Below are 112,552 nucleotides of genomic sequence, written 5' to 3'. Positions count from 1 at the left end.
CCGGCCGAGCTGGCTCTTCTGGTCTGCTGGGTGGCCGGGGTCCGCTTACCGCTCCCGCTCCTCCTCGCGGGCGAGGTTCTGATGCTCACCGCGCTCACCCTGGAGTTCTGTGTCCTGTACCGGCTCTACGCCGCCGCGCGCCGGACGGGTTCCGGTCGCCGGGACGCCCTGCGCGACGCGCTCCGCGCCGCCGTGCCCGTCGTCGTACGTCGCCTCCTCGCCCATGAGGTCCGGGCCCTGCACAGTCTCGGTATGTGGGTCCTGCGGCGCCGCCACCAGGTGCCCGAAGGCGCACTCGCCGTCCGGTACACCGGGCCGCAGACGGCGACGCTGTGCGGGCTGGCCCTCGTCTCCCTGGTCGAGACCGCACTGTTGGCCCTGGTGATCCCCTGGCCCCTCGTGCACGCCGTCCTGCTCGTCCTGGGCGTCTACGGCGTGCTGCTGGTCCTCGGCCTCCACGCGGCCTGCGTGACCCGGCCGCACGTGGTGGACCCCGACGGGTCGCTGCGCGTGCGCTACGGAGGGCTGTTCGACCTCCGGGTTCCCGCCGCCACGGTCGCCGCCGCTCGGATCGAGCGACGCCACTGCGAAGGCCGACCGGTCCAACTGCACCCGGACGGAGCGCTCGACATCGGGGTCGGCGGTCAGACGACGGTGACGGTGGAGCTGACGCAACCCACGGGGTTCGTGCGGCCGCTCGGTGGGCGGGGCCTCGTCCGCACGCTCCGCTTCCACGCCGACGACCCGCGTACCGCGGTCGCCGCCCTCACGCGGGGGCGAACAGGACCTTCGCCGAGCCCGGGTCCGCCTGGGTGAGCCGGACGCGCAGGCGTTCCCCCAGCGGGAGGCTTGCGGTGCCGCCCTCGATGCGGGCCACGATCGCCGGGTCGTCGATGTGGACGGTGCCGACGGCCGGTTCGTGGTCCTTCACGTCGATGACGTACGCCTCGAAGATCTGGCCGATCCGGTCCTTGAGCAGCGCCGCCTCGACCAGGTCGACGCAGCCGCGTTCCACGGTGTTGGCGCGGCGCGTGCCGTCGGCCATCTCCTTCGGGAGGGCGGGGAGTGCCTCCCGTACCCAGTCCGGCGGCTCGTGTCCCTCGACCGCCGCCAGGCAGAGTTCGGCCGCGTACCGGTCGACGAGCCGGCGCAGGGGCGCGGTGCAGTGGGTGTAGAGCTCGGCGACGGCGGCGTGGACGGCGGGCGTGGGCAGTTCGCCGTGCTCGAAGACCGAGTATCCGGCGCCACGCAGCAGCGTGGTGCACTCCTGGAGGAACGCGGCGTGGTTGCCCTTCCTCGGGTCGAGGGAGCGGACGACCTCGGCGTACGGAACGTGATGCGGCCAGTCGATGCGCAGCGCCTGGGCGGACAGCCGCAGCCGGGCCACGGCACCGTCCGGGGCGACCGGCAGCGTGCGGAGGATGCCGGTGCCCGCCTCGGTCATGAGCCGGGCGGCGGCCATGCCGGTGAGCAGGGAGATCTGGGCGTTCCAGCCGTCGGCGGGCAGCGGAACGCGGTACTTGAGGCCGTAGCTTCCCGCGTGCTCGACGATCTCCTGCTCGGGCACATTGAGCGAGATGCCGCCGCGTGCGATCTCCCGCTCCTCGCGCAGCCGCCCGATGTCCTTGAGCAGGGCGAGGGGTTCCTCGGCCGTGCCCCGGTCGATCTGTCGCTGGGCTTCCTCGTAGTCGAGCTTGACCCGGCTGCGTACGAGAGCCCGGCGCACCTCCGTGCCGACGGCGCGCCCCTCCGTGTCGAGGTCGATCCGCCAGAGCACGGCGGGGCGGGTCTCCCCCGGCAGGAGGCTCGCGGCGCCCTCCGAGAGCGGCGTGGGGTGCAACGGCACCTTGCCGTCGGGGAAGTAGAGCGTCGTCACCCGGCGGTGGGCCTCGGCATCCAGCGCGCCGCCGGGCCGGACGAACGCGGCGACGTCCGCGATGGCGTAGTGCACCCGGAAGCCGTGCTTGCGGCGTTCCAGGTACATCGCCTGGTCGAGGTCGGCGGACGTGGGCGGGTCGATCGTGAGGAACGGCAGGTCCGTCGCGTCCTCGTGCGCCGACACATCCGGGTCCTTCGCCACCCGCCCGGCCTCGGCCAGCACATCGGCGGGGAACTTCCCGGGGACGCCGAGCTCGGTGCGCAGGGCACGCAGAGCGGTCCCCAGCGCGGTGTCGGCCGCTCCGGTCATATGGAGATGGCGGCGGGGCATGGACCGAGCGTATGGCGGGGCGGGACAACCGGCATCCCGGAGGTACGGCGGAGCCCGCGGCCGGAGGTTCCCGAGGCGCGAGGGCGGTCGTCGTTCCGTGTCCCCGTGGGCGTGGCCGCGCCCCGTACCCTTGCCGAGGGCCCTGCGCGCAGGCCGGGGTCCTCTGCTTGCGTACGAAGGAGAACCGCCGTGCTCGTGCTGTTGCCGCCCTCCGAAGGAAAGGCCGCCTCGGGGCGCGGAGCACCCCTGAAGCCGGAGTCCCTGTCGCTGCCGGGCCTGGCCGACGCGCGGGCGGCGGTCCTCGACGAGCTGGTCGAGCTGTGCCTGGCGGACGAGGAGAAGGCCCGTGAGGTGCTCGGGCTGAGCGAGGGGCTGCGGGGCGAGATCGCGAAGAACGTGGAGCTGCGTACGGCCGGCACCCGTCCGGCCGGGCAGGTCTACACGGGCGTGCTGTACGACGCGCTCGACCTGGCGTCGCTGGACGCGGCGGCCCGGCGGCGGGCCGGAAAGTCGCTGCTGGTCTTCTCCGGGCTGTGGGGCGCGGTGCGGGTGGGCGACCGGATTCCCTCGTACCGCTGCTCGATGGGAGTGAAGCTGCCGGGCCTCGGCGCTCTCGGCGGGTTCTGGCGCGCTCCGATGGACGCGGTCATGCCGGAGGCCGCCGGGGACGGGCTCGTCCTGGATCTGCGGTCGTCCGCGTACACCGCCGCGTGGAAGCCGAAGGGCGAGGTAGCCGCGCGCACGGCGAGCGTGCGGGTGCTCCACTCCCAGCTGGTGAACGGGGTCGAGAAGCGGTCCGTGGTCAGCCACTTCAACAAGGCGACCAAGGGCCGTATCGTCCGCGACCTGCTCGTGGCGGGCGCGCGGCCGAAGGGCCCGGCCCAACTGGTGGAGGTGCTGCGGGATCTCGGGTACGTCGTCGAGGCCGCGGCCCCCGCTCGGGCCGGGCAGGCGTGGGCGCTCGACGTCGTGGTGACGGAGATTCACTGACCGCCCCCAGGACCATGCCATGAGAACCATGTCGTTGCATCATGCGCAACGCTCGTTGCATAGAACGCTGGGTGCGCGCAGGATGACCCCATGACCTCCTCCGCGCCCTCCGCCGCCCCCGCCGCCCCGTCCGCCTCCGTGCTGGACCTCGCACCTGTCGTGCCCGTCGTCGTCCTCGACGACGCCGCCGACGCGGTGCCGCTGGCGCGGGCCCTGGTCGCGGGCGGGCTCCCGGCCATCGAGGTGACGCTGCGGACGGCCGCCGCGCTCGACGCGATCCGGGCCATCGCCGCGGAGGTCCCGGGGGCGGTCGTGGGCGCGGGCACGGTGATCTCCGCGCGCAACGTGACCGACACGGTCGCCGCCGGGGCCCGCTTCCTGGTCAGCCCGGGGTGGACGGACGCGCTGCTGGACGCGATGAAGGCGTCGGGGCTGCCGTTCCTGCCGGGCGTCTCCACGACCTCCGAGGTCGTCGCACTGCTGGAGCGCGGGGTCACGGAGATGAAGTTCTTCCCGGCCGAGGCGGCGGGCGGCACGGCCTATCTGAAGGCCCTGTCCGCACCGCTCCCCCAGGCCCGCTTCTGCCCCACCGGCGGGATCTCCCTCGCCTCCGCCCCCACCTATCTGGCCCTGCCCAACGTCGGCTGCGTGGGCGGCAGTTGGATGGTCCCCGGCGACGCGGTGGCGGCGAAGGACTGGGCCCGGGTGGAGCGGCTGGCGGCCGAGGCGGCGGCCCTGCGCGGCTGAGGACGCAACCCCGTACGGCTGAGCGCGGCGGCGCCGCGCGGCTGAGCGCCCAGGCGGCGCTGCACCCGGGCGACGCTGCGCGGCTGAGGCCGCGGCCCTCGCGGCTGAACGCCGGGGACAGCCCTCAGCGCAGGTGCGAGGTGTCGTTGAGCAGGCGTACGGACGCGTTGCCGTCCCCGTAGTAGGCCACCGTCGAGATCGACGCCGCCGAGAGCTCCATGCGGAACATGGACCGCGGCGGGGCCTCCAGGGCCAGCCTGATCAGGGTCTTGATCGGGGTGACATGGGTGACGGCGAGCACCGTACGGCCCGCGTAGCGGGCGATCAGGCCGTCGCGCGCGGCCGCGACCCGCTCGGCGACCTCGACGAAGCTCTCGCCACCGCCGGTCGGGGCCGCTTCCGGCGAGGTCAGCCAGGTGGTGAGGTCCTCGCCGTGGCGCTCACGTACCTCGGCGAACGTCAGACCCTCCCAGGCGCCGAAGTCCGTCTCGCGCAGACCGTCCTCGACCCGGACCTCCAGGCCGAGGCGGGCGGCGACCGCCGCGGCGGTCTCGCGGCAGCGGCGCAGGGGTGAGCTGACGATCTCCTGGATCGTGCCCCGTGCGGCGAAGTGCTCGGCGGCACGGGCAGCCTGGTCCCGGCCGGTGGCGGAGAGCTCGGGGTCGGTGCCGCCGCTGCCGGAGAACCGCTTCTCGGGGGTGAGGGCGGTCTCACCGTGCCGCAGCAGGACGAACGTGGCGGGCTCGCCCAGGTCGGGGGCGACGCCCCAGCCGACCTGCGGCGTGGCGGCGGGGTCCCGTGCGGAGGCCGTGGCCGCCGGGAGTTGAGCTGCCCCGTTGCGGGCCGCCGCTGCCGGGGGCTGTGCCGCCCCGTTGCGGACCGTGGCCGCCGGGGCCTGGGCGCGGGCCCCGGCCAGGGCCGCGCGGGCCTTCGCCGCACCGGCCGCCGCGTCGCCGGGCGGGCCCGACGCCGCGGGCAGGTCGAGCGGGTCACGGGAACGGGGGGTGTCCAGGTCCGCCGTCGAGGACGACGGCTCCCACCGCTCGCCCCGTCTGCCCGCGTCCATCGCCTCGTTGGCGAGCCGGTCCGCGTGCTTGTTCCGCGCGCGCGGGATCCACTCGTACGTGACGGAGGAGGCCGGAAGGATCCCGGCGGCCCGCGCCGCGAGCGGCTTCATGTCGGGGTGCTTGATCTTCCAGCGCCCCGACATCTGCTCGACCACCAGCTTGGAGTCCATCCGGACCGCCACCTGGACGGAGCCGTCCGGCGCGTCCGGGAACAGCGCCTTCGCTGCCTCCAGACCGGCGATCAGGCCCCGGTACTCGGCGACGTTGTTCGTCGCGACGCCGATGTACTCGGCGGCCTCGGCGAGCGTCTCGCCGGTCACCGGGTCGATGACGACGGCACCGTAACCGGCGGGCCCCGGGTTGCCCCGGGAACCGCCGTCGGCCTCCATGACAAGCCGGCGGACAGCGGTCATTACAGGCCCGACTCCGAGGTGCGCACCAGGATGCGGTGGCAGTTCTCGCAGCGCAGCACCGTGTCGGGCGACGCGGCCTTCACGTCGTTGACCTCGGTGATGTTCAGTTCGAGACGGCAGCCCTCGCAGCGGCGCTGGTAGAGCCGGGCGGCGCCGACCCCGCCCTGCTGGGCGCGGAGCTTGTCGTACAGCTTCAGCAGGTCGGCGGGGATGATCTCGGCGACGACCTCGCGGTCCTTGGCGATACCGGCCGCCTCGTCGTCCAGCTCCTTCGTCGCGGCGTCCCGGCGGGCGGTCGCGTCGTCGACCTTGGCCTGGACGGCCGAGACCCGCGCGGTCAGCTCGGTGACCCGCTCCTGGGCGGACTCGCGGCGCTCCATGATTTCGAGCACGACGTCCTCCAGGTCGCCCTGGCGCTTGGCCAGCGAGGTGAGCTCCCGCTGGAGGCTCTCCAGGTCCTTGGGCGAGGACACCGCGCCGGAGTCCAGCCGCTGCTGGTCGCGGACGGCGCGCTGGCGCACCTGGTCCACGTCCTGCTCCGCCTTGGTCTGCTCGCGGGTGGTGTCGCTCTCCTCGGTCTGGGAGGCGACCAGCAGGTCACGCAGCTGGGCGAGGTCGCTGCTGAGCGACTCGATCTCGGCGTGCTCGGGCAGCGACCTGCTCTTGTGGGCGAGCTGGGAGAGACGTACGTCGAGGGCCTGGACGTCGAGAAGTCGGATCTGGTCGGCGGGCGCGGCGTTCAGTTGGGGGCTCCAGAGGAATGGTGGGTGGTCCAGGGGTCGGTGACCTGCTTCGAGACATGGACCCGCAGGTCCCATCCGTGGCGGTCGGAAATCGCGTCGAGCTGCGCGGCGGCCTGCTCGCACCAGGGCCATTCGGTGGCCCAGTGCGCGGCGTCGACCAGGCCGAGCGGTGAGTGCTGGACGGCCTCGGAGGCCGGGTGGTGGCGCAGGTCGGCGGTCAGGTAGGCGTCGACGCCCGCGGCGCGGACCGCGTCGAAGAGGCTGTCGCCGGAGCCGCCGCTGACCGCGACGGTGCGGACGAGCGCCTCCGGGTCGCCGGCCAGCCGGATGCCCTGCGCGGTGGCGGGCAGCCGGGCGGCGGCGCGGGCGGCGAAGGCGCCGAGGGTCTCGGGGTGGTCGAGTTCACAGATCCGGCCGAGCCCGCGGCGGCCCTCGGGGTCGGCCGGGTCCGGTACGAGGGGGCCCGTGACGCGCAGGTCGAGGGCGCCGGCCAGGGCGTCGGAGACGCCGGGGTCGGCGGTGTCCGCGTTGGTGTGCGCGACGTGCAGCGCGATGTCGTGCTTGATGAGGGTGTGCACGACCCGGCCCTTGAAGGTATCGGCGGCGACCGTCGTCGTACCCCGCAGATAGAGCGGGTGATGGGTGACGATCAGCTGGGCGCCGAGGGTCAGGGCCTCGTCGGCGATCTCCCGCACCGGGTCGACGGCGAACAGCACCCGGTCGACCTCCGCCGCCGGATCGCCGCAGACCGTTCCGACCGCGTCCCATCCCTCGGCCCGCTCGGGGGGCCAGAGGGCGTCGAGTGCGGCGATGACTTCAGACAGACGGGGCACGGGGGAAAGGCTACCTGTCCCCCGTGCCCCGGCGTCCATGGCCGCCGGACCTGTGCACCAGGACCGGCGACCGGACACGCGTCGTTACGTCACGTCGTTACGTCACGTCGTTACGTCACATCGCTCCGCGGCCGGTTACTTGACGAGGTCGGCGCGCAGGTCGTCGAGGACCAGGTTCGCCGAGGTGACGCCGAGGCCGAGGTACCAGGTCTCGTCGGAGACGTCCTTGGCCTGTCCGGCCTTGACCGCCTTGAGGTTCTTCCACAGCGGGTTGGACTGGGCGGTGTCGCGCTTGGTGGCCTTCACGTCCCCGTACACACCGGTGAAGATCCAGTCCGCGTCCGCCTCGTCGATCTTCTCCGGGCTGATCTCCGCGGCGAGGTCGTCGATCTGCTGGTTCTTGGGCCGCGGCAGGCCGGTGTCCTCAAGGATCGTGCCGATGAAGGACGCCTTGGCGTACAGCCGGATCTTGTCCGGCAGGTAGCGGACCATGGAGATGGTCGGCTTGTTCGGGCCGATGTCCGTGCCGAGCTTCTTGGCCTTCGCCTCGTAGGCGGCCAGCTCGGTCTTCGCCTGCGCGGTCCGGTCCAGCGCCTCGGCGTTGAGGAGGTAGTTCTCCTTCCAGGTGAAGCCCGGACGGATGGAGAACACGGTCGGCGCGATCTTGGACAACTCGTCGTACTTGTCCGCGGCGCGCAGCTGGCTGCCGAGGATCAGGTCCGGCTTGAGGCCCGCGATGGCCTCAAGGTTGAGGTTGTTGATCGTGCCGACGTTCTTGGGGCTGCCCGCGTCCTTCTTCAGGTACGACGGGATGGCCGCGTCGCCCTCGGAGGGGGCGAAACCGACCGGCTTCACACCGAGCGAGACCACGTTGTCGAACTCGCCGACGTCCAGGACGACGACGCGCTTCGGGGCGGACTTGAGCTCCGTCTTGCCCATGGCGTGGGTGAGGGTACGGGGGAACTCTCCGGCCTTGGCGTCCGTCCCGTACTCCGCCGTCTTCTTCGCCGCGTCGCCGAAGTCCTTGCCGCCGGTGGCGACGGCCGCCTTCTTGTCGCCACCGGCGTCGGTCTTGGCCGAGTCGCTCGAACCGGCGTCGCCGCTCCCGCAGGCGGAGAGGGAGAGGGCGGCGGCCACTGCCAGGCCGACTGCGGCGGTGCCGCGGCGTCGAAGGGACATCACTTGCTCCAGTTGTGGGTCATACAGGTGCTGCTTAGGGATGCCTAACCTTAGCCACGGCCACCTCCCGAAGCACAACCACCCCCTCTTTCTCAGGCGAATCCGGGCATCGCCACCCTTATGTGTGAAGTGCGCGGTCTGGTGTTGTTCGGCAGGAAGTGCGAAAACTACCTTCGGTTGCCGGAGGTGACGAGTCCATGACTGCCTGTGCCATCGAAGGCGAGACCGCCGGGGCCGCCGCGACGGTGGAACCTGTACCCGAGGAGTCCGGAGAGCCGGAAGAACCCGGTGCGCCGACGGCGGCGCTCGGTGAACCGGAAACGCGCGACGCGTACGAGGGGCTCGGCGCGTGCGACGGGCTCGGTGGGTACGACGGGCTCGGCGCGTCCGACGCCTTCGGTGCGGCCGACGCGTCCGGCGCCTTCGTCCTCACCGCCGACGCCTCGTACGCCGCCCGGCTCACCGCCGCACCGGGGCACCCCGCCGAGCGCGCCTGGTACCCCGAGCGCTGGACGCTCGACGGGCCCGAGCCCTACGCGGTGCCCCTCCCGCTCGACCAGCCCGAGGAGCCGGACTCCCAGGTGGTGCCGCTCGCCGACGGGCGGGTGCTGATCCGGCGGCGGGTGGCGGACCTCCAGGCGTTCTCGCTGCTCTACCCGACCGGGCCCGGAACCGGCGAACTCCCGCTGGGAGCCGTCGAATGCGCGGATCTCACGCTGCTGCCGCCCTCGCCCGACGGCCGGAGCGTGTACGCCCTGGCTGCCGGTGAGCGCTCCACCGCCCTCTGGCTGGTGGCGGGCGGCGCCTTCGGGCCGGAGAGGATCACGGATGTGCCGGGCCACTGCTCCGGCGGGGTCTGGCTGGACCGGGCGGGCCGGATGCTCGCCCTGGACCGGCAGCCGCCGGACGGCGGGCCGGTGAAGGCGGTCGCCCTGGACCTGGGACGGGGCGGTGAGGTGACGCCGCTGCTCCAGATCACGCCGGACAGCGACGACCGGCTGCTGCTCGCCGACACGGACAGCGGGCTGCTGCTGCTCCGGTCGGACGCGCCGGGGCACGACCGGCTCGGCTGGGGTGTGCTCGGCAGCTGCCTGCCCGTCCGGTTCCCGGAGTGCCTGCGTCCGGCGGATGTCGCGGTGACCCCGTTCGCCGTTCAGCCGGGGCAGATGCTGATGCCGGAGAGCTGCGCCGTGGGGCTGCGGATCGATGGGGCGGCGGGCAGCTGGGTGGGGGTCTGGCGCCCGGCGGGCCGTCGGCTGCACCAGTTCGCCGCACCGCGGGGCTGGCTGGCCGGGGCGGGGTTCTGGAGCCGGGACGGCATGCTGCACCTGCCCTGCGCGGAGCCCGGGACCCGGTGCGCCGTGGCGTTGCTGGAGGCTCCGTCGGACGAGGAGCCGTGCCTCGCGCCTACGGACCCGGCGGCCGGGAACGGGGCGGGACCCGGAACCGGGGACCCGACCGGAACGCAACCATCCGCGGCGATTGCCGGTCCTGTGATGTGCAGGCCGGTTCCCCTGGGGCAGGCGCCTCTCAAGGGGCGTACCGCATCGGTCTAAACTCGCAGCCTGGGCTACGCAGCCGCACCGGGCGGGTGCCGACGGTGACCGTGTCGGTGGCGGGGGCGGGGCTTGTGACAACAAGTAAGTGCGATCACAACGGGGTGACTTCCCACATGTCTGAAGCCCGAACAGACACGACCCAGACGCGTCCGCCGGGGGCGGACTCGGACCGGGACGAAACCGGCGGCTCCGGAAAGCACCGAGGGGGTACGTCGATGGAGAACACGGCCGCGCAGCCGCACGGCCGCCACCGCCGTCCCTCCGAAGGGGGGAGCAGAGCGGCCTGAGGCCGCGCTGCGCGACAAGCCGCGAGCGACGAGAGATGTGCGGGGCCCGTACCGGCCGTCCGGCCGGTGCGGGCCCCGTTCGTCGTCCGGGCCCGCCTATCCCCGCTTGAGACCCAGTACCTCGGCCGCCGCGAACGTCTCGTTCGGGGGGCGGTCCTCGTAGTACGGGGTGATCAGCCCGTCCAGCTCGTCGAAGGTGAACGTCTCCTTCGCCGCGTCGAACTTCGCCGCCACCTTCGGGCGCTCGACGATCGCGACCATGCCGCCGTGGACCACGAGCAGCTGCCCGTTGACCTTGGCGGCCGCCGGGGAGGCCAGATAGCCGACGAGCGGCGAGACATGCTCGGGCGCCAGGGCGTCGAGCGTGCCGTCGGCCGGTTCCTGGAAGCCCGCGAAGACGTCCTCGGTCATCCGCGTACGGGCGCGCGGGCAGATGGCGTTGGCGGTGACGCCGTACTTCGCCAGGGCCAGGGCCGTGGAGGTGGTGAGGCCGACGATGCCGCCCTTGGCCGCCGCGTAGTTCGGCTGCCCGGCCGAGCCCGCGAGGAACGCCTCCGACGAGGTGTTGACGATCCGCCCGTAGACGGGGCCGCCGGACTCCTTGGAGCGGGTGCGCCAGTGGGCGGCGGCGAAGTGCGTGGTGTTGAAGTGGCCCTTGAGGTGGACCCGGACGACCGAGTCCCATTCGTCCTCGGTCATCGAGAAGATCATCCGGTCGCGCAGGATGCCCGCGTTGTTGACCAGGACGTCGAGCTTCCCGTAGGTGGACACGGCCAGGTCCACCAGGGCGCGGGCCTGTTCGTGGTCGGAGACGTCGCCGAGGTGGGCGACCGCACGGCCGCCCGCCGCCCGGATCTCGGCGGCGACCTCCTCGGCGGGGGCCGCCGAGGCCTCGCCGGAGCCGTCGCGGCCCGGCTGTCCGTAGTCGTTGACGACGACGGCCGCGCCGAGCCGGGCCAGCTCCAGGGCTTCGGCGCGTCCGAGGCCCCGGCCCGCGCCGGTGACGATGGCGGAGAGTCCGTCCAGGGGTAGTGACATCGCGGTCCTCAAGGTCGTTGAGTGGCTCGATAAGGTCGTTGAGTGGCTCGACCGGTGGGAGCGGGGGCGGACGTCAGAGTTCGACGCAGGTACGCAGCGACTCGCCGGTCCTCATCTGGTCCAGGGCGTCGTTGATCCCTTCCAGCCGCACCCGGTGAGTGATCATCGAGGCGAGGTCGATCCGGCCCGCCCGCCAGAGCGCGATGGCCCGCTCGTAGGAGCGCAGCACGTCCCCGCCCCCGTACATGGAGGGCAGAATCCGCTTCTCGTCGAAGAACAGCTCGAACATGTTGACCTGGAAGTTGTCGTCCATCGCTCCGGCGCCGACGACGCAGAGCGTGCCGCCGCGCCGGGTGGTCTCGTACGCCGTGCGGGCGGTGGCGGACTTGCCCACGACCTCGAAGACGTAGTCGAAGCCCTCGCCGCCGGTGATCCGCTGTTTGGCGTCGGCGAGTTCGTCCGGGGACACCGCCTCGGTCGCGCCGAAGTTCAGCGCGGCCTCGCGCCGGGAGGCGACCGGGTCGACGGCGACGATCTGGGCGGCGCCCTGGACCCGCGCGCCCTGGATCGTGGAGATGCCGACGCCGCCGCAGCCGATCACGGCGACCGAGGAACCGGCCTCCACCCGGGCGGTGTTGATGGCGGCGCCGAGGCCGGTGGTGACCCCGCAGCCGATCAGCGCGGCGATCTCGTAGGGCACGTCGTCGGGGATCGGCACCGCGCAGCCCGCGCCGACGACGACCTCCTCGGTGAAGGTGCCGGTGCCCGCGAAGCCGAAGACATCGCCGCCGGGGCGCTTGAAGTTGGGGGTGCCCGCGTTCATGAAGCCGGCCAGACAGAGCTGGGTCTGGCCGCGCCGGCACGACGGGCAGGCGCCGCAGGCGGGCAGCCAGCAGACCAGGACCCGGTCCCCCTGACTCAGCCCGGTGACACCGTCGCCGACGTCGAGGACCTCGCCCGCGCCCTCGTGGCCGGGGATGAACGGAGCGGGCTGCGGGAGGACGCCGCTCATCGCGGAGACGTCGGAGTGACACAGTCCGGTGGCCCGGATGCGGAGCTTGACCTTGCCGGGGCCGAAGCCCACCGCCTCGACGTCGTCGAGGACTTCCAGTTTGTCCTGGCCTATCTCGTGCAGTACGGCTGCGCGCATGGTGCGGCTCCCCTCAAATCATGGCGTTTTCAGGAGTGTTCGATGAGCGTGTCCACGAGCACCGGCGCGTCGTCCCGTTCGACGGCGCTCACCGCGACCTGGATCCGGCCGTCCCCGGCCCACATCCGGATGCGGAGGGTCTCGCCGGGGAAGACCACTCCGGCGAAGCGGGTGCTGTACGCGCCGATGCGGGTCACATCGCCGTCGAGCAGCGTGTCGGTGACGGCTTTGAGCGTCATGCCGTAGGTGCACAGCCCATGCAGGATGGGCCGGTCGAAGCCGGCCAGCTCGGCGAACGCGGGGTCGGCGTGCAGCGGGTTCCAGTCCCCGGAGAGCCGGTAGAGCAGCGCCTGGTCCTCGCGGATCGCCCGCTCCGCCGTGCGGTCGGGGGCCCGGTCCGGCGGGGTCGGCCGGGCGGAGGGCCCGCGTTCACCGCCGAAGCCGCCCTCGCCGCGGACGAAGATCTGGGAGTCGTTGGTCCACAGCGGGCCGTCGTCGTCGGATGCCTCGGTACGCAGCACGAGGACGGCCGCCTTGCCCTTGTCGTACACCGCGGCGACCTTCGAGGTCTGTACGGCGCGTCCGCGCACCGGGATGGGCCGGTGCACCCGTACGGTCTGGCCGCCGTGCAGGACGGCGGCCAGGTCCACATCGACGCCGGGCGAGGAGAGGCCGCCGGTCATGCCGGTGCCCGCCCCCGCGACGGTGGCGAAGCTGGGCAGTACCTGGAGCCGGGACTCCAGGGTGTAGCGCAGCTCATCGGGGTCGGTGGCGGGGCTGCCCGCGCCGAGGCCGAGATGGTAGAGCTGGATGTCCTTGTGGTCCCAGCCGATCTCGGCTCGGCGGGGTTCGGCGGCGACGGCCGCTACGGCATCAATGGGCATGGGAAAGCTGCTCCTTGATGGTGGGAAGACCTCGGCGCGACCGTCCGCACCGTCGGCCGCACCGAGGTCGTGCGGGACCGGCAGGCACGCCCGTTCTAGAACGCGTTCTAGCCGATGGCCCATGTATAACGCAGCCTCCGGGCGTTGTGAAGACTGCTGACGCCATGTCAGATACCTTGGCCGCAAAGGCTCCGGGCGCACGTTCGGGCCATGACATTTGTCATCGCGGAGTCCGTACACGGGGCTCTGCCGGACACCCCCCTGTGCTCCGTAGCGTCATGGTCATGAAGCAGACGACGGGGACAGCGGAGCGAGGGCCCGCGGTGGTCTTCACCGGGACGGTCAAGACATTCGGCCGGGCGGAGGCGGCGGTACGCGCCGTCGACGGCATCGATCTGGAGATCGGGCGCGGCGAGACGGTGGCCCTGCTCGGCCGCAACGGGGCGGGCAAGTCGACCACCATCAGCCTGCTGCTCGGCCTGAACGACCCGGACTCCGGGACGGTACGGCTGCTGGGCCGCTCCCCCGACGAGGCGGTACGCGCCGGGCTGGTGGGCGCGATGCTCCAGGACGGGCGGCCCATCCCCCGGGTGACGGTCCGCGAACTGGTCCGGTTCGTCGCCTCCACCTACCCGCACCCGATGCCGGTCGGGGACGCGCTCGCTCTCGCGGGTGTCACCGCATACGCGGACCGGCGCGTCGACAAACTCTCCGGCGGCCAGACCCAGCGCGTCCGCTTCGCCGTCGCGCTGGCGGGCGATCCGGAACTGGTCGTGCTGGACGAGCCGACCGCCGCCCTGGACGTGGAGGCGCGGCGCACGTTCTGGCGGTCGATGCGGTCCTTCGCGGGGCGCGGCAACACCGTCCTGTTCTCCACCCACTATCTGGAGGAGGCCGACGAGAACGCCGACCGGATCGTCGTCATCGACCGGGGCCGGATCGTCGCGGACGGCAGCGGCGACCGGATCAGGGGCGCGGCCGGCGGGAGCCTCGTCTCCTTCGACCTGGCCGGAGCGCCGTCGGACGGCCTTGAGCTGCTGCCCGGTGTCGTCGGTGTCGAGGTGCGCGCGGACCGGGCACTGCTGCGGACGGACGACTCGGACGCGACCGTCGTCGAGCTGGCCCGGATCGGCGCCGTCCGTGGGCTGAGCGTGTCGCGGGCCACGCTGGAGGACGCCTTCCTGGCGCTGACCGCACCGGCCGACTCCCCCTCCCGCCCCGTCGGTTCCGGCTCCGCTTCCCACCCCGCCGCTCGCTCCGAGGAGACCCTGTGATGCTGCTCTACATCGTGCTCGAAATCCGGCGGACCCTGCGCGACAGCGTCTTCCTGATCTTCGGAACAGGGATGCCGGTGATGATGTACCTGCTCTTCACCAATCTGGGCGGCGGCGCCGACTACGGCGACTGGAAGGCCGCCTCCATGGTCGGCATGGCCGCGTACGGAGCACTCGGTTCCGCCATGGCCATCGGCACCGGGATCGCCTCCGACAAGTCCCTCGGCTGGCTCCAGCAGCTGCGGATCACCCCGCTCTCGCCGTCCCGGGCCGTCGCGGGCCGGGCGATCAGCGGTTCGGTGACCGTGCTGCCGACCATCGTGACGGTCCTGCTGGCCGGTGCCCTGGTCAACGGGGTGCGGCTGGCGGCCTGGCAGTGGACCGCGCTGGTGCTGCTGCTGTGGATCGGGGCGCTGCCGTTCACCCTGCTCGGCATCGGCAACGGCTACCGGCTGACCCCGCAGGGCACCGGTGTGGTCAACGTAGCCTGTCTGATGGGCTTCGCGGTCGTCGGCGGACTGTGGTTCCCGCTCGCGGAGTTCCCGGCGTGGCTGCGCTCCATCGGCGAGTACAGCCCCGCCCACGGCTTCGCCGGGCTCGGGCAGGCGGCGATCGCGGGGCACGCGCCGGGCGCCGGGTCGGTCGCGCTGCTCACCGGGTGGCTGCTGCTCTTCGGCGGATACGCGGTGCTCTCGTACCGTCGGTCCGCGAGAACCGTGTGACGGGAGCGAACATGTCCAAGGCCGGTACCGAGTTCGTGAAGGCCCGAGCCGGGCGATGGCGGGAGGCCCGCGCGAAGCGGCGTGCGTGCCGGCGCCCCGGACCGCCGGGACCGTACACGCTGCTGCCCTGGCTGCTGCTGGGGCTCGGCGCGTTCTCCAACCTCTGGCAGGGCGAGACGCCCAACCCGTGGATCGGCGGCCTCGGACTGCTGACCTTCAACTCCCTTTACGTCTCGGTGGTGTTCAGAGGGTTCAATGAACGGACGCGGGAGAGCGCGACCTCGTACCGGCTGCTCGCCGCGATGGCCGCGATCACCTTCGCGCTGGCGATCGGCTACGGCGGCAGCTGGCTGCTGTTCTTCCCGCTGCTGTCGCTGGCCTGCGGCACGATCCTGCGCGGCCGTCGGCTCGCGATCGGCCTGATCACCCTCTCCGGTGCCGCGGTCGTGGTGTCCGTGTGGCGCGGCGACCATGCCTCGGAGCCGTGGACCATCGGGTACGGGACGTTCCTCTCCGGTGCGGTGACGGCCGCGCTCCTCACCCTGTCGGAGACGGTGATGGCGCTGCGTGCCACCCGGCAGGAGCTGGCCCGCGGGGCGGTGGAGCGGGAGCGGCTGCGCTTCTCCCGCGATCTGCACGATCTGCTGGGGCACACGATGTCGGTGATCGTGGTCAAGTCGGAGGCGGCCCGGCGGCTCGCGCCGCACGATCTGGACGCCGCGCTCTCGCAGGTCGCCGACATCGAGTCGGTGGGCAGGCAGGCGCTGACCGAGATCCGGGAGGCGGTGACCGGCTACCGCGAGGGGAGCCTCGCCACCGAGCTGGACCGGGCCAGGTCCGCGCTGACGGCCGCCGGGATCGAACCGGTGGTACGCCGCACGGGTCCGCCGCTCGCGCCGCAGACGGAGGCGCTGCTGGGCTGGGTGGCCCGGGAGGCGGTCACCAACGCCGTACGCCACAGTGGCGCGACGCGCTGCGAGTTCGTCGTCGACTCCACGCCCGAGCGGGTCCGGCTGACCGTCACGGACGACGGCCGCGGCCCGGCCCCGGACGGCAGCGCCCGCACCGCCGGTGCCGCCCGCCCGGTGGGCGGCACCGGGCTGAAGGGGCTCACCGAACGTCTCGCCGTCGCGGGCGGCCGGCTGGAGTCGGGTCCGGGGTCGCGGGGCGGCTTCGTGGTGCGGGCGGAACTCCCGGTGGAGGCGCCCGACGAGGATGCCGGAGCCGAGGATGCCGGGGACGCGGGTGCCGGGGACGGGAATGCCGGGGACGGGAATGCCGGAGGCGAGTAACGGCCGCCTCGGCCTCAGCTCTTCGCGGGCCGGGACCGGGTCCGCTGTCCCGGAAGCCACAGCAGCATCATCAGGACCCCGCCCACCAGCACCGCCGCGGCCGTGCGGAAGGCCAGGGCGTATCCGGCCGTGACCTCGGCCGCGCCCGTGGCACCGCCGGTGCGGGCGGCGGCGACCGTGGAGAGCACCGCGAGGCCGAGCGCACCGCCCATGGTGCGGGAGGTGTTGACCAGCCCGGAGACCAGTCCCGCGTCGCCGGGTGCCGCGCCCGAGGTGGCGAGGGCGGCCAGCGGCGTGGAGGCGAGTCCCGATCCGGCCATCATCAGGATGCCGGGGATGAGGATGCCGGTGACGTACGGGCCGTCGGCGGTCATGGTCGACTGCCAGCCGAAGCCCGCCGCGGTGACCAGCACACCGATCACCGCCAGCCGCTTCGCGCCGATGCGCGCCATGAGGCGGGGGGCGGCCTTCGAGCCGATGACGACGGCCACCGACGTGGGCAGCAGCGCGATCCCGGCCAGCCAGGGCGTGTACCCCAGCACGTTCTGCGCGTACACGGTCATGAAGTACCACATGGCGAAGGTGGCGGACCCGATCAGGAACATCGCCACGTTCGCCGAGGACACCGCCCGTACGCCGAACACCCGCAGCGGCATCAGCGGGGCCGCCGCCCGGGCCTCCGCCAGGACGAAGGCGGCGAGCAGCGACAGCCCGCCGAGCAGGGGGACCAGGGTGGCCGGGGACGTCCACCCCTCCGCCTCGGTCTGCACGATCCCGTACGCGACGGAGGCCAGGCCCGCCGTGACGAGGACGGCGCCCAGCAGGTCGACGCGGCGCCGGTCGCCCGCCCGGCCCTCGGCCAGCCAGAGGGCGGCCCCGACCAGGACGAGGGCGCCGATCGGCACATTGATGAGCAGGACCCAGCGCCAGGAGAGGGCGTCGGTGAGCACCCCGCCGATCAGACCGCCGGCCGCGCCGCCGCCCGCCCCGACCGCCATCCAGGTCCCGATCGCCTTGGTGCGGGCGGGTCCTTCGGGGACGGCTGCGGTGAGGATGGTGAGGGTGGCGGGCGCGAGCACGGCGGCGCCGAGCCCCTGGGCGGCGCGGGCGGCGAGCAGCTGCCAGCCCTCCTGGGCGAGGCCGCCCGCGAGCGACGCGGCGGTGAACAGGCCGAGCCCGATCAGGAACATCCGCTTGCGGCCGTAGATGTCCGCGGCCCGGCCGCCGAGCAGCATGAATCCGGCGAACGCGATCGAGTAGGCGTTGACGACCCACTGGAGTGCGGGGGCGCTCAGCCCCAGGTCGGTCCGCATGGACGGCAGGGCCACATTGACGACCGCCACGTCGAGGATGACCAGGAACTGACCGGTGCAGGCCGCGAGCACGACGGCCCAGGTGCGGGGTCTTATTCGGGTGGGGGTGCGGGTGGGTACGGGTGTGGAGACGTCAGCCATGGAGGTCATGGTCCCAGGCACCCGGCGCTCGGTACATCGGGATGGAGGTCATGGTCCCAGGCACCCGGCGCTCGGTACATCGGGTTTGCCGCTGGTCCGGGCACCGGTGTGCACCGCAGCTCCGGTACACACCGGGGCGCCCGGCACCACGCCCCGGCACCACGCCCCGGCACCACGCCTCGGGGTCAGCGGCGCAGCAGGGTCACCACCGCCGCTCCGCCGAGCCCGATGTTGTGCGCGAGGCCGGTGCGCGCGCCCGGTACCTGGCGGGCCCCGGCCTCGCCCCGCAACTGCCAGGTCAGCTCGGTGGCCTGGGCGATTCCGGTGGCGCCCAGCGGGTGGCCCTTGGAGATCAGCCCGCCGGACGGGTTGACGACCCAGCGGCCGCCGTAGGTGGTGGCACCGGATTCCACGAGCTTTCCGGACTCGCCCTCCTCGCACAGTCCGAGGGCCTCGTAGGTGAGGAGTTCGTTGATGGAGAAGCAGTCGTGCAGCTCGATCACGTCGAGGTCGTCGGCCGAGAGCCCCGAGGCCGCGTAGACCTGCTGCGCGGCCGCCCGCGTCATGGGCGCCCCGACGGCGTCGACGCAGGTGCCGGAGGCGAAGGACGCGCCGGTGTCGGTCGTCATGGCCTGGGCGGCGATCTCCACCGCCCGGTCGCCGAGACCGTGCTGGTCGACGAAGCGCTCCGAGACGACGACGGCGGCGGCCGAGCCGTCGGAGGTGGGTGAGCACTGGAGCTTGGTCAGCGGCCGGTGGACGGTCCGGGCGGCGAGGATCTCCTCGACCGTGTAGGGGTCCTGGAACTGGGCGTACGGGTTGTTCACCGAGTGCCGGTGGTTCTTGGCGCCGACCGCCGCGAGCTGCGCCGCCGTCGTCCCGTACCGCTCCATGTGCTCGCGGGCCGCGTTGCCGAAGATCTGGGCGGTGGGCGGCGACATCTCGAAGCCGTGGGCGGCGGCCATGATCCCGTAGTGCCGGGCGACGGGCGAGGTCTTGAAGTCCGCCGCGCCGCCGTCCGCGCCGCCGCCCCCGAGGGAGCCGCGCGCCATCTTCTCGAAGCCGAGGGCGAGTACGCAGTCGCTGATCCCGCCCGCGACGAACTGCCGGGCCATCATGAGCGCCGTCGAGCCGGTGGCGCAGTTGTTGTTGACGTTGTAGACGGGGACGCCGGTCAGTCCGAGTTCGTAGACGGCCCGCTGTCCGGCCGTGGAGGGCTGGAAGCAGTAGCCGACGGGCACCTGTTCGACCTGGTCGTACCGGATTCCGGCGTCGTCCAGTGCCTTGGTGCCCGCTTCCTTCGCCATGTCCCAGTACTGCCAGTCGCGGGTCTCGGGCTTCTCGAACTTCGTCATCCCGACGCCGACGATGTACGCCTTCATCATGTGTGCCCTTCAGTCCTTGGGGAGGCCGAGGATGCGCTCGGCGACGACATTGAGCTGGACCTGTGTGGTGCCGCCCGCGATGGTCAGACAGCGCGACATGAGGAATCCGTGCACGGCCCGTTCCGCGCCGTCCTCGGCGGTGGCGCCCGCCGGGCCGAGCAGTTCGAGGGTGAGTTCGGCGACCTTCTGCTGGTGGGTGGTCTGGACGAGTTTGCGTACGGAGGCTCCGGCGTCCGGCTCCTGTCCCGCGACCTGCTGGAGCGTGGTGCGCAGACCGATGCAGGCCAGCGCGTGGGCCTCCGCGGCGAGCGCGCCGACGCGGGCCCGGCCCGCCCCGTCGAGCTCGGCCGAGCGGGCGATCAGCGCTTCGAGTCCGGTGTCGAAGGTCATCTGGTCGGCCATGTGGACGCGTTCGTTGCCCAGGGTGTTGCGGGCGACGCGCCAGCCGTCGTCGACCTCCCCGACGACCGCGTCGGCGGGGAGCAGGACGTCGTCGAAGTACACCTCGTTGAACAGGGCGTCCCCGGTGATCTCCTTCAGTGGCCGGATGTCGATGCCCCGGGCGTTCTTCATGTCCACCAGGAAGTAGGTGAGGCCCCGGTGCTTGGGGGCGTCCGGGTCGGTCCGGGCCAGCAGGATGCCGTGGTGGGCCCACTGGGCGGCGCTCGTCCAGACCTTCTGTCCGGTGATGCGCCAGCCCTCGTCGGTCCGTACGGCCCTGGTGCGCAGCGCGGCGAGGTCGGACCCGGCGCCCGGTTCGGAAAAGAGCTGGCACCACAGGAGTTCGCCGCTCAGTGTGGGCGGCAGGTAGCGCTCCTGCTGCTCCCGCGTCCCGTACGCGATGAGGGAGGGCACCACCCAGGTGGCGATGCCGAGGTCGCTGAGCGTGATGCCTTGTTCCTTCAACTCCTGTTGCAGGGAGAGTTGTTGTACGGGGCCGGCGGCCAGGCCGTACGGGGCGGGCAGATGCGGGGCGGCGTATCCGGTGGGGGCGAGGGCGCGGCGGGCGTCACGGGGGGCGAGGCCCTGGGCGGCCGCCAGGTGTGCGCGCGCCTCGGCCCGGTGGCGGGCTGCCTCGGGGGGCAGTTCCAGGGCGAGTTCGCGGCGGGCACCGCCTTCGGCGAGCCGGACGGCCCGCAGCCGGTGGGTGTCCCCGGACCCGAGCAGCTGCCGGGCGACCACCGCGCGGCGCAGCTGGAGGTGGGCGTCGTGCTCCCAGGTGAAGCCGATGCCGCCGAGGATCTGGATGCAGTCCTTGGCGCAGCTGTACGCGGCGTCGAGCGCGGTGGCCGCGGCGAGGGCGGCGGCCAGTCCCCGTGCGCCGGGGCTCTCCCCGGCGGCGCGGGCGGCGTCCCAGGTCAGGGCGCGGGCCTGTTCGAGGCGGACGAGCATGTCGGCGCAGAGGTGCTTGACGCCCTGGAACTGGCCGATGGGGCGGCCGAACTGTTCGCGGACCTTGGCGTGTTCGGCGGCGGTCGCCAGGGACCGGGCGGCGCTTCCGCAGGCGTCGGCGGCGAACAGGACGGCGGCGAGGTCGCGGACGAGCGCGGAGTCGGCGGGCACGGAGCGGTGCGCCGGGACGCGTACGGCCTCGGCCCGGATCCCGGCGGTGGTGCGGGTCGGGTCGACGCCCCGGTGCGGGCGTACGGTCAGTCCGTCCGTGGCGGCGTCGACGGCGAACCAGCGGATGCCGTCGGCGGTGGTGGCGGGGAGCAGCAGCAGATCGGCCTCGGCGCCGGAGAGTACGGGCGGTGCCGTGCCGTCGAGGAGGTGGCCGTCCCCGTCCGCGACGGCGGTGAGGGTGCCGGGGGTGAGGGCGAGCGCGCCGACGCGGGTGCCGGTGGCGAGGGCGCGCACGAGTTCCCGCACCGATTCCGGCGCCGCCGAACCGCCGGACTCCTCCCCGGACTCCTCCTGCGGCTCCTCCCCCGCCCGCTCTCCCGCCCGCTCCCGCGCCTCGGGCACCTCTGCGGACGCCACCTGATCCCCCGCCCCGGGCGCCACCCCGGGCACCGCATCGCGCACCGCCCCGAACAGCACCGCGGACGTCAGCGCGCTCGCCAGGTACGGCCCCGGCAGGGAGCCGTGGGCGGCCTCTTCGAGGACGACGGCGAGGTCGAGGAGTCCGCCTCCCCCACCCCCGTACTCCTCGGGCAGATGGACGCCGGGGAGGCCCTGTTCGACGAGCCTCGCCCAGTGGGCCGGGCGTGCGCCGGGGACCGGAGGGGCTCCCTCGTCGAGGATCTTGCGGATCTCCCCGGGCGGCACGGCACGGGCCAGCCACCCCCGTACGGCCTGCGCCAAGGCGTGATGTTCTTCGGTGATTCCGATGCCCATTGCGGATCCTCGCCGGTCGCAGCCACTGGAACGGCGCAAGAGTAGAACACGTTCCAATATGACGGAAGGTCAGAACACCGGCCGTTTCGAGCCGTGTCCCGTTCGCGCCCCGTTCACCGGAATACCGCGCCCGTACGAAAGCGTTCAAGATGCACACACTTGGGGGGAGCCCGGGTGAAGGATGCTGCCCGGAGGCCACACGAATGCGACGGACGACGAACGAACAGCACGCCGGGGAACTCCCCGATCCAGGCAAGGAGCGTGCGGGCGGCATCGTCCCCGTACTCGCGTTCGCCGGTATCACCGTCGCGGTGATGCAGACCCTGCTCGTCCCCGTCATCAAGGACCTGCCCGTCCTGCTGGACACCGACCCGTCCAACGCCACCTGGGTGATGACGGCGACGCTCCTCGCGGGAGCCGTCTCCACCCCGATCATGGGCCGGCTCGGCGACCTCTACGGCAAGCGCCGGATGCTGCTGGTCAGCCTCGCCGTCATGGTGATCGGCTCCCTCATATGCGCCTCCACCGACGACCTCGTCGTGATGATCGTCGGACGCGCCCTCCAGGGCTTCGCGATGGGCGCCATCCCGCTCGGCATCGGCATCATGCGCGACGAGCTGCCGCGTGAGCGGCTCGGCTCGGCGATGGCGCTGATGAGCTCCTCGGTCGGGGTGGGCGGCGGACTCGCCCTGCCCGCCTCCGCGCTCGTCGCCCAGCACGCCGACTGGCACGCCCTGTTCCTCGGCGCGGCCGGACTCGGGGTGCTCGCCATGGCGCTCACCGTCCGCTTCGTGCCCGAGCCCCCGCTGCGCGCCCCCGGACGCTTCGACCACATCGGCGCGCTCGGGCTCTCGCTCGGGCTCGTCTGCCTCCTGCTGCCCATCACCAAGGGCAGCGACTGGGGCTGGACCTCGGGCCCCACGCTCGGACTGATCGCCACGTCCCTGGTGATCCTGTTGCTGTGGGGCCTGTTCGAGCTGCGCAGCCCCGCGCCACTGGTCGATCTGCGGACCACCGCACGGCGCGAGGTGCTGCTCACCAACCTCGCCTCGATCATGGTCGGCGTCGCCTTCTACGCGGTCTCGCTCGTCCTGCCGCAGCTGCTCCAGCTGCCCGCGTCGACCGGCTACGGGCTGGGGCAGTCGATGGTCGTCGCCGGGCTGTGCGTGGCACCGCTGGGTCTGACGATGATGTTCGTCGCCCCGCTGTACGCGCGGCTGTCCGCCCGCCGCGGCCCCAAGGTGTCCCTGATGCTCGGCATGCTGATCATCGCGATCGGCTACGGCGCCGGGCTCGGCCTGATGAGTGCCGCCTGGCAGACCGTGGTGATCTCGGTGATGCTCGGGGCCGGGATCGGGCTCGCCTACTCCTCGCTGCCCGCGCTGATCATCGGGGCCGTCGACCCGTCCGAGACGGGCGCGGCCAACGGTCTGAACACCCTGATGCGCTCGATCGGCACCTCGGTGTCGAGTGCGGTGATCGGCATGGTGCTGGCGAACACGTCGGTACGGATGGGCCCGGCGGAAGTCCCCTCCATGGAGGGCTTCCGGATCTCGTTCCTGATCGCCACGGGTGCCGTGCTGATCGGTCTGGTGCTGGCCGCGTTCCTGCCCTCGCAGCGGGCGGCGACACGTCCGGTGCTGCTGGCGAGCAGCGCGGACGACGCGCAGACCGCACAGCCCGCACCCGCCTCGCACGCCACCGCCGGACCGGCCGCGACGACCGGCTCCGCTCCGGCCCCCGGCCCGGCCTCGGTGCTCGTCGCCGGTTCGGGCGGCTTCCACGGCCGGGTGCTGGGCACGGACGGGGCGCCGGTGGTGCGCGCCAATGTGACGCTGATCGACACCAGGGGCCGGCAGGCCGGGCTCACCGTCGCGGACGACGAGGGCAGGTACGCCCTGGCTGCCGAGCCCGGTGGCCGCTATGTGCTGGCGGCCACGGCCACCGGGTACGCGCCGCGCGCCTGCCCGGTGGCGTCCCCGGCGACCGGCCGCCCCGAGAAGACCGATCTCGTCCTGAGCGCGGTCAGCGCACCGGAGCGTCGAACCGCGGCGCTGTCGTGAGCAGCCGGGACACGTCGGACCCCGGCAGGAGCTCCTGAGGCTCGGCAGCGCGGGTGAACAGCCGGGCGGGGCGGGCGCCCTGGACATGGGCCCGGCGCCCGTCGACGCGGAGCCAGGAACCCTCGCGCAGCCCGAGCACGGGTACGTCGTTCTCCTCCAGGAATTCGGTGAGCCGCTCCTCGCGGGTCTCGCCCTTGTGGGTGCTGGCCGGGTCCGGGTCCAGATAGTGCGGGTTGATCTGGAACGGGACCAGGCCCAGCGTCTCGAAGGACGGCGGCTGCACGATGGGCATGTCGTTGGACGTGCGCAGGGTCGGGGCGGCCATGTTGGTCCCGGCGCTGGCGCCCATGTACGGCAGCCCGCCCCGTACCGCGTCGCGCACGGCCTCGCGCAGACCGGTGCGGTAGAGGACGCTGAGCAGCCGGAAGGAGTTGCCGCCGCCGATGAACACGGCGTCGGACGCGGCGAGTTCGGCGCCCGGGTCGGCGTTCTCGTGGACGCCGCGCACGATGATGCCGGACGGCTCCAGGGCCTCGCGGACCCGGGCGGTGTACGCGGTGTAGTCGGCGAGCGCGTACGGGACGAAGGCGAGTCGCGCGTTCGTGGGGAGGAACGCGGTGACGGTGTCCAGGGCGTGTTCCAGGTAACCGCAGCCGTACTGGGTGGAGTTGGAGAGCAGAAGCAGATTCACGGGGTTCCTCGGGTACGTCGGGCACATCGGGTCGGTCAGGTGGTGCGGGGCCGCCGGGCGCGGGACTTCGGCCGCTGCGGCGGGTGGGTGAGGCGTTGCTCCAGCAGCTGGGCCGCGTGGCGCAGCGCGTCGAGCCGGTCCTCGGGCGCCCCCTGGAACCGGTCCTCCCCGCCACCGAGACTGAGACTCCCGTACGGCTCGCGCCCCAGGAACACCGGTACGGCGACGGTGGCGATCCCGGTGTCGTACTCGCCGACCGTCCAGGCGTAGCCCTGGGCCCGGATCTTCATGAACTCCTTTTCCAGCAGTTCCGGTTCGGTGACCGTGCGGTCCGTGAAGCGTGCCATGGGACGGCCCCGGAAGAGCCGGTGGCGCTGCTCGTCGGGCAGATAGGCGTAGTACGACTTGCTGGTCGCCCCCGCGTGCGCCGGGTAGAGCTCGCCGACCAGCGGGTAGTAGCGCAGCGGCCCGGTCTCGCCCTCCTCGGCGGCCACGCAGCGCATGTGGAAGCTGTCCGGAAGGCAGAACAGGACCGTGTCGCCGGTGGTCCGGCGCAGTTCCTCCAGGACCGGACCGGCCAGCAGCTCCAGTGAGCCCGAGCGCTCCCAGAGCCGGCCGAGCCGCAGTACGGCGGGGCCGATGCGGTAGCGGCGGGTGGCCGGGTCGGAGACCAGGAAGCCCCGGCCCGCCAGGGTGGCGAGCAGCCGCTGGGCGACGGAGGTGTCCCAGCCGAACTCCTCGGCGACCTCGGTGACGCCCCAGTCGGGTCTGGTGCGCTCGAAGGCGAGCAGCACCAGGAGTGCCCGGTCGACGGTTTGCAGCGCCCCGGCGGGCTTACGCCGGTCCAGATCGAATTCGGCCATCGTCATCTCACCATTCAGACCGGAATTGCAAATAACGGGAAACAGTTGCGCTCAACGCTATCCGATCCCGAATGTTGCCTCACCACCCCGCCCCGCGCTCTCCCCCGTCGAGCGTCGGGCGGGTGTCAGGATCAGGAGAAAGGCCCCCCATGTTGAAGTACGTACTGGACATCGTCGAGCTTCTGGACGATCCCCAGGTCAATGGCAAGACGGTCGTCGAATACCTCGACGCCGCAGCGGGGGCCGAGGGCTCGTCCGCACAGGTCACCACCGTCACGGGTGACCAGGGCTCGACGGACTTCGTGCTCGTCCGCATCCCCGGCTCCCGCGGCCGGACGTCGGGCGGCAGCGCCCGCACCCTCGGTGTGGTGGGCCGGCTCGGCGGTATCGGCGCCCGGCCCGAGGTGACCGGTCTGGTCTCCGACGCCGACGGCGCGGCCGCCGCCATCGCCACGGCGGCCAAGCTGCTCGACATGCGCCGTCGCGGCGACGCGCTGCCCGGTGACGTGATCGTCGCCACCCACATCTGCCCGAACGCGCCGACCGAGCCGCACGACCCGGTGCCGTTCATGGGCTCGCCCGTGGACATCGCCACGATGAACCGGCACGAGGTGACCGCCGACATGGAGGCCGTGCTCTCCATCGACACCACCAAGGGCAACCGGATCATCAACCACAAGGGCCTGGCCCTGTCGCCCACCGTCAAGGAGGGCTGGGTGCTCCGGGTCAGCGAGCAGCTCGGCGAGCTGCTGGCCGTGGTGACCGGTGAGCCGTTGGTCACATACCCGGTGACCACGCAGGACATCACGCCGTACGGTAACGGTGCACACCACATCAATTCGATTCTCCAGCCCGCCACCGCGACCGCCGCTCCGGTCGTCGGTCTCGCGGTCACCTCGGCCGCCGCGGTACCGGGCTGCCAGACGGGCGCGAGTCACGAGAGCGACATCGCGTCCGCCGCCCGCTACGCCGTGGAAGTCGCCAAGGGCTTCGGCGCCGGGAACCTGGACTTCCACGACGCGGTGGAGTTCGACAACCTCGTCAACCGCTACGGGTCGCTGGCTCACCTCCAGACCCTCGGCCGCATCCCCCAGGAGTCCTGATGGCATCCGCCCCCCAGGCCGGCGCCACGGCCCCCGAGGCCAAGAGCATCGGCAGCGACGACTACTCGCTCTCGCGGGTCCCGCGCGACAAGCGCTTCGGCTTCTGGTCCATGCTCCTGCAGTGGCTGGCCCAGTCCGGCTCGATCTCCCAGTTCACGCTGGGCGCCACCATCGGCGTCGGCATGACCTTCGGGGATGCCTTCCTCGCCTTCACGCTCGGCGCGGTGATCCTGGAGATCGTGATCTTCGCGATCGGTCTGGCCGGCATGCGCGAGGGTCTGGCGACCCCGATGCTCACCCGTTGGGCGGGCTTCGGCCGCAACGGTTCGGCACTGGTCAGCTTCGTCATCGCGGTCAGCCTCGTCGGCTGGTTCGGCGTCCAGAACACGATCTTCGGCAACAGCGTCTCGGCGCTGGTCGGCGGACCGTCCTGGATGTGGTGCGTGATCGCGGGCGTCGCCATCACGGCCCTGGTGATCTTCGGCTTCAAGTACATGGCCCTGTTCGCCAAGATCGTCACCCCGCTGTTCTTCGGGATGGTCGCCTGGTCGATCATCACGACGCTCAACGACCACTCGATCAGCGACCTGATCAACTCGCCGCCGCCCGGCGAAACGATTCCTCTCGCCGTCGCCGCCACCGCCATCGCGGGCGGCTACATGACCGGCGCCATCGTCTCCCCGGAGATGACCCGCTACAACCGCAAGGGCTCGCACGTCTTCGTGCAGAGCGCCTCCTCGATGATCCTCTCCGAGTACATCGTGGGCATGGTCGGTGTGCTGCTCGGCCATCTGGTGAAGTCCAGCGACGTGTCGCACATCGTGCTCTCCACCTCGGGCGCCTTCGGTGTGATCGTGGTCCTGATGTCCACCGCGAAGATCAACGACTGGAACCTGTACGGCTCCTCGCTCGGCGTCGTCAACTTCTTCCAGGTCGTCTTCCGCAAGCGGCTGCACCGCGGCGCCGTCACCATCGTCCTCGGCATCGTCGGCACGCTCCTGTCCGCGGTCGGCATCATGACCCACTTCACGGAGTTCCTCTCCCTGCTGGGCGTGATGATCCCGCCGATCGGCGGCATCATCGTCGCCGAGTACTGGGTCGTGAAGCGGATGCGCAAGCCGCTGGACGACACCCGCGAGGCCGAGACCCTGCCGCGCACCTCGCCCACCTGGGTGCCGATGTCCCTGGTCATCTGGGTCGTGGCGTTCTGTGTCGGCAAGTTCTACGACGGCGGCATCCCGGCCCTCAACTCGCTGGCCACCGCCTTCCTGCTCTACTGCGTCCTCGGCCTGCTGGGCTGGGTCAAGCCGTACGGCACCTCCACCCTGGACGACGAGGACGGCAGCAGCCCCGCCCCCGCAGCCCGTGAGACCACTGCGGCAGGAGCAGCATGACCCTCACCCCCGCCTCCGAGCAGGCCCAGACCGAGGTCGTGGACCTCTGCGCCGAACTGATCCGGTTCGACACCTCCAACCCGACCAGCGACGAGCGCGCCGCCGCCGACTGGGTGGTGGGCCGCCTCGCCGAGGTGGGCATCGCATCCGAACTGGTCGAGTCCGCCCCGGGCCGGGCCAGCGTCATCGCCCGGATCGCCGGGGGCGACCCCACCCGCGGCGCCCTGCTGGTCCACGGCCACCTGGACGTCGTACCCGCCGACGCCTCCGAGTGGCAGGTGCCGCCGTTCTCGGGCGAGATCCGCGACGGCTACCTCTGGGGCCGGGGCGCGATCGACATGAAGGACACGGTGGCGGTCATGCTCGCCACCGCCCGGCACTTCGCCCGCACCGGCACGAAGCCGGCCCGCGACGTGGTGCTCGCCTTCCTCGCCGACGAGGAGGCGGGCGGCAAGTTCGGCGCCCACTGGCTGGTCGAGCACCGCCCGGACCTCTTCTCCGGGGTCACCGAGGCGATCGGCGAGGGCGGCGGCTTCTCCTTCGCCATCGACGACACGCGCCGGCTGTACCCGATCGAGAACGCCCAGCGCGGCATGGCCTGGATGGAGCTCACCGCGAACGGCCGGGCCGGCCACGGCTCGTCGCCCAACGACGAGAACGCGGTCACCGACCTCGCCGAGTCCCTCACCCGGATCGGCCGCGAGACCTTCCCGATCCGGCTGATCGAACCGGTCCGCGCCCTGCTGGAGGAGGCCGCCCGGCTCTACGGCGTCGAGTTCGACGAGAACGACATCGAGTCCGGCCTGGCCAGGCTGGGCCCGGTCGCGGACTTCATGCAGGTGGTGCTCCGCAACTCGGCGAACCCCACCATGTTCAACGCCGGCTACCAGACCAATGTCGTCCCCGGGAAGGCCACCGCCCGCGTCGACGGCCGCTTCCTCCCCGGTCACGAGCAGGAACTGATCGACACGATCGACAGGCTCCTGCTGCCCTCCGTCAGCCGTGAGTGGGTCAACCACGACATCGCGATGGAGACGACGTTCGACGGCCCGCTGGTCGACGCGATGTGTGACGCCGTCCGCGCCGAGGACCCGGACGGCCACCCCGTCCCGTACTGCAACCCGGGGGGCACCGACGCCAAGGCGTTCACCCACCTGGGCATCCGCTGCTTCGGCTTCAAGGGCCTGAAGCTCCCGCACGACCTGGACTACGGCCGCCTCTTCCACGGCGTGGACGAGCGCGTCCCGCTGGAGGGCCTGCGCTTCGGCGTCCGCGTCATGACCCGACTCTGGCAGAGCTGCTGACCCGAGCACGCAGCTCCGCCGGGGGCCGCCCGGACCCGGGCTCACCCCACGTACGCCCCCGCCGATCCCTTCGGCGGGGGCGTACGGCACGATGGGGCGCCGTTCCGCACCCCGCCGTCCCCCCAGGAGGAACCCGTGGCCGCCGAGTCCGCAGCCGGGCCCAAGCCGGAGATTCTCGCCGCGTTCGAGGCCGCCAAGGGCTTCATGCCGGTACACGAGGGGCTCGCCCTGTACGCGGCCGCCGCCGAGGCCGCCGCGCTCGGGCTGCCGCTGCTGGAGGTCGGGACGTACTGCGGGCGGTCCACGATCCTGCTCGCCGACGCCGCCCGCGCGGCCGGTGTGACGGCGCTCACCGTCGACCATCACCGCGGCAGCGAGGAGCAGCAGCCCGGCTGGGAGTACCACGATCCGACCGTGGTGGACCCGGAGGTCGGGCGGATGGACACCCTGCCGGCCTTCCGGCGCACCCTGCACCGGGCCGGTCTCGAGGAGCACGTGGTGGCGCTCGTGGGGCGCTCCCCGCAGGTCGCGGCCGTCTGGGGCGGAAAGCTCGGCCTCGTCTTCATCGACGGCGGGCACACCGACGAGCACGCGAGCGGCGACTACGAGGGCTGGGCCCCGCATGTCGCGCCGGGCGGGCTGCTCGTCATCCACGACGTGTTCCCCGACCCGGCCGACGGCGGACAGGCCCCGTACCGGATCCATCAGCGGGCACTGGCCTCCGGGGCGTTCGCCGAGGTGTCGGTGACGGACTCGCTCCGTGTCCTGCGGCGCACCGGAACGGGGATCTGAGCCGCCCCGATAGCATCGCCCGCGTGCCGTACGACGACAGCGTTCCCCCCACCCGCCGCGCCCGGCCCCTGCTCGCCGCCGCCGCGCTGGCCTCCCTCTGCCTGACCCTCGCCGGATGCGGAGGAGGTGGCGGAGGCGACGACGGGGCGGCCCCCGCGCAGCCGCGTCCGGGCTCCGGCGCCGACACGTCCGCACCGCTCTCCCCGTCCGCCCCGGTGTCGCCGTCCGCGTCGAAGAGCCCCAAGCCGAAGCCGGCCACGTCCTCGGCGTCCGCGAAGCCCCTGCCGAAGGGGCCGCTCACCGGCCGGACCGTGGTGATCGACCCGGGGCACAATCCGCGCAACCGCGAGCACACCCGGGAGATCGGCCGCCAGGTGAACATCGGCACCGGCACCAAGGAGTGCGACACCACCGGCACCTCCACCAACGCGGGTTACGCGGAAGCCCTGTTCACCCTCGATGTGTCGCACCGGCTGCGCGACCTGCTCGAAGCGCGGGGGGCGAAGGTGGAACTCACGTACGACAACGACCGCCCGTTCGGCCCGTGCGTCGACGAACGGGCCCGGATCGGCAACGAGGCCGGGGCCGACGCGGTGGTCTCGGTGCACGCCGACGGTTCGGCGGTGGGCAATCGCGGCTTCCATGTGATTCTTCCGGCCCTTGTCCGGGGCGGCGCGGCGGACACCTCGAAGATCGTCGAACATTCGGCCGATCTCGGCGCCCGGATCGCGGGCAACTTCCTCCGGACCACCGGAACTGCGCCTTCCAATTACATCGGCGGCAATACCGGCCTGGACACCCGTAAGGATCTCGGCGGACTGAATTTGTCGACCGTGCCCAAAGTCTTCATCGAATGCGGCAATATGCGTGATCCGAAGGACGCCGCCCTGCTCACCAGCGGCAGTTGGCGCCAGAAGGCCGCCCAGGGCCTGGCCGACGGCATCACCGGCTACCTCAAGGGGTAGTCCTGGGGGGAATTTGGGGGGATAGCCGACCAGGCTCCGGTCCGGGGCACAACCGGGCCGGGCAGACGATAGATTCATCCGTACGATGGGGAGCCGCCCCCGAGCTTCGTGCCGTACCCGCCGCAACGGCGGCAGCGACGACCGCCCCGACGAGACGACCGACTAAGGACCTTCACGTGAATATCCGCTCCCTCACTCGAGGCGACGGCGTGGTGATCGGAGCAGCGGTCGTGCTGTTCATCGCCTCATTCCTCGACCTCTCCGGCTACGACTGCCCGCGGGGCGTCGACTGCTCCCAGTACAGCGCGAACGCCTGGGACTCGCTCTCGCTCCTGATGAGCATCTTCCTGGCCGGTGTCATCGGTGCGGCGCTGCTGATCGTCGGTCGCGCCACTCCGGGCCGCAAGGTCGCGGGTCTCGATCTGGCCCCGTTCGGTGCCGCGTTCTGCGTCTTCGCGCTGTGGAGCGCGTTCTGGACGACCATCGACGCCAATGACGCGGGTGCGGGCATGATCCTCGGGCTGCTGGCGGCCATCGTGCTGGCGGCCGGTGCGGTCGCCGGTCCGCTCGTCCCCGCGCTCAAGGCGCCGCTCGCCGGTGCGCCGCGTCCCGCGCAGGCCGTCCAGTCGCCGTACGGTGCCCAGCCCGGCCAGGGTTACGGCTACCCCGGTGCCCAGCAGCCGCCGTACGGCGCGCAGCCGGGTCAGCCCCAGCCGTACGGTGCGCAGCCGCAGCCCGGTCAGCCCGACGCGGCCCAGCCGCAGGCCGCGCAGGCGCAGCAGGCTCCGCAGGGCGGCGGCGGTCCGGCCGCCGACTTCACCCCGTTCTGGTTCGCCGTTCCGGTGGCCCGTCCGCTGTACGGCGAGGACGGTTCGCCGAACCCGATCGCCGAACTGGCTCCGGGCACCTGGTACCTCGCGGTGGAGCAGCGCGGTCCGGGCCTGATCGCCCAGACGCAGGACGGCCGTCGTGGCGTCCTCCAGGACACCACGGGCATCCAGCGCGGCTGACGTCCGCGCACGACCCCGCGGCCCCTCGCCCTTCCGGGCGGGGGGCCGTTGTCGTACAGTCCCTCAGGCGCCAACAATCTGACGCATCGTCACATACCGTCGGAGGGACCGGAATGCGGCTCGGACTCGCTCTCGGATACTGGGGCCGCGGCCCGGATCCCGGCCATCTCGCCCTGGTCCGGGAGGCCGAGGATCTCGGCTACGACTCGGTGTGGACGGCGGAGGCGTGGGGTTCGGACGCCTTCACCCCGCTGACCTGGATCGCCGCCCACACCTCCCGTATCCGGCTGGGCACGGCCATCGCGCAGATGGCGGCCCGCACGCCCACCGCGACCGCCATGCACGCGCTGACCCTGGACCACCTCTCCGGCGGCCGGATGATGCTCGGGCTCGGGCTCTCGGGGCCGCAGGTGGTGGAGGGGTGGTACGGCCGCCCGTTCCCGAAGAGCCCGCTGACGGCCACCCGCGAGTACGTCGATGTGATCCGCCAGGTCCTGGCGCGCGAGGCCCCCGTCGAACTCGACGGGCGCTTCCACTCCCACCCGTACACCGGGCCGGACGGCACCGGACTCGGCAGACCGCTGAAGCCGATCACCCATCCGCTGCGCGCCTCCCTGCCCGTACTGCTCGGCGCGGAGGGGCCGAGGAACATCGCCCAGACGACCCAGATCGCGGACGGCTGGCTGCCGCTGTACTGGTCACCGCTGCGCACCGACGTGTACGCGGCCTCGCTGACCGGGCTCCGCGACGACTTCATGATCGCGCCGATGGCGCGGGCGCGGCTCTGCGACGACGTCGCGGAGGGGCTGCTGCCGGTGAAGGCAATGCTCGGCTTCTACATCGGCGGGATGGGGCACGCGGCGCGCAACTTCCATGCCGACCTGATGGCCCGGATGGGCTTCGAGGAGGAGGCCCGGCACATCCAGCACCTGTTCCTCCAGGGCCGCAGGCAGGAGGCGGTCGCCGCGGTGCCCGACGCCTTCGCCGATGAGATCTCGCTCGTCGGGCCGCGCCAACGCATCAAAGAACGGCTGGAGTTGTGGCGCAAGGGGCCGGTCACCGACCTCCTGGTCACGGCTCCGGACCCGGCCACCCTGCGCGTGCTGGCCGAACTCAACGGCTGAGCGCCCCCGCACGGCTCATCCGAACGATGAGCGCTCCAGCCAGAAGTCCAGCAGTTCCGCGTCTCCCAACACTCAGAACTAGACGTTCTGGAGTGTCGGCATGATGGCATCAACGCTGGTCAGGGACGGTAGCGGGAACCCTTCGCTCTCCCCTGGGGGTATGGACACAACCCCGCAGCACCGAAACCCCCTCGCGGGCACGGTCTACACCGAGACCCTTCGGGGCGTGCGGTGTGTCCGTCTGTCCGTCCTGACCGACGAGACCACCAGCCCGGAGCGTCAGCGCGGGGCCGACGACAGGGTGGCGGCAGAACTCAACATCGACTTTGGGTCCGGTGACGCGCTCCGCGAGGCCGTAGACCTTGATGTGAGCGCGTCCACGTTCGGCCCGTTCGACCGTCCGCAGCTCGGCGGGTGGCTCGCCCGACCCGACGAGTACGACGCGCTTGTCCGGTGGCGCTTTGACCGCGCTATCCGGTCGATGGCGCACATGCACGAGCTTGCGAAGTGGGCCCGTGACCACCGAAAGATGTTGGTCTTTGCCGAGGGCATCGGCGGGGGCAAGTTGGTCTTTGACTTCCGCAACCCCATGGACCCCATGGCCGAGTTCCAAATGATGATGCTCGCCTTTGCGGCACAGGTGGAGTCGCAGAGCATCAAGGACCGTGTTACCGGGGCCATGGCAGCCATCCGCCGAATGCCGCTCCGGTGGCGTGGTGGCGGTCGCCCCCCGTACGGCTACATGCCCGCCCCCATGCCCGCAGAGTTCGGCGGTGTCGGCTGGACGCTCGTACCCGACCCGGACGCCGTAACGATCATCGAGCGCATCGTACGAGAGCTGTTGGAAGGCAAGACCGTCTCAGCAATCGCCGCGGGGCTCAACGTGGACCAGAAGGCGAGCCCACGCGATCACTTGGCCGTGAAGATGCAGCGCACCAAGGGCGGTAAGACCGGCGGGGCCAAGGGGGCGCCTACCGCGTGTGAGGTCTTCAAATGGACCCCCTCTGTCATCAGGCAGATACTCCGGAACGAAACGCTCATCGGTTGGAAGATGCATCAAGCCAGGCCCGTCAGGGACGCACAGGGCAACCCCATCATGCACACGGAACAGCCCATCATGACCCGCGAGGAGTTTGACAGCATCGGCGCAACTCTCGACTCCCGCAGCGTCGCAAACCCGGACCGGAAGGACACAAACGCTCTGTTGTTGCGAGTGATCCACTGCGGCTCGTGTGGGGGCCGTATGTACCTGAACAAGGGGCCGCACAAGCAGGCACCCGTCTACAAGTGCAGCGCTCACAGCCGGGGCGAGATCTGCGAGGCTCCCGCGAACATCCGGGGGGACTGGGTTGATGAGTACGTATCCGTCGAGTTCCTGCGGCTGGTCGGGCCCGTCCAAACGACGCACGTTGTCGAGATTCCGGGCTATGACCCCGAGCCCGAGCTACGCGCCACGCTCGCCGAGTTCAACGAGCACCAGCAACAGAAGGGGCGGCAGAAGTCCCGGCACGCTGCCGCTGCGTGGCAGGAACGCGCGGATGCGCTGGATAACCGGATAGCCGACCTGGAGTCCCGCGAGAAGCGCGACGCACAACGCATCGTCACCCCGACCGGCCGCACGTTCGCGCATGAGTGGGCCGAGAAGGACACGGCAGGTCGGCGAGCGATGCTGAATGAAGCGGGGGTACGTCTCGACGTGCGGCGCGGTGTCCGTGGCGGGTGGCGCAAGCTCGACGTCCGGCGCGTCACGTTCACCATGTCCGGTGAGCTGGACCCCGCCGCGGAAGCCCTCGCAGGAGAGGCAACGGCGCTTGAGTCGGTAGCGCGCGGAGACGAGCCGACCGAGGGCGCGAGCGTGCGCCTAGTCGAGCCCGTCAAGGCTGCCGAGCCGGTCCGCGAGCTGGTGACCGCGTAGGGCCCCGATAGGCTCACTGGACCCCTTACCGACATGGAGAGTGCGGGGTAGGGCTGGTGCCTTACAGGCTCGTCCTGGGATGGAGTACGACCAGACCGACCGGCCCCGGTAGTCCCTCACGGACCGCCGGGGCTTTCTGCTGCCCGCACACGGACGCATGGACCTCTCGCCGGCTCGCCCTCGGGCGGGGCTGCCCCACAGCGGAGAGCGAAGGGTGTTGAGAGTGACGACTTTCAGCATTTTTTGGAACCCATAGAAAAAGTAGTAGAGAAGAGAAACCGGGGTCACAGCCGACACCGCAACACCGGTATGGCCACGGGCAACCCTCGCTCTCCCTTACAGCTCGGAAGGGGGACCGGAGACGGCCCCGCACAGCCCCGCGGGGCTCGGGAAACCTCTGCTCTCCCTTCCATTCCGAGAGAGGAACGGTCACCCGCTCGCCCACGGGGCGGACGGGAAACCACCGCTCTCCCTTAAGACCGAGAGCGAGAACAGCCCGACCGTCTGAAAGGGCGCGGGAAACGTCCGCTCTCCCGATGATTCCGAGAGCGGGACTACCGCGCACCCACCCAACGGGGCATCGGGCGGACAGAGTGCCCGTTCTCGGAACAAGCGTTGCCCGTGCACCACGCACCCCGGAAGGGGTGGCCGCAGGAGTCGTGAGGCAACGCTAAACCGGGGACCGCACCGCCCACCAGTAACCGCCCTGACGGGGCGCTGACCGGGGTTGTAAGCGCGTGCGGTCCCCAAGTCGTCCGGACTCATCTATGAGCGCCAGGACGACACCATGCCCGCTGACCCAACGGCTAGAGGTGCGCCGTAACCAATCGGCAGAGTTCCCCGGTTCGAGTCCGGGGGCGGGCACGCCTAGTTGGTAGCGCGCGGCAACTGGCTTCTTGCGGCCATCGCCAGCGCGACAATCCACCCGATAACAGTCCACCCGAGTAGCAGATTGATCACGAGAACCGATCCGCGATTCGGTACGTTCCGGGTGAAAGCGACAATCGCTGGTATGAAATAGGCGATAACTAGAAGTATGCCAACGACTATTGCAATGGGCCCCGCACCATCACCAAACACTGTCGCCTCCATAAGGCGCTGAGTTTCCAATAGTTCCGGATGACACATCATCTCGAATTTTCGCCAGGTGTACAGATGCTGCCCAACGGCTAGAGGTGCGCCGTACCCAATCGGCAGAGTTCCGGGGTTCGAGTCCTCGGGCGGGCGCAGACCAACCGGAGCCTGATCCGGATGATGACTTCCTTGAACGTCGTGGTCTTCGGACGGTTCCACCTGCCGACATCGAGCGCCAGGACGACGAGCAACCTCATGCCCTTGGGCACGCTGCCCATGGGTCCAGGCATGTTGCCTATCAGGATGCTCGCCCTCGGACCAGGCCGACAACAACACAAGGGGACGCACATGCGCTGTATCGACTGCACCGAGCCCGCCACACAGCGCGGACGCTGCACCACACACCACGCGCAGTACGAGGGACGGGCCAGTGTCCGTACCCGCCGTGCACGGAGCCGCGGACGGGCGAACCGGTCCGATGCTGCTGCCCGACTCCGGCGGACCGTGCAGGAACGGGGCTCGGCGTGGTGCGACTGGTGCTTGAACGACTTCCCCGCGGACGGGGTGGACGTGGACCATGTGCGTCCGCTGTCCCGTGGCGGTGAGGACGTGGACGGGAATGTGCAGGTGCTGTGCCACGGGTGCCACGGGCTCAAGACCGCAACCGAGTTCGGCGGTGCCCGTGTGGTGGCTTAGCGAGGCGTACGACCACGGCCCCGAGGACATGGAACGGCTCGCCGCTGTAGCTGCTGTTCTTGCTGCTGCACCGCTCCGCAACATGCTGGCGGTGAGTACGGCCGAGGACCCACCGACATTCCCTTGGGGAAGGACGACAGGTCGTAATTCGTCCCATGCAGCCGCTGTCACCGGGACGTGAGCCACGCGGCAAGGCCGCTTCCTGTGGCCGTGGCAAGGGCAGCCACCAGCCAGCCGGGGACGCGCTGGATCGTCAAGTGCAGCCCGCCGCAGCGGAGTTCGAACTGTGGGGGGCGATGTTCAATGCGTGTCGCTCGACTCATGACAGCAGTTCAGCACGTTTTGCGCAGCGCACGCCATGAAAGCCCACCAAGCCCACCAAGCGCAGCAGGTATTCCGAACTGGGTTATTGACAACTCGACACCTGGGAACCAGCTCGCTCATTCGAGCACGTGGAGGTGTCCTAGTGCCCCGCCGACCCCGCCCCCCCGTGCTCTGTCCCTGGGCGCCCCGAGCTGAACACGGGTGGCCACTGTTCCGTCCATCAGTGGGGAGCGACGACACCTGAAGGTGGCGAGAGGGCACTACTGCTGCACTGGCGCCCTTCCAGAACTCCATGTGGGTGTCGAGAGGTCCCATGCGGGTATCGAAAGGCCCCATGCGGGCGCTAAGAAGGCCCTTCAATTCGACTATTTGCGTACCCAGGAGGTGTCCGCTAGTTTCTCAACCATGGAGCTATCGACCGGCGTTCCGGCGACTGGAATCTTAGCTGTAATTGCGGCCGTGATGATAACGGCCGTTGCGCATCCGAATCCAGAAATAGGACTGCGGGCATTAATGGCCTTGCGTGCGATGTTTGGAGGTGGAAGCGGGTAATTTCCTCCATGCAATTTTGAGCCCCGGTTATGGAAGCCGGGGCTTTTTCATGCAAGTTCCCAAAAGGTGACCCCCGTGCCCCGTAGACCCCGCCCCCCTTGCAGCATCCCCGGATGCCCCGAGCTGACAGCAGCCGGTGGACGTTGCCCGAAGCACACCAGGGAAGCGAACGCGGATCGGGCGTCGCGTGGCGGTGCTGTCTACACCACGCGTTGGCAGCGCATCCGTAAGGCGTACCTGTACGCGAACCCTTGGTGTGTGCTGTGCGGTCGCGCGGCGAACGTGGCGGACCATTTCCCGTTGAGTCGCCGTGAGTTGATCTCGCGGGCGATCCGAATCCGGATGCGGCGAAGCATCTTCGTCCGCTGTGCGTCGCGTGCCACAACGGCGAGACCGCACGCAATCAGCCGGGCGGGTTCGCTGCGGAAGCTCGTTCACGCCGTGAATCGGCCGAGCGTCCGCCGTTCTGACCAGGGGGCGACCCCCTTCCCCTCTCGCTGCTGAGCGGCAGGGAGGCAAAAAGATCGCGCCGCAGCTACCGCCCTTTGCGCGGGGCTCTGCGCTGCCCACAAACCGCCTTACGACCCATGGGAGGGGTGAGGGAATGGCAGACCCGACGCGTAAGACACCGCCGTTGCAGGTGATCCGCGAGGGGAACCCCGGCAAGCGCCCCGGCACGGTCTTGGCGCTGGTCGCATGACCGCCACTGATAGCCGGCGACGACGTTTCGTGGACGGCTACGACGAACGCCAGGACGCTGCCGCTGTGGCCTTCCGGCTCGCTCCTGTGCTTGTCCGTGCTCGCCTCGCGGGGCGGTTCGGAGTGTCCGTGCACCGCATCCCCGTGTCCCGCAGTAGCCAGGGGTGGGGCGTGTACCTGACGGACCGCGAGCCCGACCAGGACCCGCCCGCCGTGATCAGCTTCAGTGCCCTTGCGCGCCCCGAGTCGCACCACCGGGCAGCGTGACCAGCAGCCCCGCCATGTCTCCTGTCCGGGAGCATGGCGGGGCTACTTCCGTTTCCCCTCTTCGCTAAGGAACGACCCCTTGGGTCGTACCCTGGAGCCATGACTGATGCGGGGAAGAAAGTCAAGCAGGCCCGCAAGCTAAGCGGGCTCACGCAAAGAGAGTTGGCCGATCACTCCGGGGTTTCGGTCTCTACGATCCGAAAGCTCGAACAAGGGGAGCGTAACGGGGCGCGCATGGAGACGCTGCGGGCCCTCGCGCTGGTGCTACGGGTCCCCACCATGTCCCTTGTTGCGGAACCTTCCGAGGACGGGCCGACTCCCGGCACGCAGGAAGTATGGAGCCCCGTGCGGGAGGCGCTGACGCGCCCACTCGCCGTAGACAGTGAAGAAGCCCCCACGCTGGAAGGCGTCGCCGACTCCGTGGCCGCGGCGATCCCCTTGTACCGCGCGCATCGCTTCGGTGAACTCGCAACTGTGCTGCCACATCTGATCTGCGACTCGGAAGCGCTCGGTTCCGAAGGACGAGCCGAACGCCTCCGCGTGCTGCAACTGACTGCCGGTGCTCTGACGCATACACGGCAGTTCGACATGGCGGAGACTGTCTTGCGGCGCGCGCTGGACGATGCGACGGACCGAATGGTGACCGCCGCGACGATCAATACGCTGTGCTGGCTCCTCATGCGGCAAGGCCGACTCGATGAAGCCTTGCGCACGGCTGTGCACTGGGCGGACGAGCTAGAACCGCGTATTAGCCGCGCGACTCCTGCCGAGCTGTCAGCCTGGGGCCTGCTTCTGCTGAACGTTTCCGCCGCAGCGATCAGAAACAACCAGCCCGGCGCTGCAACCGACGCTCTGAAATTCGCTGCCAGTGCAGCAACGGCCCTCGGTAGGGAGACCCGCCCCGAGCACGAGCAGATGCGAACGTTCGGGCCCATCTCTGTACGGATGAAGACCGTAGAAGACGCGTTGGTCCGAGACCAGCCTGACCGTGCGTTGCGTCTCGCGGCGTCGCTGTCCAAGACGCCGAGGTCTACTACGGTCCCTTCCGCGAGTGTCCGCGCTCGGCATGGGCTCGATGTGGCAAGCGCGTACGCGCGGCTTGGGCAGTTCACCGAAGCATTTGGGAAACTGGCTGAGATCCAAGTTGCGTCGCCTGAGTGGTTCCCCAATCAGAGCCCGGCTCGGGACGTACTCCGAACGGTGGTAGCGGGACGCCGAACGTTGACACCGGAGATGCGCAGCATGGCTCAAACGCTGCAACTCGTGGTCTAGCGGGGGTACTTCGGAACTTCGAGTAGTTAAAGTGCCACAGACAGCTTTGGCGGCTCGGTTCTAGCGTCGATGCATGACCCGTCGAAGCCCGGCCGATCGTGCCCGGCGACGCGCACTAGTGGATGCCGCCGCCGGTCTGTGGCCTACCTCTCCGTACCCCTACAACACCCTTGGGCACCTCCCCGGAAGTGTGCCTGAGACCTCCGCCCCCAAATGCGGGGTATGCAGTGACTGAGTCCCCGCAAGTTGGTGCGTTGCTGGTGGACACCAGCCGCAAAGACCGCGTCGGCGAGTTCTGCGGGGTTGCCGGCCCGTACTGGGCGCTGCGCCCGGTCCGGGGCGGGACCGAGTGGGATGCCAAGCCCGAGCATGTCCGTCCCGCGAACCGCATAGAGCGGCTGCGGGCCGAGACCGCGCGGTGCAACGCCCGGAGTGAGGGGCGGATTCTGTGACCACCCCTCCCGCACTCTTGCCCATGCGCCCCATCCTGCGGCAACGCGGAGCGGACCCCGCGCCCCGTCAGCCTGACGTTCCCTACGTTGCGGAGATCACCGCGACGACCGGACGGAAAGCGGTCTCGCTCGGCGGGGTCACGGTTTCTACTCGCCGCCTCGCACTCCGTTGGCTCCGCAGGCAGGCACTACGCCTCGCGGACAGCCACGGCTACGACGTACCCCCCGAGGCCGCTTGGCTCTGTGCAAAACATGCCCGATCAGTGGCCTTTCACAGCTCTGACGCCCCGGAAGCACTCCGGGCATGGGCAGACGACCAGGCCCGACAAGACCAGTCAATAGCGCGGCTGGAAGCCGGATATACCGACGTGCTCACCGTGGCCGACCCTGCCGTTGGTCTGCGGGTGACGCTCACCGTGTGGCCCGTCCGGTCAAGCCGCGCCGTGGGCGACTAGCCCCCTAAAGCCCCCGCCCCGGTCGCGTGACAAGTGGTCCCCCACGGGGCGACCGGGGCGGGCTCCACACGCACACAAGACTCACGAGGACGCACCTTGCCGATCACACCCACTCCCGCTTGCACGGGAATTCAGGACTGCCCGCACTGCAACCTCTGTGACGGCACCAAGCCCGGCTGCCCGTACGCGCCGAAAGCGGTCCCGCCCGTTGAGAGCGTCCGTCCGGCGCGCGGGTCCCTGTCGCCGCAGTAACCCCCAAGCCCCCGCCCGGCTGTCCCTTGTCGTGGGGACGGTGGCAGCCGGGCGGGCCCACCACACATCCAAGGAACACACAGTTGCTCCGTCGCTCAAGATCCGAAGTAAAGGCCGCACGGGTTGTGGTGCTGCTGCACTGGGACGACGTGGTCCAGGCATACCGCAATGGTGCGTCGATGCGGAATCTGTGCCGCACGTGGCAGGTGACACCGGTCTGGCTTGGCAAGCTCTTCGACGACCGGGGAGAGCCCCGCCGCGATGCGTCGGCCGCTGACGCCATTGCCCGTAGCCGACGCTTCCCTCCGACCCGTTCCTGACCGCGAGACCGCCCCTAAGACTTCCGCCCCGCTGCATAGGTCCGGTGTAGACGGACCGTGACTCGCTCTGCGGCGGGGTGGAGCCCCGCGCCGGTCGGCTGCCTTATTCAGAGAGGGGGCAGTCGGCCGGTCCACACCACTCCGACAAGAGCCCCGTATAGGGGAGGAGACTTCACCAGTGCCCACTACGACCGCCACGGGCCACCCGGTCACGGCCTACGCACTGATCACCGATCCGGACGAACGGCTGCTGACAGTCCGCAGCAAGCAGGCCGCAAAGTGGCACCTGCCTGGCGGCATTGTGGAATCGGGCGAGTCGCCCCGTGAGGCAGCGTGCCGAGAAGTCCGCGAAGAGCTGGGCTTGACCGCCGACATTCGCGAAACCGATCTCTTCGCAGTGGAGTGGATAGAGGCCCGGACTCCGGGAGCACGCGCACGACTCGTGTTCCTGTTCGCGGGGCCCGTGCTGGATGGCGACGACTCGGCACGTATCGCGCTACAGCGCACAGAGCTGGACGCGTGGCGCTGGACGCAGCGGGAGGAGTTCCCGACCTTGCTGCACCCCGCCGTAGCCCGGCGGATCGTGAACCCGTTACAGCTTCCCGGAGGGTCTACCTACCGGGAACACCGAAACGAAGGGACAACATCACGGTGACAGCGTTTCCTGATCGTGTGATGCGCATCGGCACCCGAAGCTCACCGATGGCCCGTGCACAGACGGACCAGGTTGCCGAACTGCTCCGGAAACATGAGCCCGAACTGAAAGTTGAAGTCGTGCCCGTCACGACCGAGGCGGACACGTGGCAAGGAGATCTTGCAGCCCTCGGGGGCAAAGGACTGTTCACGAAACAGATCGACATCATGTTGCAGCGCGGCGAAGTCGATATGGCCGTGCACTGCGTCAAGGATGTGCCCGGTGACGTGCCCCTGCCCGAGGGGTTGATCTTCGCCGCCTACCTGCCGCGTGACGACGTGCACGACGTGCTGTTGTTCCCCGAGGGCGACGCACGCCAGACACTTGCCGACTTGCCCCCTGGTGCCTCCGTAGCAACGTCCGCGGTCCGACGCAAGGCACAGATCCTGTGTGTGCGCCCTGATCTGAATGTGATCCGAATCCGGGGCATGGTCGGCACGCGCGTGGACAAGCTCGACGGCAAGAAGCCGATGGATGCCAAGCTGGACGCCATGGTTCTGGCATCGTCCGGACTCGCGCGTATCGGACTCAGCCACCGCGCCCGCCAAAGGTTCTCCGCTACCGAGATCCTTCCTGCCGTGGGGGCCGGTGTTCTCGGGCTTCAGTGTCGGCGAGACGACCACGAGGTAGCGGCACTTGTCGAACGGCTGAACGACGAGAAGACCATGCGGGAAGTCACCGCAGAACGCGTGATGCTTCATGGTCTGCGCGGGCACTGCAATTCGCCGATTGCGGGGTACTGCATCACCGAGCCGGACGGGCAACTCAGCTTGCGCGGAATGGTCTTCTCGCGAGACGGCAGCAAGTTCGTGCACTCGCAGTTCTGGGGCGAGAGCCGGAATGACCCCGCCGTGCTTGGGTCGCGGGTGTGTGCCGAGCTGTTGCGTCAAGGGGCGCGCGACATCATCGCGGGGATTCCGCACTGACACGCCGTGCGTGATCATCGCGACCGATAGACCCCGTCCGCGTATTCGGTCCCTGAATCCGGATGCGCGGACGGCTCCCCCGACCGGGACAGCCGGAGCCACGTGCCCCCGCCGGCCCGGTCCGCCCGCAAGGCATCAGCCACTTGGTTGGAAGGCTGCTGTCTTCAGGGGTGCCGTGCCCCCGCACGGTGAGGGAACCGCCCCGCCCGGACCACCCGTTCGGGCGGGGCTTCGCACTGCCCCCACGACCAAGAGGGAACGACCGTGCTGCAATGCACCAGCTTTGCCCACGTGCCCGAGATAGACGCGCTCGTAGCGCTCACCACCTTGCCCGGAGGGCCGACAGACCCGCCGGAAGCCTTCGCCGAACACAAACGCGCGCTCTGCGAGCTGGGTGAGCACTCCGAATATGACGAGCACGCCGCACGCCTCTGGCCGGTCGACACCGAAAGCCGCGGCGACTTGTGGTTCTTCTGGGCACCAGGCCGCTACCGCTTCACCGCGCTGCCCCCTTGCTCCGCACTCTCCGGACACGGCCCGGTATCAAAGATCAAGGGATGCACGCTCCATCTCATGCACGCCGGTGGGCACTCGTGGGCAGTGACTGACCCCCTCGGGGACCTCCTGGACGCGATAGCCCGCCGCGAAGTGCGACGGATTTTGCGAGACAACCCGCATACGGACTAGCGCCCCGGTACTCGCCCCCCGACCGGAGACCCAACCGTGCACCGCTGCAACACGACTACCTACGCACCCTGGTTCGCGGACGCGCGAGCACATCACCAAGATGGCACGCACGGGCTGCCCTACCGGCTTGTCTGTGAGCTGGTCAGGGGGCACACCGACGCGCACGGTGACCACCTAGAGAACATGGGGCGGGGCACGTTCGACGTATGGGCACGCTGGGACAGAGACACGTTCACGTACGTCACTGCCGCACCGTGCGAAATGGTCGACCCCACCGCTACCCACCAACAGCAACAGGCGTGCTCACTGTCCGTAGATCACGCGCCGGGGCACTCCTGGGAGTTTGAAGACTTCTTGCACGGCTAGGCCCCTACGCGTCGCCCTGGTGCTCATCCTCGCCCGCCGGCTCCGGGCCCACTACGAACGTCCCCTTACCCCACTCGGTTCGGACGAGCCCACGTTCCCGGAGCACTCCCACGGCGCGGCGGGCAGTCATCCGAGCCACGTCGAAGCGCCGGACCAGCTCAGCGTCACTCGGGATCTTCTCGCCCGGCTTGTACTTCCCGGCTTTGATCTCCGCCGCGAGCGCGTCAAGAACAGTCATGTACGGCGCGTGCGGTGCGTGCGGGTTCTGTGGCTGCTCGGGCATGACCCGAAGCGTAGACAAGGGGACCGATTCACGGCGACTTAGACCGGTGGACTTCTTGGATCAGATAGACCAGTTAGACCAGTTGCTTTACCGTCAGGAGAAGTACCACGAAAAACGCCCCGGACAACCGCTTAGGACCGGTCGCCGGGGCTCCGCCGCAACAGCTACGAGAGAGCTGAACCGACATGCGCGATCTTATCGCCCGCACCCTCGCATGGGTGCTCTCTGCCTTCGCCCCCGCCGCCCCGGACGCCACACAGCAACCCCCGCGCGGACCCCCGAGCCCGTCCCCGTGTCGCCCTGGTCCCGCCCCTGGTCCAGTCCCACCAAGGAAGAAGCCCAAGCGCTCTTCCGGCAGCAAGCCGAAATGACCATGCAACTCGGTGTGATCCGGGAACGCCGCACTGCTGCCGTCCTCGCAACGCTCGGCGTGGACTACCCATACAGCTATCCCGGAGACCACTTCGAAACCGCCGCGTACGCCGCTGCGGGAGTGTCGGCATGACGCGCGACTGGCTGACCGCTGACCCGGTCATCACGATGGCGCTCTGCGTCCGCTGCAAGACCGTCACCTATGCCCCGATCCCGATCCGCTACATACAGAGCACCAGCGGCCCCGGAACCACCCTCTACGCCTGCCCCGCACACGCCGTGGCCCTGATCACCGGCCCCGTTCCCGGAGAGCTTGAGCCGGACATGTAGCCCCGCGCAGACAGCAAAATGCCCCGTTCGGCCAAGTGCCGTGCGGGGCTCTGTCGTTGGTGCTGACGTGCGCGTATGCTCAGAACTGGTAGTCAGGAGTGTTGGGGTCGCCGAGCACCTCGACCCGGTCGCTGCCGGGTTCCAGCCTGCGGTTGAAGACGAGCATCAGATCGGTGAGCGGTCCGCGCAGGGCGACGGTGGCCTTTTCGTGGGCCCGCCGCCAGGTGAAGCCGTCCTCGCCGAACTCGATCAGCCACTCGGCGCCCGGCACGTCCGTGGCGTGCAGATGCAACGAGCGCCCGGCGCCGCGCAGTTCGGCTGCCTCCGGGTCCTCGCCCCCGTCCTGGACGAAGGAGACGATCCGGAGACATTCGTCGATGGTGTCGGCGGCCACCTCGGGCGCCACCGCGAAACCGGTCCCGGCCGCCAGCGCGGCGTCGGCGCGGTGGACGACCGTCTCGTGCGTCATGCGCCGCACCCAGAAGTCCGTCCGGCGCTCCCAGGCCCACGTCCAGACCTCCGTACCGGGCCCGGCCTCGCGCAGGGCCGCGACCGCCGACGAGGCACCCGCGGCGAGCCAGGTGTCGAGGGCGGCCGGGTCGTCCCCCTCGGGACCGGCGAATCCCGGAATCCGTTCGTCGGGTATGTCCTCACCGGCCCGGCTCCGCACGATCTCGCCGACCCAGCGGTGTGCGCCGCCGACGTGGACGGCGAGTTCCCGAAGGCTCCAGTCCGGGCAGCTGGGGACGGTCGCCGTCAGGTCGGCGCCCTTGAGGACCGCCCTCAGTTCGTCGGTCTGGTGGAGGATCTCGTCGCAGTAACGGTCGTACGGGAGAGGCGTCATGGCCGCACCCTAAGCGCTGCCACCACGCCGCCCCACCGCATTATCCGCTCAGCTGTGCGGTGGAGGGGACCTTGTCCTTCACCTCGGCGCCCGCGCTCTTCCCGGCGTCCTTGATGTTGTTGATGACGTTCTCGAAGGCGCCGATGTCGCCGCCGCCCGCCTCGCCCTTGCGGAGTTTGGTGGCCATCCCCTTGAGCGATTCGATACCGGCCGTCAGCGGGGCGACGGCCTTCGCCAGCAGCGGGTCGCCCTTGGCGTTGTCCGCCGCCGCCTTGAGCCGGTTGTACGCGAAGGTGCCCGCCAGCCCCGCCTTGACGACGGCGAAGGTCCGGCCGTCGGCGCCCTTCTTGAACGTGCCCGCGCGGTAGGGCTTCACGATCCACTGGTACGTCGCTCCGGCCGCCAGGCCCGCGTTGGCCACGAACCTGGTCTTGGCGAGCTTCTGCCGCTCGGCGGAGGCCGAGCCGCTGGGCGTCGCCGCGCTGTTCATCGTGTTGCCGCTGCCGCTGCCGCCGCACGCGGTGGTGCCCATCAGCACGGCACAGGACATCAGCAGCGCCACGAGGAGACGGCGAAGCGGCGTGGAACGGGGCACGGCGGGCCTCCCTGACCGGGCACTTTCGCGCTGAGCGCCGGAGATCGGCACTCCTGGTCAGGCTGGCCCGCACGGACCCGGGCCGCCACTCGTGCCACCCGTCCGGGTTTCACCCGGCGCGGAGCGGCAACCCGGAGTCCATGTCTCACAGAACAGGCAAGGGAAGCGTCACCGCGGCACGAGTCATCGCCGTCGTGGCCGACATCATGGCCTTCATCATCGGCCTGTGGATCCTGATGTATCTGCTCGACGCCAACCGGAGCAACGACCTGGTGCAGTTCGTCCAGGACTCCGCCAGGTGGCTGGCCGGCTGGTCGTACGACCTGTTCACCTTCGACGAGGCGTGGGCGCGGGTCGTCTCCGGCTACGGTCTCGCGGCCGTGGTCTACCTCGCCGTGGGCCACGCCGTCGCGGGCCGGGTCGGCCGCTCCTGACCGCCCCGGCCGTTCAGTTCAACGGCAGCAGTCCGGCTCCAGGCCGGACGGCAGCCGTTCACCGCTGAAGACCGCGGTGGTCGCCTCGTCTCCGCCGAGCGCGGCCACCGCGAGCAGCAGGGACCCGGCGGTCCAGGTCGTGAGCTCCTCGGGCCAGAAGGCCCGGTTGCCCTCGAAGACGTATCCGGTCCAGTACAGGCCGCCCTCGGCGCGCAGGTGCTGGATGGACTGGAGGACCTCCAGGGCCCGGTCGGACTCCCCCGTCACCCAGAGCGCCAGGGCGAGTTCGCAGCTCTCGCCGCCCGTCACCCAGGGGTTGGGCAGCACACAGCGGACCCCGAGGCCGGGGACCACGAAACGGTCCCAGCCGTCCTGGATACGGCGGGTGGCGTCGGCTCCGGTGAGCGCGCCGCCGAGGACCGGGTAGTACCAGTCCATCGAGTAGTGGCTCTTGTCCAGGAAGCGTTCCGGGTGGCTACGGATCGCGTGGGCGAGCGCACCGGTCGCCAACTCCCAGTCGGGCTGCGGCTCCTCCCGCCGTTCCGCGAGGGCCAGCGCACAGCGCAGGGCCTGGTGGACGGAGGAGGAGCCGGTCAGCAGGGCGTCGGTGACCGGGGTGCCGTCGGCCTCGCGCTTCCAGCCGATCTGGCCGCCCGGCTGCTGGAGCCCCAGGACGAATTCGACCGCGGCGTAGACGGTCGGCCACATCCGGTCGACGAACGCGTCGTCGCCCGTGGCGAGGTAGTGGTGCCAGACCCCGACGGCGGCATAGGCGCAGAAGTTGCTCTCCCGGCTCCGGTCGGTCGGCTGCCGCGGATCGCCGTCGTGGTAGGCGGCGTACCAGGAGCCGTCGGCGTTCTGGTTGCGGGCGAGCCAGTCGTAGGCGCGCTCCGCCGCCGCGTGCTCGCCGGACGCGTCCAGCGCCATGGCGGCCTCGGTGTGGTCCCACGGGTCGAGGTGGTGGCCGCGGAACCAGGGCAGCGCCCCGTCCTCGCACTGCGCCGCCACCAGCGCGGCCACCGTCTCGGCGGCCTGCTCGGCGGTGAGGACGCCCGGCAGGACGAGGTGTTCGGTCTGCTCGGGGGTGCTCACGCCTCGGCCTTGGTGAGGTGCGGCTTGGTGGCGTACGCGACGAAGCTCTTGCCGACGACCGGGTTGAGCAGCTGCTCGGCGACCCGGGTGGCCCGGGGCTTCTTCATGATGTCCCAGACCAGCAGCTTGTGGTATGCACGCACCGGCAGGGCCTTCTCATTGTCCACGCCGAAGGCGCACTTCAGCCACCAGTAGGGGCTGTGCAGCGCATGGGCGTAGTGGGTGCCGTACGGTTTCAGCCCCGCCTCGCGGATCCGGCCGAGCAGTTCGTCGGCCTTGTAGATACGGATGTGGCCGCCCTCGACCTCGTGGTACGCGTCGGAGAGCGTCCAGCAGACCTTCTCGGGGCCGTAGCGCGGCACGGTGATCGCGATCCGTCCGCCGGGCCTGAGGACCCGGACCATCTCGGCGAGCACGCCCTTGTCGTCGGGGATGTGCTCCATGACCTCGGAGATGATCACGACGTCGAAGGAGTTGTCGGGGAACGGCAGATTGAGCGCGTCGCCCTCCATCGCGGTGGCGGTGGCGCCCCGGGGTGCCTCCCCGGCCTCCTTCATCGCGGCGAACCACTTCGCGACCTCGCGGATCTCCTCGCCGTTGCGGTCGAGGGCCACCACCTGGGCGCCGCGCCGGTAACACTCGAAGGCGTGCCGGCCGGCACCGCAGCCCAGGTCGAGCACTCGGTCGCCTGCGGCGAGCGGGAAGCGGGTGAAGTCGACGGTCAGCACAAGGGCCTGCCTTCGAGGTCGGAGGTACGGGTTCCGGGGGGGGGTGGGTCGGGGAGCGCCGGGGCGGTCAGGGGGCGCCGGGGGCGGTCACCTGCGGGCTCCGCAGGCCGCGATCGCCTGACGGTACAGCTCGGCGGTGCCGACGGCCGCCCTGGCCCAGGTGAAGTTGGCCAGAACCCGGTCACGGCCGGCCGCGCCGAGGCGGGCCCGCAGCTCCGGGTCGCCCAGCAGCCGGGCCAGCGCCGCGGCCAGCGCGTCCGCGTCGCCGGGCGGCACGGCGAGGCAGGTCTCCCCGTCCCGGCCGGTGACCTCGGGGATGGCGCCCCCCGTGGTGGCGACCAGCGGGGTGGCGGTGGCCATGGCCTCGGCGGCGGGCAGCGAGAAACCCTCGTACAGCGAGGGCACACAGGAGATCTCGGCGCTGCGCACGAGGTCGACCAGCTCGGCGTCGCTGATGCCCTTGACGAACTCGACGGCGTCCTGGAGCCCGTACCGCTCGATGGCCTGCGCGACCGGCCCGTCCTCGGCCCGCTTGCCGACGACCACGAGGTGCGCGTGCGGGTTCTCGGTGCGGAGCTTGGCGAGCGCCTCGACGAGGTGGACCAGGCCCTTGAGCGGGACGTCGGCGCTGGAGGTGGTGACGATCCGGCCGGGCACCTCGGCGACCGAGGGGTCGGGCGACCAGAGGTCGGTGTCGGCGCCGATGTGCACCACCCGGATGCGGTCCTCGCGTACGCCGAGGTGGTCGACGATCTCCTGCCGGGAGGAACCGGAGACGGTGAGCACGGAGGGCAGCCGGCGGGCGACCCGCTTCTGCATACGGGTGAAGCCGTACCAGCGGCGTACGGAGGCGCGGCGGCGGCGGTTCTCGGCGGCGTCCAGATCGAGCTGCCGGTCCACGGTGATGGGGTGGTGGATCGTGGTCACCAGGGGGGCGCCGAGGTCGGCGAGCAGACCGTAGCCCAGGGTCTGGTTGTCGTGAACGATGTCGAACTCGCCCCGGCGGGCGGCGAGATGGCGCCGGACCCGCAGGCTGAAGGTGAGGGGTTCGGGGAAGCCGCCGGTCCACATGGTGGCGACCTCGGCGAGGTCGATCCAGTCGCGGTACTCGCTGCGGGCCGGGGTGCGGAACGGGTCGGGCTGCCGGTAGAGATCCAGGCTCGGCAGCTCGGTGAGCGCGACGCCCTCGTCCAGCACCGGGTAGGGCTGGGCGCCTATCACCTCGACGCTGTGGCCCAGGCGCGCCAGCTCGCGGCCGAGGTGGCGCACATAGACGCCCTGGCCGCCGCAGAAGGGGTTGCCCTTGTAGGTGAGGAGTGCGATGCGCAACGGCCGGTCGCCGGTACTGCCGGACGTGCCGACGCCCGTGCGGGGGCCCGTATCTATGGCCTCAGCGGTCACACTCGGCCCCCTTCTCACTGCGTGTTCGCCGGAGCGTAACCGCTCGCGCTAATCTAGAACAAGTTTCAGACTGGATCGTTCAATAGGCGTCGAATCTACCGGCAGGTAGCGTCGATGGGAGGGCCGGATCAGGTGATTCGCGCCACGGCAGGCACCCTGGCATGCTGTGCGCGCCCGGAAGCTCGCGCGACCGCTCTCGGATGCGGACGAAAGCCATGGATGGGGAGTCATGACCGCGGAAGCCAGACCGGCAGCGCCTCCGCTGACCGAACGCCAGGAGGCCCGCCGCCGCCGCATCCTGCACGCCAGTGCCCAGCTCGCCAGCCGCGGCGGATTCGAGGCCGTGCAGATGCGCGAGGTGGCCGAGGCCGCCGGGGTCGCCCTGGGCACGCTCTACCGCTACTTCCCCTCCAAGGTCCATCTGCTGGTCGCCACCATGCAGGACCAGCTCCAGCACATGCACACCACGCTCCGCAAGCGCCCGCCCGCCGGGAACGACGCCGCCCAGCGGGTCGCCGAGACCCTGATGCGCGCCTTCCGCGCCCTTCAGCGTGAACCCCATCTGGCGGACGCGATGGTACGGGCGCTGACCTTCGCGGACCGCAGCGTGAGCCCCGAGGTGGACACCGTCTCGCGGCTCACGACGGCGATCATCCTGGACTCGATGGGGCTGGAGCACCCGACGCCGGAACAGCTCTCCGCGGTACGGGTCATCGAGCACACCTGGCACTCGGCGCTGATCACCTGGCTGTCGGGCCGGGCCTCGATCGCCCAGGTGAAGATAGACATCGAGACGGTGTGCCGCCTCATCGACCTGACGGCGGAGCCCGGTACGCCGTAGGGCGCGCGGCAACCCCGGCGGCCGGGCGGCCGGTGAGCGTAGGGCTCCCGGCGTCCTCGCGGTGCCGTCAGCCGCCCGACAACACATGCAGCCGCAGGGCGAGTTGCAGTTCCAGGGCCCGGTCCGGGTCGTTCCAGTCGCGGCCCAGCAGGATCTGGATGCGGTCGAGCCGCTGCACCACCGTGTTGACGTGCACGTGCAGTTCGTCCTTCGCCCGGATCAGGCTGCCGCCCGCGCCGAAGTACGCGGCGAGCGTACGCACCAGCTGCGTTCCGCGCCGCTCGTCGTAGCGCAGCAGCGGACCCAGCGTGGCGGCGACGAAGCCGTCGACGTCCCGCGCGTCGCCCAACACCACGCCGAGGAACCCGAGTTCGTCGACGCACGCCCCTTCGCCCGTACGTCCCAGCGCCCGCATGGCCCGCAGACAGCGCGCCGCCTCCCGGCAGGCGGCGGCCAGCTCGCGCGGACCCCGGGCCGGCCCGGTGGCGGCGACGGTGACGGGGGCCTGGGCCAACTGGCCGAGCTGCGCCGCCGCGGCCCGCGCCGCCTCCCCGGCGCCCGTTCCGTCCTCCTCGCACGCGACCAACAGGACGACCGTTCCGGCGTGTTCGGCACTCACCCCGTGGATGTCGCCGCCGAACAGATAGCGCATGGCGGCGGAGGCGAGCCGCTCGCGGGCCCCGGCCTCGGCGACCAGCACCAGATGGGGCCGGTCCAGGTCGATGCCGAGGCGCCGGCCGCGTTCGGCCAGACCGGCCGGGTCACGTTCCGCGTCGCTCAGCAGATCGCCGATCAGCTCGCCCCTGACCCGGTTCTCGGTCTCGGCCACGGTGCGTCTGATCAGCAGAAGCAGACCCGTGACCACCGAAGCCCGCTCGAAGAGCCGCCGGTCGGAGTCGTCGAGCCGGTCGCGCCGGTGCAGCACGAGACCGGCCAGCAGCTCCTGCCCGGCCAGCACCGCGCAGATCACCCGCCCGTCGCGGTGGACGGCGCGCGCCCCGGCACGGGACTCCTCGGCCGTCTCGGCCAGCCACCCGGCGTCCATGCTGTCGGCGGTGAAATCCGCACCGTCGGGACGGACGGCGGCCAGTGGCCGCCCGCCCGGGTCGTGGATGGTCAGCGGGCTGTCCAGCAGCCCGGCGACGGCCGCCGCGACGTCCTTGACGTCACGGCCGCGCAGCACCAGGTCCGTGAGCCGGTCGTGGGACTCCTCGGCGCGCCGCATGGCCGCCGAGTGCTCCCGTACCGCCGCGTTCGCCGCGGCCAGCTCCGCGTTGGCCGCGGCGAGTTCGTCGAGCGCGGAGCGGGTGTCGGCGAGCGCGCGGGCGGTGTCGATGGCGATCGCGGCGTGTGCGGCCAGTGAGCACAGCAGGGCGACCTCGTCCGGGCTGAAGACGCGGGGGGCGCGGTCGGCGGCGAAGAGGACGCCGATGACCTTTCCCGTACCGCCCCGGCTGGAGCCGAGCAGCAGGGGCACGCCCAGGATGGCGACGAGCCCTTCCGCGAGCACTCCGGCGTTGATGTCGCGGGTGTGGCGGAAGCGGTCGTCGGTGCCGTAGTCGGGGGTCGCGTACGGGCTCGCCGTCTGGGCCACCAGGCCACCGAGTCCTTCGCCGAGTTCGAGGCGCAGACGCTGGAAGACCACGGACACGGACCCGTCGGTCACCCGCATGTAGGTGTCCCCGGCCTCCTCGTCGGGGAGCGTGAGGTAGGCGGTGTCGGTGCCGAGCAGCATCCTGGCCCGCCGCACGATCGCCTTGAGCACATCGTCCAGGTCTCGGGAGGCGGCCAGGTCCCCCGCGGTGTCGAAGAGGGCGGTGAGCTGGAGTTCCCGGCGCCGGTGCTGACGCAGGGCGCCCCTGATCCGCAGGGCGGTGGAGGCCGCCTTCTCCACCTCGGCCAGTTCGCCCGCCGGTACCCCGGCCGCCCGTGCCTCCGAGGAGACGGCACCCAGTGCCTCGGCGGGCGCGTCGTCGGCCAGCAGGTCGAGCAGGCTGCCCAGGAAGGGCGCGGCGGAGGGGGAAGAGGAGGGTGCAGACATGGGCGCCAGCGTTCTCGGGAGGCGGGGCGGGGGACGGGGGCCGGTCGGACGGACGGTCGGACGGTCGGCGGACGGAGAGCCGGTCGTCAGCGGCCGGGCACAAGTGCCTTATCGAGAGGGTCAGTTGGCGGTCCAGCCGCCGTCCATCGAGAGCGAGGTGCCGGTGATGTGACCGGTACGCGGCCCGCACAGCCACAGCACGGCCTCGGCGACCTCGGCGGGCTCGATCAGGCGCTTGATCGCGCTGCGTTCCAGCATCACCCGGCCCACCACTTCCTCCTCGGTGATGCCGTGGGTGCGGGCCTGCGACGCGATCTGGTTCTCGACCAGGGGCGTGCGTACGTAGCCGGGGCTCACGCAGTTGCTCGTCACCCCGTGCTCCGCCGCTTCGAGCGCGACCACCTTGCTGAGTCCTTCCAGTGCGTGCTTGGCCGACACATAGGCCGACTTGAAGGGGCTGGCGCGCAGTCCGTGGACGGACGAGATGTTCACGACGCGCCCCCAGCCGCGTTCGTACATGCCGGGCAGGGTGCGGCGCAAGATGCGGAACGGTGTTTCCACCATCACGCGGTGGATCAGCGCGAAACGCTCCGGCGGGAACTCGTGCACCGGCGCCACGTGCTGGAGGCCCGCGTTGTTGACCACGATGTCCGGGTCGGCGGGCAGGGTGTCCACGACCCCGGGCACCGCGAGGTCGACCACCCAGGCCGTGCCCCCGATCCGTTCGGCCAGGGCCTTCGCGGGCCCGGCTGCCTTGTCCACCACGTGCACCCGGGCACCCGCGGCGGCCAGCGCCTCGGCGCACGCCCGTCCGATGCCGCTCGCCCCGCCCGTCACCAGGGCGGTCCGCCCGGCCAGGAACCGGTAGGCGGCAAAGGACGGGGCGGGGGCCCGGTCGGAACTCGGGGAAGTCTGCATGGCGTCAGGGTAAGGACGCCGCGGCCCGCATCACACGGGGCCGGTACACACACCCTCGTACGTGGGCATGGTGGCGGCGCACATGGTGCGGGGCCAGCCCCCGGGCGACGGCGCGGCCTTCGCCCGGGGGCGCACAAGGGCAGCGCCTCACACACCCGGGCGCCGGCCACGTACTTCCTGTGCGCCATCTGTTCGACGTACCGCACGGGTTCGGCGTACCGCACGGGTCAGTGCACCCGGGCCGCCCGAGCGCGTCAGAGGGTGTCCTGGAAGTCGCCCTTGATCTCCTCGGGCAGCTCGCAGCCGTCCTTCACCGCGGTGAGGGACACGGGCTGTTCGGTGCCGAAGCCGTTCATCGCGTAGTGCCGGGCGTACACCTTCCACCCCCGCTTGGTGAGGGTACGGAAGGTGACGTCCTGCTCGGCGTGGCTCGTGGTGAGCTTCCAGCCCCGCTTCCGCAGGGTCTTGACCGTCGCGGCGAAGGCGTCGGCCGCTTCCGCCGCGGGGGCGTCGGCCATCCACGGTGCCACGCACCTCTGCCAGTCCCCCTCGGGCATTCCGGCCGTGGAGTCGTCGCCGGGCGGCAGCCCCGAGGCGTCCGCCGCGGCGCCGACCTCGTTGGCCACCGCGTCCTTGGTGAACGGCGCGGTGGGCGACGGGGGCGGCTTCGGGGCGCTCCGGGCACCCTGGTCCCCGAGGCCGCAGCCCGCGACGCCGATCAGTATCGCGCTCATCACGGCAGCCGGTGCCGCCGCTCTTGTCCTACGCACAGGTGCTTCCCCGCCCGGTCGTTCGCTCCCGGGCGGGCGCCCGTGCGATCTTTTCCGGAGTTTCGCACGCGCCCTGACCTGGCGGGAAGCCCTTACCGCCCGTACCTTTTACCGGCCGTACCGTGCGGGCGGCCCTCAGTCCTCGGGCGGGAACACCACCTCGCCCGAGCCGAGCAGGGTCAGCGTGATGGCCTCGACGGGACAGCCCTCCGCCGCCGCCAGGACCTTCTCGTTGGCGTCGCTCGACGCTTCGGCGGGGTGGGACTGCCGGGCGGAGTCCAGCCGGAAGCCCTCCGGGGCGTGGTTGACGCACATACCGGAGCCGATGCAGACGCTCCGGTCGACCTCCACGTGCCAGCGGTCTCCCATCACGCCCCCTGGTATCCGGCCGGCAGGTGGATCATCTTGTGCTCGAAGTACTCGCCGTACCCCTCGGGCCCGAACTCCCGCCCCAGACCCGAGTTCTTGTAGCCGCCGAACGGGCCGAGCATGTCGAGGCTGAAGGTGTTCACGCTGTACGTGCCCGTCCTGATCCGGCGGGCGATGTCGATGCCACGTTCGGTATCGGCGGTCCATACGCTGCCGCTGAGCCCGTACTCGGAGTCGTCGGCGATGCGTACCGCCTCCTCCTCGTCCCCGTACGGGAGCAGGCAGATGACCGGGCCGAAGATCTCCTCGCGGGCGATGCGCATGGAGTTGTCGACATCGCCGAACAGGGTCGGTTCGACGTACCAGCCGCGTTCCTGGGCGGCCGGGCGGCTGCCGCCGGTCAGGATCTTGGCGCCTTCCTCCTGGCCGATGCGGATGTAGTCGAGGGAGCGCCGCTGCTGGCGTTGCGCCACCAGCGGGCCGATTTCGGTCGCCGGGTCGAGCGGGTCGCCGATCTTGAGCGCTCCGGCCGCCGCCGCGAACGCCTCGGCGATCTCCTCGTAGCGGGAGCGCGGGGCGAGGATGCGGGTCTGGGCCACGCACGCCTGGCCGTTGATCATCCAGGCGAAGGGGACGATGCCCGCGACGGCGGCGTCCAGATCCGCGTCCGGGAGGATCACGGCGGCGGACTTGCCGCCCAGTTCCAGGGTGACGCGGGTCAGGTTGCGGGAGGCGACCTCCATGACCCGGCGTCCGGCGGCGACCGAGCCGGTGAAGGAGACCTTGTCGACGCCGGGGTGCCCGACCAGGTACTCGCTGACCTCGCGGTCGGCGGGCAGGATCGACAGGACGCCCTCCGGCAGCCCCGCCCCGGCGGCGATCTCGGCCAGGATGTAGGCGTCCAGGGGCGTTTCGGGCGAGACCTTGAGCACGGCGGAGCAGCCCGCGAGCAGGGCGGGCGCGAGTTTGGCGGCTGCGGTGAACTGCGGGACGTTCCACGGCACGACCGCCGCGACCACCCCGACCGGTTCGCGGCGCACGAGCAGCGGTCCGAGGGCTCCGTCGCGCCGTTCCTCGTACGGGAAGGAACGGGCGACCGTGAGTGCCGAGTCCCAGACCATCATCGCGGCGAGCGCCTGCACCATGACGCTGGAGCTGTAGGGGGTGCCGTTCTGCGAGCTGATGACGCGGGCGAACTCCTCGTAACGTACGGCGAAGGCGTCCTTGATCCGCGTGATCACCTCGATCCGCTCGTCCACGGTCATCCGCGGCCAGGGCCCCTCGTCGAAGGCCCGGCGGGCGGCGGCGACGGCGCGGTCCACATCGGCCTCGCACGCGTGCGGGACGCGGCCGATGACCTGTTCCGTGTGCGGCGAGATCACCTCGATGACGTCGCTGCCGAGCGGATCGGTCAACTCCCCGCCGATGAACAGTTTTCCGTGTTCCACGAACTCCGTCATGGCTGCTGCCTCCCGCGACCGGCACGTACCTGACTGCGCATCCGACCAGCGCATCTGACTAGGTGTCAGAACTGATACCAGTTACCGTTCCAGGAGTCCACGGCTGCAACAAGTTCTCGTTACAGTGAGTCCGGCGCACACCGGGGGATCACCGAGTCGTCCGGAGACATCCCCGACGTCCGGACGGACGGCGGGGACAGAGATTTGGGGGAGCCCATGACGCAGGTGACCGACCACGGCGGAGGCGTCCACAGCATCAAGGTGCCGATCCCGGACAATCCCCTCGGCCACACCCTCGTGCACCTCGTCGACACCGACCGGGGCCCGGTCCTGGTCGACACCGGCTGGGACGACCCGGCGGCCTGGGACACCCTCGTCGCGGGGCTCGCCGCGCTCGGTGTCGCCGTCGCCGACATCCACGGCATCGTCATCACCCACCACCACCCCGACCACCACGGGCTCTCCGGCCAGGTCCGCGAGGCGTCCGGGGCCTGGATCGCGATGCACGCGGCGGACACCGAGATCGTCCGCCGCACCCGCGCGACGCAACCCGCCGCCTGGCTGGCGTACCTCACGGAGAAGCTCGCCGCGGTCGGCGCCCCCGAGGAGCACCTCGCCCCGCTGCGCGCCGCCCGCGAGAGGGGCCGGATGCGCACGCTGCCCGGCCTGGGTGCCGCGCTGCCGGACCGGGAGATCGTGCCGGGCGAGCTGCTGGACCTCGCGGGGCGCCGGGTGCGGGCGATCTGGACCCCGGGGCACACCCCCGGCCATGTCTGCCTGCACCTGGAGGAGGACCACCCTGCGGGTCTGCCCGGCCGGGGACGGCTGTTCTCCGGTGACCATCTGCTGCCCGGGATCAGCCCGCACATCGGGCTGTACGAGGACCCGGACGACACCACGGTCACCGACCCGCTCGGCGACTACCTCGACTCGCTGGAACGGATCGGCCGGCTCGGGGTCGCCGAGGTGCTGCCCGCGCACCAGTACGCGTTCACGGACGCCGCGGGGCGCGTACGGGAGCTGCTGGAGCACCACGAGGACCGGCTGACCGGGCTGCTGGCGCTGCTCGCCGTGCCGCTCACCCCGTGGCAGCTGGCCGAGCGGATGGAGTGGAACCGGCCCTGGGCGCAGATCCCGCACACCTCGCGGTCCATCGCCGTCTCCGAGGCCGAGTCCCATCTGCGGCGCCTGGTGAAGCTGGGGCGTGCGGAGGCGGTGGTGGGCGGCGACCCGGTGACGTACGTCGCGGTGTGACGGAGCCCTCCGGCCCGGCCGCGAGGGAGGTCCCGCGCGCCCCGGTAGAGTGAGCAGGTCGTCATCATGCCCGTACAGGGGGAAGCCGGTGCGAATCCGGCGCTGACCGCGCAACCGTGAGCCGCCGCACCGGCGGTGAGCCGGACCACCCTGCCGGAGCGTGACCGGCTCGTGCCACCGGGACCCCGGTGGCCGGCACCGTCGAGGTATACGGGGCCGGAGCCCGGTGCCTCGGTGTGCCCGTGCCCGGCCCTCGCAGGAGAGGCCCAGCCAGCCATGACCGTACGACGCAGCGTCAGCGCGCTCGTGACCACCGCCGTACTCCTGGCCGCCGCCGCCCCCGCCGCGGTCGCCGCGCCGAGCCCTTCGCCGTCCGCGAAGGCCGATCTCCCGCCGGGCCTGTACGGCACCGGGGACCCGACGTACGACGGGGTCTGGCGGCAGTCGCTGGCCTTCCTCGCCCAGAAGGTCGAGTACGTCACGCCGGCCACGCAGTCGGTGGAGTGGCTGGTGGGCCAACAGTGCGACAGCGGTGCCTTCCCCGCGTACCGGGACGCCGGCAAGCCGTGCGACGCGTCGACCGTGATGGACACCAACGCCACCGCCGCCGCCGTCCAGGCGCTCGTCGAGCTCGCCGTGCACCGTGAGGCCGTCGACAACGGCGTCACCTGGCTGAAGTCGGTCCAGAACGAGGACGGCGGGTGGGGCTACAACGCGGGCAGCCCGAGCGACGCCAACTCCACCGCCGTCGTGATCGGTGCCCTCGCACGGGCGGGCCTCCTGCTGGGCGACGTCACCACCGACGGCGGCCGCACCCCCTACGCCGCACTCCAGAGCTTCGCCATCCCGTGCGGCGGCAAGGACGGCGGCGCGTTCGCCTACCAGCCCGGCAAGGACGGCAAGCTCACCGCCAACGCGGACGCCACGGCCGCCGGGGTGCTCGGCGCGATGGGCAAGGGCCTCGCCGTCGGGAACTCCAACGCGGTGAAGGACCCCGTCTGCACGAAGGGCACCGGCCTCACCCCGGAGCAGACCGCGCAGAACGGGGCCCACTACCTCGCGGGCGCCCTCGGCGCATCGCCCCACCTGAACCTGCCGCCGATGCCGGGCGCCGACGACACGGCACCGAAGCCCGACTTCGGCAACACCGCGGACGCGGTCGCCGCCCTGGCCGCCTCCGGTCACAAGGACAAGGCGGCCGCCTCGGTCCAGTGGCTGGAGAAGAACGCGAAGAGCTGGGCGCGGGAGGGCGGACCCGCCGCGACCGCCCAGCTGATCCTCGCCGCGCACGCGACCGGCACGGACGCCCGTGACTTCGGCGGTGTCGACCTCGTCAAGCAGCTCAACGCGACCGGCCCGGCTCCCGCCGCCACCGCCGCCCCCTCACCGACCGCGAGCGGCCAGCAGCCGAAGGGCGACACCAGCAGCGACGACGGCGCGCTCGGCGTCTGGTGGCTGGTCGGCATCGGCCTCGTCGTCGGCGTCGGCATCGGTTTCCTGATCAGCCGGCGTGGGAAGAACGCGCGGCTGTGAGGCGCGCGCGGGGCGGATCACCGCTCCGGACACCGACCACCGCTCCGACCACCGCTCCGACTGTCGCGGGGGCTGTTGTGCGGGCTGTTGTGCGGGCCTGCGCACCGGCCGTCACGCGCGTCGGCGCGCTGACCGCCGCTCTGGTGCTCGCCGTCGCCGCGACCGTGTCGATGCTGCTGGGTGCCGGGACGGCGCACGCGGCCGGATACCGCTACTGGTCGTTCTGGGAGGGCAACGGCAAGACCTGGGAGTACGCCACCCAGGGGCCGTCCCTGGTCCGCCCGGACGACGGCACGGTGCAGGGCTTCCGGTTCTCCGTGAGCCAGGACTCCCAGGACGCGGCCCGGCCGCGCCGGGCCCCCGACTTCGGGGCGATCTGTGCGGGCACCCCCGCCGAGGACGGCACCAAGCGGGTCGCGCTGGTGATCGACTCCGGTACGGCGGCGGACGCCCCCGACGGGGAGACGCCGCCCGCGCCGCGTACCGCGTGTGCGCGGGTCGGACCGGACGCGAGCACCGCGGAGGCGCTCGCCTCGGTGGCGAAGCCGCTGCGGTACAGCGGTGACGCGCTGCTCTGCGCGATCTCCGGCTATCCGGCATCGGGCTGCGGGGACCAGGTCTCCGGCGACAGCGACGGTGACGGAAGCGGTGACGGCGGCAAGAAGTCGACCGCGCCCGGGGATTCGACCCCGGACTCGGCGTCCGCCGCCGCCGGGAACGACGCCGACGGGAACGGCGGCAGCCTGCCCTCGGCCGGTGTGCTGGTCGGTGTCGGCGCCGTACTGCTGCTCGGGATCGCCGCCGTCCTCCAGGCCCGCCGCCGCCGATGACCCGCCCCACCGGCACGGCCCGGCTCCACCGTTCGCTGCGGGCGCCCGAGGCCGACCGCGGCAACGCGCTGCCCGCCGGGGCGTGGTGGCTGTGGGCGCTGGGACTGGCCACGGCGGCTTCGCGGACCACCAACCCGCTGCTGCTCGGACTGCTGGTCGGCGTGGCGGGCTATGTGGTGGCGGCGCGCCGTACGGACGCGCCGTGGGCCCGTTCGTACGGGGCGTTCATCAAGCTCGGACTCTTCGTCGTCGGGGTGCGGCTGCTGTTCTCGGTGTTCCTCGGTTCGCCGATCCCGGGGACGCACACCGTGTTCACCCTGCCCGAAGTGCCCCTGCCCGACTGGGCGAAGGGGGTCAGGATCGGTGGCCGGGTCACCGCCGAGCAGCTGCTCTTCGCGCTGTACGACGGGGCCAAGCTGGCGACCCTGCTGATCTGTGTCGGCGCGGCGAACTCACTGGCCAACCCGGCCCGGCTGCTGAAGTCGCTGCCGGGCGCGCTGTATGAGGTGGGGGTCGCCGTCGTCGTCGCGATGACCTTCGCGCCGAACATGGTGGCCGACGTGGTGCGGCTGCGCACCGCGCGGCGGCTGCGGGGCAGGCCCGCCGGGGGCATCGGGGCCGTCGCGCAGATCGGCCTGCCGGTGCTGGAGGGCGCGCTGGAGCGTTCGGTCGCGGTGGCGGCGTCGATGGACGCGCGCGGCTACGGGCGCAGCGCCCAGGTACCGCCCGCAGTCCGGCACACCACGAATGTCCTCACCCTGGGCGGTCTGCTCGGGGTGTGCGCGGGCACGTACGGGCTGTTGGCCTCGCAAGGGGCGGTGTACGGGCTGCCGTTGCTGCTCGCCGGGCTGGTCGCGGCGATGGCCGGGCTGCGGCTCGGCGGGCGCCGTTCGGTACGGACCCGCTACCGCCCGGACCGGTGGGGGGCGCGGGCCTGGCTGGTGGCGGGCTCGGGTGCGGTGGTCGCGGCCGCGATGATCTGGGCGGGCGGCGTGGACGCGGAGGCGCTGCACCCCGGCGTCGTACCCCTGGCGGCCCCGGTGCTGCCGCTGTGGCCCGCGGCCGCGACGCTGATCGGGCTGCTGCCCGCGCTGGTCGCGCCGGTACCGCCGTCCCCCAACGGCTCCAAGGAGCAGGCGTGATCAGGTTCGAGCAGGTTTCCGTACGGTACGAGGGGACGGGCTCGCCCACCTTGTCGGGGGTCGATCTCACCGTGCCCGAGGGCGAGTTGGTGCTGCTCGTCGGCCCGTCCGGGGTCGGCAAGTCGACGCTGCTCAGTGCCGTGTCCGGCCTCGTTCCGCACTTCACCGGCGGGGTGCTGACCGGCCGGGTCACGGTCGGCGGCCGGGACACCCGTACCCACAAGCCCCGTGAACTGGCCGATCTGGTCGGCACGGTGGGCCAGGACCCCCTGGCCCATTTCGTCACCGACACGGTCGAGGACGAGCTGGCGTACGGCATGGAGTCGCTGGGTCTGGCCCCCGAGGTGATGCGGCGCCGGGTCGAGGAGACGCTCGATCTGCTGGGCCTGGCCGGGCTGCGCGACCGGCCGATCGCCACGCTGTCGGGCGGCCAGCAGCAGCGGGTAGCGATCGGTTCGGTGCTCACACCGCACCCGAAGGTGCTGGTGCTGGACGAGCCGACGTCCGCGCTGGACCCGGCGGCGGCCGAGGAGGTCCTGGCCGTGCTCCAGCGGCTGGTGCACGACCTGGGCACGACGGTCCTGATGGCCGAGCACCGGCTGGAGCGGGTGGTCCAGTACGCGGACCAGGTCGTCCTGCTGCCGTCCCCCGGCGCCACGCCGGTGATGGGCGCGCCCGCGGACATGATGGCGGTGTCGCCCGTCCGGCCACCGGTGGCCGAACTGGGGCTGCTGGCGGGCTGGGACCCGCTGCCGCTGTCGGTGCGCGATGCCAGGCGCCGGGCATCGGGACTCCGGGACCGGCTGGCATCGGTCCGGCCCCCCACGGTGTCGGCCGGGTCGGCGGGCGGTCCGGTAGGCGGATCGGTGGGCGGATCGGTGGGCGGTCCGGTGGGTGCTCCGGTGGGCACGGCAGACGGTCCCGTGGATGCCGCCCCGGCACCGGCCACCGGTGCGGTACGCCGCGGGCCGCTCGCCCGGCTGCTGGGGCGCGGGAGCGCCGCCACCGCGCGGGACGCCGTCGCCGACCCCGTCACCCGGGTCGACGGCCTCGGGGTCCGGCGGGGCAGGGTCGAGGCGCTGCGCCGGGTCTCGCTCACCCTCGCCCCCGGCGAGACGGTGGCGCTGATGGGCCGCAACGGTGCGGGCAAGTCCACGCTGCTCGCCACCCTCGTCGGCATGATCGAGCCCACCTCCGGCACCGTCCTCGTCGGCGGGCTGGCCCCGTCCCGTACGCATCCGCGCGAGATGGTGCGCCGGATCGGGCTGGTCCCACAGGAACCGCGCGACCTGCTGTACGCGGACACGGTGGCCGCCGAGTGCGCCGCCGCCGACTCCGACGCGGGCGCCCCGGCGGGCAGCTGCCGGGCCCTGGTCTCGGAGCTGCTGCCCGGCGTACCGGACGGCATCCACCCCCGCGACCTCTCCGAGGGCCAGCGGCTCGCGCTGGCCCTGGCCGTCGTCCTCACCGCGCGTCCCCCGCTCCTGCTCCTGGACGAGCCGACCCGCGGCCTCGACTACGCGGCCAAGGCCCGGCTGGTGGGCGTGCTCCGCGGGCTGGCCGAGGAGGGGCACGCCATCGTCCTGGCGACGCACGACGTGGAGCTCGCGGCCGAGGTGGCCCACCGGGTGGTGATCCTCGCCGACGGGGAGGTCGTCGCGGACGGCCCGACCGGGCAGGTGGTGGTCTCCTCGCCCGCGTTCGCCCCGCAGACCGCGAAGGTGCTGGCCCCGCAGGAGTGGCTGACCGTGACACAGGTACGTACGGCGCTGGAGGGCACGGCATGACGGGCACGGCTCTGGAGGGCACCGCATGACGGGCACAGCGGATCGATCCGGGACGGACGGGGCCGGTGTGACGGATGGGACCGGCAGGACCGGCGGGACGGACGGGACGGGGGCGCCGCACGGGACCGGGGCGACGGGTACGGACGTGCCGACCGGCCGACGGGCGCGGCCGGTGCGGCTCGGGCCGCGCGCGATCGCCGCGCTCGTCCTGATCAGCGCGATCGGTGTGGGCGCCTTCGGCTGGCCGCTGCTCGCCGCCGAGGAATCCGGCCTCGCGCACTCGCAGGACGCGCCGTGGCTGTTCGGGGCGCTGCTGCCACTGCTCGTCGGGGTGGTCGTGGCGATGATCGCCGACTCCGGCCTGGACGCGAAGGCGGTCGCGATGCTGGGCGTGCTGGCGGCGGTCGGTGCCGCGCTGCGCCCGCTGGGGGCGGGGACTGCGGGCCTGGAGCCGATGTTCTTCCTGATGGTGCTGAGCGGCCGGGTGCTGGGGCCGGGCTTCGGCTTCGTGCTCGGCGCGGTGACGATGTTCGCGTCCGCGCTGCTCACGGGCGGGGTGGGCCCGTGGATGCCGTTCCAGATGCTGTCGATGAGCTGGTTCACGATGGGCGCGGGGCTGCTGCCGGGCCCGGACCGGCTGCGCGGCCGGGCGGAGCTGCTGATGCTGGCGGCCTACGGCTGCGTGGCGGCGTTCGCGTACGGCACGGTGATGAACCTGTACGGCTGGACGCTGGTGACGGGGCTGAGCTCGGGCATCTCGTTCGCGGCGGGCGACCCGCTGTCCGAGAACCTGGTCCGCTTCCTGGCGTACTGCGCGGCGACCTCGCTCGGCTGGGACCTGGGCCGGGCGGTGCTCACGGTGGCCCTGACACTCACGGTCGGACCCACGCTGCTGAGGGCCCTGCGCCGGGCCACCCGCCGCGCCGCCTTCGAGGCCCAGGTCACATTCGAGGTCCCGAAGGGGTGAAGGAGCCCACAGGACCTTGGTCCCCCACTACCGGGGGCAGTAGATCCCGAACCCCATCATTCGCCCCCGCTGAACCCGTGTCGACCTGGCCCGATGCGCTTCCTCCCGCTCAGGGACCTTGGTCCCGAGGTGCGAGGCGAGGTCGTACCGGGGGTCGTTGCGCCGGCCGGACGGCGCCGCTAACCATGGATCACGTCGCCGAGCACCACCGGGTCCGCACAGACGGACCGAGTTACACGAGTGCGGAGCGCCGGTCACCGGATTTCGGTCATCGACCGCCGTACGGTCCCGACCGGCCGCGACTCCCCCGTCCCCGACGTTAGGTCTGTCTCTCGTGTCGTTCGCCCGTCGCATCCTCGCCCAGCCCCGCACCGCCCGCCGCAGGAGCGTCGTCACCGGCGCCGCCGTGCTGCTCGGCGCTTCCGGTCTGGCCCTGGGCGTCACCCCGGCGATGGCCGCCGCCCCGGCCGCCGCTCCGACGTCCGTCACAGGCGCGCAGGCCACGGCGAAGAAGATGATCAGCGACAGCTCCCAGTACCAGTGCTTCCACAAGATCGTGGAGCACGAGAGCGGCTGGGACGTGAACGCCTCCAACGCCTCCTCCGGCGCCTACGGCCTGGTCCAGGCCCTCCCCGGCTCCAAGATGGCCTCGGCCGGCGCCGACTGGCAGACCAACCCCAAGACCCAGATCAAGTGGGGCGTGGACTACATGCAGGACCGTTACGGCAGCCCGTGCGGCGCCTGGGACTTCTGGCAGTCCAACGGCTGGTACTGAGCCGCCGACCGCACCACCGCGTGACGTACGAAGCTGTGCCCCCGCGAAACCGTGCGACGTACGAAGCCCCGACCGGATGACCGGCCGGGGTTTCGTACGTCGCACGGTTTCGCGCGCGTCTACAGCCGTTGAATGATCGTGCCGGTCGCCAGCGCCCCGCCCGCGCACATCGTGATGAGCGCGAACTCCTTGTCCTGGCGCTCCAGTTCATGCAGGGCCGTGGTGATCAGCCGGGCCCCGGTGGCGCCGACCGGGTGGCCGAGAGCGATCGCTCCCCCGTTGACGTTGACCTTCGCCAGCCCGTCGAGGTCCCCGTCGAATTCCCGCGCCCAGCTCAGCACCACCGAGGCGAAAGCCTCGTTGATCTCGACGATGTCGATGTCCTTGAGCGACATGCCCGCCTTGCCGAGCACCGCGCGGGTCGCGTCGATGGGCCCGTCGAGGTGGAAGTGCGGGTCGGAACCGACCAGCGCCTGCGCGACGATCCGGGCCCTCGGCTTGAGCTTGAGGGCCCGCGCCATCCGCTTGGACGCCCACATGATGGCGCAGGCGCCGTCCGATATCTGCGAGGAGTTGCCCGCGGTGTGGACGGCGGTGGGCATGACCGGCTTGAGGCCGCCGAGCCCCTCCAACGTGGTGTCCCGCAGCCCTTCGTCGCGGTCGACGAGCCGCCACATGCCCTGCCCGGCCGCCTGCTCCTCCTCGGTGGTCGGCACCTGGACGGCGTACGTCTCGCGTTTGAAGCGCTCCTCGGCCCAGGCGGCGGCGGCCCGTTCCTGCGAGAGCAGGCCGAGCGCGTCGACGTCCTCCCGGGTCAGGCCGCGCCTGCGGGCGATGCGCTCGGCGGCCTCGAACTGGTTGGGCAGATCGATGTTCCACTCGTCCGGCCAGGGCTTTCCCGGACCGTGCTTGGAGCCGCTGCCCAGCGGTACGCGTGACATCGCCTCCACGCCGCAGCTGATGCCGACGTCGATGACCCCGGCCGCGACCATGTTGGCGACCATGTGGGAAGCCTGTTGCGAGGAACCGCACTGGCAGTCCACGGTGGTGGCGGCGGTCTCGTACGGGAGGCCCACGGCCAGCCAGGCGTTGCGGGCCGGATTCATGGACTGCTCACCGGCATGGGTGACCGTGCCGCCGACGATCTGTTCGACGCAGTCGGCCTGGATGCCGGTGCGGCCGAGAAGTTCTCTGTAGGTCTCGCCCAGCAGGTAGGCGGGGTGCAGATTGGCGAGCGCACCCTGGCGCTTGCCGATGGGGGTGCGAACGGCTTCGACGATGACGGGTTCCGCGGCCATGAGCTCGTCCTCTCCTCGCACTTCCGCTGGGGCGTCCCGGCACCCGCGGAAGGAACTAGTACGCGTTCTAGTTCTGCAAGCAGTCTCATGACGCTTACCCCCGGTACGCAAGGGGCGTGCACGCACCTTTCGCGTACCTCGCACGCACCTGACACGCGTCCTGTGCGCCGTACGAGCCTCCAATGGACCCTTGACGAACGGGCGACAGGCCCGGTGGGACCGTAGCGGGCAACGGATCCAGCCACGCCTCTTGCCACTTGTAGAACTCGTTACTACCTTTCGGGCAACATCTGATGGGTCGTCAGAGAGTTCGCCGCCAGACCTGGAGTGGAGAGGTGCCCATGCGCTGCCCCCATCTGCCCGACGGTTTCGACTTCACCGATCCGGACCTGCTCCAAGCCCGGGTTCCCCACCCGGAGTTCACCCTGATGCGGCAGACCGCACCCGTCTGGTGGTGCACCCAGCCCGCCGGTATCTCCGGCTTCGACGACGAGGGCTACTGGGCCGTCACCCGCCACGAGGACGTCAAGTACGTCTCCACCCACCCGGAGCTCTTCTCCTCCAGCACCAACACCGCGGTCATCCGCTTCAACGAGACGATCAGCCGCGACCAGATCGAGGTCCAGAAGCTGATCATGCTGAACATGGACCCGCCGGAACACACCCGGGTCCGCCAGATCGTCCAGCGCGGCTTCACTCCCCGCGCCATCCGGTCGCTGGAAAAGGCCCTGCGCAGCCGGGCCCGCTCCATCGTCGAGACGGCCCTCGCCTCCGCCGACGACGACGGCTCCTTCGACTTCGTCACCAACATCGCCGTGGAACTCCCGCTCCAGGCCATCGCCGAACTCATCGGCGTACCCCAGGAGGACCGGTCCAAGATCTTCGACTGGTCCAACAAGATGGCGGCGTACGACGATCCGGAGTACGCGATCACCGAAGAGGTCGGCACGGAGGCGGCCATGGAGATCGTCTCGTACGCGATGAATCTGGCGGCCGCCCGCAAGGAATGTCCGGCCAAGGACATCGTCTCCCAGCTGGTGGCGGCGGAGGGGACGGGCAACCTCTCCTCCGACGAGTTCGGTTTCTTCGTGATCCTGCTGGCGGTGGCCGGCAACGAGACCACCCGTAACGCCATCAGCCACGGCATGCACGCGTTCCTGACCCACCCCGACCAGTGGGAGCTCTACAAGCGCGAGCGCCCGGAGACGACGGCCGAGGAGATCGTCCGCTGGGCCACCCCCGTGGTCTCCTTCCAGCGGACCGCCACCCAGGACCTGGAGTTGGGCGGTCAGCGGATCAAGAAGGGCGACCGGGTCGGGCTGTTCTACTCCTCCGCCAACAACGACCCGGAGGTGTTCGACGCCCCGGAGACCTTCGACATCTCCCGCGACCCCAACCCGCATCTCGGCTTCGGCGGCGGCGGCCCGCACTTCTGCCTCGGCAAGTCCCTGGCCGTCATGGAGATCAACCTGATCTTCAACGCCATCGCGGACGTACTGCCCGATCTGCGGCTGCTGGAGGATCCGCGGCGGCTTCGCTCCGCCTGGCTCAATGGCATCAAGCAGCTACAGGTCGGCACGGCGGCCACCGGCTGACGGCGGCCAACTGCCAGCTGCCACCGTCCAGCTACCAACCACCGTCCAGCGCCTGACGGCTGACGGCTGACGGCTGACGGCTGCCAACCACCGGCCGCCGACTGACGGATGCCCGCCGCGGGAGGCGCCGGGGCTGCGGGGATCATGAGGTCCATGCATGCCCTGCTCTCCGGCTTCGCCCCCATCTGGACGCTCACCGCGATCGGTTACGCCGTCGCGCGCGGCGGGCTGCTCGGGCCGGCGGCGGAGGACGTGCTCGGGCGGTTCGTCTTCCATGTGGCCATGCCCGCCGCCCTGTTCATGATGGTCTCCCGCGCCCGCCTCGGCTCGTTCGTGAACCCGTCGATGCTCGCCTTCGCCGCGGGCACGGCCCTCGCCTCCGGAGTCGGCTTCGTCGTGGCCCGGCGCTCCTTCGGACGCGGGACGGCGGAGCAGGCGATCAGCAGCATGGCGTCCGGCTATGTGAACTCCGCCAACCTCGGCATCCCGGTGGCGGTCCAGGTGCTGGGCGACGCGTCGTTCGTCGCGCAGATCATCCTGTTCCAGGTGCTGTTCGTCTCCCCGGTGATCCTCACGCTCCTGGACCGCGGCGCGGACCCGTCGAACACGCACTGGAAGGCCGGGTTCCGCCGCATGCCGACCATGCCGGTGCGCAACCCGATCATCATGGCCTCGCTGCTCGGCCTGCTGGTCTCGGCCACCGGTGTACGGCCGCCCCTCGCCCTGGCCCACTCTCTGGACCTGCTCGGCGCCGCCGCCGTACCCACCGCGCTGATCACCCTCGGGCTGTCGCTGCACGGCCGCCCGGACACGGCGGCGGCCGAGGAAAGGTCGGGGGTGCCGGGGAGCCGGTCGGAGGTCGCGACGGTGGTCGCCCTCAAGACCCTGCTGCAACCGCTGATCGCCTTCGCCGTGGGCGGACCGCTGCTGCTGGACCTGCCGGAGCCCCAGCTCCTCGCCGTGGTCCTCTGCTCCGCGCTGCCGACCGCCCAGAACGCCTTCATCTACGCCCGTCAGTACGGCCTGGACACCACGCTCGCCCGCAACGCCGTGGTGGCCTCCACGGTGGTGTCGATGGCCACGCTGTCCTTCGCGACGTGGGCCCTCGGACCGTCGCGGGGGTGATGCGTACGAAGGTCGAGCAGTGCGTGGCGGCCGGGGGCGGGTCACGGCTTGCCGCCCGCCCCGGCCCGCGTGCTACTACTTGCCGCCCGCCATTTCGCCGACCGCCTTTTCGCCGGCGCCCCTCTTGGCGCCTTCCGTCTCGCCGTCCGCCGCGTCTTCCGCTCCCGCGTCGGCCTCCGAGTCGGCCCTCGCGTGCTGCTTCACGTCGGCCTTCGCGTGCGGCTCCGCGTGCTGTTTCACGTCGGCCTTCGCGTGCGGCTCCGCGTTCCCCGACGCCGTCACCGGTTGCAGTGCCCTGCGCCCCGACAGCAGATACGTCAGCCCGAAGCCCATCGACACGACCAGCGCGCCGCCGACCGCGTCCAGCACCCAGTGGTTGCCCGTCGCCACGATCGCGGAGACCGTGAAGAGCGGGTGCAGCAGGCCCAGCGCCTTCATCCACATCTTCGGCGCCAGCACCACGATCACCACGCCGCACCACAGCGACCAGCCGAAGTGCAGCGACGGCATCGCCGCGTACTGGTTGGTCAGCGTCGTCAGCGTCCCGTAGTCCGGCTTCGCGAAGTCCTGCACCCCGTGGACCGTGTCGATGAAGCCGAGGCCCGGCATGAGGCGCGGCGGGGCCAGCGGGTAGAGCCAGAAGCCGACGAGCGCGAGGAGCGTGGCGAAACCGATGGAGCTGCGGGCCCAGCGGTAGTCGGCGGGGCGGCGCGCGTACAGCACCCCCAGGATGGTCAGCGGCACGATGAAGTGGAACGTGGAGTAGTAGTAGTCGAAGAACTCACGCAGCCAGTTGATCTCCACGACCGCGTGGTTGGCCCAGTGCTCGATGTCGATGTGGAGCCACTGTTCGATGGAGTGGATCTGACGGCCGTGCTCCTCGGCGGTGGCCCGGCCCGCGGTCGCCGCCAGCCGGACCTGCGCGTACGCGGAGTAGACGACCCGGATGAGCAGAAGTTCCAGCAGCAGGTTCGGGCGGCTGAACACGCGGCGCCAGAACGGCAGGAGCGGCACGCGTCTCCAGCGTGACGCGACGGGCTGCGCGTACACGGTGGGGACCGGCTGCTGCCAGTACGCCGAGGTGCGCGACAGGAACGGCGCCGCGCAGGCCGCCCCGAGCGCCGCGAGGAGCAGGACGTTGTCGCGTACGGGGAGGAGGGCCCCGATGTTCGGCAGCAGCATCTTTCCGGGCAGCGTGATCACCAGCACCACGACGGCCGGCCAGACCAGCCGGTCGGCGGACCGCTTTCCGACCCGGCCGACCACCGCGAGGAGCACCCACAGCAACTGGTGCTGCCAGGCGGTCGGCGAGACGGCGACGACGACACAGCCGGTCACGGCGACGGCGAGGAGCAGTTGGCCGTCCCGCGCGTAGCGCACCGCACGCCGCAGTCCGAGGAGGACGACGGCGGCGGCCAGGGCGAGGAAGAGGACGATCTCCACCGGGCCTTCCAGGCCGAACCGGAGCAGCGCACCGTGCAGCGACTGGTTGGCGAGGCTGTCCGGCCGCTCGCCGAGCCCGGCGCCCGCGACATGGTGCACCCAGTAGGTCCAGGAGTCGTGCGGCATGGCGGCCCAGGCCACGGCGGTACCGACGGCGAAGGTCGCCCCGCCCGCCACGGCCGCCTTGCGCCGGCCGGTCAGCCAGAGCAGGGCCGCGAACAGCAGGACGGTCGGCTGGAGGGCGGCCGCGATGCCGATCAGGATGCCGGACACCCGTTCGCCCCGGGCCACGAAACAGCCGAGCAGGACGAGCAGGACGGGCAGGATGCTGGTCTGGCCGAGGTACAGCGCGTTGCGGACCGGCAGCGACAGCATGAGCAGGCTGATCGCCACGGGAGCGGCGAGGAGAGTCGTACGGCGGCTGACGGGTGCGGGCAGGGCGCGCGCCGCGACGATGCCGAGGGCGGCGACGAGCAGCAGGGAACCGAACGTCCACGCGACACCCAGTGCCTGTTCGGCCGAGGCGGTGAGCGGCTTCAGGACCAGCCCGGCGAAGGGCGTCCCGGTGAACCGGTCGGAGTCGTACAGGGATCCCGGCATATGCAGGACCCCGTTCTCGCCGATCCATGTCTCCAGGTCGGTGAGGCGTTCGCCCGGTGGTTGCCGGAGCACCACCGTCATCTGCCGTATCGCCAGCACAGCCACGACCAGCCAGAGCACGACCCGGGTTATCCCGGTCCTCGCCTCCGCGTCCGTGACCGCGTTCCCGCGCACACTGTGATCCGCATTCGCCACGCTGCGCCGTCCCTCCCACCGTTCCATGCACTGTCCCCTCGACTCGGGGACGTGCGGATGAAGCCTCGCATTGCCCTATGAGGTAGACACAATCAACCCCCTCTTCGCCTGACTGTCACCGGGCTTTTGTCCGAAAGAATGCTCGAACGACATGATCCACGCGGAACGGACAGGCGTGGGACCGGCGGGAGCGGACGGACGGGCGGGGCGGACGGGCGGAGCGGACGCGCGGCAGGCCGACGGCCGGATCACCTGGAACTCCGGGTCAGTCCCCAGGGGCCGTTGTCCCCTGCCGGGCGGGGAACAGCGGAACCTCTCGCCCGGCGCACGCCGAGCGCGGGAAGCTGTTCGGTGACCTGAACAGTCATACGCAGGGTGAGGCGAGGGACTCCGATGGTCACCGGGTCGGCTCCGGTGCGGTGCCCGACTCCCGGGGCGCCCGGCCCGCGGGCAGCACCTCGGCGGCACCCGCTCCCGGCTCCTCCAAGACGTAATCCGTTCGTTATCCGATCATGTGCAAGTCAGAATGAGCCACATGACGTGGATCGTGACCCCTGAACGCTTCGACTCCCCCGACGCTGCCGTGCTGCGCCGGGACTATTACGACGAGGTGGCCAGCCGCTACTGGCAGCGGCCCGCCACCGCCGCGGAGATCGACGAGGGGCTCACCGACGACGGCGCCGACCGGCTCGTACCGCCGACCGGGCAGTTCGTCGTCGGCCGCTACGGGGGCAGGCCCGCGAGCTGCGCCGGGCTCGTGGTGACGGAACCGGACGCGGGGACGGCGGAGCTGACCCGGGTGTTCGTACGCCCCGAGTTCCGGGGCACCGGGGGCGGCGGGCAGCTGCTGGCGGCGATCGAGAGCGCGGCGCGCGCGTTCGGACTGCGGCAGCTCCGGCTCGACACCCGCAACGATCTGGTCGAGGCGCGCGGTCTGTACGCGAAGCACGGCTATCAGGAGGTCCCGGCGTTCCACCACCGCAACCAGTACGCGGAGCACTGGTTCGCCAAGGAGCTGTGACACGGGACGGGGTTCACGGGGCGAATTCCTGAAGCGGAGCGGGTCCACCGGAAACGGGCCGGTTCACGGGAGCGACGACGGTCCCGCGGAGCGTCACCCGTCGTCCGCCACCTGCTCACCCGCCGCCCGTCACCCGCCGCCGGCTCACCCGTCCCCCGCCCGTCAGGCCGCGTGGTCGCGGCGCGGTTCCGGCATGTGCGGCCGCTCCTTGCTCGACCCGCTCACCTCGGTGGTCAGCTCGGTGACCAGCCTGACCAGATCGGTGGGCCGTTCCGGTCCCCACCAGTCGCCCAGCAGCTCGGCGAGCGAGTCCTCGCGGGCCTGGGCGAGCCGGACCACGGCCTCCGCCCCCTGGTCGGTGAGGACCATCTGCACTCCCTCGCGCCGGGCCAGACCGCGCTCCTCCACCTGGCGTGCCGCCTCGCTGATCACCCTGAGGGGTACGGGGGCGACATCGGCGAGCCGGGCGGGTTCGACGGTGCCGTGCCGCTTGATCCGGAGCAGCAGCCAGCTGGCCGCGGGCAACAGGTCGTAGCCCGCCTTCCGGGTGATCTCCACATAGATGTCGCGGCGCCCTTCGCGGGTGGCGAGCACCGACAGGGCGCGGGCGCATTCGTCGTACGAGGAACGCTCCACCGGGTTCGACGCCAGGGTCTGGGTGGTGTCGGGGGCGGTCACCGAACCGCGCAGCTTGTCCTCCTTGAGGAACCAGGTGAAGCCGAAGGCGACCAGGACGACGGGGGCCGCGTACAGGAAGACATCCGTGATCGAGCTGGAGTACGCGTTGAGGACCAGGGGGCGCAGATCGCCGGGAAGCTGGCTGACGGCCCGCGGGTCGGCGCCCAGCCGGTCCGCGCTGACCCCCGGCGGCAGCGAACGGCCCTGGAGGGCGTCGGCCAGTCTGGCGGTGAGCCGGCTGGTGAAGATGGCTCCGAAGATGGCCACGCCGAACGAGGCGCCGATGGAGCGGAAGAAGGTCGCGCCCGAGGTGGCGACGCCCAGATCCTCGTAGGTCACGGCGTTCTGCACGACCAGCACGAGGACCTGCATCACCAGGCCGAGCCCGGCGCCGAAGACGAAGAAGTAGACGCTCATCTCCAAGGTGGAGCTGGACGCGTCGAGGCGGTGGAGCAGCAGCAGACCGGCCGCGGTGAGGGCGGTGCCGACGACGGGGAAGATCTTCCAGCGGCCGGTGTGGCTGACGAGCTGGCCGGAGCCGGTCGAGGTGATCAGCAGGCCGAACACCATGGGCAGCATGTGCACACCCGACATGGTCGGCGTGATGCCGTGGACCACTTGGAGGAACGTCGGCAGATAGGTCATCGCGCCGAACATCGCGAAGCCGACGACGAAGCTGATGACGGCGACGAGGCTGAAGGTCCTGATCCGGAAGAGCTTCAGGGGCAGTACGGGCTCCGCGGCGCGCCGCTCCACCACGATGAAGGCGATGAGCAGCAGCACGGACAGCACGGCGAGGGAGATGATCTGCGCCGAGCCCCAGGCCCAGGTGTTCCCGCCGAGGGAGGCGACGAGGACCAGGCAGGTGGCGACCGAAGCGATGAGGAAGGTTCCGGAGTAGTCGATGGTGTGCTTGGCCTGACGGACCGGGATGTGCAGGACGGCCGCGATGGTGACCAGCGCGACGACACCGATCGGCAGATTGATGTAGAAGACCCAGCGCCAGCTGAGCTGTTGGGTGAAGAAGCCGCCCAGCAGCGGCCCGAGGACACTCGTCACCCCGAAGACCGCACCGAACAGGCCCTGGTACTTGCCGCGTTCGCGCGGCGGGACGATGTCGCCGACGATCGCCATGGACAGCACCATCAGGCCGCCGCCGCCGAGCCCCTGGAGGGCCCGGAAGCCGATCAGCTGGGGCATGTTCTGGGCAACGCCGCAGAGGGCGGAGCCGATGAGGAAGATGACGATGGCCGTCTGGAACAGCTTCTTGCGCCCGTACTGGTCGCCGAGCTTGCCCCAGAGCGGGGTCGCCGCGGTCGCCGCCAGCAGGTAGGCGGTGACGACCCAGGACAGATGGTCCAGGCCGCCGAGCTCGCTGACGATCGTCGGCAGTGCCGTGGAGACGATGGTCTGATCGAGTGCGGCGAGCAGCATGCCGAGCAGCAGTGCGCCGATGGCGACCAGGACGGTTCGCCTGGACCGTCCTTCGCCGGGAGCAAGGGGCGGCGGGCTCAACTGCTGGGCCATGAGCATCTCCTCGGATCCGATACACCCCTATCCTTGCCGTTCTGTCCGTTTACGGCCTGCCGAGCGGCCGCAAGGCGTTGGGCTGCGCGGCGGCGGCCTGCATAATCGCAGGCAGTTCTAGGGGAGGGGACCCACTATGACCGGACATACGTGCCCGGAGTGCGGCAGAGGACTCGACAGACAGCAGCCGGTCACGGGGCAGGCGCCGCGAGCCCCGCGCGGCGGACCCGGCGGCTGCGTGTGCGGGGCGGGGGCCGCACGGCTCACCGGGGAGGAGCGGCGGGCCGCGCGCGCCGCGGAGACCGCCGCGGCCGAGGACTTCGATCCGCTGCGGATCAGGCCGTACGTGAAGCTGAGCGGCGACGGCACGGCCCCCGGCCGCCGGGGCTCCGGTACGGCCCGCGACGGCGGCCGGGACCAGGGTCGCGGCGAGGTCCATGACGCGGTCACCGGCCCCGGGCCCGATCCCGATCCCGGCTCCGGCTCCGATCCCGGCTCCGGCTCCGGCTCCGACGACGCCCGCCGTTACGGCGCGGGGCTCGGCCCGGTCCACGGCCATGTCGCACCCGACGCCGCGGACACCACGATGCCGCTGTTCCCGGGCGGCACGGCGATGGAGGGGACGACGGAGGGGGCGGCCGACGCGGCGGGACGCGGAGCAGCGTACGGGGCCATGGGCGCGACGGCGGGGCAACCTCCGTACGCCGGGGAGCCGACCGGGGTCAACCGGCGCACCGCCACCTTCGGCGCCGTTCCCGGCCCGGACACCGACCCGGACACCGACCCGGTCCAGCCCCGCCGTCGAGGACCGTTCGCCGTCCTTGCCGTGGGGGTGGCCGTGGCCGCCGTGGTCGGCACCGCGGCGTTCGCCGGGGGGCTGTTCAACGGGGACGACGGCCGGGACGAAGCCCTGCCGGAGACGGCGACGAGCTCCCCGTACGCGGGCGGCGGACCGGCTACTTCCGTTTCGGAGTCGGCCGGCGCGTCACCCTCGCCGTCCCGCTCGGCCCCCGCGTCGCCCTCCGCGTCGGCCACCGGGTCCGCGTCACCGTCGGGGAGCACGGAGCCGACCCGTACCGCCTCCGCGTCGGCCTCGGCGACCACGCCCGCCCCGTCCCCCTCGGCAGCCACGAAGGCACCGGGCGCACCGTCGGCGGCCCCACCCGCACAGCTGACCGGCCCCACGCTGCGGCCCGGTGACCACGGCCCCGAGGTGACCGAGCTCCAGAACCGCCTGAAGGAGGTCTGGCTCTACCAGGGGCCTTCGAACGCCGACTACACGGACCGGGTCGAGGCCGCCGTAGAGGTCTACCAGTCGTACAAGGCCATTCAGGGCGACCCCGCGGGCGTGTACGGGCCGAACACGCGGCGCGCGCTGGAGGCGGAGACGGACGGGCGCGGCGGGCGCTGACGTACGGAGAGGGGCGGCGGGGGACGGGATTCGCATTCCGGGGCAGCTTTTTGTATCGTGATGGAACAAAGTGGCCTCCGCTCGCACTCCCTGACCGGCGGGCGGGGCCGCTCTTGTACGTCACCCGCTGTACGCCACCGGCGTCGCCTCTCACCGGGGTGCACGCGAATCCCCCGCGCTCAGGAGCCAGCCGATGTCGGCCACCGTCCTCACCGCACGCGCCCTCCTTCTGGACATGGACGGCACCCTCGTGAACTCCGATGCCGTGGTGGAACGCTGCTGGCATCGCTGGGCGCTGAAGCAGGGCCTCGACCCGGTGTCCGTACTCAAGGTGGTCCACGGCCGGCAGGGGTACGCCACGATGGCCGTCCTGCTCCCGGACCGCCCCATGGAGCAGAACTACGCGGAGAACCGGGTCATGCTCGCCGAGGAGACCGCCGACGTCGACGGCGTCGTCCCGATCGGTGGCGCGCCCGCCTTCATGACAGCGATCTCCGCCCTCCCGCACGCGCTCGTGACCTCGGCCGACGAGGCGCTCGCCCGCGCCCGGATGACGGCGGCGGCCCTGCCGATGCCCACCGCGCGCGTCACGGCCGAGCAGGTCGGCGCCAGCAAGCCGGACCCCGAGGGCTTCCTGAAGGGCGCGGCCGAGCTGGGCTTCGACGCGGCCGACTGCATCGTGTTCGAGGACTCGGAGGCGGGCATCGCGGCCGGTCGGGCGGCCGGCATGCGCGTCGTGGGCGTCGGTCCGCGCGCCGCCGCGCTCTCCCCGGACGCCCATGTCGAGGACCTGACGCAGATCCGGGTGGAAGCCGCGGCCGACGGCTCGATACGCCTGCACATCAGCGCCGGCTGACGACCGCCGCACCCCCGCGCGCCCCCTCTCCCCCTCCGCCTCCGCCTCCCCGGAGTCAGTCCCGGTGCAGCCACCCGCGCGCCACCAGCTCCAGCACCAGCGCGACGGCCACCACCTGCACCGCCATCAACGCCACGAGCACGAACAGCTGCACGGCGCCCGCCGCCACAGGTGAGGCGCCGCCCAGCAGCATGCCCACGAACGCCCCGGGCAGGGTGACGAGCCCCACCGTCCGGGTCTGATCGAGCCCCGGCAGCAACGCGTCCGCCGCCGCGGGCCTGGCGATCTCCAGCCGGGCGTCCCGGTCCAGCAGCCCGAGTGCCATCCCCGCCTCCACCTCCCCGCGCCGGGTCCCGAGCTCGTCCAGCGCGCGCCGGCCACCGAGCACCGTGGCGGTGAGCGCGCCCCCGATGAGGATGCCCGTGACGGGGATCAGGGCGATGCCCCGGACCTGCACCAGCCCGGTGAGCAGCAGGACACCCACCACCGGCAGCACCCCGGCACCGATCGGCACGGCCGCCCAACGCCAGCTGCGATTGCCGGTGATCCGGTGCCCTGCCGTCCACACCGCCACCACGAACATCAGCGCCACGAAGCCGAGCAGGGGCGCCAGGGAGTGGATGACCCAGCCGATGATCAGGGAGACCACGCCGAGTTGAGCCGCGGCCCGCAGCCCGGCGATGACGATCTCGCGCGAACGGCCCAGCGAGGCCCACGCGGCGACGGCGGCCGCGAACGCCAGGAGCAGGGCGAGGACGACCCCGAGCGTGATGGAGACCGGTAGCAGCACGCGGCCACCCTAAGGCCGCCCCGCAGGACCGGCCCACCGGCGAACCGTCAGGATCAGCGGATCGACGGGACGGCACAACCACCACCAAGGCGACGCGAACCGCCGGACCGTCACCAAGGCGACGCGAACCGCCGGACCGTCGGTCAACGGATCATCAACTCCCATACCCACCAAGACCCCATGCCGATCAGCACAAACTTCGGAGTGAACGTCAGACCGAACCGCATGACCCCTTGATGTGACGTGCGCATGTCGCCACCCTGTTACCTGGCGCCCCCCTCACAGAAACCTGGCGCCGCCACGATGGCCGGGCTTCACCGGCCGCCCGTCCAAGGTCCCCCCACATCAAGGGAGTTCGCATGTCTGGTGTCTACGCGCGTCGTATCGCCGTCGCCGCTGCATCCGCCGCACTCGCCGCCACCTCCGCACTGCTCACCGCGCCGACCGCGCAGGCCGCCATGCCCACCCCGGTCAGCGCCGCCACCGCCCGCACCTACCTCGGCGAACTCACCGTCGGGGCGGAGGGCTCGTCCAGCGGCTACAGCCGTGACAAGTTCCCGCACTGGATCACCCAGTCGGGCGCCTGCAACACCCGCGAAGTCGTCCTGAAGCGCGACGGCTCGAACGTCCAGCAGGACTCCAGCTGCGCGGCGGTCAGCGGCAGTTGGTACTCGGAGTACGACGGGGCCACCTGGACCGCCGCCTCCGACCTGGACATCGACCACATGGTCCCGCTCGCCGAGGCCTGGCGTTCCGGCGCGAGCAGCTGGACCACGGCCCAGCGACAGTCCTTCGCCAACGACCTGACGCGCCCCCAGCTCATCGCGGTCACGGACAACGTCAACCAGGCCAAGAGCGACAAGGACCCGGGTGAGTGGCTGCCGTCGCGCAGCGCGTACCTGTGCACGTACGTGCGCGCCTGGGTGCACGTGAAGCACTACTACGACCTGAGCGTCGACTCGACGGAGAAGGGCGCGCTCCAGTCCGTCCTGAACAACTGCTGACCCACCGGATAAGGCCGCCGGCACCGGCACCACAGGCCCGGTAGCCCTTCCGCCCGCCCGGCCGCCCGGCCGCCCGGCCGCCCGCCCGCCCGGTTTCCCGCACGGTGATCCGCCCCGCCCGGCGGCGGATCACCGCGCGGAACCGTTACGCCCTCGATCGGCGTTCCGTACCGTACGGGCCATCCGTCACGGGGCCCGCCCGCGACCGGGTCACCCGTCACGGCGGTACGAGGAGGGCACCACATGGCCGGGCTGCGCCTGGGACCAATGCTGCGGTACGTCGACTGGGAGTCCGGCTCCAGCGCGACCGTCTGGGTCGAGACCGACCGCCCCTGCACCGTCGAAGTCCGGTGCGCGGACGGGGCGTCGGGCTCGTCCCCGACGTTCGCGGTCGGCGGCCACCACTACGCCCTGGTGGTCGTGACGCGACTGACGCCCGGCTCGACGACGGCGTACGAGGTACTGCTCGGCACCCGGCGGGTATGGCCGCCCGAGGAGTCCCGTTTCCCCGCGAGCACGATCACCACCCCCTCCATCGAGGGCGGGGCCACAGACGGGGCCGGAGCGGGGGCAGGCACCGGGGCCGGGACAAGGACCGGGTCCGGGTCCGGGTCCGGGTCCGGGTCCGGGCAGCGAAACGTCCGGATCTCCTTCGGCTCCTGCCGCTGGGCGGCCGCCCCCGCGGGTGAGCGTGACCCCGTGGGCCCGGACGCCCTCGACACCCTGGCCGCGCACCTCGCCGCCGACCCCGACGCCGTACGCCCCGATGTCCTGCTGCTCCTCGGCGATCAGGTGTACGCCGACGAGACGTCCCCGGCGACCCGACGCCGCATCGCGGCGCGCCGCGATCTGAACGAGCCACCGGGCGCGGAGGTGGCCGACTACGAGGAATACACGTACCTGTACGACGAGTCCTGGCGGGACCCCGAGGTGCGCTGGCTGCTCTCCACGGTCCCCAGTTGCGCGATCTTCGACGACCACGATGTCGTTGATGACTGGAATACGAGCGCCGCCTGGCAGGCGGACATCCGGGCCACACCCTGGTGGCACGAGCGGATCGTCAGCGGGCTGATGTCGTACTGGGTCTACCAGCACCTGGGCAACCTCTCCCCCGCCGAGCTGGCCCGGGACCCGTTGTACGCGGCGGTCCGGGCCACACCGGACGGGACCGAACCGCTGCGGCTCTTCGCCGCCGGGACGGACGCCGACCCCGCCCTCACGCGCTGGAGCTACCGACGTGTTTTCGGCCGAGTACGACTGCTGATGGTGGACACCCGGGCGGCCCGTGTTCTCGACGAGGGGCGGCGGGCGATGCTCGACGCCGACGAGGCCCGCTGGCTGCGGGAGGAGGCCCTCGCCGACCCCGGTTCGTACGACCATCTCCTGATCGGCAGCTCGCTGCCGTGGCTGCTGCCGCCGCTCATCCATGACGCCGAGAGCTGGAACGCCGCGCTGTGCCGCGGCGAGCGGGGCGAGCGCTGGGCGCGCCTCGGCGAGAAGCTGCGCCGGGCGTCCGACCTGGAACACTGGGCGGCATTCCCGGAATCCTTCCGCCAGTTGACGGAGCTTCTGCGGGAGGCGGGGAGCGGCCCGGACGCGCCTGCGACGATTTGCGTGCTCTCGGGCGATGTGCACCATGCGTACGTCACCGAGCCCGAGTGGCCCGCGTCCACCCCGGGCGGCCCCCCGGACGCCCGCGTCCTGCAGCTGACCTGCTCTCCCGTCCACAACTCGATTCCCGCCACGATCAGGGCGGGCTTCCGTTTCGGCTGGAGCCGGGCAGGCCGGCGGCTCGGCCGGGTGCTGGCACGGCACGGACGCACGGGCACGCCGCCGGTGCGCTGGCGGAAGTCGGGCGGCCCCTGGTTCGGTAACCAGTTGATGACGCTCACGTTGCATGGCCGGAAAGCTGCGCTGACATTGGTTCAGGCCAGAGAGAACACCACAGGTTCCCAGCTGGAGACGGTTCTGGAGCGATCACTCACCACCGAGGAATAGGCGATTTTCAGACAGTCGACAGAATGTTGAACTTGCAAGCACTGGTGAGGTTTCCCTAACCTGGGGTGCTCAATCGGTTCACGTCCCCACCAGACCGAAGGAGCCCTCCCCCCATGCTCGAATCGCTCAACCGGGCCCAGCCCTACTCGATCGGCCTCTTCCGCTTCGTCGTCGGCTTCCTCTTCGCCTGCCACGGCGCCGCCTCACTCTTCGGAGTGCTCGGCGGTGCCGTGGGAGGCGGCGGGGCCCTGACGGTCGGCACCTGGCCGAGCTGGTACGCGGCCCTGATCCAACTGGTCTGCGGCACCCTGGTCGCACTCGGCCTCGGCACCCGCGCGGCCTCCTTCCTCGCCTCCGGCTCCATGGCGTACGCGTACTTCACGGTGCACCAGCCGAACGCGCTGCTCCCCCTGCAGAACGGCGGCGAAACGGTGGTCTTCTTCTGCTGGGCGTTCCTTCTGCTGGTCTTCACGGGCCCCGGCGCCGTGGCCCTGGACCGGCTGCTCTCCGCACGGTCCGAGCGCGTCCACAACGGCGAGCACCCACGCGAGCACGCACCGGCCGTCACGGCCTGACCCCCCGCCCCCCAACGCGGCGCCCGGCTCCTCCGCGACGGCGAGGAGGAGCCGGGCGCCGCACCGGGCCACCCGCCCTGCCCCCACCGGGCCGGGCGGTCAGCCTTGACCGCGAGTACGCCTCACACCCGCCCGTGGGACCCGAACGGCACGGTGAAGCAGGCGACCCGCTCCCCCGCGCCGCCCGACACGTCGTGAATGATCACCGACCTCGCCCCGCCCTCCCGGAAGCCCCAGCCGTGCCGGGCCCACGCCGAGCCGTTGCCGTGCCGGTCCGTCCGGAAGTCGAGCCAGACCTCGTTGTCCGGGTCCGCGGTCGCCGAGGCACGGTGCTGGTAGTGCGGGCCCGCCGCCTTCGGATCGGCGCCGCAGGGTGCGGTGTGCACATGCATCCCGTAGACACGGTTCGGGACGAGCCCGCGCAGCCACGTCGCGACCCGGGTCCCGGAGTGGTCCGACCGCTGCTCGACGCTGATCCAGGCCGCCGCCGGGACGAGCTCCGTGTCATAGGTGACGGCGCTGGAGGGAACGAACGCGTTCGGCGGGGAGAAACGCGCCTCGATCCGCATGTCGAACCCTCGCCCGCCGACACCGCCACTGCCACTGCCAATGCCACCGCCACTGCCCGGACCGGCGCCGAGCGCCCCATCGACGTCGGCCTGCTGGCCACCACCGGGCGCTTCGACCCCTCCGGCACCACCGGCACCACTGGGCCCTCCGACACCACCGGCCCCTTCGGCCCCGCTGACACCGCCGGTCAACATCACCAGGACCGCGGCTGCCGCCAGCACCCCTGATCCCGGTCGCCCCACCCGTACCGCCGCTCGTACCGTCATCCGCTGCTCCTCGCTTCGCTCTCGCCGGGCCGTTTCCTCCGGCCCTAACGACGGCGCACTCCCAAGGTGTACGTGAGCTGCACAACATCACCCGCACTTGGTGATGGCCGGGTAAACAGCGGGCGTACGCTGTACAGCTGACCCTGCCGCCCCTGCCGCTCCCCTGCGACGTCGCGGCGTCGACACGAATCGGGGAGTAGTAGGTGCTTGAGAGTGTGGGCGCGCTGACCAGCAGCCCATGGATCTACGCGGTGGTCGCCCTCTCGGTGCTCCTGGACGTCTTCGTACCCCTCCTGCCCAGTGGTGTCCTGGTGATCACGGCCGCCACGGCCGCCGCCGCGGGCTCCACGACGGTCAACGGCGCCGCCGGTGAGGCGACCCAGCAGGTGCCGTCCCTGCTCGTACTGACCCTGAGCGCGGCCACCGCATCGGTGCTCGGCGACCTCGTCGCGTACCGCCTCGCCTGGCGCGGCGGCGACCGGCTGGACCGGGCCATCGCCCGCTCACGCCGCCTCACCACGGCGCAGGAACGTCTCGGAGCGGCACTCAGCCGCGGCGGCGGCGCGCTCGTCGTCATCGCCCGTTTCGCCCCGGCGGGCCGTTCCGTGGTCTCTCTGGGCGCGGGCGCCGCCCACCGCAAGGCGAAGGAATTCCTGCCGTGGTCGGCCCTGGCGGGCGTGGCGTGGGCCGGTTACAGCGTGGGGCTCGGCTACTTCGGCGGCCAGTGGCTGGGGGCGACCTGGTTCGGGACGGCTGTCTCGGTGCTGGCCCTGTTCGTGGCGGGCGCACTGGCGGCGCTCATCATGCGGCGCCCGGCAGCAGCCGCGGCCGCAGCGGCAGCCGCGGTGGTGACCGTACCCGCCCAGGGACCGGCCACCATGCCCGCACCCGAACCGGCACCCGCCGCTTCCTGACGAAGCACCCGCCCCGCCCCTTGCCTCCCCGACTTCCTGCCCGACCGATCACCCTCTGGCGGCGCCCCTGACCTCCAGGCCGTCGAGCAGCTTCATCGTGGCTGCCGTGATCTCGTCGACGGCTCGGTCGAAGACTTCCCGGTTGTGCGCGGCGGGCGCACGGAACCCGGACACCTTGCGCACGTACTGAAGGGCAGCGGCGCGCATGTCCTCCTCGGTGGCCTCTTCGGGGATGGCTGGCGGACGAAGGGTCTTGATACTGCGGCACATACCTCCATTGTGTACCGCGTCACTGACAACGCCCCGGCCCCGCATCACCGCCCTCCCACTGCCGCGCGCGACCGGTCACGGAGCGCTGACGGTGACGATGTGGCCCTGGGCGTCGACCGTGAGGGCAACGCGCTCGACGCGATTCGTGACGGCCACGCCCAGCCACACGATGCCCCACATGAGGCAGGAGAAGACGGTCAGGATGGCGTGCAGCACATGGTTCACCGGCTGCCCGCGCACGAGCACCACCTGTGCCCCGGACCGCGACTCCACCCGCCACCCGCTCGCGATGCGCTGATTGACCACCCAGTCGAGGATGAGACCGCGCTGTACGTCGTCGGGCGGCTCACCGACGTAATAGCCAGGAGGCGGCTCGATCGAGACCCACCCCCGCGGCACACGACGAGGCTTCACGCGGCTCACCTCCAGGTTTCGAGGTCGCCGCCTCGCCATTCGATCAAGTGCGGCTGGTCCAGCTCCACGACCCGATCCACACCCGACGCCAGCCCCGCCTCCCGCAGAAGCGCGGCCACATCACCCCGCCCGTGCGCCAGCCCCACGATCTGACCGCGCACGGTCACCCGCCGCCCACCGGTAGGCGAGGGCGGATGAACGATCACAGGCGGATGTCCGTCCATGCCTCCACGGTGCCCCGCCCACAGCCGGACCGCATCCCGGCGGGACGACCCGGCCGTGGTCCCGTCGACCGTGGCGGCAACGTGTCGACGGGACCAGAATCACCGGCTCTCACGGGCGGAGTACGCGGGGCTGCCCCAGCCGTAGGGCCGGCTGAGCCGGATGCACCCTCCATTGCTGGACCTGTGACAATGAGGATCGATCCATTGCTACCGAAGTTTGGCCGCCAATGAACTGCCGTATGGTCCAGGGTGCTTTTGCCGTCGGCTCGATCGGAGTCCTGATCAACATCGTGGACGTGATCGAGTCGGGGCGTCTGGAGCCGTACCACGCCTTCCCCGCGCTGGTCGCGCTCGGTGCGGGTGCCGAGCTGCTCAAGGACCGGCGGCCCGGGGCTGCGCGGGCACTGCGCGTCGTCGCGTCGGTGTTGCTGGTGGTTGCCGGATCCGTCGCGGGGTACGGGGCATGGTCCGCACTCTTCCAGGGCGCGGCCTATGACTGGCTCGACCTCGTGCTCGGAGTGTCGGTCGCGCTCTTCGTCGTCGTCGGCGGCGCTGGTCGACTGCTCGCCCGCAGGTCCGGCAGGACACCAAAGTCCGGTGCGAACGCCGACATGATCAGCGGCTAGCACCGCCGCGAAGGCCCACGCCCGGCGATGCGGCGTCCCGCCCAGATCCGGCGCGTACTTTCGATGGTCCCCGCACTGCGGGATTGCCCCCTTCGTCTTCCGGCGGAGGGGCTGTTTCGTGTGCCCGGACCTGGTCGGAGGAGGCCAAGCCCGGTCGGCGACAATGCCCAGGTGAAGACCTGGACGGACAACCTCCCGCAGATATCTTTCTCCTGCTGCGACCTCCCGGAGGGCGGCGAGTGGATGACTCAGGAGGAGGCCGCGTCCTCTCTGGGTATCGGCCCGATCCATCTCAACGCGCTGACGCACATCACTCACCGGATCGACCTGGTCCGCACCACCGGCAAGGACCTGGCTGTCACCCGCGCCAGCGTGGAAGCGGAGAAGCACTGGCGTGCCACCGCTCCCCGCTGGCGCAAGGCCCTGCGCCTGCTCAAGGACATCGTTCTCTCGTTCTGAGGGCCCCGATCGAGGCCAGGCTGCTGGTCGCCGGTCGAGCGGTCAAGATCGCCTGTCAAGGGGAAGTCGTGTCCTCGCCGGTAGCATCCGAGTCAGCGGAAGTCACCTATTTTCGCGGGTTCGGTACACAAAGCCGCAGGTCACGAACTATGTTCCCCGTACGCGCGGGGATGGTCCCGGGTAAGCCTGTACGACCGCGGGCAGGCCGTTATGTTCCCCGTACGCGCGGGGATGGTCCCGCTGTTATCGGTTTCGTCGCTGCTCCTCGGCGATGTTCCCCGGACGCGCGGGGATGGTCCCACCGGGCACCGCGCCGGAGTCGCCGAGCTGGGATGGTCCCGTACGCGCGGGGTTGGTCCCATGTTCTTCACTGGCGAGAGCTACGTATGTGGATGGTCCCCGCACTGCGGGGTTGCCCCTTTCACCTTCGGGTGGAGGGGGCCCTTCGTATGCCCGCACCCGGTCAGAGGAGGCCGACGGAGGGCGGTCGAGCAGACACCGTGACCATGGGCCCCTCGGCGCGGACGCGAACTCCGCACCAGGACATCGTCACACCGCACCCGCTCCCACGGCACGCGCCCCCATTACCTGCGAGGTAATCGACACGCCCCACCCTCCGAGGCAGCCTTACGTAACCGGTTCCTGGGCGGTGCACCCCACCTTGGGCCGTTCGCACATGACCTCGACTTCGACCTTGACGGAAGCTGATCACCATGTCCGCCGCTCTGCTCACCGGGCTGTCCCGCACCACCGACGCGACGGCCATGCTGCGTCGCTTCCTCGCCCTCGACGCCATCGCTACCGGCGTCAACGGACTGGCGTACGCCATGGCGTCCGGCCCGATCGGGCGGCTGCTCGGAGTCGACGACCGGGTCCTCCTCCCGCTGGGTGTCCTCCTTGTGCTCTACGGGGTGAGCGTGGGCGCTCTCGCCGCCCGACCGGAGCCGCCCGCCGCGCTCGTGAAGCTCGTCATCGACTCGAATCTGCTGTGGGCGGCCCTCAGCGTCACATCGCTCGCGCTCTGGATCGACCCCGAGCCCGCCGGCGCCGTGTGGATTCCGTCGCAGGCACTGATCGGCATCGCTTTCGCGACTCTCCAGTGGTCGGCACTTAGACGCAAGACACCTTGACGGTGGTCGTCGTGTATTCACCGCACGTGAGGGTGCCGGTCTGGACCTTGGTGGCCTGAGGCACACGGGCCGCGGTCGCCACGGTGAGGCGGCCTTCCTGCTGCTCGGCCCAGGCCGCGCGCTCCAGTGCGATCAGGTCGTCGGTGAGTTCGATATTCGCCACCAGCGGATCGTACGGCCCCGACCAGGCAGCCGCTGGGACCGGCACACAGAAAGGGCCTTGCCCCATACCCTGACAGTGACGAGCTGTTCAGAGAGGGGCAAGGCCATGCCGAATGATGCTACCCCGGACCCGTACACCGACCCGATGGGATTCGGTCAGCGCATGCAAATTCTCCGCACCCGACGCGGGCTGAGCCGTCCGGTTATTGCCGGGCTGCTCGGTATGTCGCCCTCGTGGGTGAAGCAGGTGGAGACAGGGCAGCTCCAGATGCCGAAGTTGCCGATCGTGCTGCGTATCGCCGAGCTGCTGCGTGTCCGCGACCTGTCCGACCTGACGGGCGACCAGTCCACGCCGACAGAACTGTTCATCGGTCCGGGCCACCCCAGGCTCGGAGCGGTCCGGGCTGCAGTGAACACGCTGACGCTGGGCAGCGACCGGCAGGCGCCGTCGACCGAGCATCTGGCGGCCCGGCTGGCGACGGCCTGGGCAGCACGCCACCAGGCGGCGAACCACCGAGAGGTCATCGGTGAGCTGCTGCCTGGCCTGATCCGAGACGCCCAGCTGGCCGTACGTCAAACGGACACGGCAGCTGAGCGGCGGGCAGCTCAGGCGGTCCTGTCCGAGGTCTACTCGCTGTCGCAGTTCTTCGTCGCCTACCAGCCCGACAGTGCCCTGCTGTGGCGTGTGGCCGAGCGAGGCATGGTCGCGGCGCAGGAGTCCGAGGACCCGCACGCAATCGGAGTGGCTGCGTGGCTGGCCGCGCAGGCGCACCGGGATACCGGGCCGTCCCACTTCGACGCGGCGGACGCCATGACGATGGAGGCACTCGGCTACCTCGACCGGTTCCTCCCCGACGCCGACGACCGCACGGTAGCCATCACCGGCGCCCTCCAGTTCGAGGCCGGGTACACAGCTGCTCGCCGTGGGCAGTCCGGCGTCGCCTGGGGATGGTGGGACAAGGCAAAGGCCACATCCCGCCGCCTGGATCCGACGTACTACCACCCGATCAGCAGCTTCTCGCAGGCCATCATGGGCGCCCACGCGGTCACAGTCGCGGTGGAGCTCCGCGCTGGCGGCGAGTCGGTGCGGCAGGCCGTGGCCGCAGACGCCACCACGATTCCTTCCCGGCCGCGTCTGGCCCGGCACCGGATCGAGGAAGCCCGCGCGTACCAGCTCGACGGGCAGCAGGAGACCGCGCTCGCGACGCTGGAGCGCGCGTACCGGGCCGCCCCAGAGACCATTCGGTACAACGGGTACGCGAGGCGCATCGTGCTGGAAGAGACGGAGTCGAAGGTCCCGGCCCGGCGGCAGCGCGCGGCTCAACTGGCTGAACAACTCGGGTTGCTGGCAGCGTAGTTCGAACCTCTGAGCGAGGGGCAGGAATCCTGCCCCTCGTTTGCTGTGGCCGCTCTTACGGTCTGAGGACGTCCCCCCGACGACTCAGGAGGCCCCCATGGCGGTGACGCACCTACCGGCGGTCAGTGGTCTGACCGAGCAGCAGCAGCGCGGTTGGCATTGCGTGTGGTGCCGGTCACCACTCGGCACTGACCTGGGCGTCGACCTCGGCGAACAGCGCGTCACCCCCGCCACCGGCGCCGCATACTCCTGGTTCCCCCGTGAATGCGTGGACGCCCTTGCGTGCTCGGGGCGGAGGGCGGCCCGGTGATGGCATCGACGCAGCAGCGGACCGCAGTCCCGCCCCCGGAGCTTGCGTATCTGGCGTATCTCGGGCACACCCTCGCGTGCGACGCCTGCCGAACAGGCGCGCAGTGCGCGACCGTCATACAGCTCGGCCGCGCATGGAAGAAGGCACGCCGATGAACACGCCCATCGGGTACGGGTACTGCTGGGCCGAGAACCCCGGCACCTACGCCCGATGCACCCAGCAACCCGGCCACACCGGTCCCCACTACGACTGGCGTGCCCCCAGCGAGCACAGGGAATGGCCGAACACCCCGGACAGCGCCCGGAGGGACGACGAGTGAAGTGCCACCACAGCGGCGGTGTCCACGACTTCGCGATCGAGACCGACGGCATGGCCTGCTGCCCCGAACACGGGGTCACCCTCCTGTGGCACGGCCAACCGATCACGAACACCGAGCTGGCCGAGGCCGCGGCTTCCGGGGCCCGGCTCGATGACGTGCTGGGCCTGGCCGAGCAGCTCCGCGGCGACACGCACAGCACCTCCTGCCGCGCAGCACAGCAACCCCACCTGGCCGACGGCCACGACCACTGCCGGCGTCCTGACTGCGCCTGCCCCTGCCACACCACCTGAACGGAACCACCATGCACAGCGCGACGCTTCCCACCCCGACCGCGAACGACGAAGGCGGGCAGGGCTGCTCCGGATGCGGCACCACGAAAGGGGCGTGCCACGACCCGAACCGGCACGGACTCCGGTGACCGGCCGGGCTACTTCCGGACGAAGTCGGCGAGATCTGTGCCCAGGGCTTCGGCAATGAGGATGAGGCTGTCGATCAGCGCGGCCGAGTGGCCCATCTCGATCCGGTTGTACGTGGCCCGGTCCATCCCGATGTTCAGGGCTACCTGCTCCTGCGTCAGGCCGGCGGTGAGCCGGGCTGCGCGGATGCGGTCTCCGATGGCCCGGCGGCGGGTGAGTACCCAGTCGGGTGGTGGAACGGAGCGCGGCACACAGTCACGCTCGCCCGACCATGATCGAATGTATGTAGGGCAGAACCTACATCTTGCGGCACATGCCAGAGGCACGTAACCCTGAGCGGCCGACCCGAAAGGGCCCGGCATCGAATGCGGCGCCTGGTGTACGCGTCTCCGCCAGATTCCGCCGCATGGCGCTATGACTCGGTCATAGCGCCCCGCCCCGCACCTAAACAGGTGCGGGGCGGTCTACGTTGGACAGCAGAAGGCCCCCACCGACATAACCGGTGGGGGCCTTGCTTCTGTGGGACCGGCCTCCCCGCCGGTACACCACAGACTTTCGGGAGGCGCGTCTCAGGCGCGCGTGGGGAGACGTGCCTGCCCCTCCCTGCCCAGCAGCCTACGTGCCGGGGGCACGGAATCCATCACTCGAACGGGTGGCGAATCATGGCGCTTCCCGTGGGGATGTGGACTCTTAGTGGACTTTGGCCACGAGAAGGCCCCCCAGCCGATCATGGTTGGGGGGCCAAAAACAGGCTCTCACCTGCTACTTATCCCTGGTGGGCGCGGACGGTTTCGAACCGCCGACATCTGCTTTGTAAGAGCAGCGCTCTACCCCTGAGCTACGCACCCGTGGATGAGGCAACAGCGTACATGGCTCAGGGCCCCCGCTCACAAACCGGTTCCGCGGCTCCGGTCCCGGCCGTTCGGTGGGGGTAGGTCGTGGGGGTGGATGGGGGGATATCCCCACCCCGGAGACGGTAGCCGTCCGGATTCTCGTCGGTGGCGCGGGTGCATACGGTGAAGCCGCACCGGCCACGAGGGACGTACCGGAAAGCCGCACCGGCCGCGAAGGACGTACCCGCCGCAGCGAGCGGCACCATCCGACAGCACCACCTGGGGGACCGATCACCGTGGAATTCCGTATACGTGCTCACCGCGCTACCAGTGGCATCAGCGGCACCTGTGAGGGCGGTGCGCCCTTCCGGGATCGTGGGGCCGGACGGGGCCGGGCGTTTCTCGTCGGTGGTGGGGCCGTCCTGCTCGCCGTGGCGCTCAGTGGCTGTGGGACCGATGTCGACAGTGCCCCGGTCGAGCGCAAGGCGTTCGGCATCGAGGGGCGGACGCTGACCATCGTGTCCGAGAACTCCACCATCGAACTCGTACCCGCCGACGTGGAGCGGGTCGAGGTGGAGCGGCAGGTCGACGGCTGGGTGGTGCTGGGCAGCGGGCCCGATGCCACCTGGAGGATGGTGGACGACACCTTGACGCTCAAGGTGACGTGCGACGCCCTGAGCAGCAACTGCGACTCCGTGCACCGGGTGAAGGTGCCGCGCGGGGTGACCGTGAAGGCGGGCTCGGACAACGGGCGGGTCAGCGCCACCGGGTTCGACACCCCGCTCGACCTCTCCTCCGACAACGGCGGCGTCGTCGTACGGGACTCGCGCGGGCCCCTGAAGCTGGTGAGCGACAACGGTTCCGTCGTCGCGGAAAGGATCTCCGGCAAGTCCGTGATCGCCCGGTCGGACAGCGGGTCGGTCCGGCTGGGGTTCAGCGCCGTGCCGGATCTGGTGGACTCCGTCAGCGACAACGGGGGCATCACCATCGACCTGCCGCCGGGGAAACGGGCGTACGCCGTGAACGCCTCGGCCGACAACGGCGACGTCTCCGTGGAGGTGGCCCGCAGCGACAGCAGCACGCACGTGGTGAAGGCCCGCAGCGACAATGGACAAGTCACCGTGCGAAGCGCGAACTAACCGACCCGTGTGTTCGTCCTTACCTGGTGGGAGAATGTACCGGGCAGGGCGAAACAGCACGGGAGAGGGATGTGACGGCGACACACGCGCGGCCGCAGGCAAGAGCGGGTGGGAGTTCCGCCGTCCAGGGGGTCCGGGACGTGCTGGCGCTGATGCTGCTGCCGGTGCCCCTCCTCGTCGCCGCGCTGCCCGCCTCCTTCGCCGGTGGCGGTACGCGCCGCTGGTTCGGCGGGCGCGGGGAGAACCAGCGCGCCGACGCGCAGGCGGCGAAGGACGCCGCCGCCGAAGCCTTCTACGAGCTGGACACCGCTCAGCGCGACCTGCGGATCTCCATCGAGACGATCACCGCGGTCGACAGTTCCTCGCGCGGCCGCAGGGCGGCGGACGACTTCGCCGCGCTCGGGCGGCGCATCGACGAGGTCAGCCACGCGTACATCACGGCCGTCGACGCGCACGACCTCGACCGGGACGATCTGGAACCGTCCGTCGCCACCCACGCCCGGACCGAGCTGACCCGGGCCAAGGACGATCTCGTACGGGTCAGGGGCGAGCTGGACCGGTTCGCGCAGGGGCTCGGCCCGCTGCTCGGCAGTGCCGAGACCCAGCTCGCCCGGCTCGTGCCCGCCGTGGAGCGGGCCCGGCAGGCGCTGCTCGGTGCGAGCAACGCTCTCGACGCGGTACGGGCGTCCGGGCTGCGGGCGGACGATCTCGCGGCACGGCTGGCGGCCCTCGCCCCGGAGCTGACCAAGCTCAATCAGGGCGCCGGCCGGCACGGGGTGGCGGAGACGCTCCAGCGGGCCGACACGGTGCTGCGGGACGCCGAGGCGGTACGGGCCGAGGCCGAACGGCTGCCGGAGCGGGCCGCCGAGATCGACCGGCGGCTGGTGTCGCTGCGCACCCGTGCCCAGGCCCTGACGACGCGCGCGGGGTCGGTCGAGCCGGTGCTCAGCGAGCTGCGGCGGCGGTTCTCGGCCGCCTGCTGGCAAGACCTCCAGCCCGTCCCGAAGCAGGCGTCGGTGAACATCCGGCAGGCCGAGGAGAAGCTCGCCGAGGCCGCCAAGGCCCGGGACGAGCAGCGCTGGCCCGACGCCATCTCCCGGCTGAGCACGGTCCGGGCCCTGCTGAACGCGACCGATGAGGCGGTGTCCGCCGCCGGTGACCGGTTGCGGCGGCTGGACGCCGTGGCGAAGGACCCGGAGCAGGAGATCCAGCGGACCCGGTTCGCCATCCGGGACGCCCAGCGGCTGGCCATGGCCGGACGCAACACGCCCGATCCGCGCCATGCCCGGCCACTGGACGACGCCGTGGCACGGCTGGATCGTGCCATCAGCGGCCTTGAGGGGCGGCACCCCGACTACTGGCACTTCCTGACCGAGACCGAGGCCGTGCGGCAGACCGCGGCGCGGGTGGTCTCCGAGATCCGTGAGGAGCGCGGGGCCGGAGCCTGAGACGGGGCCGGGGGGGCCGGAGCCTGGGCCCGAGCCGCCGCGTCTGATTTGTCCCGTTGTCGTGGGTGGTCGATCCTGGAAGTACGCGGCTTCACAGGAGGCCAAGGAGTCCGACATGGCCATTCACGCACGGCATGAACCTCGCGCACCCCTCGCGCCTCGCCCGGTGCGGCCGCGTCCCCTTCGGCGGCGCACCGGCATCCGGCTCGACGAACACCTCCCGGTCGACCACCGGCTCAGCCAGGTCTACCGGATCGGAGCCGGGCTGACCGGACTGGTGCTGCTCGCCTTCGGTGTCCTCGGGCTGATCGACAAGGTCGGCTTCTTCGACACCGGTGGCGCCACGGTCGCGGGCCTCAACACCAACGGCGCCCTCAGCGTGCTGTCCATCTGCGTCGGGCTGCTGCTCTTCGCCGGAATGGTCGTCGGCGGCAACTTCGCCTCGACGCTCAACATGGTCCTGGGCATCGCCTTCATCCTCAGCGGCTTCGTGAATCTCGCGATCCTGGACACCGGTATGAACTTCCTCGCCTTCCAGATCCAGAACGTCCTGTTCAGCTTTGTGGTCGGCCTGATGCTGATGTTCTTCGGGATGTACGGGAGGGTCAGTGGCGGCCTGCCGCACGACAACCCCTACTGGCGCGCCCGCCACCCGGAACAGGCCGCCCACGAGACCCGCCGCGGGCGGCCGCCCCTCACCATGCCGGACGCCCGCGGGTAGGCCGCCCGGTGCGAGCGGGTCGGAGGACCGAGCCCACACCTTCGGGCGTAGCCCCGTACCGGCGTTGGCTCTAGCCTGGGGCCATGCCTCGCTATGAATTCCGCTGCCGCACCTGCGGAGACACGTTCGAACTCAGCCGCCCGATGGCGGAGTCCTCCGACCCCGCCGCCTGCCCCGCCGGGCACGACGACACCGTGAAGCTGCTCTCCGCCGTGGCCGTGGGCGGATCGGCCGCGTCCGCACCCGCCCCGTCCGGCGGCGGAGGCGGAGGTGGTGGCTGCTGCGGCGGCGGTTGCTGCGGCTGAGACCCGAGCGACGAACGCCTCAGAGCCGACAGACGGACGGGCGGGCGGCGGGCCGGCGCTACTTCTTACGGGAGAGCGTCAGCCCGTCCGCGACCGTCAGCAGCACGCTGTCCATCCGGGCGTCGGCGCCGACATGGTCGTTGAACTCCTTGATCGCCGCCGCTCCCCCGGTCGCCTCCGGGTCCGTGACACCGCCGTGGAACAGCACGTTGTCCGTGGCGATGACGCCGCCGGGGCGCATCCGGGGCACCAACTCCTCCCAGTACGGGATGTAGTTGCCCTTGTCCGCGTCCAGGTAGGCGAAGTCCATGTGCGGCTCGGGCGGCATCGCCCGCAGGGTGTCGAGGGCGGGCGCGATGCGCAGGTCGATGCGGTCGGCGACGCCCGCCTTCGCCCATGCCTCCCGGCCGTACGCCGTCCACTCCTCCGAGATGTCGCACGCGATCAGCACCCCGCCCGCCGGAAGCGCCTGGGCCATAGCCAGGGCGCTGAAGCCGGTGAACGTGCCGACCTCCACGATGTGCCTGGCCCCCGTCAGCCGGACGAGGAACGCGAGCAGCGGGCCCTGTTCCGCGGCCGACTGCATCCCGGCGTGGCGGGGAAACCGCGCGTAGGTGGTCTCCACCAGCTCGCGCTGGACCGCGTCCAGCGGCGGGTTGTGCGCCAGCATGTACGCGTACAGCTCGTCCGTGATCCTGGTTTCGTTGCCCTTGGTCATCGCGCGTCGCTCCTTCGTGCGGTCGGTCTCTCGTACGCAGCTTGACCAGCGCAGGGCCGCCACGCCCGGAAGCCCGGCCCTACGCCGTGTCCGCGCCCAGGAACCGGCGCAGGATCTCCTCGCCCGCCGCTATCCCGCTCTCGCTCAGCGCCTCGACGTGGGGAGCGCTCCAGCCGCTGTCGGCGAGCTCTCCGTGGCCGGGGCGCCAGCCGCGGTCGGCGGCCAGCAGCAGGTCGGCGTCGAGGAGCGAGTCACCGGCGGCGAGGGTGCGGGTGGCGCCGCAGCGGCGGGCCACCTCCCGCATCGCGGCGCTCTTGGTGAGCGGCCTGGGCACGGCGTAGATCTTCCGGCCCTGGAGCGAGACGGTCCAGCCACGGCCGTCCGTCCACTCCGCCAGCTCCTTCACCCAGTCCTCGGGCAGCAGCGCGCGTTCGACGACGAGGTAGGCGAAGAGGTCCTCGGCGACCCGTTCCTTGAGCAGCCACGCCGGGTCGGCGGCGGCGACGAGGTGGGCCCGGACCTCGGCGAGCGAGGCGCATTCGTCGGCGAGCCGGGTCGCCACCTGTGCCTGCCAGTCCGGGTCGGAGACCCCGTCGACCAGGAGGTGTCCGCCGTTGGCGCAGATGGCGTAGCGGGGGGCCGGGCCGGGGAGGTGGATGCGGTGGTACTGCTCGCGGGTACGGGTGGTGGCCGGTACGAAGACCGTCGAACGGGCCACGTCCCGCAGGAGTCCGGCCGCCGTCTCCGTCACGTACGAGAGCGGCTTGTGGTCGTACACCTCCACGCAGAGCAGCCGGGGGGCCTCTGCGTCCGGCACGGTGAGGTGGAGCGCCCCGGAGGAGTAGATGAGGGTGCGGTCGAGGTCGCTGGCGACCATGGTCACCGCACCATCCACGGCGGAGGCCCCGATGGAGATCCCGGTCGACGTCTCGGTGGAGGTCTCGGTGGAGGTCACTTTTCCGTCACCGCCTTGCCGTCCGCGCCCGTCGCACCCCTGGTGAACCGCGGGTGGATCAGGCCCACGCAGGTGTACGGGAGTTCGTCGACCTCCTCGACCGGGACCCCGCGCTGAGCTGCCAGCAGCCGGATGTGCTCAAGGTCCGCGCCCGCGCCCCGCTGGGCGAGGATCTTCCACGGGACCCGGCGCAGCAGTACGCGCGTGGTCTCGCCGACACCCGGCTTGACCAGGTTGACGTCATGGATGCCGTACTCCTCGCTGATCCGCTCGACGGCGGCCCAGCCCTCCCAGGTGGGTGCCCGGTCGGCCGCCAGCAGCTCCTTGACCTCGGCGTCGACGTCGTCCACGACCTCGTCGAAGCGGGCGGCGACCGTGTCGAGGAAGTGGCCGGACACATCGGCGCCGGCCAGCTCCCGGTAGAACTTCGCGCCGTGGAAGTCCTCGGGGCCGACCAGGTCGGCGCGCAGGACCGTACGGGAGATCAGGCCGGAGACCGTGGAGTTGAGGCACGCGGACGGAATGAGGAAGTCCTCGCGCGTGCCGTACGTACGCACGCAGCCGCCCGGGTCGGCCAGGACCGCGATCTCGGGGTTGAAGCCCTCGAACTCGGCGAGTGCCACCGCCAGTTCGCGGGTGATGGCACCCTTGCCGGTCCAGCCGTCGACGAACACGACGTCGGCCGGGTCGTGGTGGGCGGCCAGCCAGCGCAGGGCGTTGGCGTCGATGCCGCGCCCGCGCACGATGGAGACGGCGTAGTGCGGCAGGTCGAGGCCGTGCCGGTGCTGGGCCCAGCGGCGCATCAGTACGCCGACGGGGGTACCGGCACGGGCCAGGGAGACCAGCACCGGGCGCGGGCCGCGCTCGGCGAGGACGGTTTCGGTGACGGTCCCGACGGCTCGGGCGATGCGTGCGGCCGAGGTGTCCAGGGCCGCTTCGAACAGGGCCTGGTACTCGGCGCTGGGCTGGTATTCCACGGGCAGCGACTCGGCGTAGTGCGCGCCACCGCTCTGTATCGCCTCCTCGCGCTCCTCGGTGGGCGCTTCCAGCTCCGTGTCCGAGAGGTCCTGGAGCAGCCAGCCGACATCGGTGGCCGCGTAGGAGGAGAAGTCGGGGCCGCGGAGGGGCTCGGGCAGCATGCGGGGTTCCTGCCGGTCGGAGGCGTGCGAGGGGGCGGGCAACGAGGCGCCCGAGGGAGTGGGGGCGGAAGCGGGGGCGGGCGCCGGGGTGTACGAGGGGACGACCGCGAGCAGGACCCGGCCGGTGTGCGCTGCGAGCCCGGCCAGCAGGCCGTCCGGGGCGTGCAGCTCGGGGGTGTCGGCGGTGGAGTCGACGACGGCCACGACCGCGTCGAAACCGGCGCCCGCCACGTTGTAGGCGTACCGGTCGCCGGGGCCGTCGGCCGGGTTGTCATGGGCCGGGAAGACCAGTCGGCTGCGTATCGCGTAGCCGGGGTCGTCGACGGCCAGGACGGGTGAGCGGGTCGTGGTCGAATACCGCACGTCGGCGTCGGTGAGGGCCTCCAGCGCGGTGCCGAGGCGCAGCGGCGCGTACATCAGCTCCTCGAAGCCGAGGACCAGTACGCGGCGGGCGTCGCCCAGCGCGTCGGCGATCCGGGCGGCCATGCCCGGCAGTGCCGGTTCCAGGAGCGCCCGGTGGGCGGGGGTGAAGCCGTGCCGGCCGCCGTCGGGGACGCCGGTGGGCCAGGCCAGCGGAATCCGGGTGAGGGTGGCCGCCGGTGCGCTCGGGGACGCCGTGGTCTTCCGGGACGTCCGCCCCCGCTCCGCCTGCTCCTCCCTCTCCTGCGCGGCGACCAGTGCCTGGCCCCGCTCCAGGACGCCGTCCGGCAGGCCGACCGTCCCCGAGCCGCGCGCCACCAGGTCGACGCGGGCACCGATCTCGGCGGCGAACTCGGCCAGTCGGCCGCGGTCCCGCTCCGATCGCATGTCCACCAGCGCCACGACGACGTACCGCTCGCGGGGATACAGCTCATGGAGCATGCGGATGGTGTTGAGCACGGTGTCGCCGGTGGAGAACTCGTCGTCCACCAGGACCAGCGGCGCGGGGGCACCGTCGGCACCGGGGCCCGCCAGCAGTGCCCCGTCCTCCGGCAGCAGCAGGTGCGACGTGGCGTGCGAGTGGGACTCCTCGAAACCGCCCGCCCTGGCGACGCCCTCCACCGGGCGTCGCGTCGAGTGCAGATACGGGGCCGTCCCGAGCCCGTCCGCGACGGCGTGGCCGAGGCCGGTGGCCGTTTCGGCGTAGCCGAGGACGACCGCGCGGGCGGCCTCGGTGTCACCCAGGAGCGCCCGCACCCGCTCGCCCAGTTCGAACCCGGCGCCGTACACCACCGAGGGCCGCTGCGGCACATGCTTGCCGAGCACGTTCGACACGAGCAGATGCGCCCGCTTGGGGTTGCGGCGCAGGGCGAGGCCCAGCATTTCCTGGAGCTCCCCGTCGCCGATCAGCTCGACTCCCAGTCGCTCGGCAACCCAGCTGCCCGACCACACCACGTCCACGGTCTCTTCTCTCGTCGCGCGCTCGCTCATCGACGCGCGCTCAGTTCGCCAGGCCGGCGGCCAGCAGTTCCACGAAGCCGACGTCTTCCCTCGCCACACCGAAGACCTCGGCCCGCAGGAGCGTGCGCTCGGCCCAGGCCCGGTGGGGCTTCACTTCGTTCATCTTGTTCGTATACGCGGAACGCAGTACACCGCCGCCGTCGCGTTCCGGCCGCAGGATGTCCTGGGCGTCGCTGAACTCTTCGTGACTGACCACCGACAGTGCGTGCACGGGGGCCACGTGCGACGGGTGGATGCAGGTCTTGCCGAGCAGCCCGTTGGCCCGGTCGAGCCCGATCTCCCGCAGCAGGCCGTCCAGGTCGTGCGCGATGAGTGCGGTACGCAGTTCCTCCGCCCGGCCCTCCAGGAAGGGGCTGCGGCGCAGCTGCGGTTTGAACATGCGTTCCTGGAGGCGGAAGTACTCCCACACCGGTCCGGTGATCGTGAAGCCCGTCCCGTCCGCCCTGCCCAGGACGTTGACGACATCGCCGATGACGGCACCGACGATCTGGACGTCGTACGCCGTCATGTCGGGCGCCCGGCGCAGACCGTAGGCCGAGCAGAAGTCGGTGACGCCGAGCCGCAGCGCGAGGACGCGGTCGCGGTACTTGTCCACGGAGCGGGCGATTCCGTGCAGGGTTTCGCTCCGGGTCTCCAGATGGAGGAGCTCCGGCGATTCGAGAACCGGCATGGCGAACAGCCTTTGCCCACAGGCCGCTTCCGCTTCGGCGAGCGCTTCCAGGAAGAGCGTGCCCCGCTCCTCCGTGAATTTCGGTAGTACGAATCCGGACAACATCCGGACCGCGGGGCCGAGCCGGTCGACCAGGTCGATGATCTGGCCGGGCTCGCGGACCCGGATGAAGAGCAGCGGGACCTCGTCGGGCCGCGTGGCGAGCTCCGTGAACTGTCTGACCAGGTTCGCCTCGGCCTCGACCACCTCGGCGTCGTTGATCGAGTCCTCCAGGCAGAGCACCATGGAGACGACGCCGAGCCCCGCCTGTTTGATCACGTCTTCGGCGAGGTTCGGCCGGGTGGCCGGAGAATAGAGGGTGGCTCCCAGGGCGACCGACAGCAGCCGGGCGGACGAGCTCGCGTTGAATTCGCACGGCTCCTGGAAGAACAGGCCCTCCCGGGCAGCGGGCGAGATATGCCCGAAATGACGCATGAGTTTCCCCCGAACTGCCTGACCGGCTGGACAAACGTATGGCCGGTAATAGTACGTACGGGCGGGTGTCAACAGTTCCCCATGTGCATGAATTTCCGGTTACCCGCCCATTGCCCACTCCCTCCGCACGGTATTGTCACGCCTCCCCCGGGCTCCGCCGGGCCCATCCGTTGTGCCCCCCGCGTTGTCCGCACGGGCGGCCAGCAGGCAGGATGACGGGCATGACGCACGCGATGCTGAAGGGCTCGAACGTCCCCCTCGACGCCATGGCCGTACGGGCCGTGCTGCGCTGGACCCCGGGGGCCGGCGTTCCGGATGTGGATGCCTCCGCCCTGTTGCTGGGCGCCTCCGGCCGTGTGCGCTCCGATGAGGACTTCGTCTTCTACAACCAGCCCCGGCACCCCTCCGGTCTGGTGCGGCGGCTGCCGAAGCGCAGCGTCGCCGAAGGGCTGACCGACACGATCGAGGCGGATCTGGCCGCGCTCGATCCCTCGGTGGACCAGGTGGTCATCGCCGCGTCCTCCGACGGCGCGCCCTTCGAGCAGGTCCGGGATCTGCGGATACTGCTGTTCGACGCCGCGCTCGCGGACGGTGAGCCGATGGCCGTCTTCGATATCAGGGCGGAGACCGGTGAGGAGACCGCCATCATCTGCGGGGAGCTCTACCGGCGCGGGGAGGGCTGGAAGTTCCGGGCGGTCGGACAGGGCTATCCGACGGGTCTGATCGGGCTCGCCACCGCCTTCGGGATCTCGGTCGACGAGTCGGAGGCGGAAGCGCGGGCGGAAGCTCAGGCTCAGGAGGAAGCCGCCCAGGGGCCGCTCCCGGCTCATCCGCTCGCCACGGACTCGCAGGCCACGGTCCAGCACCAGCAGCCCGCGTACGGCTATCCGCAGCCCGCCTCGCCGCCCCCCGCCTACGGCTATCCGCAGCCGACATCGGCGCCGCCCGCGTACGGCTACCCGCAACCCGTCTCCGCGCCGCCCACGTACGGCTACCCGCAGCCCGCCGCGGCCGCCGCCTTCGCACCCGACCCGAACTTCGTGCTGCCCCCGCAGGGCCCGCAGTTCGTTCGTTCCTGAGCCGCCGGGCCCCGGGGTGCCAGGGCCGGCCGCTGGGCACCGGCGCTCAGGCCCGGGTTTTGTAGCCGCGCCCCCACTGCATCCCGAAGCCGTACATCCGGTCCAGCTCCGACTGGAAGCCGTAGACGAATTTCACCTCGCGCCGCACGATGAGCTCGTCCTTGATGTTCTCCACGGTGAACACGGCGCAGGAGCGGGCCTGCGGGGCGCGCTCGTCCAGCTCGATCTCGATGCGCGGGCCGTTGCCCGGGTAGAGCGTCACCTTGGCGTGCGTACGGTCGAACGCCGGCGTCTGGTCGTAGATGTAGCAGAAGAACAGCAGCCGCTTGATCTGGTCGCGCTGGTCGAGATTGACGTAGACCGTCTCCCCCGACGGTGCGCCGAAGCGGTCGTCGCCGCTGAGCCGGATGTACGGCGGGCCGTTCAGATCGCCGATCAGGTTGCCCAGCGGCTGCACGACTCCCTTGGTGCCGTCCTGGAGTTCGTACATGCAGCCGAGGTCCAGGTCGACGTTGACCATGCCCTGGGTGTGCGCCTGGACCACCTCGGGCTTGAAGAGCTTGAACGGGCGCAGGAGCGAGCCGCTCCCGCGCGACCCGCCCGAGATGTCCGAGCTCCGCATCCGCCAGGACAGATTGACCCGGAGGTTGCCGGAGAGCGCGCCCTGTTTGTTCAGCGAGACCGTGGCGTTCCGTTTGGAGAGCACGATCGAACTCGTCGCGGAATTGCCCGACTCGAACTGCGCCGCGCGCCCCGGCCACAGGCCGTCGAAGAAGCCCATCCCAACCCCCACCTGTTTCGCGACCGGTATCCCGACCCCACCCGCATGTACCGCGCTGTCCCGCGCATCGGCACGGGACACATCACTGCGGGGCGGCCACCGGGCCGGGTCCGGGTCCTACCGGAGAGCCGTCGCCGTGTGGGCCGCCCCGCAGAGAGCGTTCCTCAATACCTACCGGGTCACACCCCGGAGGAGACTTCCGCCTTGGATCCCGGGCTGTCGCCCCCGTCGCCGCCCGCCGCGGCGATCGCCTTGTTGCGGCGCACCGAGGACCAGAAGGACCAGCCGATCAGTACGACGCCGACGAGGCCGGTGATGAGCTCGTTGATCTGGTACTGGATGGTGATGAGCAGGATGACGGCCAGCGCGCCGATCGCGTAGTGGGCGCCGTGCTCCAGGTAGACGTAGTCGTCCAGCGTGCCCTGGCGGACCAGGTAGACGGTGAGCGAACGGACGTACATGGCACCGATACCGAGGCCGAGGGCCATCAGCACGATCTCGTTGGTGATGGCGAAGGCGCCGATGACACCGTCGAAGGAGAAGGACGCGTCCAGGACCTCCAGGTAGAGGAACATGAAGAACGCGGCCTTGCCCGCGAGGGCGACGGCGGAGACGGGCTTGCCCGCCTTCTTGGCCTCTTCCTCGGCCTCGTGCTCCCGCTCTTCCTCCTCTTCGAGTTTGTTCTCGAAGAATCCGGAGAGCCCGCCGACCACGAGGTACGTGATCAGACCCGCGATACCGGAGAGCATGACGGTCGATGCCTTGTCCGCGTGCCCGCCGCCGTGCTGGTGGGCCTGGGTCGCGAACGTCATGGCCGAGATCATCAGAACGATCAGCGCGACGCAGACCGACAGCATGTCGACCTTGCCGAGCTTGGCGAGCGGACGCTCGATCCAGCGCAGCCACTGGATGTCACGGTCCTCGAAGATGAAGTCGAGGAAGATCATCAACAGGAACATGCCACCGAAGGCGGCGATCGACGGATGTGCGTCCGTGACCAGTTCCTTGTACCTGTCAGGGTCGTTGAACGAAAGGTCGATGGCCTCGATCGGCCCGAGTTTGGCACCGATGGCCACGATCACGACGGGGAAGACCAGCCGCATACCGAAGACCGCGATGAGCACGCCCACCGTGAGGAAGATCTTCTGCCAGAAGGCATTCATCTTCTTCAGGATTCCGGCGTTGATCACCGCGTTGTCGAAGGACAGCGAGATCTCCAGGACGGACAGGATCGCCACCACCCCGAATGCCTGCCACCCCCCGTAGAACACCGCTGCGACCAGACCGAGCGCGGTGACCGCGAACGACCAGCCGAAGGTTTTCAGAACCACTGGCTACCCCATCGTGTTATGTAAGGGTCTCCCCCGGTGAGTACGGGGCTCCCCCGCGCCGTGCGCGGCTTTACGAAACGTTGACCCCGAAGTCTAGAGCGATACCTCGCAGCCCCGACGCGTACCCCTGCCCCACTGCACGGAATTTCCACTCGCCGTTGTACCGGTAGAGCTCGCCGAAGATCATCGCGGTCTCCGTCGAGGCGTCCTCGCTGAGGTCGTAGCGCGCCAGTTCCTGGCCGTCCGCCTGATTCACCACGCGGATGAAGGCGTTGCTGACCTGGCCGAACGTCTGCCCGCGATTGTCCGCTTCATGGATCGAGACGGGGAAGAGAATCTTGTCGCAGTGGGCGGGCACCTGGTCGAGGTGCACGATGACCGACTCGTCGTCGCCGTCACCCTCACCCGTGAGGTTGTCACCGGTGTGCTCCACGGAGCCGTCCGGGCTGGTGAGGTTGTTGTAGAACACGAACCACTCGTCACCGAGCACCCGGCCCGACTGGCACAGCAGGGCGCTGGCGTCGAGGTCGAAGTCGGCTCCGGTGGTGGATCGTGCGTCCCAGCCGAGCCCGACCAGCACCTGGGTGAGGTTGGGAGCGGCCTTGGAGAGGGAGACATTGCCTCCCTTGGCGAGCGTGACGCCCATGTGTGTCCTCCCCGAGTCGTTGGACGATGTCGCCGGACGCTCGGACGCCCGGACGCAGGCGCGTGAGCGCCCTGGTGAGCGCGTCCGGCGCCGCACGGGGTGCGGCGCCGGACGGGGACGTGCGGGTGCGGCTCAGCGCCTCGGCGGAGCCGTCACCGGGTGCCGGGTCAGACGTTGACGCCGAAGTCCTGCGCGATACCGCGCAGACCCGAGGCGTACCCCTGACCGATGGCGCGGAACTTCCACTCCGCACCGTTGCGGTACAGCTCGCCGAAGACCATGGCGGTCTCCGTCGAGGCGTCCTCGCTCAGGTCGTAGCGCGCGAGCTCGGTGTTGTCCGCCTGGTTGACCACGCGGATGTACGCGTTGCGCACCTGGCCGAAGCTCTGCTGGCGGCTCTCGGCCTCGTAGATCGAGACCGGGAAGACGATCTTCTCCACGTCGGCGGGAACGCCCGCCAGGTTCACCTTGACGACCTCGTCGTCACCCTCGCCCTCACCGGTGGTGTTGTCACCGGTGTGCTCGACGGAACCGTCGGGGCTCTTGAGGTTGTTGAAGAAAACGAAATTCCCGTCGTTTCCGACCTTGCCCTCGGCGTTCGTCAGCAGCGCGCTGGCGTCGAGGTCGAAGTCACCACCGGTGGTGGTACGGGCATCCCAGCCCAGACCGACGATGACCGCGGTCAGGTTGGGCGCGGCCTTGGTCAGCGAGACGTTGCCGCCCTTGCTGAGGCTGACTCCCACGAGTCCTCCCATAGGTTTTCAGGGGCCGGCAGACACCAGCGTCCCCGTAGTGCGTTGGCATCGGATCAACGAATGGATCCTAGTGACCGGTTCCCGGCCAAAACAGGCTTTTGGCCGGGCGGTGCGAATCCGGGGATCAGATCGCCGCGAGCGCCGCGATGTAGTCCTTCAGGTCGCGCGCGTCGGGCAGACCGTTGACGACGGTCCAGCGGACGACGCCCTCCTTGTCGATGATGAAGGTGCCGCGCACCGCGCAGCCCTTGTCCTCGTCGAAGACGCCGTACGCCCGCGAGGTCGCGCCGTGCGGCCAGAAGTCGGAGACCAGCGGGTACTCCAGGCCCTCCTGCTCGGCGAAGACCCGCAGGGTGTGGATGGAGTCGTTGGAGACGGCGAGCAGCTGGGTGTCGTCGTTCTCGAACCGCGGCAGCTCGTCACGGAGCGCGCACAGCTCGCCCGTGCAGACGCCGGTGAAGGCGAACGGGTAGAACAGCAGCACCACGTTCTTCTCGCCCCGGAAGTCCGAGAGCCTCACGGTGCGGCCGTGGTTGTCCTTGAGCTCGAATTCCGGAGCCTGGGTGCCGACCTCGATCGCCATGGAAACGCGTCCCTTCGCTACTTCACCGCTTCACCCGGACTGGTCCGTCCGGGTGGTCACCACCCTACGCATGGGCGGTGCGCCGGCACGTACGAAGGCCCCCGGCGGCGTACTGCCGTCGGGGGCCCCGGGTGGTGAGAGAGAGGGTTCAGCGCTTGGCCTTGGCCCCCTTGGGGGTGACCAGACGGCTACCCGTCCAGTCCTTGCCCGCGCTGATGCTCTTGGTCTGGGCGAGACCGGCTGTCTGGGCAGCCTCATTGATGTCACTCGGTTCGACGTATCCGTCACGGCCGGTCTTCGGCGTCATCAGCCAGACCGTACCGCCGTCCTCGAGCAGACCAATGGCATCCACCAGCGCGTCCGTAAGGTCGCCGTCCTCGTCACGGAACCAGAGCAGGACGACGTCGGCGACGTCCTCGTAGTCCTCGTCGACGAGATCCTGGCCGGTAGTGGCCTCAATGCCCTCACGGAGCTCCAGCTCGACGTCTTCGTCGTAGCCGATCTCCTGGACCACCTGTCCGGGTTCGAACCCCAGGCGTGCTGCCGGGTTGGTCCGTTCCTCCGCGTGGTCCGCGGTCGCGCTCACGGGATGCCTCCTGATCATGTTTCGGAAAATGCTTCAGCCACGCGCGTGCGCGGGGCATTGGCCGTAGTCCACACGGGCTCGGCGAATCGCGCAAGTACCCAGCGTGCGAGACCGCCTAAACGGTGACGTTCCCTGCCACGTCGCCGCCACGTCCGGCGGGTCTCCCGCAGGGCCTTCGATGCCGCCCAGTCCGTATACGTCCTTCCTCAGCTTATGCCGTTTCGATCCGCCAATAGGAGTCGAACAGCCTTTGGGAACGCTTGGACGGCTTGGGCGTATGGTTGCGGTTTGGCCCGACCCGTACGCGTACCGCCCCCGCGCGTGCACCGGACGTGAGATTTCACCACCTGGCGGTTACCCCGCGGTAGAGGTGACGTTTACGCCCTCGCGGTACACGATGGAGGCGGCGCGCAGCAGGCGTCCCGGGGGTACGTTCCCCGTAACCAGGCCCCGTAGAGCAGCACCGAACAGCGAAGGAACAGCGTGGCTTCCGGATCCGATCGCAACCCGATCATCATTGGCGGCCTTCCGAGCCAGGTCCCGGACTTCGATCCCGAGGAAACCCAGGAATGGCTCGACTCCCTCGACGCCGCCGTCGACGAGCGAGGCCGTGAGCGGGCCCGCTATCTGATGCTCCGGCTCATCGAGCGCGCGCGCGAGAAGCGCGTCGCCGTGCCGGAGATGCGCAGCACGGACTACGTGAACACGATCGCCACGAAGGACGAGCCGTTCTTCCCGGGCGACGAGGAGATCGAGCGCAAGGTCCTGAACGCGACCCGCTGGAACGCGGCCGTGATGGTGTCGCGCGCCCAGCGTCCCGGGATCGGGGTCGGCGGTCACATCGCCACCTTCGCCTCCTCCGCCTCGCTGTACGACGTGGGCTTCAACCACTTCTTCCGCGGCAAGGACGGGGGCGACGGCGGCGACCAGATCTTCTTCCAGGGGCACGCGTCCCCCGGTATCTACGCCCGCGCGTTCCTGCTCGACCGGCTGAGCGAGACGCAGCTCGACGCCTTCCGCCAGGAGAAGTCGAAGGCGCCGAACGGCCTGTCCAGCTACCCGCACCCGCGGCTGATGCCGGACTTCTGGGAGTTCCCGACCGTCTCCATGGGCCTGGGCCCGCTCGGTGCGATCTACCAGGCGCGGATGAACCGCTACATGGAGGCGCGCGGCATCGCCGACACCTCCGACTCGCACGTCTGGGCCTATCTGGGTGACGGCGAGATGGACGAGCCCGAGTCGCTCGGCCAGCTCTCCATCGCCGCCCGTGAGGGCCTGGACAACCTGACCTTCGTCGTGAACTGCAACCTCCAGCGGCTCGACGGGCCGGTACGCGGCAACGGCAAGATCATCCAGGAGCTGGAGTCGCAGTTCCGCGGGGCCGGCTGGAACGTCATCAAGCTCGTCTGGGACCGCTCCTGGGACCCGCTGCTCGCGCAGGACCGCACGGGCATCCTGGTCAACAAGCTGAACACCACGCCGGACGGACAGTTCCAGACGTACGCCACCGAGACCGGCGCGTACATCCGTGATCACTTCTTCGGTGACGACCCGCGGCTGCGCGACATGGTCAAGGACATGTCGGACCAGCAGATCCTGCACCTCGGGCGCGGCGGCCACGACCACCGGAAGGTCTTCGCGGCGTACGCGGCGGCCAAGGCCCACAAGGGCCAGCCGACCGTGATCCTCGCGCAGACGGTCAAGGGCTGGACGCTGGGGCCGAACTTCGAGGGCCGCAACGCGACCCACCAGATGAAGAAGCTCACGGTCGAGGACCTCAAGCGCTTCCGTGACCGGCTGCACATCCCGATCACGGACAAGCAGCTGGACGAGGGCTACCCGCCGTACTACCACCCGGGCCGCGACTCGGAAGAGATCCAGTACATGCACGACCGCCGCAAGAGTCTGGGCGGTTATGTCCCGACGCGTGTCGTGCGGGCGAAGCCGCTGGTCCTGCCCGAGGACAAGACGTACGCGAACGCGAAGAAGGGTTCGGGTCAGCAGTCGATCGCCACGACCATGGCGTTCGTCCGCATCCTGAAGGACCTCATGCGGGACAAGGAGATCGGCAAGCGTTTCGTGCTGATCGCGCCCGACGAGTACCGTACCTTCGGCATGGACGCGTTCTTCCCGAGCGCGAAGATCTATAACCCGCTCGGTCAGCAGTACGAGGCGGTGGACCGCGATCTGCTGCTCGCGTACAAGGAGTCGCCGACCGGGCAGATGCTGCACGACGGCATCTCCGAGGCGGGCTGTACGGCGTCGCTGATCGCCGCGGGTTCGGCGTACGCCACGCACGGCGAGCCGCTGATCCCGGTGTACGTCTTCTACTCGATGTTCGGTTTCCAGCGCACCGGTGACCAGTTCTGGCAGATGGCCGACCAGCTCGCGCGCGGCTTCGTGCTGGGCGCCACCGCCGGTCGTACGACGCTGACCGGTGAGGGTCTCCAGCACGCGGACGGCCACTCGCAGCTGCTCGCCTCTACGAACCCGGGCTGTGTCGCGTACGACCCGGCCTTCGGGTACGAGATCGCGCACATCGTCAAGGACGGTCTGCGGCGGATGTACGGCGGGACGCCCGAGGAGAACGAGGACGTCTTCTACTACCTGACCGTGTACAACGAGCCGATCCAGCACCCGGCCGAGCCCGAGAACGTGGATGCCGAAGGCATCCTCAAGGGCGTGTACCGCTACCGGAGCGGCGAGAAGGGCCAGATCCCGGCCCAGATCATGGCGTCCGGTGTGGCGGTCCCGTGGGCGGTCGAGGCGCAGCGGATCCTCGCCGACGAGTGGAACGTCAGGGCGGACGTCTGGTCGGCGACCTCCTGGAACGAGCTGCGCCGCGAGGCCGTGGACGTGGAGCGGTACAACCTGCTGCACCCGGAGGAGGAGCAGCGCGTCCCGTACGTGACGCGGAAGCTCTCCGGCTCCGAGGGGCCGTTCGTGGCGGTGTCGGACTGGATGCGTTCGGTGCCGGACCAGATCGCGCGCTGGGTGCCCGGCGCGTACCAGTCGCTGGGTGCGGACGGTTTCGGCTTCGCCGACACCCGTGGGGCGGCGCGCAGGTTCTTCCACATCGACGCGCAGTCGATCGTTCTCGCGGTGCTCACCGAGCTGGCGAAGGACGGGAAGGTCGACCGTTCGGCGCTGAAGACGGCGATCGACCGCTACGAGCTCCTGGATGTGGCCTCGGCCGATCCGGGTGCGGCGGGCGGCGACGCGTAAGCGCAAGCGCGAGGAAGGGCGGCGGGGCCGGTGGCCCCGCCGCCCTTCTTGCGTGTCCGGCCGCCCCTCGCGTCAGTTCTCCCAGATCTTGAAGGCCCTGACCTGGTACGGGGAGCGGGGCACCCAGGTGCCGCCGCCGGGGTACGTCTCGAACTCGGCCGTCTCCGCGCACTCCGCCGACTGGTAGGTCGTGACGGGGCGCCCGGTGCGGTTGGCGAGCGCCTGGGCGTCGCTGCCCGGGGGCAGCGGGACGCAGCTCTCGATGTCGACGGAGGACAGTTCATGGGTCTGCCGGGCGCCGGTGAAGTCGGGCTTCTTCCAGAGGCAGAGCTGACCCGCCCCGCAGGTGCCGAGCCGGACTCCGGCGGCCTTCGGTGCGGAGCCGGTCCCGGGTGCCGCTCCGGTCCCGGCCGGGATCAGGGCGGCGGCCTGTGGGACGAGTGCGGTGACGGCCAGGGCCGCGGCGGCGAAAACGGTCGTACGCGTCGTACGCATGGTGGATCAACCCCCGTTGTCGTGCGGATCTTCTGATCGCACCCTGACCTGCGGAGCAAGGCCCGGGGAAGGGGGCCGGGGCCGGATCACCCTGATAGGCGACAGCCCCGCCGGAGGGTCCGGCGGGGCTGTCGTTCGCACTGTGTTGACGCTCGCGCGCCGTCGGGGACGCTCGCGCGCCGTCGGGGGTGGGTGCGGGGTCAGATGTGGCCGACTCCGGCGCCCGCCTCGGCGTTCGCACCGCGCTTGGTGAGCGTGGCGACCAGCGCCGCGATCACCGCGACGATGCCCGAGACCATGAACGCGGTGCTCATGCCCGACACGAACGTGTCATGGGCGACGCCCGCGATCTTCGCCGCGACCTCCGGCGGGGTGCCCGGCGCGATCGGCGGCATGCCGACCTCGACGGCCGAGGACGCCTGATCCAGCTTCTCGCCGGAGACCGGCGGAAGTTCCGCCGCCGCCCAGTTGTCGGCGAGCTTGGAGTCGACCTGGGAGGCCATGACGGCGCCCAGCACCGCCGTACCGAGGCTGCCGCCGACCTGCATGCCGGCCTGCTGGAGACCGCCCGCGACACCGGAGAGCTCCATCGGGGCGTTGCCCACGATGACCTCGGTGGCGCCGACCATGACCGGCGCGAGGCCGAGGCCGAGCAGGGCGAACCAGATCGACATGGTCAGCGTGCCGGTACCGACGGTCAGCTGGGACATCCCGAAGCAGGCGATCGCGGTGCACACCATGCCGCCGACGAGCGGGACCCGCGGGCCGAACTTGGTGATCAGGGCACCGGCGACGGGCGACGCGACGATCATCATCGCGGTCAGCGGCAGCAGGTGCAGCCCGCTGTCGACCGGGCTCATGCCGTGCACGTTCTGGAGGTAGAAGGTGACGAAGAACAGCCCGCCCATGAAGGAGAAGGCCATCAGCACCATGAGGACCACGCCCGCGGACAGCGGGAGGGACTTGAACATCGCCAGCGGTATCAGCGGTTCGCGCACATTCTTCTGGGAGAGCGCGAAGACGAAGAACAGGACCACGGCGGCGCCGAGGAAGCCGAGCGTCTTGTAGTCGCCCCAGCCCCACTCCGCGCCCTTGATCAGGGCCCAGATCAGACAGAACATCGCCTGGGACAGCAGGACGATGCCACCGATGTCGAACGAGCGCGGGGCGTTCTCGGCGCGGTGGTCCCTGAGGATCACGATGCCGAGGACGACGGCGATCACACCGACCGGCACGTTGATGAAGAAGACGGACTGCCAGCTGACGTGCTCCACGAGCACGCCGCCGATGATCGGGCCGCCCGCGGTCGAGGCGCCGATCACCATGCCCCAGATGCCGATCGCCATGTTCAGCTTCTCGGCCGGGAAGGTGGCGCGCAGCAGGCCGAGCGCGGCCGGCATCAGCAGGGCTCCGAAGAGACCCTGGAGCACCCGGAACACGATCACCAGGGCCACGCTGTCGGAGAGGCCGATGGCCCCGGATGCCGCGGCGAAGCCCACGACACCTATGAGGAAGGTCTGGCGGTGGCCGAACCGGTCACCGAGTTTGCCCGCGGTGATCAGGGAGACCGCGAGGGCGAGCATGTATCCGTTGGTGATCCACTGGACGTCGGCGAGCGAGGCGCCGAGGTCCTTCTGGATGGCGGGGTTGGCGATCGCGACGATCGTGCCGTCGAGCGCGACCATCATCACGCCGATGGCCACGGCGAAGAGCGTCAGCCAGGGATGGCCGCGCAGCCCCTTGGCCGGTGCGGGAACGAGCGTGTCTTCCGGCTCCCGCGAAGCCTTCTCGACGGTGGTCTGACTAGTCATACGGGGAGACTAGTGACAGTCACTGACAGTTGACAAACCATTTCACAAGACAGTAACTGTCACGTAGCTCACAGGTAAGCTGAGCTGGACAAAGCGGCGAAAAGAGGACCGGTAAGTGACCGACGGGCAGCGCGGCGAGCACCTGACAGGGCTGCGTGAACGCAAGAAGCAGCGCACCCGCGACGCCCTGTTGCACGCCGCCCTCGATCTTTTCATCACCCAGGGGTACGAGCGGACCACCGTCGACGAGATCGTCGACGCGGTGGAGGTCTCCCAGCGCACCTTCTTCCGCCACTTCGCGAGCAAGGAGGACACCGCCTTCGCCGTCCAGGAGATGGTGGAGTCCCGCTTCCTGTCGGAACTGCGTCAACGCCCGGCCACGGAGGCCCCTTTCGAGGCAATGCGCCGGGCCGTGCTGTGCGCCTGGAACAGTATCGGCGAGTGCATGGAGGAAGTCGTCACGGTCGACCTCCATGTGCGGATCTACCAGTTGATCGAGTCGACCCCGACCCTGCTCGCCGCCCATATGCGGCGGGGCATCGCCCTGGAGGAGCAGGTCGCCCGCCTGATCGCGGACCGGGAAGGGCTCGACCTGGCGACCGACCCGCGGCCGCGGGTCGCCGTGGCGGCGTTCTGCGGGGTGATGCGGGTGGCCGGACAGCTGTGGGGCCAGGGCCAGGACCAGGACCCGAGCCTGAACTCCCTGCGCTCGCTGACCGAGGTGCACCTGGACCAGCTCGGCCCCGCCCTCGCGGACGACTGGCGCCGGGAAGCACCCATCGGCCCGCCGGACGCCGTCCCGTCCTGAGGCGCCATCCCGTCCCGAGCCGCAGGTCCATCTGCCTGCGGGCGCGCCCACCCGCGCACGCCCGGTCGGGCCGTCTGTGCCGCAGCTCTCAGCCTCCGCCGTGGCGGACCTCACACCCACTCACACGCCGGTGCGCGAATCGGACACCAGCGCGGGTCGACGGGCCCCGGAGCGCGCCGGAGCGTACCCGGGTTGCCTACGGAGCGTCAGGAATCCGGCACCGATTCCTCGCGGCCCAGTGATGTCCGTCACCCTCGTAACGGCCGTCGTCACCCGTCTCCTAATGTGTGGGGCAGTGACTTCCTTCGACTCCTCCCCCACGTTGACCGCATGGCGCGCGCTGCTCGCCATCGCGGTCGTGTTCGTGATGCTGGCGACCACGGGCTGGACCGCCGTACGCCAGCAACGCTCCGACGAGCCGCGCGAGATCGCCCTCGCCTCGTGGGCGCGGGACCGCATAGCGGGTCACGCGCTGCCGGACGTCACCGCGCCGTCCTACCGGCTGGCCCACTTCTTCGCCACGCTGACCACCGGACAACAGGTCGCGCTCGCGGACAAGTACCCCCTGGTCGTGGGAAACCTGAACGGCGCCCCGGTCACCCTGCGCTACCGCGCCAACCGGCTGTCCCTGAAGCAGGCGCAGTCCGTGGAGGCCGCCCGGACCCACGACACCACGCTCTCCCCGGACGGTCGGGGCGAGGCGGTGCACCGACTGGAACGCTTCCGGTCGATGCTCGCGAAGGACCGGCAGATCCTGTCCTTCGATCCGTCCGGAAAGGGTCGTGCCGCCGAGGTCTTCGGCGATCTCGACCGGGCCTCCCGGGTCTCCGTCGTGGTGCCGGGCGTCGACACCAATCTGCTGACGCTGGAGCGGTCCGCCGCACGTACGAACTCGGCACCGGTCGGCATGGCGCGGTCGTTGTACGGGGCCGAGCGCGCCGCCCGCCCCGGCACCCGTACCGCCGTCATCGCCTGGGCCGACTACACCGCGCCCGCGGGCATCGGCATGGACGCCGCCCTCGGCCGGCTCGCGGCGGACGGGGCGGTCCGGCTCAACGCCATGGTGAGCGCGCTGCCGGGCACCTCGGCCGTCTCGCTCTTCTGCCACAGCTACGGCTCCGTGCTGTGCGGGGTCGCCGCCCACAAAGTGCCCGCCAGGGTGTCCGACATCGCGGTCGCGGGCAGCCCCGGCATGCGGGCCGACAGCGCCGAGCAGCTGAACACCGACGCCAGGGTGTGGGCGATGCGGGACCGCGACGACTGGATCCAGGACGTGCCGTACCTGGCGGTCGGCGGGATCGGTCACGGGGCCGACCCGGTCGACCCGGACTTCGGGGCGCGGATCGTGTCGGCGGGCGACGCGATCGGCCACAGCGGCTATTTCGAGCCGGGCACCGAAAGCCTCAGCAACTTCGCCGCGATCGGCGTGGGCGCATACGGTTCGGTCAGCTGTGCGGGAGCCGACAGGGCCTGCCACAGCGGTATTTCCGGCGAGCGGGACACCTGACGCGCGTAGAGCGCGGTGGCTGTCCCATTGAATGCGGTGGCTGTCCGATGAATTGCGACTTACGCCGAGGGGGGACGTACGGGCCTGTGCCACATACGATGAGGCACATGGGTGATGTGCTGGCCGGAATTCATGCCACCTGGGAGTTCGACACCGACTCCGTGCTCATCCGCTTCGAACGGGGTATCCGCACGCCGAAGCTCTTCCAGAGCCTGCGTGAACGCCGCATCCCGTATGCGGCGTTGGCGTCGGTGACGCTTACCCCCGGCAAGCGGGGCACGGTAGTTCTTCGCGCGGTGCCGAGACCGGGTGCCGATCCACTTCTTGAGGCTGCCGCGGGGCAGCTGAAGGACGGGTGCGACCCGTACCGCCTGGTGCTTCCGGCGGAGCGCGAGGTGCTCGCCGAGTACTACGCGGACGAGCTGCGCACCCTGCTCGGACCCGATGACGGCATACCCGCCGACCGGTTCCTGGTCACCGCCCCCGAGGCGCCGATGCACTTCAAGGCGTACGACGGCAGGGCCAGCTTCGACGGGGAGCGGATCTCCTTCCGGTGGTCGTGGACCGGTGCCTCCAGCGCCAAGTGGAAGGCGGGCGACCAGACGTTCCCGGTGGCCGAACTGTGCGGGGTCGAATGGCGTTCGCCCGAGGCACTCGAAGGCTATCTGCGCCTCGTGCCCCGTACGGCGGTGGCGGTGACCGGCGGCGCCTGCGGCCGTCCCGGCGACCCGCACGGACCGGCCGGACCCGTCGCCCCGGCGGCCTCGGCGCCCGGAGCGGCCCGCCCCGACGCCGGACACCCGGCGCGGGCGGACCAGGACCCGGCGGCGGTGCTCTTCGGCCTCGGCTACGGGCCGGTGCACGAGTCGCTGCCCTTCGCCGCCGCCGTACTGGAATCCGTGCGCAGGACCCAGCCCGCGCCGGTCGGGCCCACCCCGGTCCTGGTGGGCGCCGGGCGGCG

At 70.9% G+C, this 112,552-nt stretch carries 107 protein-coding genes, 1 tRNA gene and 1 riboswitch (2 of these 109 cut by a window edge); of the genes, 59 read left to right on the top strand and 49 right to left on the bottom strand.

What is annotated here, in order from left to right:
* Positions 1–816, top strand: the 3' portion of a protein-coding gene (locus OG413_RS20090) for a hypothetical protein (protein ID WP_266807386.1). Its footprint begins 42 nt before the window's first position; the window shows 816 of its 858 coding nt (coding positions 43–858); the start codon falls outside the window, past its left edge; the stop codon is at positions 814–816.
* Here the strand turns inward: OG413_RS20090 and OG413_RS20085 are convergent.
* On the bottom strand, positions 767–2,209 hold the full coding sequence (locus OG413_RS20085; protein WP_266807384.1) for an RNB domain-containing ribonuclease: 1,443 nt from the start codon (positions 2,207–2,209) through the stop codon (positions 767–769). The two genes, OG413_RS20090 and OG413_RS20085, sit on opposite strands and share 50 nt — an antisense overlap.
* Before the next feature lie 189 nt (positions 2,210–2,398).
* Here OG413_RS20085 and yaaA point away from each other — a divergent pair, with 189 nt between their 5' ends.
* The gene (yaaA, locus tag OG413_RS20080; protein ID WP_266807382.1) at positions 2,399–3,199 is read left to right on the top strand and encodes a peroxide stress protein YaaA; all 801 of its coding nucleotides are present in this window, start codon (positions 2,399–2,401) and stop codon (positions 3,197–3,199) included.
* 90 nt (positions 3,200–3,289) lie between these two features.
* Complete coding sequence (gene eda, locus OG413_RS20075; RefSeq protein ID WP_266807380.1) at positions 3,290–3,946, top strand: bifunctional 4-hydroxy-2-oxoglutarate aldolase/2-dehydro-3-deoxy-phosphogluconate aldolase; 657 nt, start codon at positions 3,290–3,292, stop codon at positions 3,944–3,946.
* A gap of 124 nt (positions 3,947–4,070) precedes the next feature.
* On the opposite strand, the gene OG413_RS20070 is transcribed toward eda, so the two are convergent.
* The 4 genes from OG413_RS20070 to OG413_RS20055 all read right to left on the bottom strand — a co-directional run bounded on the left by OG413_RS20070 (position 4,071) and on the right by OG413_RS20055 (position 8,181).
* Positions 4,071–5,426 (bottom strand): bifunctional RNase H/acid phosphatase, encoded by a 1,356-nt coding sequence (locus OG413_RS20070; protein WP_266807378.1) that lies wholly within the window; start codon positions 5,424–5,426, stop codon positions 4,071–4,073.
* The gene (locus tag OG413_RS20065) at positions 5,426–6,169 is read right to left on the bottom strand and encodes a zinc ribbon domain-containing protein (protein WP_266810263.1); all 744 of its coding nucleotides are present in this window, start codon (positions 6,167–6,169) and stop codon (positions 5,426–5,428) included. Before OG413_RS20065 ends, OG413_RS20070 begins: the two co-directional genes overlap by 1 nt.
* Complete coding sequence (locus OG413_RS20060) at positions 6,166–7,002, bottom strand: Nif3-like dinuclear metal center hexameric protein (RefSeq protein ID WP_266807376.1); 837 nt, start codon at positions 7,000–7,002, stop codon at positions 6,166–6,168. The genes OG413_RS20065 and OG413_RS20060 overlap by 4 nt, the downstream gene beginning before the upstream one ends.
* 135 nt (positions 7,003–7,137) lie before the next feature.
* Positions 7,138–8,181, bottom strand: a complete 1,044-nt coding sequence (locus tag OG413_RS20055) for an ABC transporter substrate-binding protein (protein WP_266807374.1) — start codon at positions 8,179–8,181, stop codon at positions 7,138–7,140.
* A gap of 197 nt (positions 8,182–8,378) precedes the next feature.
* On the opposite strand from OG413_RS20055, the gene OG413_RS20050 reads away from it, so the two are divergent.
* Complete coding sequence (locus tag OG413_RS20050; RefSeq protein WP_266807372.1) at positions 8,379–9,737, top strand: hypothetical protein; 1,359 nt, start codon at positions 8,379–8,381, stop codon at positions 9,735–9,737.
* Positions 9,738–10,123: 386 nt separating this feature from the next.
* Here the strand turns inward: OG413_RS20050 and OG413_RS20045 are convergent, their stop codons facing one another.
* The 3 genes from OG413_RS20045 to OG413_RS20035 all read right to left on the bottom strand — a co-directional run bounded on the left by OG413_RS20045 (position 10,124) and on the right by OG413_RS20035 (position 13,099).
* Entirely contained in the window at positions 10,124–11,065 is a 942-nt protein-coding gene (locus tag OG413_RS20045; protein ID WP_266807370.1) for a 3-oxoacyl-ACP reductase, read from the bottom strand.
* Positions 11,066–11,138: 73 nt separating this feature from the next.
* Complete coding sequence (locus OG413_RS20040) at positions 11,139–12,215, bottom strand: Zn-dependent alcohol dehydrogenase (RefSeq protein ID WP_266807368.1); 1,077 nt, start codon at positions 12,213–12,215, stop codon at positions 11,139–11,141.
* Positions 12,216–12,244: 29 nt separating this feature from the next.
* Entirely contained in the window at positions 12,245–13,099 is an 855-nt protein-coding gene (locus tag OG413_RS20035; RefSeq protein ID WP_266807367.1) for a MaoC/PaaZ C-terminal domain-containing protein, read from the bottom strand.
* Positions 13,100–13,383: 284 nt separating this feature from the next.
* Between OG413_RS20035 and OG413_RS20030 the strand changes: the two genes are divergently transcribed.
* The 3 genes from OG413_RS20030 to OG413_RS20020 are packed head-to-tail and all read left to right on the top strand — an operon-like array spanning position 13,384 to position 16,387.
* Entirely contained in the window at positions 13,384–14,373 is a 990-nt protein-coding gene (locus OG413_RS20030) for an ABC transporter ATP-binding protein (RefSeq protein WP_266807365.1), read from the top strand.
* Positions 14,373–15,095: an ABC transporter permease gene (locus OG413_RS20025; RefSeq protein ID WP_266807363.1), complete on the top strand. Its 723-nt coding sequence runs from the start codon at positions 14,373–14,375 to the stop codon at positions 15,093–15,095. Before OG413_RS20030 ends, OG413_RS20025 begins: the two co-directional genes overlap by 1 nt.
* An 11-nt stretch (positions 15,096–15,106) precedes the next feature.
* A complete protein-coding gene (locus tag OG413_RS20020) occupies positions 15,107–16,387 on the top strand; it encodes a sensor histidine kinase (RefSeq protein WP_266807361.1) in 1,281 nt (426 codons plus the stop codon).
* Between the two features lie 14 nt (positions 16,388–16,401).
* On the opposite strand, the gene OG413_RS20015 is transcribed toward OG413_RS20020, so the two are convergent.
* From OG413_RS20015 to OG413_RS20005, 3 genes are all read right to left on the bottom strand, one after another.
* The gene (locus OG413_RS20015) at positions 16,402–17,850 is read right to left on the bottom strand and encodes an MFS transporter (RefSeq protein WP_266807360.1); all 1,449 of its coding nucleotides are present in this window, start codon (positions 17,848–17,850) and stop codon (positions 16,402–16,404) included.
* Between the two features lie 176 nt (positions 17,851–18,026).
* Positions 18,027–19,223: a lipid-transfer protein gene (locus tag OG413_RS20010; RefSeq protein ID WP_266810262.1), complete on the bottom strand. Its 1,197-nt coding sequence runs from the start codon at positions 19,221–19,223 to the stop codon at positions 18,027–18,029.
* A gap of 12 nt (positions 19,224–19,235) precedes the next feature.
* Positions 19,236–21,563 carry an acyl-CoA dehydrogenase gene (locus tag OG413_RS20005; protein WP_266807359.1) on the bottom strand — a complete coding sequence of 776 codons (2,328 nt, stop codon included), beginning with the start codon at positions 21,561–21,563 and terminating at the stop codon, positions 19,236–19,238.
* Positions 21,564–21,766: 203 nt separating this feature from the next.
* Between OG413_RS20005 and OG413_RS20000 the strand changes: the two genes are divergently transcribed.
* Positions 21,767–23,626 (top strand): MFS transporter, encoded by a 1,860-nt coding sequence (locus OG413_RS20000; protein ID WP_266807357.1) that lies wholly within the window; start codon positions 21,767–21,769, stop codon positions 23,624–23,626.
* Here OG413_RS20000 and pepE read toward each other — a convergent pair.
* Together pepE and OG413_RS19990 are read right to left on the bottom strand one after the other, a co-directional pair.
* Positions 23,589–24,317 carry a dipeptidase PepE gene (gene pepE, locus OG413_RS19995; RefSeq protein WP_266807355.1) on the bottom strand — a complete coding sequence of 243 codons (729 nt, stop codon included), beginning with the start codon at positions 24,315–24,317 and terminating at the stop codon, positions 23,589–23,591. The genes OG413_RS20000 and pepE overlap by 38 nt on opposite strands.
* 35 nt (positions 24,318–24,352) lie before the next feature.
* Positions 24,353–25,180 carry an IclR family transcriptional regulator gene (locus OG413_RS19990; protein WP_266807353.1) on the bottom strand — a complete coding sequence of 276 codons (828 nt, stop codon included), beginning with the start codon at positions 25,178–25,180 and terminating at the stop codon, positions 24,353–24,355.
* Between the two features lie 149 nt (positions 25,181–25,329).
* Here OG413_RS19990 and OG413_RS19985 point away from each other — a divergent pair, with 149 nt between their 5' ends.
* The 8 genes from OG413_RS19985 (at position 25,330) to OG413_RS19950 (ending at position 34,787) form a co-directional block, all read left to right on the top strand.
* Positions 25,330–26,283 (top strand): DUF1177 domain-containing protein, encoded by a 954-nt coding sequence (locus OG413_RS19985; RefSeq protein ID WP_266807351.1) that lies wholly within the window; start codon positions 25,330–25,332, stop codon positions 26,281–26,283.
* Entirely contained in the window at positions 26,283–27,677 is a 1,395-nt protein-coding gene (locus OG413_RS19980) for a cytosine permease (protein ID WP_266807349.1), read from the top strand. The genes OG413_RS19985 and OG413_RS19980 overlap by 1 nt, the downstream gene beginning before the upstream one ends.
* Entirely contained in the window at positions 27,674–28,981 is a 1,308-nt protein-coding gene (locus OG413_RS19975) for a M20/M25/M40 family metallo-hydrolase (RefSeq protein ID WP_266807348.1), read from the top strand. Before OG413_RS19980 ends, OG413_RS19975 begins: the two co-directional genes overlap by 4 nt.
* 135 nt (positions 28,982–29,116) lie before the next feature.
* Positions 29,117–29,773, top strand: coding sequence for a class I SAM-dependent methyltransferase (locus OG413_RS19970; RefSeq protein ID WP_266807346.1), 657 nt, complete (start codon positions 29,117–29,119; stop codon positions 29,771–29,773).
* A 23-nt stretch (positions 29,774–29,796) separates the two neighbouring features.
* Positions 29,797–30,738: an N-acetylmuramoyl-L-alanine amidase gene (locus OG413_RS19965; protein ID WP_266807344.1), complete on the top strand. Its 942-nt coding sequence runs from the start codon at positions 29,797–29,799 to the stop codon at positions 30,736–30,738.
* Between the two features lie 176 nt (positions 30,739–30,914).
* The gene (locus tag OG413_RS19960) at positions 30,915–31,748 is read left to right on the top strand and encodes a hypothetical protein (RefSeq protein ID WP_266807342.1); all 834 of its coding nucleotides are present in this window, start codon (positions 30,915–30,917) and stop codon (positions 31,746–31,748) included.
* A 113-nt stretch (positions 31,749–31,861) separates the two neighbouring features.
* Complete coding sequence (locus tag OG413_RS19955; protein WP_266807340.1) at positions 31,862–32,872, top strand: LLM class F420-dependent oxidoreductase; 1,011 nt, start codon at positions 31,862–31,864, stop codon at positions 32,870–32,872.
* 160 nt (positions 32,873–33,032) lie between these two features.
* Positions 33,033–34,787 (top strand): recombinase family protein, encoded by a 1,755-nt coding sequence (locus OG413_RS19950; protein WP_266807338.1) that lies wholly within the window; start codon positions 33,033–33,035, stop codon positions 34,785–34,787.
* A gap of 867 nt (positions 34,788–35,654) precedes the next feature.
* Here OG413_RS19950 and OG413_RS19945 read toward each other — a convergent pair.
* Together OG413_RS19945 and OG413_RS19940 are read right to left on the bottom strand one after the other, a co-directional pair.
* Complete coding sequence (locus OG413_RS19945; RefSeq protein ID WP_266810260.1) at positions 35,655–35,879, bottom strand: superinfection immunity protein; 225 nt, start codon at positions 35,877–35,879, stop codon at positions 35,655–35,657.
* 77 nt (positions 35,880–35,956) lie between these two features.
* Positions 35,957–36,151 (bottom strand): hypothetical protein, encoded by a 195-nt coding sequence (locus OG413_RS19940; protein WP_266810416.1) that lies wholly within the window; start codon positions 36,149–36,151, stop codon positions 35,957–35,959.
* 250 nt (positions 36,152–36,401) lie between these two features.
* On the opposite strand from OG413_RS19940, the gene OG413_RS19935 reads away from it, so the two are divergent.
* The 7 genes from OG413_RS19935 (at position 36,402) to OG413_RS19905 (ending at position 43,457) form a co-directional block, all read left to right on the top strand.
* Positions 36,402–36,557 (top strand): HNH endonuclease, encoded by a 156-nt coding sequence (locus tag OG413_RS19935; protein WP_266807336.1) that lies wholly within the window; start codon positions 36,402–36,404, stop codon positions 36,555–36,557.
* Between the two features lie 1,572 nt (positions 36,558–38,129).
* Positions 38,130–38,399, top strand: a complete 270-nt coding sequence (locus OG413_RS19930) for a hypothetical protein (protein ID WP_266807335.1) — start codon at positions 38,130–38,132, stop codon at positions 38,397–38,399.
* Positions 38,400–38,498: 99 nt separating this feature from the next.
* Positions 38,499–39,671, top strand: coding sequence for a helix-turn-helix domain-containing protein (locus OG413_RS19925; RefSeq protein ID WP_266807334.1), 1,173 nt, complete (start codon positions 38,499–38,501; stop codon positions 39,669–39,671).
* A 194-nt stretch (positions 39,672–39,865) separates the two neighbouring features.
* Positions 39,866–40,123 (top strand): hypothetical protein, encoded by a 258-nt coding sequence (locus tag OG413_RS19920; RefSeq protein ID WP_266810258.1) that lies wholly within the window; start codon positions 39,866–39,868, stop codon positions 40,121–40,123.
* Between the two features lie 1,205 nt (positions 40,124–41,328).
* Positions 41,329–41,805 carry an NUDIX hydrolase gene (locus OG413_RS19915; RefSeq protein ID WP_266807332.1) on the top strand — a complete coding sequence of 159 codons (477 nt, stop codon included), beginning with the start codon at positions 41,329–41,331 and terminating at the stop codon, positions 41,803–41,805.
* 20 nt (positions 41,806–41,825) lie between these two features.
* Complete coding sequence (gene hemC, locus OG413_RS19910) at positions 41,826–42,770, top strand: hydroxymethylbilane synthase (RefSeq protein ID WP_266807330.1); 945 nt, start codon at positions 41,826–41,828, stop codon at positions 42,768–42,770.
* 264 nt (positions 42,771–43,034) lie between these two features.
* The gene (locus tag OG413_RS19905; protein ID WP_266807328.1) at positions 43,035–43,457 is read left to right on the top strand and encodes a hypothetical protein; all 423 of its coding nucleotides are present in this window, start codon (positions 43,035–43,037) and stop codon (positions 43,455–43,457) included.
* 370 nt (positions 43,458–43,827) lie between these two features.
* Here OG413_RS19905 and OG413_RS19900 read toward each other — a convergent pair whose 3' ends face one another.
* Positions 43,828–44,106, bottom strand: coding sequence for a GntR family transcriptional regulator (locus tag OG413_RS19900; protein WP_266807327.1), 279 nt, complete (start codon positions 44,104–44,106; stop codon positions 43,828–43,830).
* A 367-nt stretch (positions 44,107–44,473) separates the two neighbouring features.
* Here OG413_RS19900 and OG413_RS19895 point away from each other — a divergent pair, with 367 nt between their 5' ends.
* Together OG413_RS19895 and OG413_RS19890 are read left to right on the top strand one after the other, a co-directional pair.
* Positions 44,474–44,611, top strand: a complete 138-nt coding sequence (locus tag OG413_RS19895; protein ID WP_266807325.1) for a hypothetical protein — start codon at positions 44,474–44,476, stop codon at positions 44,609–44,611.
* Positions 44,608–44,808: a hypothetical protein gene (locus OG413_RS19890; RefSeq protein ID WP_266807324.1), complete on the top strand. Its 201-nt coding sequence runs from the start codon at positions 44,608–44,610 to the stop codon at positions 44,806–44,808. Before OG413_RS19895 ends, OG413_RS19890 begins: the two co-directional genes overlap by 4 nt.
* Positions 44,809–44,887: 79 nt before the next feature.
* Here the strand turns inward: OG413_RS19890 and OG413_RS19885 are convergent, their stop codons facing one another.
* Both OG413_RS19885 and OG413_RS19880 read right to left on the bottom strand, forming a co-directional pair.
* Positions 44,888–45,652 carry a maleylpyruvate isomerase family mycothiol-dependent enzyme gene (locus OG413_RS19885; RefSeq protein WP_266807323.1) on the bottom strand — a complete coding sequence of 255 codons (765 nt, stop codon included), beginning with the start codon at positions 45,650–45,652 and terminating at the stop codon, positions 44,888–44,890.
* Positions 45,653–45,692: 40 nt separating this feature from the next.
* A complete protein-coding gene (locus OG413_RS19880; RefSeq protein ID WP_266807321.1) occupies positions 45,693–46,247 on the bottom strand; it encodes a hypothetical protein in 555 nt (184 codons plus the stop codon).
* Positions 46,248–46,387: 140 nt separating this feature from the next.
* Between OG413_RS19880 and OG413_RS19875 the strand changes: the two genes are divergently transcribed.
* Positions 46,388–46,681, top strand: coding sequence for a hypothetical protein (locus tag OG413_RS19875; RefSeq protein WP_266807319.1), 294 nt, complete (start codon positions 46,388–46,390; stop codon positions 46,679–46,681).
* A gap of 18 nt (positions 46,682–46,699) precedes the next feature.
* On the opposite strand, the gene OG413_RS19870 is transcribed toward OG413_RS19875, so the two are convergent.
* From OG413_RS19870 to OG413_RS19860, 3 genes are all read right to left on the bottom strand, one after another.
* A complete protein-coding gene (locus OG413_RS19870; RefSeq protein ID WP_266807317.1) occupies positions 46,700–47,773 on the bottom strand; it encodes a prenyltransferase in 1,074 nt (357 codons plus the stop codon).
* Positions 47,770–48,501 (bottom strand): class I SAM-dependent methyltransferase, encoded by a 732-nt coding sequence (locus OG413_RS19865; RefSeq protein ID WP_266807315.1) that lies wholly within the window; start codon positions 48,499–48,501, stop codon positions 47,770–47,772. The genes OG413_RS19870 and OG413_RS19865 overlap by 4 nt, the downstream gene beginning before the upstream one ends.
* Before the next feature lie 87 nt (positions 48,502–48,588).
* Positions 48,589–49,902 carry a glycosyltransferase family 4 protein gene (locus tag OG413_RS19860; RefSeq protein WP_266807313.1) on the bottom strand — a complete coding sequence of 438 codons (1,314 nt, stop codon included), beginning with the start codon at positions 49,900–49,902 and terminating at the stop codon, positions 48,589–48,591.
* A 229-nt stretch (positions 49,903–50,131) separates the two neighbouring features.
* Here OG413_RS19860 and OG413_RS19855 point away from each other — a divergent pair, with 229 nt between their 5' ends.
* Positions 50,132–50,743, top strand: coding sequence for a TetR family transcriptional regulator (locus tag OG413_RS19855; RefSeq protein WP_266807311.1), 612 nt, complete (start codon positions 50,132–50,134; stop codon positions 50,741–50,743).
* Between the two features lie 67 nt (positions 50,744–50,810).
* Here OG413_RS19855 and OG413_RS19850 read toward each other — a convergent pair whose 3' ends face one another.
* The 5 genes from OG413_RS19850 to OG413_RS19830 form a co-directional block, all read right to left on the bottom strand.
* Entirely contained in the window at positions 50,811–52,784 is a 1,974-nt protein-coding gene (locus OG413_RS19850; protein ID WP_266807309.1) for a GAF domain-containing protein, read from the bottom strand.
* Between the two features lie 120 nt (positions 52,785–52,904).
* Positions 52,905–53,702, bottom strand: coding sequence for a 3-hydroxybutyrate dehydrogenase (locus OG413_RS19845; RefSeq protein ID WP_266807307.1), 798 nt, complete (start codon positions 53,700–53,702; stop codon positions 52,905–52,907).
* Between the two features lie 254 nt (positions 53,703–53,956).
* A complete protein-coding gene (locus OG413_RS19840) occupies positions 53,957–54,436 on the bottom strand; it encodes a hypothetical protein (RefSeq protein ID WP_266807305.1) in 480 nt (159 codons plus the stop codon).
* A gap of 171 nt (positions 54,437–54,607) precedes the next feature.
* Positions 54,608–54,841 (bottom strand): ferredoxin, encoded by a 234-nt coding sequence (locus OG413_RS19835; RefSeq protein WP_266807304.1) that lies wholly within the window; start codon positions 54,839–54,841, stop codon positions 54,608–54,610.
* The gene (locus tag OG413_RS19830; RefSeq protein ID WP_266807303.1) at positions 54,841–56,301 is read right to left on the bottom strand and encodes an aldehyde dehydrogenase; all 1,461 of its coding nucleotides are present in this window, start codon (positions 56,299–56,301) and stop codon (positions 54,841–54,843) included. The genes OG413_RS19835 and OG413_RS19830 overlap by 1 nt, the downstream gene beginning before the upstream one ends.
* A 216-nt stretch (positions 56,302–56,517) precedes the next feature.
* Between OG413_RS19830 and OG413_RS19825 the strand changes: the two genes are divergently transcribed.
* The 7 genes from OG413_RS19825 (at position 56,518) to OG413_RS19795 (ending at position 64,589) form a co-directional block, all read left to right on the top strand.
* Positions 56,518–57,555: an MBL fold metallo-hydrolase gene (locus tag OG413_RS19825; protein WP_266807302.1), complete on the top strand. Its 1,038-nt coding sequence runs from the start codon at positions 56,518–56,520 to the stop codon at positions 57,553–57,555.
* A gap of 38 nt (positions 57,556–57,593) precedes the next feature.
* Positions 57,594–57,724, top strand: a riboswitch (cobalamin riboswitch).
* Between the two features lie 107 nt (positions 57,725–57,831).
* Positions 57,832–59,088, top strand: a complete 1,257-nt coding sequence (locus OG413_RS19820) for a prenyltransferase/squalene oxidase repeat-containing protein (RefSeq protein WP_266807300.1) — start codon at positions 57,832–57,834, stop codon at positions 59,086–59,088.
* A 170-nt stretch (positions 59,089–59,258) separates the two neighbouring features.
* On the top strand, positions 59,259–59,918 hold the full coding sequence (locus OG413_RS19815; protein ID WP_266810256.1) for an SCO2322 family protein: 660 nt from the start codon (positions 59,259–59,261) through the stop codon (positions 59,916–59,918).
* Positions 59,915–61,060 (top strand): energy-coupling factor transporter transmembrane component T, encoded by a 1,146-nt coding sequence (locus tag OG413_RS19810; protein ID WP_266807298.1) that lies wholly within the window; start codon positions 59,915–59,917, stop codon positions 61,058–61,060. Before OG413_RS19815 ends, OG413_RS19810 begins: the two co-directional genes overlap by 4 nt.
* Positions 61,057–62,847 carry an ABC transporter ATP-binding protein gene (locus tag OG413_RS19805; RefSeq protein ID WP_266807296.1) on the top strand — a complete coding sequence of 597 codons (1,791 nt, stop codon included), beginning with the start codon at positions 61,057–61,059 and terminating at the stop codon, positions 62,845–62,847. The genes OG413_RS19810 and OG413_RS19805 overlap by 4 nt, the downstream gene beginning before the upstream one ends.
* Before the next feature lie 25 nt (positions 62,848–62,872).
* Complete coding sequence (locus tag OG413_RS19800; protein WP_266807294.1) at positions 62,873–63,814, top strand: ECF transporter S component; 942 nt, start codon at positions 62,873–62,875, stop codon at positions 63,812–63,814.
* Between the two features lie 334 nt (positions 63,815–64,148).
* Positions 64,149–64,589, top strand: a complete 441-nt coding sequence (locus OG413_RS19795) for a transglycosylase SLT domain-containing protein (protein ID WP_266807293.1) — start codon at positions 64,149–64,151, stop codon at positions 64,587–64,589.
* A gap of 119 nt (positions 64,590–64,708) precedes the next feature.
* Here the strand turns inward: OG413_RS19795 and OG413_RS19790 are convergent, their stop codons facing one another.
* Positions 64,709–65,887 carry a steroid 3-ketoacyl-CoA thiolase gene (locus OG413_RS19790; RefSeq protein WP_266807291.1) on the bottom strand — a complete coding sequence of 393 codons (1,179 nt, stop codon included), beginning with the start codon at positions 65,885–65,887 and terminating at the stop codon, positions 64,709–64,711.
* A gap of 341 nt (positions 65,888–66,228) precedes the next feature.
* Between OG413_RS19790 and OG413_RS19785 the strand changes: the two genes are divergently transcribed.
* Both OG413_RS19785 and OG413_RS19780 read left to right on the top strand, forming a co-directional pair.
* Positions 66,229–67,482 carry a cytochrome P450 gene (locus tag OG413_RS19785; protein WP_266807289.1) on the top strand — a complete coding sequence of 418 codons (1,254 nt, stop codon included), beginning with the start codon at positions 66,229–66,231 and terminating at the stop codon, positions 67,480–67,482.
* Between the two features lie 153 nt (positions 67,483–67,635).
* Positions 67,636–68,607: an AEC family transporter gene (locus OG413_RS19780; protein WP_266807287.1), complete on the top strand. Its 972-nt coding sequence runs from the start codon at positions 67,636–67,638 to the stop codon at positions 68,605–68,607.
* Positions 68,608–68,682: 75 nt separating this feature from the next.
* Here OG413_RS19780 and OG413_RS19775 read toward each other — a convergent pair whose 3' ends face one another.
* Entirely contained in the window at positions 68,683–70,872 is a 2,190-nt protein-coding gene (locus tag OG413_RS19775) for a bifunctional glycosyltransferase 87/phosphatase PAP2 family protein (protein WP_266807285.1), read from the bottom strand.
* Between the two features lie 508 nt (positions 70,873–71,380).
* On the opposite strand from OG413_RS19775, the gene OG413_RS19765 reads away from it, so the two are divergent.
* Positions 71,381–71,866 carry a GNAT family N-acetyltransferase gene (locus OG413_RS19765; protein ID WP_266807283.1) on the top strand — a complete coding sequence of 162 codons (486 nt, stop codon included), beginning with the start codon at positions 71,381–71,383 and terminating at the stop codon, positions 71,864–71,866.
* Positions 71,867–72,028: 162 nt separating this feature from the next.
* Here OG413_RS19765 and OG413_RS19760 read toward each other — a convergent pair whose 3' ends face one another.
* Positions 72,029–74,071 (bottom strand): MFS transporter, encoded by a 2,043-nt coding sequence (locus tag OG413_RS19760; protein ID WP_266807281.1) that lies wholly within the window; start codon positions 74,069–74,071, stop codon positions 72,029–72,031.
* 136 nt (positions 74,072–74,207) lie between these two features.
* Here OG413_RS19760 and OG413_RS19755 point away from each other — a divergent pair, with 136 nt between their 5' ends.
* Both OG413_RS19755 and OG413_RS19750 read left to right on the top strand, forming a co-directional pair.
* Positions 74,208–75,482: a peptidoglycan-binding protein gene (locus tag OG413_RS19755; RefSeq protein WP_266807279.1), complete on the top strand. Its 1,275-nt coding sequence runs from the start codon at positions 74,208–74,210 to the stop codon at positions 75,480–75,482.
* A gap of 193 nt (positions 75,483–75,675) precedes the next feature.
* Complete coding sequence (locus tag OG413_RS19750; protein WP_266807277.1) at positions 75,676–76,338, top strand: HAD-IA family hydrolase; 663 nt, start codon at positions 75,676–75,678, stop codon at positions 76,336–76,338.
* A 55-nt stretch (positions 76,339–76,393) separates the two neighbouring features.
* On the opposite strand, the gene OG413_RS19745 is transcribed toward OG413_RS19750, so the two are convergent.
* Complete coding sequence (locus tag OG413_RS19745; RefSeq protein ID WP_266807275.1) at positions 76,394–77,128, bottom strand: ABC transporter permease; 735 nt, start codon at positions 77,126–77,128, stop codon at positions 76,394–76,396.
* Between the two features lie 359 nt (positions 77,129–77,487).
* Between OG413_RS19745 and OG413_RS19740 the strand changes: the two genes are divergently transcribed.
* The 3 genes from OG413_RS19740 (at position 77,488) to OG413_RS19730 (ending at position 80,705) form a co-directional block, all read left to right on the top strand.
* The gene (locus tag OG413_RS19740) at positions 77,488–78,132 is read left to right on the top strand and encodes an HNH endonuclease family protein (RefSeq protein WP_266807273.1); all 645 of its coding nucleotides are present in this window, start codon (positions 77,488–77,490) and stop codon (positions 78,130–78,132) included.
* A gap of 243 nt (positions 78,133–78,375) precedes the next feature.
* The gene (locus tag OG413_RS19735; protein ID WP_266807272.1) at positions 78,376–80,130 is read left to right on the top strand and encodes an alkaline phosphatase D family protein; all 1,755 of its coding nucleotides are present in this window, start codon (positions 78,376–78,378) and stop codon (positions 80,128–80,130) included.
* A 113-nt stretch (positions 80,131–80,243) separates the two neighbouring features.
* Positions 80,244–80,705 carry a DoxX family protein gene (locus tag OG413_RS19730; protein ID WP_266807271.1) on the top strand — a complete coding sequence of 154 codons (462 nt, stop codon included), beginning with the start codon at positions 80,244–80,246 and terminating at the stop codon, positions 80,703–80,705.
* A 122-nt stretch (positions 80,706–80,827) separates the two neighbouring features.
* Here the strand turns inward: OG413_RS19730 and OG413_RS19725 are convergent, their stop codons facing one another.
* A complete protein-coding gene (locus tag OG413_RS19725) occupies positions 80,828–81,541 on the bottom strand; it encodes a superoxide dismutase family protein (protein WP_266807270.1) in 714 nt (237 codons plus the stop codon).
* Between the two features lie 203 nt (positions 81,542–81,744).
* On the opposite strand from OG413_RS19725, the gene OG413_RS19720 reads away from it, so the two are divergent.
* Positions 81,745–82,455 (top strand): DedA family protein, encoded by a 711-nt coding sequence (locus tag OG413_RS19720; RefSeq protein WP_266807269.1) that lies wholly within the window; start codon positions 81,745–81,747, stop codon positions 82,453–82,455.
* A gap of 48 nt (positions 82,456–82,503) precedes the next feature.
* Here OG413_RS19720 and OG413_RS19715 read toward each other — a convergent pair whose 3' ends face one another.
* From OG413_RS19715 to OG413_RS19705, 3 genes are all read right to left on the bottom strand, one after another.
* Positions 82,504–82,725 carry a DUF2277 domain-containing protein gene (locus OG413_RS19715; RefSeq protein WP_073724812.1) on the bottom strand — a complete coding sequence of 74 codons (222 nt, stop codon included), beginning with the start codon at positions 82,723–82,725 and terminating at the stop codon, positions 82,504–82,506.
* 75 nt (positions 82,726–82,800) lie between these two features.
* Complete coding sequence (locus OG413_RS19710; protein ID WP_266807268.1) at positions 82,801–83,139, bottom strand: hypothetical protein; 339 nt, start codon at positions 83,137–83,139, stop codon at positions 82,801–82,803.
* A gap of 5 nt (positions 83,140–83,144) precedes the next feature.
* Positions 83,145–83,363, bottom strand: coding sequence for a hypothetical protein (locus OG413_RS19705; RefSeq protein ID WP_266807266.1), 219 nt, complete (start codon positions 83,361–83,363; stop codon positions 83,145–83,147).
* Between the two features lie 239 nt (positions 83,364–83,602).
* Between OG413_RS19705 and OG413_RS19700 the strand changes: the two genes are divergently transcribed.
* From OG413_RS19700 to OG413_RS19690, 3 genes are all read left to right on the top strand, one after another.
* Positions 83,603–83,989 (top strand): hypothetical protein, encoded by a 387-nt coding sequence (locus OG413_RS19700; RefSeq protein WP_266807264.1) that lies wholly within the window; start codon positions 83,603–83,605, stop codon positions 83,987–83,989.
* A gap of 171 nt (positions 83,990–84,160) precedes the next feature.
* Positions 84,161–84,448, top strand: coding sequence for a DNA-binding protein (locus OG413_RS19695; protein WP_266807262.1), 288 nt, complete (start codon positions 84,161–84,163; stop codon positions 84,446–84,448).
* A gap of 713 nt (positions 84,449–85,161) precedes the next feature.
* Positions 85,162–85,578, top strand: coding sequence for a hypothetical protein (locus OG413_RS19690; protein WP_266807260.1), 417 nt, complete (start codon positions 85,162–85,164; stop codon positions 85,576–85,578).
* Here the strand turns inward: OG413_RS19690 and OG413_RS19685 are convergent.
* A complete protein-coding gene (locus OG413_RS19685) occupies positions 85,559–85,741 on the bottom strand; it encodes a hypothetical protein (protein WP_266807258.1) in 183 nt (60 codons plus the stop codon). The genes OG413_RS19690 and OG413_RS19685 overlap by 20 nt on opposite strands.
* Before the next feature lie 105 nt (positions 85,742–85,846).
* Here OG413_RS19685 and OG413_RS19680 point away from each other — a divergent pair, with 105 nt between their 5' ends.
* From OG413_RS19680 to OG413_RS19665, 4 genes are all read left to right on the top strand, one after another.
* The gene (locus tag OG413_RS19680; RefSeq protein WP_266807256.1) at positions 85,847–87,097 is read left to right on the top strand and encodes a helix-turn-helix domain-containing protein; all 1,251 of its coding nucleotides are present in this window, start codon (positions 85,847–85,849) and stop codon (positions 87,095–87,097) included.
* A 97-nt stretch (positions 87,098–87,194) separates the two neighbouring features.
* Positions 87,195–87,407, top strand: a complete 213-nt coding sequence (locus OG413_RS19675) for a hypothetical protein (RefSeq protein ID WP_266807255.1) — start codon at positions 87,195–87,197, stop codon at positions 87,405–87,407.
* Between the two features lie 151 nt (positions 87,408–87,558).
* Entirely contained in the window at positions 87,559–87,726 is a 168-nt protein-coding gene (locus OG413_RS19670; protein WP_266807254.1) for a hypothetical protein, read from the top strand.
* Positions 87,723–88,016, top strand: a complete 294-nt coding sequence (locus tag OG413_RS19665) for a hypothetical protein (RefSeq protein WP_266807252.1) — start codon at positions 87,723–87,725, stop codon at positions 88,014–88,016. The genes OG413_RS19670 and OG413_RS19665 overlap by 4 nt, the downstream gene beginning before the upstream one ends.
* Before the next feature lie 137 nt (positions 88,017–88,153).
* On the opposite strand, the gene OG413_RS19660 is transcribed toward OG413_RS19665, so the two are convergent.
* Both OG413_RS19660 and OG413_RS19655 read right to left on the bottom strand, forming a co-directional pair.
* Entirely contained in the window at positions 88,154–88,393 is a 240-nt protein-coding gene (locus OG413_RS19660) for a helix-turn-helix domain-containing protein (protein ID WP_266807250.1), read from the bottom strand.
* Positions 88,394–88,915: 522 nt separating this feature from the next.
* A tRNA-Val gene (locus tag OG413_RS19655) sits at positions 88,916–88,990 on the bottom strand.
* A gap of 407 nt (positions 88,991–89,397) precedes the next feature.
* On the opposite strand from OG413_RS19655, the gene OG413_RS19650 reads away from it, so the two are divergent.
* From OG413_RS19650 to OG413_RS19635, 4 genes are all read left to right on the top strand, one after another.
* On the top strand, positions 89,398–90,114 hold the full coding sequence (locus OG413_RS19650; protein WP_266810255.1) for a DUF4097 family beta strand repeat-containing protein: 717 nt from the start codon (positions 89,398–89,400) through the stop codon (positions 90,112–90,114).
* 71 nt (positions 90,115–90,185) lie between these two features.
* Positions 90,186–91,562, top strand: a complete 1,377-nt coding sequence (locus OG413_RS19645) for a hypothetical protein (protein ID WP_266807248.1) — start codon at positions 90,186–90,188, stop codon at positions 91,560–91,562.
* 115 nt (positions 91,563–91,677) lie between these two features.
* Positions 91,678–92,283 carry a DUF4383 domain-containing protein gene (locus tag OG413_RS19640; protein ID WP_266807246.1) on the top strand — a complete coding sequence of 202 codons (606 nt, stop codon included), beginning with the start codon at positions 91,678–91,680 and terminating at the stop codon, positions 92,281–92,283.
* A gap of 83 nt (positions 92,284–92,366) precedes the next feature.
* Positions 92,367–92,588, top strand: coding sequence for a zinc ribbon domain-containing protein (locus OG413_RS19635; protein ID WP_266807245.1), 222 nt, complete (start codon positions 92,367–92,369; stop codon positions 92,586–92,588).
* A 58-nt stretch (positions 92,589–92,646) separates the two neighbouring features.
* Here the strand turns inward: OG413_RS19635 and OG413_RS19630 are convergent, their stop codons facing one another.
* The 4 genes from OG413_RS19630 to OG413_RS19615 form a co-directional block, all read right to left on the bottom strand.
* Complete coding sequence (locus OG413_RS19630; protein ID WP_266807243.1) at positions 92,647–93,306, bottom strand: O-methyltransferase; 660 nt, start codon at positions 93,304–93,306, stop codon at positions 92,647–92,649.
* Between the two features lie 79 nt (positions 93,307–93,385).
* Entirely contained in the window at positions 93,386–94,183 is a 798-nt protein-coding gene (locus OG413_RS19625) for an HAD family hydrolase (protein ID WP_266810253.1), read from the bottom strand.
* A 74-nt stretch (positions 94,184–94,257) separates the two neighbouring features.
* Complete coding sequence (locus OG413_RS19620; RefSeq protein WP_266807241.1) at positions 94,258–96,810, bottom strand: phosphoribosyltransferase; 2,553 nt, start codon at positions 96,808–96,810, stop codon at positions 94,258–94,260.
* Between the two features lie 10 nt (positions 96,811–96,820).
* Positions 96,821–97,984, bottom strand: coding sequence for an HpcH/HpaI aldolase/citrate lyase family protein (locus OG413_RS19615; RefSeq protein ID WP_266807239.1), 1,164 nt, complete (start codon positions 97,982–97,984; stop codon positions 96,821–96,823).
* A gap of 221 nt (positions 97,985–98,205) precedes the next feature.
* Between OG413_RS19615 and OG413_RS19610 the strand changes: the two genes are divergently transcribed.
* Positions 98,206–99,063 (top strand): TerD family protein, encoded by an 858-nt coding sequence (locus OG413_RS19610; protein WP_266807237.1) that lies wholly within the window; start codon positions 98,206–98,208, stop codon positions 99,061–99,063.
* Between the two features lie 46 nt (positions 99,064–99,109).
* Here OG413_RS19610 and OG413_RS19605 read toward each other — a convergent pair whose 3' ends face one another.
* From OG413_RS19605 to OG413_RS19580, 6 genes are all read right to left on the bottom strand, one after another.
* Positions 99,110–99,844 (bottom strand): Tellurium resistance, encoded by a 735-nt coding sequence (locus OG413_RS19605; protein WP_266807235.1) that lies wholly within the window; start codon positions 99,842–99,844, stop codon positions 99,110–99,112.
* Between the two features lie 179 nt (positions 99,845–100,023).
* Positions 100,024–101,175 (bottom strand): DUF475 domain-containing protein, encoded by a 1,152-nt coding sequence (locus OG413_RS19600; protein WP_266807234.1) that lies wholly within the window; start codon positions 101,173–101,175, stop codon positions 100,024–100,026.
* A gap of 70 nt (positions 101,176–101,245) precedes the next feature.
* Entirely contained in the window at positions 101,246–101,821 is a 576-nt protein-coding gene (locus OG413_RS19595; RefSeq protein ID WP_266807232.1) for a TerD family protein, read from the bottom strand.
* Positions 101,822–101,988: 167 nt separating this feature from the next.
* On the bottom strand, positions 101,989–102,564 hold the full coding sequence (locus OG413_RS19590; protein WP_073725443.1) for a TerD family protein: 576 nt from the start codon (positions 102,562–102,564) through the stop codon (positions 101,989–101,991).
* Between the two features lie 136 nt (positions 102,565–102,700).
* Entirely contained in the window at positions 102,701–103,159 is a 459-nt protein-coding gene (locus tag OG413_RS19585; RefSeq protein WP_266807229.1) for a peroxiredoxin, read from the bottom strand.
* Between the two features lie 148 nt (positions 103,160–103,307).
* Positions 103,308–103,745, bottom strand: coding sequence for a DUF3052 domain-containing protein (locus OG413_RS19580; protein WP_266807228.1), 438 nt, complete (start codon positions 103,743–103,745; stop codon positions 103,308–103,310).
* A 483-nt stretch (positions 103,746–104,228) separates the two neighbouring features.
* Here OG413_RS19580 and aceE point away from each other — a divergent pair, with 483 nt between their 5' ends.
* Entirely contained in the window at positions 104,229–106,970 is a 2,742-nt protein-coding gene (gene aceE / locus OG413_RS19575; RefSeq protein ID WP_266807226.1) for a pyruvate dehydrogenase (acetyl-transferring), homodimeric type, read from the top strand.
* Positions 106,971–107,042: 72 nt separating this feature from the next.
* On the opposite strand, the gene OG413_RS19570 is transcribed toward aceE, so the two are convergent.
* Both OG413_RS19570 and OG413_RS19565 read right to left on the bottom strand, forming a co-directional pair.
* On the bottom strand, positions 107,043–107,465 hold the full coding sequence (locus OG413_RS19570; protein WP_266807224.1) for a peptidase inhibitor family I36 protein: 423 nt from the start codon (positions 107,463–107,465) through the stop codon (positions 107,043–107,045).
* Between the two features lie 200 nt (positions 107,466–107,665).
* Positions 107,666–109,276, bottom strand: a complete 1,611-nt coding sequence (locus tag OG413_RS19565; protein ID WP_266807222.1) for an MFS transporter — start codon at positions 109,274–109,276, stop codon at positions 107,666–107,668.
* Between the two features lie 115 nt (positions 109,277–109,391).
* On the opposite strand from OG413_RS19565, the gene OG413_RS19560 reads away from it, so the two are divergent.
* From OG413_RS19560 to OG413_RS19550, 3 genes are all read left to right on the top strand, one after another.
* Complete coding sequence (locus OG413_RS19560) at positions 109,392–110,084, top strand: TetR/AcrR family transcriptional regulator (RefSeq protein ID WP_266807220.1); 693 nt, start codon at positions 109,392–109,394, stop codon at positions 110,082–110,084.
* Positions 110,085–110,379: 295 nt separating this feature from the next.
* Positions 110,380–111,591, top strand: coding sequence for an alpha/beta hydrolase (locus tag OG413_RS19555; RefSeq protein WP_266807218.1), 1,212 nt, complete (start codon positions 110,380–110,382; stop codon positions 111,589–111,591).
* A 107-nt stretch (positions 111,592–111,698) separates the two neighbouring features.
* Positions 111,699–112,552, top strand: the 5' portion of a protein-coding gene (locus tag OG413_RS19550) for a DUF4429 domain-containing protein (protein ID WP_266807216.1). The gene runs 115 nt beyond the window's last position; the window shows 854 of its 969 coding nt (coding positions 1–854); the start codon lies at positions 111,699–111,701; the stop codon falls past the right edge of the window.

This window comes from Streptomyces sp. NBC_01433, from assembly GCF_026340105.1.
GTDB lineage: Bacteria > Actinomycetota > Actinomycetes > Streptomycetales > Streptomycetaceae > Streptomyces.
This window is presented reverse-complemented; position numbering and strand designations above follow the sequence as displayed.

Bases quoted from the DNA above. Each gene is read 5' to 3' on its own strand.
- OG413_RS20085 (WP_266807384.1), bottom strand. From the start codon at position 2,209: ATGCCCCGCCGCCATCTCCATATGACCGGAGCGGCCGACACCGCGCTG.
- eda (WP_266807380.1), top strand. From the start codon at position 3,290: ATGACCTCCTCCGCGCCCTCCGCCGCCCCCGCCGCCCCGTCCGCCTCC.
- OG413_RS20070 (WP_266807378.1), bottom strand. From the start codon at position 5,426: ATGACCGCTGTCCGCCGGCTTGTCATGGAGGCCGACGGCGGTTCCCGG.
- OG413_RS20055 (WP_266807374.1), bottom strand. From the start codon at position 8,181: ATGTCCCTTCGACGCCGCGGCACCGCCGCAGTCGGCCTGGCAGTGGCC.
- OG413_RS20050 (WP_266807372.1), top strand. From the start codon at position 8,379: ATGACTGCCTGTGCCATCGAAGGCGAGACCGCCGGGGCCGCCGCGACG.
- OG413_RS20045 (WP_266807370.1), bottom strand. From the start codon at position 11,065: ATGTCACTACCCCTGGACGGACTCTCCGCCATCGTCACCGGCGCGGGC.
- OG413_RS20040 (WP_266807368.1), bottom strand. From the start codon at position 12,215: ATGCGCGCAGCCGTACTGCACGAGATAGGCCAGGACAAACTGGAAGTC.
- OG413_RS20035 (WP_266807367.1), bottom strand. From the start codon at position 13,099: ATGCCCATTGATGCCGTAGCGGCCGTCGCCGCCGAACCCCGCCGAGCC.
- OG413_RS20030 (WP_266807365.1), top strand. From the start codon at position 13,384: ATGAAGCAGACGACGGGGACAGCGGAGCGAGGGCCCGCGGTGGTCTTC.
- OG413_RS20025 (WP_266807363.1), top strand. From the start codon at position 14,373: ATGCTGCTCTACATCGTGCTCGAAATCCGGCGGACCCTGCGCGACAGC.
- OG413_RS20020 (WP_266807361.1), top strand. From the start codon at position 15,107: ATGTCCAAGGCCGGTACCGAGTTCGTGAAGGCCCGAGCCGGGCGATGG.
- OG413_RS20015 (WP_266807360.1), bottom strand. From the start codon at position 17,850: ATGACCTCCATGGCTGACGTCTCCACACCCGTACCCACCCGCACCCCC.
- OG413_RS20010 (WP_266810262.1), bottom strand. From the start codon at position 19,223: ATGAAGGCGTACATCGTCGGCGTCGGGATGACGAAGTTCGAGAAGCCC.
- OG413_RS20005 (WP_266807359.1), bottom strand. From the start codon at position 21,563: ATGGGCATCGGAATCACCGAAGAACATCACGCCTTGGCGCAGGCCGTA.
- OG413_RS20000 (WP_266807357.1), top strand. From the start codon at position 21,767: ATGCGACGGACGACGAACGAACAGCACGCCGGGGAACTCCCCGATCCA.
- OG413_RS19990 (WP_266807353.1), bottom strand. From the start codon at position 25,180: ATGGCCGAATTCGATCTGGACCGGCGTAAGCCCGCCGGGGCGCTGCAA.
- OG413_RS19985 (WP_266807351.1), top strand. From the start codon at position 25,330: ATGTTGAAGTACGTACTGGACATCGTCGAGCTTCTGGACGATCCCCAG.
- OG413_RS19980 (WP_266807349.1), top strand. From the start codon at position 26,283: ATGGCATCCGCCCCCCAGGCCGGCGCCACGGCCCCCGAGGCCAAGAGC.
- OG413_RS19975 (WP_266807348.1), top strand. From the start codon at position 27,674: ATGACCCTCACCCCCGCCTCCGAGCAGGCCCAGACCGAGGTCGTGGAC.
- OG413_RS19955 (WP_266807340.1), top strand. From the start codon at position 31,862: ATGCGGCTCGGACTCGCTCTCGGATACTGGGGCCGCGGCCCGGATCCC.
- OG413_RS19950 (WP_266807338.1), top strand. From the start codon at position 33,033: ATGGACACAACCCCGCAGCACCGAAACCCCCTCGCGGGCACGGTCTAC.
- OG413_RS19945 (WP_266810260.1), bottom strand. From the start codon at position 35,879: ATGGAGGCGACAGTGTTTGGTGATGGTGCGGGGCCCATTGCAATAGTC.
- OG413_RS19940 (WP_266810416.1), bottom strand. From the start codon at position 36,151: ATGCCTGGACCCATGGGCAGCGTGCCCAAGGGCATGAGGTTGCTCGTC.
- OG413_RS19930 (WP_266807335.1), top strand. From the start codon at position 38,130: ATGACCGCCACTGATAGCCGGCGACGACGTTTCGTGGACGGCTACGAC.
- OG413_RS19925 (WP_266807334.1), top strand. From the start codon at position 38,499: ATGACTGATGCGGGGAAGAAAGTCAAGCAGGCCCGCAAGCTAAGCGGG.
- hemC (WP_266807330.1), top strand. From the start codon at position 41,826: ATGCGCATCGGCACCCGAAGCTCACCGATGGCCCGTGCACAGACGGAC.
- OG413_RS19900 (WP_266807327.1), bottom strand. From the start codon at position 44,106: ATGCCCGAGCAGCCACAGAACCCGCACGCACCGCACGCGCCGTACATG.
- OG413_RS19895 (WP_266807325.1), top strand. From the start codon at position 44,474: ATGACCATGCAACTCGGTGTGATCCGGGAACGCCGCACTGCTGCCGTC.
- OG413_RS19890 (WP_266807324.1), top strand. From the start codon at position 44,608: ATGACGCGCGACTGGCTGACCGCTGACCCGGTCATCACGATGGCGCTC.
- OG413_RS19885 (WP_266807323.1), bottom strand. From the start codon at position 45,652: ATGACGCCTCTCCCGTACGACCGTTACTGCGACGAGATCCTCCACCAG.
- OG413_RS19875 (WP_266807319.1), top strand. From the start codon at position 46,388: ATGTCTCACAGAACAGGCAAGGGAAGCGTCACCGCGGCACGAGTCATC.
- OG413_RS19855 (WP_266807311.1), top strand. From the start codon at position 50,132: ATGACCGCGGAAGCCAGACCGGCAGCGCCTCCGCTGACCGAACGCCAG.
- OG413_RS19850 (WP_266807309.1), bottom strand. From the start codon at position 52,784: ATGTCTGCACCCTCCTCTTCCCCCTCCGCCGCGCCCTTCCTGGGCAGC.
- OG413_RS19845 (WP_266807307.1), bottom strand. From the start codon at position 53,702: ATGCAGACTTCCCCGAGTTCCGACCGGGCCCCCGCCCCGTCCTTTGCC.
- OG413_RS19840 (WP_266807305.1), bottom strand. From the start codon at position 54,436: ATGAGCGCGATACTGATCGGCGTCGCGGGCTGCGGCCTCGGGGACCAG.
- OG413_RS19835 (WP_266807304.1), bottom strand. From the start codon at position 54,841: ATGGGAGACCGCTGGCACGTGGAGGTCGACCGGAGCGTCTGCATCGGC.
- OG413_RS19830 (WP_266807303.1), bottom strand. From the start codon at position 56,301: ATGACGGAGTTCGTGGAACACGGAAAACTGTTCATCGGCGGGGAGTTG.
- OG413_RS19825 (WP_266807302.1), top strand. From the start codon at position 56,518: ATGACGCAGGTGACCGACCACGGCGGAGGCGTCCACAGCATCAAGGTG.
- OG413_RS19820 (WP_266807300.1), top strand. From the start codon at position 57,832: ATGACCGTACGACGCAGCGTCAGCGCGCTCGTGACCACCGCCGTACTC.
- OG413_RS19815 (WP_266810256.1), top strand. From the start codon at position 59,259: ATGCTGCTGGGTGCCGGGACGGCGCACGCGGCCGGATACCGCTACTGG.
- OG413_RS19810 (WP_266807298.1), top strand. From the start codon at position 59,915: ATGACCCGCCCCACCGGCACGGCCCGGCTCCACCGTTCGCTGCGGGCG.
- OG413_RS19800 (WP_266807294.1), top strand. From the start codon at position 62,873: ATGACGGGCACAGCGGATCGATCCGGGACGGACGGGGCCGGTGTGACG.
- OG413_RS19790 (WP_266807291.1), bottom strand. From the start codon at position 65,887: ATGGCCGCGGAACCCGTCATCGTCGAAGCCGTTCGCACCCCCATCGGC.
- OG413_RS19785 (WP_266807289.1), top strand. From the start codon at position 66,229: ATGCGCTGCCCCCATCTGCCCGACGGTTTCGACTTCACCGATCCGGAC.
- OG413_RS19780 (WP_266807287.1), top strand. From the start codon at position 67,636: ATGCATGCCCTGCTCTCCGGCTTCGCCCCCATCTGGACGCTCACCGCG.
- OG413_RS19775 (WP_266807285.1), bottom strand. From the start codon at position 70,872: ATGGAACGGTGGGAGGGACGGCGCAGCGTGGCGAATGCGGATCACAGT.
- OG413_RS19765 (WP_266807283.1), top strand. From the start codon at position 71,381: ATGACGTGGATCGTGACCCCTGAACGCTTCGACTCCCCCGACGCTGCC.
- OG413_RS19760 (WP_266807281.1), bottom strand. From the start codon at position 74,071: ATGGCCCAGCAGTTGAGCCCGCCGCCCCTTGCTCCCGGCGAAGGACGG.
- OG413_RS19755 (WP_266807279.1), top strand. From the start codon at position 74,208: ATGACCGGACATACGTGCCCGGAGTGCGGCAGAGGACTCGACAGACAG.
- OG413_RS19750 (WP_266807277.1), top strand. From the start codon at position 75,676: ATGTCGGCCACCGTCCTCACCGCACGCGCCCTCCTTCTGGACATGGAC.
- OG413_RS19740 (WP_266807273.1), top strand. From the start codon at position 77,488: ATGTCTGGTGTCTACGCGCGTCGTATCGCCGTCGCCGCTGCATCCGCC.
- OG413_RS19735 (WP_266807272.1), top strand. From the start codon at position 78,376: ATGGCCGGGCTGCGCCTGGGACCAATGCTGCGGTACGTCGACTGGGAG.
- OG413_RS19730 (WP_266807271.1), top strand. From the start codon at position 80,244: ATGCTCGAATCGCTCAACCGGGCCCAGCCCTACTCGATCGGCCTCTTC.
- OG413_RS19725 (WP_266807270.1), bottom strand. From the start codon at position 81,541: ATGACGGTACGAGCGGCGGTACGGGTGGGGCGACCGGGATCAGGGGTG.
- OG413_RS19715 (WP_073724812.1), bottom strand. From the start codon at position 82,725: ATGTGCCGCAGTATCAAGACCCTTCGTCCGCCAGCCATCCCCGAAGAG.
- OG413_RS19705 (WP_266807266.1), bottom strand. From the start codon at position 83,363: ATGGACGGACATCCGCCTGTGATCGTTCATCCGCCCTCGCCTACCGGT.
- OG413_RS19700 (WP_266807264.1), top strand. From the start codon at position 83,603: ATGGTCCAGGGTGCTTTTGCCGTCGGCTCGATCGGAGTCCTGATCAAC.
- OG413_RS19690 (WP_266807260.1), top strand. From the start codon at position 85,162: ATGTCCGCCGCTCTGCTCACCGGGCTGTCCCGCACCACCGACGCGACG.
- OG413_RS19680 (WP_266807256.1), top strand. From the start codon at position 85,847: ATGCCGAATGATGCTACCCCGGACCCGTACACCGACCCGATGGGATTC.
- OG413_RS19675 (WP_266807255.1), top strand. From the start codon at position 87,195: ATGGCGGTGACGCACCTACCGGCGGTCAGTGGTCTGACCGAGCAGCAG.
- OG413_RS19670 (WP_266807254.1), top strand. From the start codon at position 87,559: ATGAACACGCCCATCGGGTACGGGTACTGCTGGGCCGAGAACCCCGGC.
- OG413_RS19640 (WP_266807246.1), top strand. From the start codon at position 91,678: ATGGCCATTCACGCACGGCATGAACCTCGCGCACCCCTCGCGCCTCGC.
- OG413_RS19635 (WP_266807245.1), top strand. From the start codon at position 92,367: ATGCCTCGCTATGAATTCCGCTGCCGCACCTGCGGAGACACGTTCGAA.
- OG413_RS19630 (WP_266807243.1), bottom strand. From the start codon at position 93,306: ATGACCAAGGGCAACGAAACCAGGATCACGGACGAGCTGTACGCGTAC.
- OG413_RS19625 (WP_266810253.1), bottom strand. From the start codon at position 94,183: ATGGTCGCCAGCGACCTCGACCGCACCCTCATCTACTCCTCCGGGGCG.
- OG413_RS19620 (WP_266807241.1), bottom strand. From the start codon at position 96,810: ATGAGCGAGCGCGCGACGAGAGAAGAGACCGTGGACGTGGTGTGGTCG.
- OG413_RS19615 (WP_266807239.1), bottom strand. From the start codon at position 97,984: ATGCGTCATTTCGGGCATATCTCGCCCGCTGCCCGGGAGGGCCTGTTC.
- OG413_RS19610 (WP_266807237.1), top strand. From the start codon at position 98,206: ATGACGCACGCGATGCTGAAGGGCTCGAACGTCCCCCTCGACGCCATG.
- OG413_RS19605 (WP_266807235.1), bottom strand. From the start codon at position 99,844: ATGGGCTTCTTCGACGGCCTGTGGCCGGGGCGCGCGGCGCAGTTCGAG.
- OG413_RS19595 (WP_266807232.1), bottom strand. From the start codon at position 101,821: ATGGGCGTCACGCTCGCCAAGGGAGGCAATGTCTCCCTCTCCAAGGCC.
- OG413_RS19585 (WP_266807229.1), bottom strand. From the start codon at position 103,159: ATGGCGATCGAGGTCGGCACCCAGGCTCCGGAATTCGAGCTCAAGGAC.
- OG413_RS19570 (WP_266807224.1), bottom strand. From the start codon at position 107,465: ATGCGTACGACGCGTACGACCGTTTTCGCCGCCGCGGCCCTGGCCGTC.
- OG413_RS19565 (WP_266807222.1), bottom strand. From the start codon at position 109,276: ATGACTAGTCAGACCACCGTCGAGAAGGCTTCGCGGGAGCCGGAAGAC.